The sequence below is a fragment of the Flavobacterium fontis genome (assembly GCF_900129405.1).
Lineage (GTDB): Bacteria > Bacteroidota > Bacteroidia > Flavobacteriales > Flavobacteriaceae > Flavobacterium > Flavobacterium fontis.
This window is the reverse complement of the sequence record NZ_FQVQ01000004.1, coordinates 57672-173014: the sequence shown is the minus strand read 5'-3', so window position 1 is coordinate 173014 and position 115343 is coordinate 57672. Positions and strand designations below refer to the sequence as shown.

At 40.4% G+C, this 115343-nt stretch carries 104 protein-coding genes (1 of these 104 only partly in view); 50 read left to right on the top strand and 54 right to left on the bottom strand.

Annotation, left to right across the window (positions count from 1 at the left end):
- Window positions 1-105 precede the first annotated feature (105 nt).
- Complete coding sequence (locus tag BUC17_RS05320; protein ID WP_073362455.1) at window positions 106-690, top strand: M15 family metallopeptidase; 585 nt, start codon at window positions 106-108, stop codon at window positions 688-690.
- Here the strand turns inward: BUC17_RS05320 and BUC17_RS05315 are convergent.
- The 6 genes from BUC17_RS05315 to tsaD are packed head-to-tail and all read right to left on the bottom strand — an operon-like array spanning window position 687 to window position 6547.
- Window positions 687-1871 carry a class I SAM-dependent methyltransferase gene (locus BUC17_RS05315; protein ID WP_073362364.1) on the bottom strand — a complete coding sequence of 395 codons (1185 nt, stop codon included), beginning with the start codon at window positions 1869-1871 and terminating at the stop codon, window positions 687-689. The genes BUC17_RS05320 and BUC17_RS05315 overlap by 4 nt on opposite strands.
- Before the next feature lie 2 nt (window positions 1872-1873).
- The gene (locus tag BUC17_RS05310) at window positions 1874-2965 is read right to left on the bottom strand and encodes an AI-2E family transporter (protein ID WP_073362362.1); all 1092 of its coding nucleotides are present in this window, start codon (window positions 2963-2965) and stop codon (window positions 1874-1876) included.
- 25 nt (window positions 2966-2990) lie between these two features.
- On the bottom strand, window positions 2991-3632 hold the full coding sequence (locus BUC17_RS05305) for a DUF4159 domain-containing protein (protein ID WP_073362360.1): 642 nt from the start codon (window positions 3630-3632) through the stop codon (window positions 2991-2993).
- Window positions 3629-4816 (bottom strand): thioredoxin family protein, encoded by a 1188-nt coding sequence (locus BUC17_RS05300; RefSeq protein ID WP_159433928.1) that lies wholly within the window; start codon window positions 4814-4816, stop codon window positions 3629-3631. Before BUC17_RS05300 ends, BUC17_RS05305 begins: the two co-directional genes overlap by 4 nt.
- Window positions 4803-5522, bottom strand: coding sequence for a 16S rRNA (uracil(1498)-N(3))-methyltransferase (locus BUC17_RS05295; RefSeq protein WP_073362356.1), 720 nt, complete (start codon window positions 5520-5522; stop codon window positions 4803-4805). Before BUC17_RS05295 ends, BUC17_RS05300 begins: the two co-directional genes overlap by 14 nt.
- 2 nt (window positions 5523-5524) lie before the next feature.
- A complete protein-coding gene (gene tsaD, locus BUC17_RS05290) occupies window positions 5525-6547 on the bottom strand; it encodes a tRNA (adenosine(37)-N6)-threonylcarbamoyltransferase complex transferase subunit TsaD (RefSeq protein WP_073362354.1) in 1023 nt (340 codons plus the stop codon).
- 106 nt (window positions 6548-6653) lie between these two features.
- Here tsaD and BUC17_RS05285 point away from each other — a divergent pair, with 106 nt between their 5' ends.
- The 5 genes from BUC17_RS05285 to BUC17_RS05265 all read left to right on the top strand — a co-directional run bounded on the left by BUC17_RS05285 (window position 6654) and on the right by BUC17_RS05265 (window position 14708).
- Entirely contained in the window at window positions 6654-11183 is a 4530-nt protein-coding gene (locus BUC17_RS05285; protein WP_143161719.1) for a translocation/assembly module TamB domain-containing protein, read from the top strand.
- Between the two features lie 151 nt (window positions 11184-11334).
- Complete coding sequence (gene pfkA / locus BUC17_RS05280) at window positions 11335-12321, top strand: 6-phosphofructokinase (RefSeq protein WP_073362352.1); 987 nt, start codon at window positions 11335-11337, stop codon at window positions 12319-12321.
- A gap of 39 nt (window positions 12322-12360) precedes the next feature.
- Complete coding sequence (gene gap, locus BUC17_RS05275; protein ID WP_073362350.1) at window positions 12361-13362, top strand: type I glyceraldehyde-3-phosphate dehydrogenase; 1002 nt, start codon at window positions 12361-12363, stop codon at window positions 13360-13362.
- A gap of 70 nt (window positions 13363-13432) precedes the next feature.
- Complete coding sequence (locus tag BUC17_RS05270; protein ID WP_073362348.1) at window positions 13433-14284, top strand: N-acetylglucosamine kinase; 852 nt, start codon at window positions 13433-13435, stop codon at window positions 14282-14284.
- A 55-nt stretch (window positions 14285-14339) separates the two neighbouring features.
- Window positions 14340-14708 (top strand): methylglyoxal synthase, encoded by a 369-nt coding sequence (locus tag BUC17_RS05265; RefSeq protein WP_073362346.1) that lies wholly within the window; start codon window positions 14340-14342, stop codon window positions 14706-14708.
- A 2-nt stretch (window positions 14709-14710) separates the two neighbouring features.
- Here the strand turns inward: BUC17_RS05265 and BUC17_RS05260 are convergent, their stop codons facing one another.
- Window positions 14711-15091 carry a RidA family protein gene (locus tag BUC17_RS05260; RefSeq protein ID WP_073362345.1) on the bottom strand — a complete coding sequence of 127 codons (381 nt, stop codon included), beginning with the start codon at window positions 15089-15091 and terminating at the stop codon, window positions 14711-14713.
- Between the two features lies 1 nt (window position 15092).
- Window positions 15093-17687, bottom strand: a complete 2595-nt coding sequence (locus BUC17_RS05255; protein WP_234977689.1) for a putative LPS assembly protein LptD — start codon at window positions 17685-17687, stop codon at window positions 15093-15095.
- Window positions 17688-17818: 131 nt separating this feature from the next.
- Between BUC17_RS05255 and BUC17_RS05250 the strand changes: the two genes are divergently transcribed.
- From BUC17_RS05250 to BUC17_RS05210, 9 genes are all read left to right on the top strand, one after another.
- Entirely contained in the window at window positions 17819-18979 is a 1161-nt protein-coding gene (locus BUC17_RS05250) for an N-acetylmuramoyl-L-alanine amidase family protein (RefSeq protein WP_073362341.1), read from the top strand.
- A 34-nt stretch (window positions 18980-19013) separates the two neighbouring features.
- The gene (locus tag BUC17_RS05245; protein ID WP_073362452.1) at window positions 19014-19967 is read left to right on the top strand and encodes an MlaD family protein; all 954 of its coding nucleotides are present in this window, start codon (window positions 19014-19016) and stop codon (window positions 19965-19967) included.
- 6 nt (window positions 19968-19973) lie between these two features.
- Window positions 19974-21296 carry a 4Fe-4S dicluster domain-containing protein gene (locus BUC17_RS05240; RefSeq protein WP_073362339.1) on the top strand — a complete coding sequence of 441 codons (1323 nt, stop codon included), beginning with the start codon at window positions 19974-19976 and terminating at the stop codon, window positions 21294-21296.
- 93 nt (window positions 21297-21389) lie between these two features.
- Window positions 21390-21836 (top strand): LNS2 domain-containing protein, encoded by a 447-nt coding sequence (locus tag BUC17_RS05235; RefSeq protein WP_073362337.1) that lies wholly within the window; start codon window positions 21390-21392, stop codon window positions 21834-21836.
- A gap of 27 nt (window positions 21837-21863) precedes the next feature.
- A complete protein-coding gene (locus BUC17_RS05230; protein ID WP_073362335.1) occupies window positions 21864-22655 on the top strand; it encodes a (Fe-S)-binding protein in 792 nt (263 codons plus the stop codon).
- A 128-nt stretch (window positions 22656-22783) separates the two neighbouring features.
- A complete protein-coding gene (locus tag BUC17_RS05225; RefSeq protein ID WP_073362333.1) occupies window positions 22784-23266 on the top strand; it encodes an ABC transporter ATPase in 483 nt (160 codons plus the stop codon).
- Window positions 23267-23275: 9 nt separating this feature from the next.
- The gene (locus BUC17_RS05220) at window positions 23276-26290 is read left to right on the top strand and encodes a serine hydrolase domain-containing protein (protein ID WP_073362331.1); all 3015 of its coding nucleotides are present in this window, start codon (window positions 23276-23278) and stop codon (window positions 26288-26290) included.
- A 140-nt stretch (window positions 26291-26430) separates the two neighbouring features.
- A complete protein-coding gene (gene bshA / locus BUC17_RS05215) occupies window positions 26431-27561 on the top strand; it encodes an N-acetyl-alpha-D-glucosaminyl L-malate synthase BshA (protein ID WP_073362329.1) in 1131 nt (376 codons plus the stop codon).
- Complete coding sequence (locus BUC17_RS05210) at window positions 27558-27998, top strand: protease complex subunit PrcB family protein (protein ID WP_073362327.1); 441 nt, start codon at window positions 27558-27560, stop codon at window positions 27996-27998. The genes bshA and BUC17_RS05210 overlap by 4 nt, the downstream gene beginning before the upstream one ends.
- Before the next feature lie 20 nt (window positions 27999-28018).
- Here BUC17_RS05210 and BUC17_RS05205 read toward each other — a convergent pair whose 3' ends face one another.
- Window positions 28019-28504 carry a porin family protein gene (locus BUC17_RS05205; protein ID WP_073362326.1) on the bottom strand — a complete coding sequence of 162 codons (486 nt, stop codon included), beginning with the start codon at window positions 28502-28504 and terminating at the stop codon, window positions 28019-28021.
- A 158-nt stretch (window positions 28505-28662) separates the two neighbouring features.
- Between BUC17_RS05205 and aroC the strand changes: the two genes are divergently transcribed.
- The 3 genes from aroC (at window position 28663) to BUC17_RS05190 (ending at window position 32100) form a co-directional block, all read left to right on the top strand.
- Window positions 28663-29730, top strand: coding sequence for a chorismate synthase (gene aroC / locus BUC17_RS05200; RefSeq protein ID WP_073362450.1), 1068 nt, complete (start codon window positions 28663-28665; stop codon window positions 29728-29730).
- A 6-nt stretch (window positions 29731-29736) separates the two neighbouring features.
- The gene (locus BUC17_RS05195; RefSeq protein ID WP_073362324.1) at window positions 29737-30978 is read left to right on the top strand and encodes a dicarboxylate/amino acid:cation symporter; all 1242 of its coding nucleotides are present in this window, start codon (window positions 29737-29739) and stop codon (window positions 30976-30978) included.
- Window positions 30979-31074: 96 nt separating this feature from the next.
- Window positions 31075-32100 carry a T9SS type A sorting domain-containing protein gene (locus tag BUC17_RS05190; protein ID WP_159433927.1) on the top strand — a complete coding sequence of 342 codons (1026 nt, stop codon included), beginning with the start codon at window positions 31075-31077 and terminating at the stop codon, window positions 32098-32100.
- Window positions 32101-32149: 49 nt separating this feature from the next.
- On the opposite strand, the gene BUC17_RS14150 is transcribed toward BUC17_RS05190, so the two are convergent.
- The 3 genes from BUC17_RS14150 to BUC17_RS05180 form a co-directional block, all read right to left on the bottom strand.
- Complete coding sequence (locus tag BUC17_RS14150) at window positions 32150-32287, bottom strand: hypothetical protein (protein ID WP_200798321.1); 138 nt, start codon at window positions 32285-32287, stop codon at window positions 32150-32152.
- A 64-nt stretch (window positions 32288-32351) separates the two neighbouring features.
- Window positions 32352-32765: a thiol-disulfide oxidoreductase DCC family protein gene (locus tag BUC17_RS05185; protein ID WP_073362320.1), complete on the bottom strand. Its 414-nt coding sequence runs from the start codon at window positions 32763-32765 to the stop codon at window positions 32352-32354.
- Complete coding sequence (locus BUC17_RS05180; protein WP_073362319.1) at window positions 32762-34936, bottom strand: endonuclease MutS2; 2175 nt, start codon at window positions 34934-34936, stop codon at window positions 32762-32764. Before BUC17_RS05180 ends, BUC17_RS05185 begins: the two co-directional genes overlap by 4 nt.
- Before the next feature lie 82 nt (window positions 34937-35018).
- Between BUC17_RS05180 and ung the strand changes: the two genes are divergently transcribed.
- Complete coding sequence (ung, locus tag BUC17_RS05175; RefSeq protein WP_073362317.1) at window positions 35019-35681, top strand: uracil-DNA glycosylase; 663 nt, start codon at window positions 35019-35021, stop codon at window positions 35679-35681.
- On the opposite strand, the gene BUC17_RS05170 is transcribed toward ung, so the two are convergent.
- The 8 genes from BUC17_RS05170 to BUC17_RS05135 form a co-directional block, all read right to left on the bottom strand.
- Window positions 35682-36266: a hypothetical protein gene (locus BUC17_RS05170; protein WP_143161717.1), complete on the bottom strand. Its 585-nt coding sequence runs from the start codon at window positions 36264-36266 to the stop codon at window positions 35682-35684.
- An 11-nt stretch (window positions 36267-36277) separates the two neighbouring features.
- Window positions 36278-36850, bottom strand: a complete 573-nt coding sequence (locus BUC17_RS05165) for a DUF3575 domain-containing protein (RefSeq protein ID WP_073362313.1) — start codon at window positions 36848-36850, stop codon at window positions 36278-36280.
- 49 nt (window positions 36851-36899) lie between these two features.
- The gene (locus BUC17_RS05160; RefSeq protein WP_073362311.1) at window positions 36900-37832 is read right to left on the bottom strand and encodes a transglutaminase-like domain-containing protein; all 933 of its coding nucleotides are present in this window, start codon (window positions 37830-37832) and stop codon (window positions 36900-36902) included.
- An 8-nt stretch (window positions 37833-37840) separates the two neighbouring features.
- Window positions 37841-38695: a substrate-binding domain-containing protein gene (locus tag BUC17_RS05155; protein WP_073362308.1), complete on the bottom strand. Its 855-nt coding sequence runs from the start codon at window positions 38693-38695 to the stop codon at window positions 37841-37843.
- Complete coding sequence (locus tag BUC17_RS05150; RefSeq protein ID WP_073362305.1) at window positions 38692-39231, bottom strand: GNAT family N-acetyltransferase; 540 nt, start codon at window positions 39229-39231, stop codon at window positions 38692-38694. Before BUC17_RS05150 ends, BUC17_RS05155 begins: the two co-directional genes overlap by 4 nt.
- Window positions 39232-39355: 124 nt before the next feature.
- Window positions 39356-40225, bottom strand: a complete 870-nt coding sequence (locus BUC17_RS05145) for a nucleoside phosphorylase (protein ID WP_073362303.1) — start codon at window positions 40223-40225, stop codon at window positions 39356-39358.
- Window positions 40226-40352: 127 nt separating this feature from the next.
- The gene (locus tag BUC17_RS05140; protein ID WP_073362301.1) at window positions 40353-40685 is read right to left on the bottom strand and encodes a translation initiation factor; all 333 of its coding nucleotides are present in this window, start codon (window positions 40683-40685) and stop codon (window positions 40353-40355) included.
- A 116-nt stretch (window positions 40686-40801) separates the two neighbouring features.
- Window positions 40802-41755: an isopenicillin N synthase family dioxygenase gene (locus tag BUC17_RS05135; RefSeq protein ID WP_073362299.1), complete on the bottom strand. Its 954-nt coding sequence runs from the start codon at window positions 41753-41755 to the stop codon at window positions 40802-40804.
- Window positions 41756-41961: 206 nt separating this feature from the next.
- On the opposite strand from BUC17_RS05135, the gene BUC17_RS05130 reads away from it, so the two are divergent.
- The 11 genes from BUC17_RS05130 (at window position 41962) to sucD (ending at window position 53570) form a co-directional block, all read left to right on the top strand.
- Window positions 41962-42690, top strand: a complete 729-nt coding sequence (locus BUC17_RS05130) for a T9SS type A sorting domain-containing protein (protein WP_073362297.1) — start codon at window positions 41962-41964, stop codon at window positions 42688-42690.
- Window positions 42691-42812: 122 nt separating this feature from the next.
- A complete protein-coding gene (locus tag BUC17_RS05125) occupies window positions 42813-44789 on the top strand; it encodes an alpha-ketoacid dehydrogenase subunit alpha/beta (RefSeq protein ID WP_073362295.1) in 1977 nt (658 codons plus the stop codon).
- 259 nt (window positions 44790-45048) lie between these two features.
- Entirely contained in the window at window positions 45049-46281 is a 1233-nt protein-coding gene (locus BUC17_RS05120) for an HD domain-containing protein (protein ID WP_073362293.1), read from the top strand.
- A gap of 37 nt (window positions 46282-46318) precedes the next feature.
- Window positions 46319-47338: a UDP-3-O-(3-hydroxymyristoyl)glucosamine N-acyltransferase gene (lpxD, locus tag BUC17_RS05115; RefSeq protein ID WP_073362291.1), complete on the top strand. Its 1020-nt coding sequence runs from the start codon at window positions 46319-46321 to the stop codon at window positions 47336-47338.
- A gap of 20 nt (window positions 47339-47358) precedes the next feature.
- The gene (locus BUC17_RS05110; protein WP_073362289.1) at window positions 47359-48747 is read left to right on the top strand and encodes a bifunctional UDP-3-O-[3-hydroxymyristoyl] N-acetylglucosamine deacetylase/3-hydroxyacyl-ACP dehydratase; all 1389 of its coding nucleotides are present in this window, start codon (window positions 47359-47361) and stop codon (window positions 48745-48747) included.
- 3 nt (window positions 48748-48750) lie between these two features.
- Window positions 48751-49536 carry an acyl-ACP--UDP-N-acetylglucosamine O-acyltransferase gene (gene lpxA / locus BUC17_RS05105; RefSeq protein WP_073362287.1) on the top strand — a complete coding sequence of 262 codons (786 nt, stop codon included), beginning with the start codon at window positions 48751-48753 and terminating at the stop codon, window positions 49534-49536.
- Between the two features lie 37 nt (window positions 49537-49573).
- Entirely contained in the window at window positions 49574-50140 is a 567-nt protein-coding gene (gene efp, locus BUC17_RS05100; RefSeq protein WP_073362285.1) for an elongation factor P, read from the top strand.
- 3 nt (window positions 50141-50143) lie between these two features.
- Window positions 50144-51076, top strand: a complete 933-nt coding sequence (locus BUC17_RS05095; RefSeq protein WP_073362283.1) for a UDP-3-O-(3-hydroxymyristoyl)glucosamine N-acyltransferase — start codon at window positions 50144-50146, stop codon at window positions 51074-51076.
- Window positions 51076-51438: a hypothetical protein gene (locus BUC17_RS05090; RefSeq protein WP_073362282.1), complete on the top strand. Its 363-nt coding sequence runs from the start codon at window positions 51076-51078 to the stop codon at window positions 51436-51438. Before BUC17_RS05095 ends, BUC17_RS05090 begins: the two co-directional genes overlap by 1 nt.
- Window positions 51438-52616 carry a hypothetical protein gene (locus BUC17_RS05085; protein WP_073362280.1) on the top strand — a complete coding sequence of 393 codons (1179 nt, stop codon included), beginning with the start codon at window positions 51438-51440 and terminating at the stop codon, window positions 52614-52616. Before BUC17_RS05090 ends, BUC17_RS05085 begins: the two co-directional genes overlap by 1 nt.
- Before the next feature lie 81 nt (window positions 52617-52697).
- Entirely contained in the window at window positions 52698-53570 is an 873-nt protein-coding gene (gene sucD / locus BUC17_RS05080) for a succinate--CoA ligase subunit alpha (protein ID WP_073362278.1), read from the top strand.
- A gap of 78 nt (window positions 53571-53648) precedes the next feature.
- Here sucD and BUC17_RS05075 read toward each other — a convergent pair whose 3' ends face one another.
- Window positions 53649-54827: a cytochrome-c peroxidase gene (locus tag BUC17_RS05075; RefSeq protein WP_073362275.1), complete on the bottom strand. Its 1179-nt coding sequence runs from the start codon at window positions 54825-54827 to the stop codon at window positions 53649-53651.
- A gap of 154 nt (window positions 54828-54981) precedes the next feature.
- Between BUC17_RS05075 and fabG the strand changes: the two genes are divergently transcribed.
- A complete protein-coding gene (gene fabG / locus BUC17_RS05070) occupies window positions 54982-55728 on the top strand; it encodes a 3-oxoacyl-[acyl-carrier-protein] reductase (RefSeq protein WP_073362273.1) in 747 nt (248 codons plus the stop codon).
- A gap of 14 nt (window positions 55729-55742) precedes the next feature.
- Window positions 55743-57779, top strand: a complete 2037-nt coding sequence (locus BUC17_RS05065; protein ID WP_073362271.1) for a hypothetical protein — start codon at window positions 55743-55745, stop codon at window positions 57777-57779.
- Here the strand turns inward: BUC17_RS05065 and BUC17_RS05060 are convergent.
- Window positions 57776-59863 (bottom strand): LTA synthase family protein, encoded by a 2088-nt coding sequence (locus tag BUC17_RS05060; RefSeq protein ID WP_073362269.1) that lies wholly within the window; start codon window positions 59861-59863, stop codon window positions 57776-57778. The two genes, BUC17_RS05065 and BUC17_RS05060, sit on opposite strands and share 4 nt — an antisense overlap.
- A 135-nt stretch (window positions 59864-59998) precedes the next feature.
- On the opposite strand from BUC17_RS05060, the gene BUC17_RS05055 reads away from it, so the two are divergent.
- From BUC17_RS05055 to BUC17_RS05025, 7 genes are read left to right on the top strand one after another with little or no spacing between them, the layout of a single operon-like run.
- On the top strand, window positions 59999-60664 hold the full coding sequence (locus BUC17_RS05055; RefSeq protein ID WP_073362449.1) for a response regulator transcription factor: 666 nt from the start codon (window positions 59999-60001) through the stop codon (window positions 60662-60664).
- Window positions 60661-61551 carry a cation diffusion facilitator family transporter gene (locus BUC17_RS05050; protein WP_073362264.1) on the top strand — a complete coding sequence of 297 codons (891 nt, stop codon included), beginning with the start codon at window positions 60661-60663 and terminating at the stop codon, window positions 61549-61551. Before BUC17_RS05055 ends, BUC17_RS05050 begins: the two co-directional genes overlap by 4 nt.
- Window positions 61526-62923, top strand: coding sequence for a sensor histidine kinase (locus BUC17_RS05045; RefSeq protein ID WP_073362263.1), 1398 nt, complete (start codon window positions 61526-61528; stop codon window positions 62921-62923). The genes BUC17_RS05050 and BUC17_RS05045 overlap by 26 nt, the downstream gene beginning before the upstream one ends.
- 59 nt (window positions 62924-62982) lie before the next feature.
- Entirely contained in the window at window positions 62983-67323 is a 4341-nt protein-coding gene (locus BUC17_RS05040; protein WP_073362260.1) for a CusA/CzcA family heavy metal efflux RND transporter, read from the top strand.
- Window positions 67320-68438: an efflux RND transporter periplasmic adaptor subunit gene (locus tag BUC17_RS05035; RefSeq protein WP_073362258.1), complete on the top strand. Its 1119-nt coding sequence runs from the start codon at window positions 67320-67322 to the stop codon at window positions 68436-68438. Before BUC17_RS05040 ends, BUC17_RS05035 begins: the two co-directional genes overlap by 4 nt.
- A gap of 2 nt (window positions 68439-68440) precedes the next feature.
- The gene (locus BUC17_RS05030) at window positions 68441-69559 is read left to right on the top strand and encodes a VIT1/CCC1 transporter family protein (protein ID WP_073362256.1); all 1119 of its coding nucleotides are present in this window, start codon (window positions 68441-68443) and stop codon (window positions 69557-69559) included.
- A gap of 29 nt (window positions 69560-69588) precedes the next feature.
- Window positions 69589-70080 carry a DUF2231 domain-containing protein gene (locus BUC17_RS05025; protein ID WP_073362254.1) on the top strand — a complete coding sequence of 164 codons (492 nt, stop codon included), beginning with the start codon at window positions 69589-69591 and terminating at the stop codon, window positions 70078-70080.
- Window positions 70081-70134: 54 nt separating this feature from the next.
- On the opposite strand, the gene BUC17_RS05020 is transcribed toward BUC17_RS05025, so the two are convergent.
- A complete protein-coding gene (locus BUC17_RS05020; protein WP_073362252.1) occupies window positions 70135-70530 on the bottom strand; it encodes a glyoxalase in 396 nt (131 codons plus the stop codon).
- A 77-nt stretch (window positions 70531-70607) separates the two neighbouring features.
- Window positions 70608-71924: an OmpA family protein gene (locus BUC17_RS05015; RefSeq protein ID WP_073362250.1), complete on the bottom strand. Its 1317-nt coding sequence runs from the start codon at window positions 71922-71924 to the stop codon at window positions 70608-70610.
- Between the two features lie 166 nt (window positions 71925-72090).
- Between BUC17_RS05015 and BUC17_RS05010 the strand changes: the two genes are divergently transcribed.
- Entirely contained in the window at window positions 72091-72486 is a 396-nt protein-coding gene (locus BUC17_RS05010) for an acyl-CoA thioesterase (RefSeq protein ID WP_073362248.1), read from the top strand.
- On the opposite strand, the gene BUC17_RS05005 is transcribed toward BUC17_RS05010, so the two are convergent.
- Both BUC17_RS05005 and BUC17_RS05000 read right to left on the bottom strand, forming a co-directional pair.
- Entirely contained in the window at window positions 72479-73744 is a 1266-nt protein-coding gene (locus tag BUC17_RS05005; RefSeq protein WP_073362246.1) for a mechanosensitive ion channel family protein, read from the bottom strand. The genes BUC17_RS05010 and BUC17_RS05005 overlap by 8 nt on opposite strands.
- Complete coding sequence (locus tag BUC17_RS05000; RefSeq protein ID WP_073362244.1) at window positions 73734-74021, bottom strand: DUF3817 domain-containing protein; 288 nt, start codon at window positions 74019-74021, stop codon at window positions 73734-73736. Before BUC17_RS05000 ends, BUC17_RS05005 begins: the two co-directional genes overlap by 11 nt.
- Before the next feature lie 135 nt (window positions 74022-74156).
- Between BUC17_RS05000 and BUC17_RS04995 the strand changes: the two genes are divergently transcribed.
- From BUC17_RS04995 to BUC17_RS04970, 6 genes are all read left to right on the top strand, one after another.
- Window positions 74157-75686: a DEAD/DEAH box helicase gene (locus tag BUC17_RS04995; RefSeq protein WP_073362242.1), complete on the top strand. Its 1530-nt coding sequence runs from the start codon at window positions 74157-74159 to the stop codon at window positions 75684-75686.
- Between the two features lie 224 nt (window positions 75687-75910).
- Window positions 75911-77452: a GT4 family glycosyltransferase PelF gene (pelF, locus tag BUC17_RS04990; protein ID WP_073362240.1), complete on the top strand. Its 1542-nt coding sequence runs from the start codon at window positions 75911-75913 to the stop codon at window positions 77450-77452.
- Window positions 77453-77475: 23 nt separating this feature from the next.
- On the top strand, window positions 77476-79083 hold the full coding sequence (locus BUC17_RS04985) for a hypothetical protein (protein WP_073362238.1): 1608 nt from the start codon (window positions 77476-77478) through the stop codon (window positions 79081-79083).
- Between the two features lie 64 nt (window positions 79084-79147).
- Window positions 79148-79879 (top strand): endo alpha-1,4 polygalactosaminidase, encoded by a 732-nt coding sequence (locus BUC17_RS04980; protein ID WP_159433926.1) that lies wholly within the window; start codon window positions 79148-79150, stop codon window positions 79877-79879.
- Between the two features lies 1 nt (window position 79880).
- Entirely contained in the window at window positions 79881-81866 is a 1986-nt protein-coding gene (locus tag BUC17_RS04975; protein ID WP_073362234.1) for a hypothetical protein, read from the top strand.
- A 7-nt stretch (window positions 81867-81873) separates the two neighbouring features.
- A complete protein-coding gene (locus BUC17_RS04970; RefSeq protein ID WP_073362232.1) occupies window positions 81874-85809 on the top strand; it encodes a DUF2194 domain-containing protein in 3936 nt (1311 codons plus the stop codon).
- A 30-nt stretch (window positions 85810-85839) separates the two neighbouring features.
- Here BUC17_RS04970 and BUC17_RS04965 read toward each other — a convergent pair whose 3' ends face one another.
- The 19 genes from BUC17_RS04965 to BUC17_RS04885 form a co-directional block, all read right to left on the bottom strand.
- Complete coding sequence (locus BUC17_RS04965; protein WP_073362231.1) at window positions 85840-87480, bottom strand: T9SS type A sorting domain-containing protein; 1641 nt, start codon at window positions 87478-87480, stop codon at window positions 85840-85842.
- 748 nt (window positions 87481-88228) lie between these two features.
- Window positions 88229-88615, bottom strand: coding sequence for a hypothetical protein (locus tag BUC17_RS04960; protein WP_073362229.1), 387 nt, complete (start codon window positions 88613-88615; stop codon window positions 88229-88231).
- A 1-nt stretch (window position 88616) separates the two neighbouring features.
- On the bottom strand, window positions 88617-89237 hold the full coding sequence (locus BUC17_RS04955) for a hypothetical protein (protein WP_073362227.1): 621 nt from the start codon (window positions 89235-89237) through the stop codon (window positions 88617-88619).
- 95 nt (window positions 89238-89332) lie between these two features.
- Window positions 89333-89884 carry a lysozyme gene (locus BUC17_RS04950; RefSeq protein WP_073362225.1) on the bottom strand — a complete coding sequence of 184 codons (552 nt, stop codon included), beginning with the start codon at window positions 89882-89884 and terminating at the stop codon, window positions 89333-89335.
- A gap of 123 nt (window positions 89885-90007) precedes the next feature.
- Complete coding sequence (locus BUC17_RS04945; RefSeq protein WP_073362223.1) at window positions 90008-90223, bottom strand: hypothetical protein; 216 nt, start codon at window positions 90221-90223, stop codon at window positions 90008-90010.
- A gap of 3 nt (window positions 90224-90226) precedes the next feature.
- Window positions 90227-90385 (bottom strand): hypothetical protein, encoded by a 159-nt coding sequence (locus BUC17_RS14060; protein WP_159433925.1) that lies wholly within the window; start codon window positions 90383-90385, stop codon window positions 90227-90229.
- 6 nt (window positions 90386-90391) lie between these two features.
- The gene (locus tag BUC17_RS04940; RefSeq protein ID WP_073362222.1) at window positions 90392-90940 is read right to left on the bottom strand and encodes a hypothetical protein; all 549 of its coding nucleotides are present in this window, start codon (window positions 90938-90940) and stop codon (window positions 90392-90394) included.
- Between the two features lie 6 nt (window positions 90941-90946).
- Window positions 90947-91723, bottom strand: a complete 777-nt coding sequence (locus tag BUC17_RS04935; protein WP_073362220.1) for a hypothetical protein — start codon at window positions 91721-91723, stop codon at window positions 90947-90949.
- A 326-nt stretch (window positions 91724-92049) separates the two neighbouring features.
- Window positions 92050-92232 carry a hypothetical protein gene (locus tag BUC17_RS13975; RefSeq protein WP_143161716.1) on the bottom strand — a complete coding sequence of 61 codons (183 nt, stop codon included), beginning with the start codon at window positions 92230-92232 and terminating at the stop codon, window positions 92050-92052.
- 259 nt (window positions 92233-92491) lie between these two features.
- Entirely contained in the window at window positions 92492-93652 is a 1161-nt protein-coding gene (locus tag BUC17_RS04925; RefSeq protein WP_073362216.1) for a hypothetical protein, read from the bottom strand.
- 585 nt (window positions 93653-94237) lie between these two features.
- Window positions 94238-94624, bottom strand: coding sequence for a hypothetical protein (locus BUC17_RS04920; protein WP_073362229.1), 387 nt, complete (start codon window positions 94622-94624; stop codon window positions 94238-94240).
- Window position 94625: 1 nt separating this feature from the next.
- Window positions 94626-95246 carry a hypothetical protein gene (locus tag BUC17_RS04915; RefSeq protein ID WP_073362227.1) on the bottom strand — a complete coding sequence of 207 codons (621 nt, stop codon included), beginning with the start codon at window positions 95244-95246 and terminating at the stop codon, window positions 94626-94628.
- A 95-nt stretch (window positions 95247-95341) separates the two neighbouring features.
- Window positions 95342-95893 carry a lysozyme gene (locus BUC17_RS04910; RefSeq protein WP_073362225.1) on the bottom strand — a complete coding sequence of 184 codons (552 nt, stop codon included), beginning with the start codon at window positions 95891-95893 and terminating at the stop codon, window positions 95342-95344.
- Window positions 95894-96016: 123 nt separating this feature from the next.
- On the bottom strand, window positions 96017-96232 hold the full coding sequence (locus tag BUC17_RS04905) for a hypothetical protein (protein ID WP_073362223.1): 216 nt from the start codon (window positions 96230-96232) through the stop codon (window positions 96017-96019).
- A gap of 3 nt (window positions 96233-96235) precedes the next feature.
- A complete protein-coding gene (locus BUC17_RS14055; protein ID WP_159433925.1) occupies window positions 96236-96394 on the bottom strand; it encodes a hypothetical protein in 159 nt (52 codons plus the stop codon).
- A gap of 6 nt (window positions 96395-96400) precedes the next feature.
- Window positions 96401-96949, bottom strand: coding sequence for a hypothetical protein (locus tag BUC17_RS04900; protein WP_073362222.1), 549 nt, complete (start codon window positions 96947-96949; stop codon window positions 96401-96403).
- A 6-nt stretch (window positions 96950-96955) separates the two neighbouring features.
- Entirely contained in the window at window positions 96956-97732 is a 777-nt protein-coding gene (locus BUC17_RS04895; RefSeq protein ID WP_073362220.1) for a hypothetical protein, read from the bottom strand.
- A gap of 326 nt (window positions 97733-98058) precedes the next feature.
- Window positions 98059-98241 (bottom strand): hypothetical protein, encoded by a 183-nt coding sequence (locus BUC17_RS13970; protein ID WP_143161716.1) that lies wholly within the window; start codon window positions 98239-98241, stop codon window positions 98059-98061.
- A 259-nt stretch (window positions 98242-98500) separates the two neighbouring features.
- The gene (locus tag BUC17_RS04885) at window positions 98501-99661 is read right to left on the bottom strand and encodes a hypothetical protein (RefSeq protein WP_073362216.1); all 1161 of its coding nucleotides are present in this window, start codon (window positions 99659-99661) and stop codon (window positions 98501-98503) included.
- Window positions 99662-99850: 189 nt separating this feature from the next.
- Here BUC17_RS04885 and BUC17_RS04880 point away from each other — a divergent pair, with 189 nt between their 5' ends.
- On the top strand, window positions 99851-101764 hold the full coding sequence (locus BUC17_RS04880) for a DUF294 nucleotidyltransferase-like domain-containing protein (protein WP_073362214.1): 1914 nt from the start codon (window positions 99851-99853) through the stop codon (window positions 101762-101764).
- Window positions 101765-101766: 2 nt separating this feature from the next.
- On the top strand, window positions 101767-102363 hold the full coding sequence (locus BUC17_RS04875; protein WP_073362212.1) for a 3'-5' exonuclease: 597 nt from the start codon (window positions 101767-101769) through the stop codon (window positions 102361-102363).
- A 121-nt stretch (window positions 102364-102484) separates the two neighbouring features.
- Here BUC17_RS04875 and acs read toward each other — a convergent pair whose 3' ends face one another.
- From acs to BUC17_RS04830, 9 genes are all read right to left on the bottom strand, one after another.
- Window positions 102485-104392 (bottom strand): acetate--CoA ligase, encoded by a 1908-nt coding sequence (gene acs, locus BUC17_RS04870; RefSeq protein ID WP_073362210.1) that lies wholly within the window; start codon window positions 104390-104392, stop codon window positions 102485-102487.
- A 124-nt stretch (window positions 104393-104516) separates the two neighbouring features.
- Window positions 104517-106415: an AMP-binding protein gene (locus BUC17_RS04865; RefSeq protein WP_073362208.1), complete on the bottom strand. Its 1899-nt coding sequence runs from the start codon at window positions 106413-106415 to the stop codon at window positions 104517-104519.
- A 19-nt stretch (window positions 106416-106434) separates the two neighbouring features.
- The gene (locus tag BUC17_RS04860; protein ID WP_073362206.1) at window positions 106435-106797 is read right to left on the bottom strand and encodes a response regulator transcription factor; all 363 of its coding nucleotides are present in this window, start codon (window positions 106795-106797) and stop codon (window positions 106435-106437) included.
- Window positions 106794-109487, bottom strand: coding sequence for a sensor histidine kinase (locus BUC17_RS04855; protein ID WP_073362205.1), 2694 nt, complete (start codon window positions 109485-109487; stop codon window positions 106794-106796). The genes BUC17_RS04860 and BUC17_RS04855 overlap by 4 nt, the downstream gene beginning before the upstream one ends.
- The gene (locus tag BUC17_RS04850; protein WP_073362203.1) at window positions 109480-109674 is read right to left on the bottom strand and encodes a hypothetical protein; all 195 of its coding nucleotides are present in this window, start codon (window positions 109672-109674) and stop codon (window positions 109480-109482) included. Before BUC17_RS04850 ends, BUC17_RS04855 begins: the two co-directional genes overlap by 8 nt.
- A gap of 58 nt (window positions 109675-109732) precedes the next feature.
- A complete protein-coding gene (locus BUC17_RS04845; protein ID WP_073362201.1) occupies window positions 109733-109957 on the bottom strand; it encodes a DUF6814 family protein in 225 nt (74 codons plus the stop codon).
- An 11-nt stretch (window positions 109958-109968) separates the two neighbouring features.
- Window positions 109969-111507 (bottom strand): MFS transporter, encoded by a 1539-nt coding sequence (locus tag BUC17_RS04840; protein WP_073362199.1) that lies wholly within the window; start codon window positions 111505-111507, stop codon window positions 109969-109971.
- A gap of 21 nt (window positions 111508-111528) precedes the next feature.
- Window positions 111529-112905 carry a porin gene (locus tag BUC17_RS04835; RefSeq protein WP_073362197.1) on the bottom strand — a complete coding sequence of 459 codons (1377 nt, stop codon included), beginning with the start codon at window positions 112903-112905 and terminating at the stop codon, window positions 111529-111531.
- Window positions 112906-113002: 97 nt separating this feature from the next.
- Window positions 113003-113422 (bottom strand): IS1/IS1595 family N-terminal zinc-binding domain-containing protein, encoded by a 420-nt coding sequence (locus BUC17_RS04830; RefSeq protein WP_073362195.1) that lies wholly within the window; start codon window positions 113420-113422, stop codon window positions 113003-113005.
- Window positions 113423-113709: 287 nt separating this feature from the next.
- Here BUC17_RS04830 and BUC17_RS04825 point away from each other — a divergent pair, with 287 nt between their 5' ends.
- Together BUC17_RS04825 and BUC17_RS04820 are read left to right on the top strand one after the other, a co-directional pair.
- Window positions 113710-114318 carry a flavin reductase family protein gene (locus BUC17_RS04825; RefSeq protein WP_073362193.1) on the top strand — a complete coding sequence of 203 codons (609 nt, stop codon included), beginning with the start codon at window positions 113710-113712 and terminating at the stop codon, window positions 114316-114318.
- A 1-nt stretch (window position 114319) separates the two neighbouring features.
- Window positions 114320-115343, top strand: the 5' portion of a protein-coding gene (locus BUC17_RS04820; protein ID WP_073362191.1) for an oxidoreductase. 1262 nt of this gene lie beyond the right edge of the window; 1024 of the gene's 2286 nt are visible here — the first part of the coding sequence; it begins with the start codon at window positions 114320-114322; its stop codon lies off the right edge, out of view.

Genomic DNA, 115343 nt, shown 5'->3' with positions numbered 1-115343 from the left:
ACTATGAAAATCAGTTGTTTTTTGGGATTTCTTGGCTTGCTGTTGATAGGATGCTCGTCGACGGATAAAGCTTTTTCCAATCGTGATTTTTTAAAAAATAATTATTTGAATTCAAAATCGTTAGCCATTTACGAGGGCATCCACGATACCACTTTTGTGAGGGTGCGTAATTATGAAGGTTTTTTTGTGTTTGACATGAAATATGCTTCCTCCGATAATTTTTTGAAAACGGCAGTTTATGACTGTTCCGAATGTTATCTACGGATGAAAACGGTTCGGAACTTAATTGAGGCCAACAATGAGTTTTTGGAAAAAGGGTATCGGATTAAAATTTATGATTGCTACCGTCCTTTGGACATTCAAAAGAAAATGTGGGCCATTTTACCCGATGCAGACTATGTCGCCGACCCTAAACGCGGTTCCATTCACAATCGAGGAGGAGCCGTCGATATCACACTGGTAGACAAAGAGGGAAACGAATTGGATATGGGAACTTCCTTTGATCATTTTGGTCCCGAAGCGGCACACGCCTATGCAAATTTACCGCCCAAAGTCAAAGCCAATCGCACCTTTCTAAAAGAAGTGATGTTGCGCCATAATTTTAGAGCCTTCAAGTCGGAATGGTGGCATTATAATCTAGCGGGTTCCCTCAAGGATCCGTTAGCCAACTTTAAATGGGATTGTCCTTAATCGCCGATTTTCGTTGTTTCCAAGACCACTTTCTCTCCTTTTTCTAAAGTTACAAAAAACCAATAGCTTGCACCGCCGTCGGCAATTTTCCATTTTTTGCGTAATTCAGCGACACTTTCTGGGAAGTTACGAGTGGCTACATGGCCTTTCTTTCCGATCAGTGATTTCATTGTTGCTTTTTGGTAGGGAAAAACACGGCGTATTTGAAAGCGTCGTCCCGGATAGTCGATAAGCGCTGTAGCGGTAAATAAATGTGTGTGGACATGTAGTTTTTTTAGCCCCAATTGATGCGCCAAGACATCATAGCCCCCCGATTTCATCAAGGCAGCATTGGGCTCATATAAATAACTTTGAGGTGCTGCAAGTTCGACGGGAACACGCAACCCAAATTCATGGGTAAACAACGAGGCGTTATCTGTTTTAAACAAAGTAACGGCCGTAATTTGTAGGGGGTTAGCAGTGTTTTTTCGCAGGTAAAACAACAACTCTTTTACTTCATTTTGAACCGCAATCACTTGTACCTCCGACACATACTTTAGTTCGTGAAGTGCAGCGGTAATATCCAAAAGAGGTGCTGTTTTAATTAGTATTTGATCGGTATACTCAAAATATTCATCTACCAGTTCGGGCACATTGGGCGCACAATCGCTCAAGAAAAACACTTTTCCTTTTTCTTCATGACGTCGCGACGGGTCGAGGTAAAGCCAATCAAAACGGGTATTGCTTTTTCGTAAAAAGTCCAAACCATCGCCTGAAACAAAGGTAAGATTATGGACCCCCATGGTGCTACTGTTATGCGCTACCATGGCTGACAATTGGGCATCGTGTTCGCAATGAACCACCGATTGAAAATGTTGTGCAAAATAGTAAGCATCTACGCCAAAACCTCCCGTAAGGTCGATGAGGCTTGCTCCATGAATCGTTTGCGCTTTATAAGAAGCCGTAATTTCGGAGGAGGTTTGCTCTATCGAAATTTTAGACGGATACAAACACAGGGGAGTGGTAAACCATGTAGGTAATTTTTGGGCCGCTTTGGCTTTGGATTCAATTTGTTGTAAAATGCGTTTGTAATCGAGGTGTGGGAACGGATTTTTTTGCAACGCCAATACCGAGACGGGGGTGTTTACATGGGCATTGATGAAGTCTTGCACTTCAGGTTCCAAAAGCGAATGATCGATCATCGTTACAGGTTCTTGGTCATTTGACGCACGATATTGGCCTCTGGGAAAAAGGTTTTGGCAATGATTTTCACAATGGTAAAAGTAGGAACCGCAATAATCATCCCCATGATGCCAAATAGAATACCCGCAATCAAAACCACCAAGAATATTTCTAGCGGATGCGATCTAACGCTTTTCGAAAAAATGATGGGCGAGGTGATGTTGTTATCAATCATTTGAACAATTGAAAATCCGATTAAAACGTAAAGGGTGGTGGGTAAGGTCACTGTTGAAAAATCGGCATTGATGTTGGAAAGCATCGTCAATATACCTGCAATACCGGTTCCAATCATTGGTCCAACATAGGGAATAATATTCAGTAATGCACACAAAAACGCAATAACAAAGGCATTTTCAACATCAAAAATAAGGAGTACAATCAAGTATAAAATGCAGACAATGGTCAGCTGAATGATGAGTCCAATAAAATACCGGCTAAGTAATTCACGAATTTTATCCACCGATTCTAAAATGGGTTCTTGATGTTTTTCGGGCAATACATATTTGGCGCCAACTAAAAATTGCACCTTATCTTTTAAAAAGAAAAATGTGATGAAAAACACCGATACTAGGCCAATACTGAGACTACTTACCGTATTGATGATTCCATTTAGAAAATCGGTTATGGAATTAAACTTGAGTTTGGAGGTGATATCGGACTGTTTGATCAATCCATCCAAATCCATATTGTGTTGATGTAAATAGGTGTCCACTTGTTGGTAAAGCGCCATCAACCGTATTTCAATGGCATGGGCATCCAGTAAGGAGAGTTTGTTGCCTTGGGTAACAATAAGCGGAATGAATAACGAAATTAACCCCACGAGTAAAAGCACAAACAACGTCAAGGTGAAGGCTACCGCAAACGTATTTCCAAACTTTAATCTTCGGCGTAAAAACTCCACTATGGGATTGGCAATCAAGGCCATGACAATCGATACCAAAAGGTAAACAATTACGGCCTGAATGCAATAGATGAAATACAATCCCAAGCCCACCAATACAATAACAGCGAGCGCCTGAAGAATACCGAGAGCGATAGTTTTGGAAGGGGTCATAGGGTTGTGATTTTGTTCGTTAGTTTTAGTTATTGAAAACGTAGTGAATTAAATTCGCCCCCATTTTCAGTGCTTTTTCGCGAACCTCTTTGGGGTCGTTGTGCACATCGGCATCTTCCCAACCGTCGCCTAAATCACATTCAAAGGTATACAATAGTACCAAACGATTGTTTTCAAATATCCCAAACGCTTGTGGACGTTTACCGTCGTGTTCGTGAATTTTGGGCAGTCCGGAGGCAAATAGGTTAGGACCTTGAAAAATCGGGTGATTGGCGGGCAGTTCTACCAAGTTTTTTTCAGGAAATAAACGCTTGATTTCTTTCCGTATAAACTCATCCATCCCGTAATTGTCATCAATGTGTAAAAATCCACCAGAAAGCAAATAATTACGAAGATTTGCAATATCTGCGGGACTGAACACCACATTGCCGTGTCCAGTCATGTGCACAAAAGGATAGGAAAATAAATCGGGACTCGAGGGTTCTACAGTTGCCGGTTTGGTCTTTATTTTGGTGTTCAACGAACTGTTGCAATACCGAATTAAATTGGGTAAAGCGGTGGGATTGGCATACCAGTCTCCTCCGCCACTGTATTTTAACAAGGCAATTTCTTGAGCGGGGCTACTCAAATTGGCGAGTAAACACAAACCTAGTATTAGATATTTCATAGTTTGGCAGCTTTTATTTCCTTGATGATGGTATCGCTTTCTGAACTGCTCCAACCCATTTGTTCCGACCATTTTTTGGCGGTTTCGGCCGCTTGAAGCGCTTGCGTTCTATCTTTCAATTTGAGGTATAATTTGGCTTTTACCAAATGTTTTTCGGCGTTTTCACTTAGCGCAATGGCTTTATCGACCCAAGTAATTGCCTTTCGTAACGCATCGGGCTGTTGGATGTAATTCAAATACACCGAAGCATTTTCTATCAATTGGTTGGCATCTTTGGCGGCAAAGGTATCTGTTTTTTCTAATGTAACCTGTTGGTAGCGTTTCCAATCTTGTATACTGGCATACAATTGTGTGTCGTATTTGTACAATAGCGAATCGGTTTTTCGCAACTGAATTTTCTCAACAAAAACTCTTTTTTTGCGATAATTTAGGGTATCCAACGCGTCGGCTGCACTTCGTAGGTTGTCTTGCACGGTGTAAATAATTTTTTTCTCAACCCGCTGTGGACTAGCCGCTTGCCCAAATTCTTTTTGATAGTCGATGATCCACTGAAATTCGGGAGCTTCTACCGTATTGATTCCATTGGCTATAATGCGCCAATTTAATTCGGTAAATAAATTTTCTTTGGGAACGGTTTTGAGATAGCGTTGTGTAATCGTAGTCGCATCAAATCCGGCTTTTCGAATGGAAGCGATGTATTTTAAACACGCCTCTGGATTATTCACATTGGCTTCGAACGCTGCTTTGAGTTGGGGCAATTGATTTTCGGGTTGCAACAATTTAGTGCCTTCTTCAATAAAACTTTCTTTTTTCATTTCCCCTGAAAATCCACCCCAGTAGACTTCTTTTGAAGAAAAATACGCAAAGGTAGGATAGGAGCGCACCTTACAATCATTTTTAAATTTTTGCTTCAAAGCACTTCCCGCATCACTCTCGGCGTCAATAGCTACGGTAATATAATTTTGCGCATAAAATAGCACGACATCGGTATCCTGTAAAACCGAACTTTTCATTTTTTTGCAATGTTCACACCAATTGGCATAAAACATCACCACGAGCGGTTTGTTCTTTTCTCGGGCTTCATTTTGTGCTTCAAAATAATTCCGATCTTTAAAAATAACGTTGGCTTGCGACCACCCCAAGGCACTGATCAAAAAGCAAAAAAGAAAACTATTTATTCTCATACCATTCATTTTTAAACACCACACTATGACAGGCAACAACAGCAGCCGTTTCTGTTCGAAGTCGTGTATTACCCAAAGTTATTGGAACAAAACCTTTTGCACAAGCACTTTCAATTTCTTTAACAGAAAAATCGCCTTCGGGTCCGATTAAAATCAGCACATCCTCTTGTGTTTTCAGGGCTTCTTGTAAGGATTGACGTTGGCTTTCCTCGCAATGCGCTATAAATTTTTGACCTGAAAAAGGAGCTTGTATAAAGGTTGAAAAGGGGATAGGCGCTTGCAATTCAGGGACATACAATTGATTGGACTGCTTCATGGCGGCAACGATGATTTTTTCCATCCGCTCGGTTTTGAATACGGTTCGTTCCGAATGATCGCAAAGAATAGGTGTGATGGTATGGATGCCAATTTCGGTTGCTTTTTCCAAAAACCATTCGTAACGTTCATTCATTTTGGTAGGCGCTACGGCCAAATGCAATCGGTATGAGGCTGGTTTTTGATACGTACACTCCACAATTTCAACCGTGCATTTATGGTCAGAGGCCAATGTTATTTTGGTGTGAAATAAATTGCCTAAACCGTTGGTAACATGAATGCTATCGCCTTCTTTTTTTCGTAGAACTTTAATGATATGTCGACTTTCTTCACGGTCAAACGTAAAGGTTTTTGTTTCGGGAGTCAGCGTTGAATTATAAAACAATTGCATAGTTAAAACGGAATGCGTGCTTTGGCTACTACATCGCGCGAGGCGTAGTGTTGATTCAAATAGCGATAATATCCAACAATGCCAATCATAGCGGCGTTGTCGGTGGTGTATTCAAACTTGGGAATAAATGTTTTCCAACCTTTCTGCGTACGCGCCTCAACCAATGCTTGACGAATACCGGAGTTGGCCGAAACCCCGCCTCCAATCGCAATTTGAGAAATTCCCGTTTGCGCCACGGCCATTTCCAATTTTTCCATCAGGATGGCAATGATAATATGTTGTATAGAAGCACAAATGTCGGCCTTGTTTTCCTCTATAAAGTTGGAGTTGATGGCTGTATTTTTTTGAATAAAATACAATATTTGCGTCTTCAATCCCGAGAAACTAAAGTTGAGCCCGTCTACTTTGGGCCGCGTAAAAGGAAAACGTTTTGGATTGCCCTCTTTTGCCCATTGGTCAATCAATGGCCCTCCGGGATAAGGCAATCCTAATATTTTTGCCGATTTATCAAAAGCTTCGCCCACAGCATCATCGGTGGTTTCGCCAATAACTTTTAAATCAAAAAAGTCATTTACCTGCACAATCTGCGTATGTCCTCCCGATATGGTCAAAGCCAAAAAGGGAAACTCGGGAATGTCATAACCTTCTTCGGTAATGAAATGTGCCAAAATATGGGCATGCATGTGGTTTACTGCCAATAATGGAATGTTCAATCCCATGGCCATCGATTTGGCAAAGGACGTTCCCACCAAAAGCGACCCCATCAATCCGGGACCTTGCGTAAAAGCAATAGCATGCAATTGTTCGCGGGTGATGCCTGCTTTTTTGAGCGCAACATCAACGACAGGAACAATGTTTTGCTGGTGGGCACGAGACGCCAGTTCAGGCACAACGCCCCCATATTCCTCATGGATGTGTTGCCGCGCGACAACATTTGAAAGTACCGTGGTATCTTGCAACACCGCCGCCGCCGTATCATCGCACGAACTCTCCAACGCTAAAATATAAATAGGACCTTGAGACATCAGGCACAATTTTTGTTTAAATTTGGTTTCAACAGCGTAAATCCTGTATTTTTACACCTTTGCAAAGGTACGCTTTTTCGTATTTAGACCATTCGTAACCCTCATTTTGGAAGAGAAAAAAACAAATACACGCAGAAAAAAGATTCGGAAGATTGTACTTCGTACACTTTTGGCGTTGCTCCTTTTGTTGATTTTTGCGGCTATCGCACTCTCACTTCCTGTGGTACAAACGCGTATTGCTCAGTATTTTACCGAACAAATTAATCGTGATTACGGAACCAACATCCAGGTTAATCGCGTTGAGATTACTGTTTTTGGCGGCGTTCAACTGAAAGAGGTGATTGTTCGCGACACGACCCAAGATACCTTGATTTTTGCCCAACGTATTCGCACTACGTTATCGGATGTTAAATCCCTGATGGATGGCAATCTTTATTTTGGTAAAATGGAGGTAGATCAACTGCTATTGGATGTAAAAACGCCCAAAGGAAAGCGCGATACCAATTTGGATGATTTTGTGGCCGCCTTTGATGATGGGAAGCCTTCATCGGGCAAATTTCGTATGGTAGCGGAAGCGATTACGTTAAAAAACAGTACTTTCCGAATGACGGATTACAATCGAAAAGTTCCTAAAGACGTTGACTTTACGCGAATTAATGCGGTGTTGTCCGATTTTAAAATAAAAGGTCCCAACGTTTACACCCATGTCGATCGGATGGCTTTTCATGATCACCGTGGCTTGGATGTCACCCAAATGGAGACACAATTTACCTATACTAAGCAAAATATTCGGTTAGAAAAAACAGACTTAAAAACAGCAGAGTCGCATTTTAAAGGCGATATCATTCTTCGGTATGAACGAAAAGATTTTGCTGATTTTAACAACAAAGTTCGCTTCGACATCAATACCCAGTTGGCCTCTATTGCCACCAATGATATTCGCTTTTTTTACAGCGAAATGGGAAAAAACAACCGCATCAATTTTTCGGGTAAATTGGATGGAACCCTTAATAATTTTACCGCGCGGCGTTTGGTGTTGCGCGATCTTTTGAATTCAGAAATTGTAGGTACGGTAAATTTTAGAAATTTATTTGCCACACGCAACGAGGGTGATTTTTACATGAAAGGAAAATTCAAAAAAGTTTCCTCCAATTACGACGATCTTACCGCATTGCTTCCCAATGTGCTGGGAAAAAAATTACCCTCTTCACTACAAAAATTAGGTCAATTTCAACTGGATGGTACCGCCGAGATTACGCCCAAAACCATTGAAGCCGATTTTAATTTAGTGACATTGCTAGGACAATTAAGTAGCAATTTGACGATGTCCAACATAGACCATATCGACAATGCTTCTTATTCGGGAGTTTTGGCCATGAATCAGTTTGATTTGGGTCGGTTTTTAGGGCGTTCTGACTTGGGTAAGGTAAGTCTTAATGTAACCGTGGATGGAAAAGGATTTATAGAAAAATACTTGGATATTCGTTTTTCGGGAGGGGTGCAAAGTATGGAGTATAATGGTTATACCTACCAAAATATTCTCGCTAACGGAAATTTCAAAAAGCCCTATTTTAAAGGTAAAATTAATGTAAACGACCCCAACTTATTTTTTGATTTCGATGGGATTGTAGACTTAAGTAAAAAGGAAAATGTTTATGATTTTCATGCCCGAGTGGATTATGCCAATTTGAAACGTTTGAATTTTTCAAAGGATGACGTTGCTGTTTTTCGCGGCGATATCGTGACCAAAATAACGGGGAGTTCTATTGATACTATGAAAGGTGATTTAGTATTGACCAACGCCTCGTACATCAATCGCAAAGACCAATACTTTTTTGATTACCTCACGCTAAACTCGTCATTTAATAGTGAAAACGAGCATGTGGTCACTTTATATTCGCCCAACGAAATCAATGGTAAAATTCAAGGCAAATTTGAGTTTGCACAAATTGCCAAAATGGTCGAAAATTCTTTGGGAAGTCTGTATGCCAATTACCGACCTAATACGCTCAAAAAAGGGCAGTATGTGAAGTTTGATTTTGTAGAGTTTCACAAAATTATTGAAATCATCAACCCCGAAATTTCGTTCAGTGAAGATGCGCGTTTGAGCGGGGTTATTCGCAGTGATGAGAACGATTTTAAAATGGATTTAACCTCCAAAACGGTTGATGTCTTTGGCAATCATTTGGATAATTTTTTACTGGAGATCGATAATAAAAATCCGTTGTACAATACCTATGTTCAATTGGATTCACTAAAAACGAAGTATTACAAGATTCGTGATTTTTCATTGATAAACACAACTGCCAAAGACACTCTTGCTTTCCGAACCGAGTTTAAAGGCGGCGAAAAAGGAAACGACTTTTACAATTTAAACCTCTACCACACCATAGATGCCCAAAAAAATAACGTGATTGGTTTTAGAAAATCAGAAGTCATGTTCAAAGACTATTTGTGGTATATCAATAGCAACGATGACGAAAAAAATCGGATTGTTTTTGATAAAAATTTAAACAACTTCCGCTTTGACGACTTGCTCATTTCGCACGAAAATGAATTCATGTCCCTGAGTGGATCAATCAATGATGCGCAAAAAAGTAAGGATTTACAACTCACGTTTCACGATGTCAATTTGAACAAAATTACGCCCGATGTTCCGCAATTTGTGTTTGAAGGTAAGGTTAACGGAGCCGTAAATATCAAGCAAAAGGATGCTGTGTATCAACCCACGGCACAAGTAGCCATCGATGAGTTATTGGTCAACGAGAATGTGTTGGGCGATTTGAATTTACAAATCAAAGGAAACGAAGATTTTAGCCGCTTTGACATCCATTCTACCATAGAAAACGAACTTTTCCGATCGTTTACCGCCGATGGGAATTTGAGAACCCAAGCGGGAGAAACGTTTGTGGACTTGGATTTAAACTTTCAGAAGTTCAATCTGGGAGTACTCGATCATTTGGGCGGAGACGTTTTGACCAAGATTCGCGGATTTGTTTCAGGAAATGCTCGAATCGATGGAAACATCAACAATGTAGATTACAACGGGCGCTTGTTTGTGGATGAAGCCGGAGTTACCATTCCGTATTTGAATGTCGATTACGAAATGCAACCCAATTCGATTGTCGATGTAACGCAGGACCGTTTTATCATTCAACGCACCCGAATTTTGGATTCCAAATACAATACCGAAGGAACCTTACAAGGTTTTGTGCGCCACAAGCAATTTGGGAATTGGGAATTGGATTTAAACATTGCGTCCAATAGAATTTTGGCTTTAGATACCCAAGATAAAGAAGACGCCGCTTATTTTGGAACCGCTTTCATCGATGGTTCGGCCACAATTAAAGGCCCTACCGACGGTTTGGAAATTGATGTGGTGGCTACCTCACAAAAAGGGACCGACATAAAAATTCCTATCAATGACGCCGATGCGGTCTCGGAGAATAACTACATCCATTTTTTAACACGACAAGAGAAAAATGGCGAAACACCAAGAGATGCTGAGTTCATTCGTAATTACAACGGTTTGCAAATGAATTTTGAGTTCAATATTACACCCGTGGCCAACATTGAAGTGATTTTGAATCGCGAATCCAAACACGGTATGCGCGGAACAGGGGTAGGAACCTTATTTATGAATATCAATACGCTAGGTAAGTTTGAAATGACGGGCGACTTTCAAGTGTGGGATGGTTACTATAACTTTAAATACGGCGGTTTGATCGATAAAAAGTTTAAGGTAAAACGATTTGGCTCCATTGTATGGGAAGGCAATCCGTACCGCGCTCAATTGAATTTGGAAGCTGTTTCACAAAACATTACAGCCAATCCCGCTGTTTTGGTGGAAAATGCTTCGTTCAACCGAAAAATTCCCGTAGATGTTGTTATTTCCTTAAAAGGAACGGTTTTGGCTCCTGAACCCGATTTTGCCATTAACTTCCCCAACGTGAGTTCGGTCATGCGCTCCGAAATCGAAACCAAACTCAGCGACCGTGATACGCGACAAACGCAAGCGCTCTACCTTTTGTCGACAGGTGGATTTTTGAGTCCCGAGGGTTTGAGTCAATCCCAAATCACCAACAGTTTTTATGAAAAAGCAGGTGCCTTGTTTGGCGATTTGTTCAATGATAAGGAAGGAAAATTTATCCTCGATGTGACCTACAGTCAAGCTGACCGTACCGCTTTAACGCCTACCGACGGTCGTTTGGTAGCCAATATTACAACCCAAATCAATGACCGAATAACCATCAACGGTCGAGTCGGTGTACCTACAGGCGGTGTTTCGCAAACGGCGATCGTAGGTAATTTTGAAGCGCTGTATCGTGTCAATGAAGATGGAACCTTGAATTTACGGGTCTTCAACCGTGAAAATGACATCAATTATATCGGTCAAGGCGTCGGATATACGCAAGGCGCGGGGGTGTCGTATGAAGTGGACTTTGATACGTTTAATGAATTGATTAAAAAAATCTTTGGTAAGAAAGCAGTGCAAGTCGAATCGGCTTCCCACGATTTACCCTCTGATTCGGGCCATCTACCCGACTATATCGATATGGAAACGGGCAAAGAGAAAAAAGAAAAATCGCAAGAATCGCCCAAACCCAATCAAGAGGCCGTTCCTCACGATGATTAACGCGGCATTGATAAATTCGCGTCCTTTTATTTAAAAAACCGTAAACTTATCAACGAAATCGTTTGAAGTTTGTCGATTTTGTGAAATCGGTAAAAACGTCCTGTTCTATATCCTACAGGTTTGCTAATTTTACAATATTAAAGTGAGGAATATGTCAAAAAGAATAAAAAAGATTGGAGTGCTGACCTCCGGGGGGGATTCTCCTGGAATGAATGCGGCCATTCGCTCGGTAGTGCGTGCTTGTGCCTATTACAATGTGGATTGTATGGGGATATACCGCGGGTATCAGGGGATGATTGAAGGCGATTTTAAAGAAATGGGACCACGTTCGGTACACAATATCGTCAACAAAGGCGGAACTATTTTGAAATCGGCCCGTTCTAAAGAATTCATGACAGCGGAGGGAAGAGCCAAAGCGTATGAGAATTTGAAAGAAGCGGGTATTGAAGCCTTGGTTGTCATCGGTGGAGACGGTTCGTTCACGGGGGCTGAAGTCTTTAATAAAGAATATAAAATCCCTGTAATCGGAATTCCAGGAACGATTGATAACGATATTTTCGGAACTAGCCACACGTTGGGTTACGATACAGCTTTAAATACCGTTGTTGAAGTAATTGATAAAATTCGCGATACCGCCAGTTCCCATAACCGTTTGTTTTTTGTGGAAGTGATGGGGCGTGATGCCGGTCACATTGCGTTAAATGCGGGAATCGGTGCAGGAGCCGAAGAAATTCTTATTCCCGAAGAAGATTTGGGATTGGAGCGTCTGCTGGAATCGTTACGACGCAGCAAGTTATCGGGAAAATCTTCTTCCATTGTAGTGGTCGCTGAAGGGGATAAAATCGGTAAAAATGTCTTTGAATTAAAAGATTATGTCGAACAAAATATGCCTGAATACGATGTGCGTGTTTCTGTATTGGGACACATGCAACGCGGCGGTTCACCTTCGTGTTTTGATCGAGTTCTTGCCTCGCGCTTGGGCGTCAAAGCAGTCGAATCACTATTGGAAGGGAAGTCCAATTTTATGGTGGGCTTACTCAATGATAAAGTTGCACTCACTCCTTTGGAACAAGCGATTAAAGGACATACCGAAATCGATTTGGAATTGGTACGCGTGTCCGATATCATGACCATCTAAATTGTAAATAATCAAGTTTAAATCATAAATAAAGAGAAAATGTCTAAAGTGAAATTGGGAATAAACGGTTTCGGTCGTATTGGTCGTATCGTTTTTAGAGAAACCTATAATAGAGATAATGTAGAAGTTGTAGCCATCAACGATCTTTTAGATGTTGACCATTTGGCGTATTTGTTAAAATATGACTCAGTACACGGACGTTTCAATGGAACGGTAGACGTTAGAGACGGAAAATTGTATGTTAACGATAAATACATCCGTGTAACCGCACAAAAGGATCCTGCATTGATTCAGTGGGATGAATTAGGGGTAGATGTGGTTGCCGAATGTACCGGTTTCTTCACTACAGTTGAAACGGCGAGTGCGCACTTGAAAGGAGGCGCCAAAAAAGTAATCATTTCAGCACCTTCAGCCGATGCTCCCATGTTTGTTATGGGCGTAAACCATACAGAAGTTAAATCTACCGATTTGGTAGTTTCAAATGCTTCCTGTACAACCAACTGTTTGGCACCTTTAGCCAAAGTAATCCATGACAATTTCGGTATTGTCGAAGGATTAATGACGACGGTACACGCGACAACGTCAACACAAATGACTGCTGACGGACCCTCACGTAAAGATTGGCGTGGTGGACGTGCAGCCAGTGTAAACATCATTCCTTCGTCGACAGGGGCGGCCAAAGCGGTTGGAAAAGTTATTCCTTCGTTGAATGGTAAGCTTACCGGGATGTCGTTCCGTGTTCCAACGGTTGACGTTTCAGTAGTGGATTTAACGGTAAAAGTAGCCAAAGAAACGTCGTATGAGGAAATCATGGCGGTGTTGAAGAAAGCTTCAGAAAATGAAATGAAATGTATTCTTGGCTTTACCGAAGATGATGTTGTGTCACAAGATTTTGTTGGCGATTCACGTACATCGGTAGTTGATGCGAAAGCGGGTATCGGATTGAATTCGACCTTCTTCAAATTGGTATCTTGGTACGACAATGAGTACGGATACTCAAGCAAGTTGATTGATTTAGCAGTACATATTGCTGCATTATAACTTTAAAATCCCGAAAGTGTTTGCGCGGTAAACCTTTCGGGATTTTTTGCGACTAACCAAACCCAAACCTATGAAATTATTAGTAGATAGTGGATCAACCAAAGCCGATTGGATAGCTATTGATGAAAGTGGTAAAGTTTTGTTTACTACCCAATCTTTGGGCTTAAATCCTGAAGTTTTGGACAAGGACGAAATTATCGATCGTTTAGAGGATAAGTTCGACATTTCCCACAACAAAGACAAAGCTACCCATTTGTACTTTTATGGCGCTGGCTGTGGTACCGACCGTATGAAGGATTTTTTAACGGAGGTTTTTAAAGGTTACTTTACCCAAGCCATTGTATCGGTGTATGAAGATACGTATGCCGCCGTTTATGCCACCACGCCCAAAGATGAAGAGGCTATAGTGTGTATTTTAGGAACTGGATCCAATTGCAGTTATTTTGACGGTAAAGTCTTGCATCAAAAAGTACAATCCCTCGGGTATATCGCCATGGACGACTGTTCGGGGAATCGTTTTGGACGCCATTTGATTCGCGGATACTATTTCAACAAAATGCCTAAAGAATTGGCGCTTGAGTTTGAAGAGGAATACAATGTTGATCCCGATTATATCAAACATAATCTGTACAAAGAACCCAATCCGAATGCCTATTTGGCAACCTTTGCAAAGTTCTTGATTAAACATAAAGACCATCCGTTCTGTCAAAAGTATATTGAGATGGAAATGGTTGATTTTGTTGAAAATTATATCATGCAATACCCGCAACATACTACGATTCCGGTTCACTTTGTCGGTTCAATCGCCTTCTATTTAAAAGAAGAACTCACCGCCATTTTAAGTCGCTACAATATTCAAATTGGAAATGTTTTGCGACGTCCAATTGACGGATTAATTGCCTATCACATTTTAAACAAATAACAATTCACTTTAAAACTCCATTTATTTGGAGTTTTTTTATGCAAAATAAATACCTATGGAAATTGCCATTATTGCCCACGACGGGAAGAAAGCCGATATGGTTCAGTTTTTAAACGAAAACAAAGCTTTATTGCAACAAGAAGGAGTCAAAATCATTGCTACGGGAACTACAGGAAGTAAAGCAATAGCCGCTGGATTTAAGGTGAAACGCTATTTGTCGGGACCCATGGGGGGTGATGCACAAATTGCGGCTCGTGTTGCCGAGGGGAAAACACAAATGGTGTTGTTTTTTAAAGACCCTGCATCCAGTCACGCACATGAAGCCGACATCAACATGCTTATTCGCATTTGCGACGTTCATAATGTTCCTCTTGTGACCAATGAAGCAACGGCAAAACGTTTGGTGGAAACGTTACGGAAATAAGGTTATTTGATAGCAATCATGGAGATTTCCACATTGACATTTTTGGGCAAACAAGCCACTTGAACGGTTTCACGAGCAGGCGCTGTTTTTTCGTCAAAATAACGTCCATACACCGCATTGATGCGCGCAAAATCTCCCATGTTCATGATGAAAATGGTAGTTTTAACCACGTGTGAAAAATCCATTTCCGCAGCAGCCAAAACGGCTTTCATGTTTTCCATAACTTGCTGGGTCTCAGTTTCGATATCCGTAAGGACCAATTCGCCCGTTTCGGGGTGGAGCGCAATTTGACCCGATGTATACAATGTATTGCCTACCAACACCGCTTGATTGTAAGGGCCAATAGGAGCAGGTGCGTTTGTTGTAAAAATGATTTTTTTCATATTAACGTAAGGTTCGATCCGGTTGTGAATTTTTATCCCACTTGATGTCACTCAACATTCCTGACTTGATTCCGATGAAAAAGCCCCAAAATTGATTCAAGCCAAATGGACTCCAATTGAAGTTCATACTCCAACTGTCAAGGTCTCTGTTGATGCGTAAGTTCGTAGCAACAATACCGTTATTTTTAAAGTCATACCCCGTTGAAACCCCCAAAGTCCATTTGGAAGTGAGCGTCGTATTGGCTGCAATCATTAACGAATTGCCCGTAATTTCATTTTGGCCTTTATCATTGGAATAGGTGAGGGCATAAGCTAAATTAATATCCCATGGAATAATCGACTTGTAAAAGCCAGCAAAGGTGTCCTCTTTTTCCACCTTATCTTCCATGCGATTGATTTCTTCATTGGCCCCGAACAAATTGTCTCCTCGTCCGCCGTTGCGCAATCCTTGCACATTTTCTTTGGGCGCCTCACCCGTGCTGTTGAAGGTGTAATTTATGGTTACATTGGCACTTGTCATGCGCAAAAAGCCGCCATTGTCCCATAAAAATCGCTCTACCCGTACGTTGGAAGCATCCAATTGATAGGGGTCAAAAACAGCAGCAAAGTTAACACTCATTTTTTCCTTAAATAAGGATGTCCCTCCTGTCATGTTGAACGTTCCCAAACGAAAAGTAGGGGCTGCAAAATTATAGCGCGTACCTACAGTAAGATTATTCAATAAAAAAATCTTTTTTAATTCTGTTTTGGTTGAATCTCGATCGCGAACTTTTGCTTCCAAAACATTTACAATGGATAAATCCAAGGCGTTGGATAAGGAATTGGAAGGAGCGCCATAAATTCCACTTTCAAATCGGGTATACCGCAATACCGTTCCCGCACTATTGGAAACGTAATTGTCGTAATATTGGTCAAATCCAGGGGTATACGAGTGAGTCAGCGTGGGGCGAATCGTATGACGAATAGCTTTGAGTCGACCCTCGCCTTTAAATTTAAAATTCCCGTAAATGGTGGTTCCTACAGAATTATTGATGGAATAGGTTCGAAACGCATCGATACCTCTAACTTGTGTGGTAACTACTTCGTTGGTTGTAACATTGAAGTCTTTACGTATGGTTTTATTGACCCAAACCTCGTTATAATTAAGGGAGGTCGTCACACTAAAATACTGAAACAATTTGAAATTGGTTTGTAGCGGAATCGAATGTTGCATACCGATTTGAGCCGTATCGAACATCTCTTTTCGGAAGAAAAATTCTTCCTGCACGGTAAACTGATTACGACCGTTGACATTGTATTGAAAATTGATGTTCTGAATAATTCCTTTTTTAACCCCACTTTTTGGTGCAAAAGGAAAAATTCGGTCCACACTTCCTTGCAAGGTGGGCAAGGTCATATCAATTTGTTGCGTTTGGTTGTTTTGGGTATGCGTGGCCGAAGCGGTAATGTTAATTTGCGGTTCGGTATTAAACGTTTTGGAATATGTAATCGACGAACTCAAGGTATTATTCAATTGCGACCCCAAGTTGTTGATGTTTAAGGATTGTTGAAAATAGCGGCTACTTCCTAAGTTAACCGAAGCTGAAAACCGCGAGCTGGGGTTGGATTTAGCATCTTTCGAGTGGTTCCACTGAATGTTGTAAATGTTTTGTTTGGCATACCCAGGAAATCCGCGTTCCCCAGAGATTTGATTTTCAAAACGCAAGTTAAACGTACCGTTAAAGTGATACCGTTTGGAGTAATTGGTCTCGGCCCGTAAAGCATAACTTCCGTTGGTGAAATAATCGCCCAACAGCGCCAAATCATAATGGTCACTCAACGCAAAATAATATCCTCCATTTTGTAAAAAGAAGCCGCGGGAATTACTTTGTCCGTAGGCAGGAATGATAATTCCGGAGCGGGCTTTGGTTGTAATCGGGAAAAAAGCAAAAGGCACCGCAATAGGAGTGGGGACATTATAAATGTACATGTTGGTAAATCCCACCACGACTTTTTTATTGGGAACAAACTTTACTTTACGCGCCAAAAAATAGTACTCTGGATCTTCCACATTTTCAGAGGTCGTAAACCGCGCTCCCTTCATAAAGTACACCGAGTCATTTTCCTTTTTGGAGATTTCTGCGAGGATGTTTAATTCTTGTTGTTTGGTGCGCGAATTCCAAACTTTGGCTTTTTTGGTTTTGAAATTAAACCGAATCGAGTCGGGTTCCACCACAGTAGCACCTTGTTTGAAAACGGGATATTGAATGTAATTTCCCGCTGTATCTTTCAAGCGACCGGCATATACTTCATCATTTTTATAATCAAAAACAATAATTCCCGCCTTCAATTCGTAATCCATGTACTTCAAAACCGCCTCATCCATTATGGTGATAATTTGCTTTTTTTGGTCAAACTTCACATAGGATTTTCCGTAATATTCAACGATACTTTCTAAGTATTTCTTGCTTTTGAATGTCGAATCGGATGGGGTAACTTTGATTAATTTTTCGTTGGGAGTCGGTGAATTTGAACTAGTTACCTGACCATAGCTGCTTGAGCTTCCCCATGTTAGGAAAACGGCTAATAAAACGATATAAAATATCTTGGTACGCAACAGGATTAATGCTATTTTTGTAAAAATGTGGTCCGATTTTTGACGGGCAAACTTACATATTATTTCGTCAAAAATAGCTAATAAATTATTTTATCCCTTTACGGATTTAATTAAAATTAACGATTAGAATTATGAGTCAATCCTTAGCGCGAGCGATATTGGTGTTTTTTTGTTTTGGTTTAACCCTCAATGGTCTAGTGGCTCAAACGTCGAAATTTAAAGTGGCCCTTGATGCAGGGCATGGCGACCACGATTTTGGAGCCGTTTATAATGGACATATTGAGAAAAATATCAATTTGGCAATTGTTCTAAAAGTAGGAAAATTGCTAGAGAAACACAATGGTATTGAAGTGATTTATACCCGAAAAACGGATGTGTTTATTGATTTGATTGAACGTGCAAACATTGCCAACCGTGCAGACGCTAGCATATTTGTCTCAATCCACTGTAATGCCAATAAGAATCCCGCAGCCGATGGAACCGAAACGTATGTGATGGGTATGTCTAAAAATGCGTCTAACTTGGAAGCGGCCAAACGAGAGAACGCAGTAATTACCTTAGAAAAGGATTACAAACAAAAATACGAAGGATACGATCCGCGAAAACCCGAAACAATGCTAGGCATGATGCTAATGCAAGAAGAGTTTTTGGAGAACAGTATCGCTCTAGCGGCAAAAATTCAGGATAATTTCGTGAAAATGTTAGGCAAAAAAAGCCGTGGGGGAGGCGTAAAACAAGCGCCTTACATGGTGTTGCATAAAGCCTATATGCCTCGAGTGTTGATTGAAACGGGATTTGTTTCCAATCCGGTTGAAGGTGCACGTTTGGATTCAGAAGAAGGACAAAATGAAATTGCGGATGCGATTTACAAAGCGATTTTAAGTTATAAAAAAGATCATTTTGACGGGGAAGACAATTCTGATTCCGTAAAACCTTCTCAACGGGTAGAGGAATTGCCTGTGCCACCATCGCCCTCAAAAAAAGACACCGTTATCAAGAAAACAGAACCAAAATTGGCGGACAAACCTGTCACCAAAGGGGTTGTTTTTAAAGTTCAAATTTCAGCAAGTGCCAAGAAATTGGAAACAGTTCCGTCAAATTTTAATGGATTGAAAAATATTGAAGTAACACAAACCCCTGCGGGAATGTACAAATATACCTATGGACAAACGGCCAATTATGAAGAAGCCAAGAAGTTATTGCAAGAAGCCAAATCCAAAGGGTATACCCAAGCATTTGTAATTGCATTTAAAGATGGAAAGAGCGTTTCAGTGCAAGAAGCTATGAAATAAAATTATAAATTTGCAGCGTAAAAAATAGTTGATTTTGAAACTAACAAGGGAATTAAAAACAGCCATACTCGTCATTGCCTCTATACTCCTTTTTATATGGGGCTATAGCTTTTTGAAGGGCAAAGACATATTGAGTAAACAACGCGTTTTGTATGTGGTGTATGATAATGTGGAAGGATTGGAAAAATCGGCCCCTGTTACAATCAACGGGTTAACCATCGGGAAGGTAAGTGCAGTGACCTTAGACAATGAAACGGCAAAAATCACAGTAGAATTGCAAATCAATACCGATTTTCCCATAAAAGAAGGTAGCAAAGCCGAAATCTATGCGCCGAGTCCGATAGGGGGAAAACAAATTGCTATTATACCGGCTACATCTGGGAATTTAGTGCCCGACGGTGGACAATTGGTACCGGCAACCAAATTGGGTCTTACCGAAGAAATTGCACGTCAAATTGAACCCTTGAAAGTAAAAGTGTTGAAATTGTTAGACAATACCAATGCTATGATGGAAAACATCAATCAAGTGATGGATGCTTCGACCAAAGAAAATTTACGTCAAAGTTTGGCCCACCTCGATGCGATGCTAATCGAATTTCAAAAAGCTGGGGCGCAAACTAATGCTATGTTGGCAGAAAACCAAAAAAATATCAAAGGAACGCTCACCAATGCGGATAAAGCTTCGGCTAATTTTGTCAAAATCTCCGAAGATCTAGCCAAAGCAAATTGGACAGAAACCGTAGCTAAATTGGATGAAACCCTCAAAAATGTAAATCTTCTATTGCAACAAATGGAAGCGGGTAAAGGGACCATGGGCAAATTAATGAAAGATGAGCAATTGTATGCTAATTTCACCAAAACGTCCAAAGAATTGGAATTGTTGTTGCAAGATTTGCGTTTAAATCCGACGCGTTATGTAAACGTGTCCCTGTTTGGTAAAAAAAATAAACCGTATGTGGCTCCTGTGGCCGATACGATAAAAAAATAAGAGACGATGGCATATTTGGATAATATTTTCTTTGCGGTTGTACTGGCGCTTGGCGTAGGGTATTTTGCGCTCAATGTCAAAAAGTTAATGCGTAACATCAAGTTAGGACAAGCGGTCAATCGTACCGATAATCCTAAAGCGCGCTGGAATAACATGTTGATGATAGCCTTGGGACAGTCCAAAATGGTGAAACGCCCTGTTTCAGGAATCATGCACATTTTGGTTTACGTGGGATTTGTGATCATCAATATTGAAATGCTCGAGATTGTTATCGACGGACTCTTTGGAACCCACCGTGTATTTGCTTTCATGGGCGGGTTTTACAGTTTCCTAATCGGTTCTTTTGAAGTATTGGCAGTGCTCGTTTTGGTGGCCGTAGTGGTGTTTTGGGCACGACGAAATGTATTGAAGCTCGGGCGATTTGCGAGTACAGATTTGAATGGGAAGCCCAGAAGTGATGCCAATATTATTTTGTATTTTGAAATTGTATTAATGTCACTGTTTCTGCTGATGAATGCATCCGATTTTTGGTTGCAGCAAGCAGGCGTTTCACATTATGTCAGTGCAGGTTCGTTTCCAGTAAGTCACTTTATCAGTCCCATTTTCGACGGATTAAATGAAGGTACGGTAGTGTTGTTGGAGCGAACATTTTGGTGGATGCACATTGTAGGTATTTTGATTTTCTTAAACTACTTGTATTACTCCAAACATTTACACATCCTATTGGCTTTCCCCAATACTTATTATGCCGACCTGAATGCTAAAGGTAAAATTGATAATCTGGAGAGTGTTACCCGTGAAGTGCAATTGATGATGGATCCCAATGCCGATCCTTTTGCTGCTCAAGCTTCAACCGATGCGGTTCCTGCAAAATTCGGGGCCAGCGATGTTATGGATTTAAATTGGGTGCAGTTGCTCAATGCCTATACCTGTACCGAATGTGGACGTTGTACTTCTTCATGTCCAGCAAATCAAACGGGTAAAAAATTGTCTCCCCGAAAAATCATGATGGATACCCGCGATCGTTTGGAAGAAGTAAGTCGAAACATTGATGCCAACAAAGGGGTATTCATTCCCGATAACAAATCGTTGTTGAATGATTATATCACCACCGAAGAACTTTGGGCTTGTACTTCTTGCAATGCTTGTGTAGAAGAGTGCCCCGTTAATATTAGTCCGTTATCAATCATCATGGACATGCGACGCTATTTGGTTATGGAGCAAAGTGCCGCACCACAATCGCTCAATGCAATGATGACGAATATTGAAAACAACGGTGCGCCATGGCAATACAACCAAATGGACCGTTTGAATTGGAAAAGTGAGTAACGCGATGCAAGGCATCAAACAATATCCGAACTATTCCTAAGGTGAGGGCGGGAATGGAACGGAAAAAATGCAACTAATCAAAAATTTGAAATCATGAAATCAGAAGACATTGAAAAGTCTTTACAGTCTGTCACTGAAAATGGACAGCACCTAAGCCCTATTTTACCGGAAGGCATCAAAAATTACCTCATCGATATTGATGGAACCATTTGCGATGACATTCCAAATGAAGAACCCGAGCGTATGTTGACCGCAGAAGTTTATCCCGATGCCTTGATTACGCTCAACAAATGGTACGACGAAGGTCATGTGATTTTTTTCTTTACCTCCCGTACCGAAGCCCATCGTGCGTATACCGAAACCTGGTTAAAACAACACGGTTTCAAGTACCACGGTATTTTATTTGGAAAACCCCGTGGAGGAAACTACCACTGGATTGACAACCACTTGGTAAAGGCGACCCGCTACCGTGGGAAGTTTACCGATTTAATTGAAAAAGAAGTCACCATCCAAGTTTTTGACGATGGGAAACATGAATAGTTAGAATATTTTCAAACGAATTGAACTATGGCTGAAATTTTAAATGTACCGACAATGGCCGAGATGATGGCGCAAGGACAACAACCTGAAGTAGTTTTTTGGGTAGGTTGCGCTGGGAGCTTTGACGATCGTGCCAAGCGAATTACCAAAGCATTCGTCAAAATTTTGAACAATGCAAATGTATCGTTCGCGGTATTAGGGACAGAAGAATCCTGTACTGGCGATCCAGCGAAGCGTGCAGGAAATGAGTTTTTGTTTCAAATGCAAGCCATGATGAATATTCAGGTTTTGAATGCGTATGAGGCAAAAAAAATCGTTACCGCTTGTCCTCATTGTTTCAATACGCTGAAAAATGAATATCCTGAATTGGGGGGACAATATGAAGTTATTCACCACACTCAATTTCTCAAATCCTTATTGGATGAAGGGCGTTTAAAAATTGAAGGAGGTACCTATAAAGGAAAACGCATTACATTTCACGACCCTTGTTACTTGGGTCGCGCCAATAATGTGTATGAAGCACCTCGGACGCTAATTGAAAAATTGGATGCCGAATTGGTGGAAATGAAACGTTCACGAGCCAACGGTTTATGCTGTGGAGCTGGTGGAGCTCAAATGTTTAAAGAACCTGAACAAGGTAACAAAGACGTCAATATTGAACGCACCGAAGATGCTTTGGAGACTAAGCCAGAGGTAATTGCAGCGGGTTGTCCTTTCTGCAATACCATGATGACCGATGGTGTAAAGCATTTTGAAAAAGAGAGCGAAGTTAAAGTATTGGATATTGCAGAGTTAATTGCCAACGCCCAAGATTTGTAAGTGACGAAGGTGATAAATTTTATGGTGAGCTCAATTTTTTCACCCTACAATTTTTCACAAAAACCCCAACAAATCGATGTTTCAATATAATTTAACGTGATCCCACCACGGCCCTAAAAGAAGAATATATGTACATTCCTTTTGAACAATTACCCGAGGAATCCCGAATATGGATTTACCCCGCCAATCGCAAACTTTCGGAGGAAGAAGTAACCGAAATCGAACAGTTATTGCTGCATTTTGTGGAGCAATGGTCGGCTCACGGTACGGCTTTGGAAGCATCGTTTAAAGTCGTTTATCAACGATTCATTGTATTGGCAGTAAATGCTTCTGCGCAAGCACCAACAGGCTGTTCTATAGATGCTTCTGTGGCTTTAATTCAACAAATTGAACAACAGTTTCAAATAGATTTGTTGGATAAAATGAATGTCACTTTCCGTCAGGGAGAGTTTATAACGCACAAAACCTTGCTTGATTTCAAAAGAATGGTCAAAGAAAAATCGGTAGGTCCCAACACCATTGTATTTAATAATTTGGTAAATACAGTAGAAGAGTGGCAATCCCATTGGGAAGTACCCGCCGCTGAAAGTTGGCATGCTCGTTTTTTCTAATTCAATCCCATGCAACACTACGCTAAATTTTTGTTCTTGCTTTTCGCGGTTGCATTCGCAGTTCAATGTAACTCCGTAAAAAACAGCCCCACGAAAACCCACACGAGCTCGCTTCCCAAGCCCAATGCGCATCATGAGGAAGACGATGACGTGTATATTTCTGTAGCCAAAGCCGATCGCAAAACATTTTTTAAAGATACTCCCGCTGAACTGCGTTGGGCCGATAGTGTATACAATCAAATGACATTGAAAGAACGGATTGGGCAATTGTTTATGGTGGCCGCGTATTCCAACAAAGATAGTGCTCATGTGAACAGTTTGGATCGTTTGATAAAAAACGAATCGATTGGAGGCTTGATTTTTTTTCAAGGCGGACCCGTGCGTCAAGCAAAACTGACCAATCGTTTTCAAAAACAATCCAAAATACCTTTGTTCATTGGGATTGATGCCGAGTGGGGACTGAATATGCGTTTGGATTCTACCTACAAATACCCTTGGAATATGACCTTGGGTGCTGTTAAAGATTATGCCTTATTGGAAGAAGTTGGACGTCAAATGGCGCTTGAAGCAAAACGTATTGGATGTCATTTTAATTTTGTTCCGGTATTAGATATCAATACCAATCCCAAAAATCCCATCATTGGTCATCGCTCTTTTGGTGAAGAAAAACACAATGTCACTGACCATGCAGTAGCAGTAATGAAAGGGGTTCAAAGTACAGGTGTCTTTTGTACGGGGAAACATTTTCCGGGGCATGGCGATACCGCTACCGACTCGCATCATGCATTGCCTCAATTGTTGTTTGACAAAGAGCGCATTGAACGCGTAGAATTGTATCCTTACAAGAAGATGTTTGATGAAGGACTGGTCTCGGTGATGGTGGCACACTTAAACATACCGAGTTTGGAACACCGCGACGGTTGGCCAACTTCAGTATCGCATTCGGTGGTAACCAATCTCCTGCAAGAAGATTTAGGCTTTGAAGGATTGATTTTTACCGATGCACTTAACATGAAAGGCGCCAGCAAGTTTATGGCGCCAGGACAATTGGATTTGGAAGCATTTTTAGCCGGAAACGACATTTTACTTTTTCCTGAAAATGTTCCTTTGGCGAGTGAAAATATTGCCACGGCCTACCAAAATGGTTTGGTTTCTGAAGATCGGTTGGCCCATTCGGTAAAAAAAATATTGCGCTTCAAATACAAAATTGGACTTCAGAAGCCCCAAATCGTTGAAGAAAAAGGGATTTCAGAGGCCATGTTTACGCCATTTAAAGAGGCGTTGCATTATCAAATCTATGAAAATGCCATAACTTTGGTCAAAAACCAAGACGATATTCTTCCGATTAAAGATTTACGTCAAAAAATTGCCTATGTCAAATTAGGAGACGATCAAAACAGTCCTTTTTTACAAACCCTTCGTAAGTACACCGACGTTACCGAGGTGGTTGAAAGTCATCCCGACTCCTTAAATGTTCGGTTGAAAGCCTATGATTTAGTCATTGTCGGGTTTCATAAGTCCGATAGGGCATGGCGAAAACATGATTTTTCGGAAACAGAACTTCAACTGTTGGATAAAATCGCCCAATCCAACAAAGTGATTTTGGATGGTTTTGTCAAACCCTATGCGCTATCTGCGGTTCCTTCCTATGAAAATATTGAAGCCGTAGTGGTGTCGTATCAAAATAGTGAAATTGCACAAGTGGTTTCGGCACAAGTGTTGTTTGGAGCCGTTGAACCCAAAGGAAAGCTGCCTGTTACCATCAATGCTGAATTTCATGAAGGACATGGATTTAATTTCACCCCGCTCAATCGTTTAGGATTTACGGCCCCTGAAAACGTGGGAATGAGTCCGAAAACCCTAGCGCGCATCGATCAAGTAGCTCAAAAAGCTATCGACGGGGCAATGACTCCAGGAATGCAAGTATTAGTAGCTCGTCGAGGTAAGGTGATTTTTCATAAAGCTTATGGGAATCAAACCTATGAAGCGCAGACTAAAATTCAAGCTTCAGACCTGTATGATGTGGCTTCTGTGACCAAAATCGCTGCGACCTTACCGTTGGTGATGCAATTGTATGATCAGGGTAAATTGCGACTTGATCAAACGTTGGGGGAACTCTTACCAGAGACGAAAGGAACCAATAAAGAATTTATTACCTTGAAAGAACTATTGTCGCATTACGCCCGACTTCAAGCGTGGATTCCTTTTTACAAAGCTACCTTAGATGCCGAAAAATGTCCCCTCCCGCAGTATTACAGTTTGGGACAAAAGCCCGGTTTTGAGATTCAAGTTTCTGAAAATCTATATTTGAAAAATGAGTACAAAGAATCAATGTTTACTCAAATTCTTGACAGTAAATTAATCGATCAAAAAGAATATAAATACTCTGATTTTACTTTTATCATTTTACAACGTATCGTAGAGAAATTGATGGGTAAACCTTTGGATGAAGCCATTCAATCCCAATTCTACCAATCTATGGGACTTTCCAACAGTCGCTTTAATCCGCTGCATAAATTTGATGCCTCCAGTATTGCACCCACCGAAATTGACAATTATTTTCGTCATACTTGGATTCAAGGGTATGTGCACGATATGGCCGCGGCTATGATGGGAGGCGTGGCAGGACATGCGGGTTTATTTTCGAATAGTTTGGACATGGCCAAAATGATGCAGTTGTATTTGCAACGCGGGAATTATGGGGGGATTCAATATTTTTCACCCGAAACCTTTACAACTTTTAACACCTGTCATTACTGCGCCGAAGGAAATCGCAGAGGATTAGGTTTTGACAAACCCCAATTGGGAAAAGAAGGGCCAACGTGTGGATGTGTTTCGATGCAAAGCTTTGGCCACACGGGATTTACAGGCACCATGGTGTGGGCCGATCCAGAAAGTGAAATCGTTTATGTGTTTCTTTCCAACCGAACTTTCCCCGATAGTAATGCGCCCAATAAGTTGTCGAAAGAAAACATCCGAGAGGAGATTCAAAAAATTATTCAAGAAGCCATTTTAGATCGATAATTTTAATTATTGGCGTTGTGTTTTTCGCATGATTTTTTTGGTAAATTCGTTGAGCAGATGAAATCCTTCAAAAAAAAAGTAAGTCGCTGATATAGGCTGTTTTGCTTTTTGGGGAAAAGTTTACGCTGCATTTCAACGATATGAAAATTGCAATTGTATGTTACCCAACCTTTGGGGGAAGTGGTGTAGTTGCCACAGAATTGGGTTTGGAATTGGCCCGAAAAGGTCATGAAATTCATTTTATCACCTACCGACAACCTGTTCGTTTAGCATTACTGAACCCCAACGTGCATTATCATGAAGTTAATGTGCCTGAATACCCGCTGTTTCATTACCAACCCTACGAATTGGCGTTGTCCAGTAAGTTGGTCGACATGGTAAAGCTACACAAAATCGAATTATTGCATGTGCATTATGCCATTCCGCACGCGTATGCAGGATATATGGCACAACAAATGTTGCGCGACCAAGGGATCCATATTCCTATGGTTACCACGCTTCACGGCACAGACATCACTTTGGTAGGTAAGCATCCTAATTATAAAACGGCGGTGAGTTTTAGTATTAATAAATCGGATATTGTGACCGCTGTTTCCCAGGATTTGAAAGAGGAGACTTACCGGCTCTTTGATGTAAAAAATGAAATTCATGTGATTCCCAATTTTATTGAATTGGAAAAACATCGCAATGAAAATCATATTGCTTGCCAACGTTCGGTGATGGCAAAAAAAGAAGAGCGAATTATTACCCATATCAGTAATTTTAGGAAGGTAAAGCGCATTCCCGATGTCGTTAAAATTTTTTATAAAATTCAACAAACCATACCTTCCAAGTTAATGTTAGTAGGGGATGGTCCCGAGCGACTACCCGCGGAACGATTGTGTGAAGAATTGGGCATTGTCGATAAGGTGATTTTCTTTGGGAATAGCAACGAAATCGATAGTATCTTGTCCTATTCCGATTTGTTTTTACTTCCTTCCGAAACAGAAAGTTTTGGCTTGGCAGCGCTTGAGGCAATGGCGTGGAGTGTGCCGGTGATTTCCAGTAACACGGGAGGATTGCCTGAAGTTAATGTGCAAGGCGTATCCGGTTATTTGGCTCCCGTAGGCGATATTGATGCTATGGCCAAAGACGCGATTGCAATTCTCAACAATAATGAGACGTTGGCTACGTTTAAGAAACAAGCGCTCGAAGTGGCCCAACAATTCGACATTGCGCTGATTTTACCCCAATACGAAAAATTGTACCATGAAGCCCTCCGAAAATCATGAAAAGAATCCTTTTTTTAGTAAGTAGCCTTTTTTTGCTCACCGCTTGTAAATCGACCTTGCCGCCTGAATCTAGTTATACGGCCTATGATATTTTATTTGGCAGGGACTATGATGGAGCTTCTTTTCAGTTTTTTGAAATGATTACCGAAGAAAGTGAATACCAAATGTTGCTAAAAGATCCCATTATTAGCCCGTATTTAAAACCAAACGATATTCAGGATAACAATTTTATTTTGGTTAATTTGGGTGAAAAGCCTACGGGTGGTTGGTCGATAAAGGTGGAAAAAGTAAAAATATTGAAAGATAAAGTCGAAGTAGTTATTCGCGAAATTCCCCCAAAAGGGATGGCAACTACGGCGATAACGACGCCTAATTTTGTGTTGAAAATAAAAAGTAAAAAACCAATCGACATACAAATAATAAATCCCGGCAAGTAACCGGGATTTACTGTTTATCGTTAGAATCGGTAACGTATTCCTAAAGCGATATCGGGACCAAAATTTTCGTCTCGGAAATCACTTGAATTCGAATAAATTTCTGGACGGAAATCCAAAGATAATTGCAACGGAATGTCAAAATTGTATTCTATACCAATATTCCCCGCCGCAAATAAAAATGTTCCATTATCGGAAACGCCATTTTTATCAAAGCTCCAACTTCCTAAACCACCACCAACACCGGCATACCAATTGAATCCGTTATCAATTTCCCACACCCACTGGTAAAGTCCTGTTAATTTAAACGCATCAACATTATTGCTGTTACGCCATCCTAGGTCAAATTCTAGACGGTTGTTTTTGGACAATCCTCTTTGGTATGAGATTTCTCCACCAAATCCGTCGTTGTCTCCCAAACGAAGTCCCAAAGCGTGTTTAGAAATGTCTTGTGCTTGGGCAAAATAGGCGCCTCCCAGCAAAGCGAACATGAACAGCATTTTTTTCATAGTTACAAAATTTAGTTAAACAAATTAGAGCGTGTTCTTTTACAAACCGTAAAATAAAGACTTTAGTATGTTTACATTAGAGTTTTTAAAAAAAAATTTTGTGCTTGAATCAAAAGTCCATGCCAAAATTAAGTTTTATATTTGTTCAAATTGCATCTATGGCTGGAAATACTTTTGGAACTTTATTGACGCTGACAACATTTGGCGAATCGCACGGTACTGCTTTAGGAGGTATTATTGAAGGTTTTCCTGCGGGAATTACCCTAGATTTTGAGGCTATTCAAATCGAAATGCAGCGAAGAAAGCCCGGACAATCGGCCATCGTGACCCAACGAAAAGAAGCCGATGAAGTTCAATTTTTATCGGGTATTTTTGAAGGAAAAACCACGGGAACTCCTATCGGCTTTATGATTCCCAATACGAATCAAAAATCGGCGGACTACAGTCATTTGGAGAATTCTTTTCGTCCGAGTCATGCCGATTATGTCTATGAAAAAAAATATGGAATTCGCGATTACAGAGGGGGAGGGCGTAGTTCAGCTCGTGAAACAGCATGCCGCGTTGTGGCAGGTGCGCTAGCCAAACAAATGCTTCCAAACGTAAAAATAAATGCTTTTGTTTCCTCTGTAGGCGATATATTTTTGGAAAAACCTTACCAAGCCTTAGATTTTTCACTTACCGAATCCAATCCTGTACGTTGTCCCGACCCGGAAACAGCAGCCCAAATGGAAGCTCTAATTAAAGAAATTCGTAAAGAGGGCGATACCATTGGCGGTACCGTTACTTGTGTTATTCAGAATGTACCTGTTGGGTGGGGAGAACCCGTTTTTGATAAATTACATGCGCAACTTGGAAAAGCCATGCTGTCGATCAATGCCGTAAAAGGGTTTGAATACGGTAGTGGATTTTGTGGAGCGCGAATGAAAGGAAGTACACACAACGACCGTTATGCCAATGATGGGACAACATTGACCAATTTGTCTGGAGGTATTCAGGGAGGAATCTCCAACGGAATGGATATTTATTTTAGAGTTGCTTTTAAGCCCGTCGCCACTTTGATTCAAGAGCAAGAGGTGCTTACCGCCGATGGTCGTATTGAAGTCCAACAGGGTAAAGGACGCCACGATCCTTGTGTGGTGCCTCGTGCAGTTCCTATCGTTGAGGCAATGGCAGCCTTAGTTTTAGCCGATTTTTCTTTAATTCACAATGCCTATCAAGGCAAATAATATTGCATGGAAACAGTAAAAAAATCATGGTTATCCAACCTCACGGTTCAAATTTTTATCGCCTTAATTCTCGGTATGGGACTAGGGGTTTATATTCACGATAACACGAGCACAAGCTTTGCAACGTCTTTCAGTGGTTACATAAAAATGTTGGCGACCATATTTATTCGTCTGGTACAAATGATTATTGCGCCTTTGGTATTTACCACTTTGGTGGTGGGGATCGCGAAGTTAGGCGACCTAAAATCGGTGGGACGAATCGGTGGAAGAGCCATGGGTTGGTTTTTTTCCGCTTCATTGATTTCGTTGCTTATTGGCATGTTTTGGGTGAATTTTTTTGAACCCGGAGTCGGCATCCAATTGATCGATGTTGACCACGAGGCGGCACAAGAAGTTACCCAAAAAACCCAAGATTTCTCGGCGCAACATTTTATTGAACACATCATTCCCAAAAGTATTTTTGAAGCGATGGCTACCAATGAAATTTTGCAAATCGTTGTATTTTCAATCTTTTTTGGTCTCGCTGCTGCCTCTATGGGGTCGTATACAGAACCCGTAATTAAGGTTTTGGATAAAGTCGCTCATATCATTTTGAAAATGGTTAATTATGTGATGAAGTTTGCTCCTTTTGGAGTTTTTGGTGCGATTGCTGCCGTATTTGCTACAAAAGATTTGGGAGATTTATTGTTTACCTATACCAAGTTTTTGGCTGCTTTTCTCGTCGGTATTGGGTCACTTTGGCTATTGTTGTTGGTTGTAGGATATCTATTTTTACGCCATAGATTAAAGGAGCTTTTGCAACGTATTACCTCTCCATTGGCTATTGCCTTTGGGACTACGAGTTCGGAAGCGGTTTTTCCTAAATTAACAGAAGAGTTAGAACGTTTTGGCGTAAAAGATAGGATTGTCTCATTTATGTTGCCGCTGGGCTATTCTTTCAATTTGGATGGCAGTATGATGTATATGACTTTTGCCAGTTTGTTTATCGCCCAAGCCTCGGGTATGCATATTGATTTACCCACACAAATGACGATGCTTTTGGTGTTGATGCTTACAAGTAAAGGGATTGCAGGGGTGCCTCGTGCCAGTTTGGTCGTAGTGGCGGCCACTTGCGGCATGTTTGATATTCCGGTCGAGGGAATTGCTTTAATTCTACCCATCGATCATTTTTGCGATATGTTTCGTAGTGCGACCAACGTATTGGGTAATGCGCTTGCAACAAGTGTAGTAGGGAAGTGGGAGAAATAAAAAAATGTTAAGGATAGTCCAAGTTCTGAAGACTTTTTCCTAAATTTGGAAAAACTTAAAAATAAATCAATGAAAAAAGTATTACTCGCTGTTTTTATGTTACCCGTGGCACTTCAAGCGCAAGTCTTGTTGACGGAAAACTTTAATACATTAACGGTAGGAAATGTTAGTGATAATATTACTGGCGCTACCCCTGGTCAAGGAGATTATTTCTTTTTTGCTTCAAACGGTACAGCTCCTACAACATCAACAAATGCTGCTGTTACCAATGCTCAAATTGTATCAGTGAATGCTGGTGATTTGGCACTTTCTCTAGAAGGTCCTGATGGTGATAAAGGCTCACGTTTCATGTGGCAAGATGGTTTTCCTGCGATATGGGCTACCCGTACTTCTGGAAATAACATTATTGAAATGGAGGTAGATATCAATCCCGGTGACGGAACTTCTACCAGCCGTAACACTTTTGGTGTATACATTTTTAATGCCGCGGGAGACCGAGTGCTTGGTGGTTTTGTAGTTCGTGCAGCAACCCGTGAGTTGTTTTTAGTTGCTTATTCTACCCCTACAGGTAATCCTGTTGGGAATTATAACTACAGTTTAGCGGCTGCACCTGGTATTCAATTGCCTGCAAATACGGTGAGCAGAATTGGAGTTTCTTATAATGTGACTACGCGTCAAGTGCTTATCAAAGGGCCTGGTATTGCTGCTGCAGGTGTTGGAGTTGTAGGAAGTTCTACTGCTACTGATCCTGCTGAAATCGATTTTGTTTCTTTCTCAGGAAACACTACTGCTGCACCAAACTCAGATTCTACAACTATGGTGATGGATAACTTGGTAGTCCGTGCTTCAAGCACAGATACTTTATTGAATACAACAGAAATCGCTTCTGAAGGTTCATTGAGCGTGTACCCTAATCCATCATCAGATGTTTTCAATGTAAATTCTCCTTCAGCTTTTACATCATATACCATTACAGATATCAACGGTAGAGTTGTAAAAACGGCTACTATGGAAGCGGCAACACAAGCACAAATCAATGTGGTTGACTTAGCACCAGGTGCCTATATTTTAAATATTGTTTCTGAAAATGGTTCAGCATCTCACAAAATTATCAAGCAATAAATTATTAATTACACATCTTACTTGATACAAAAAGACTAAGCTTTTGTGCTTAGTCTTTTTTGTTTTTAGAGCCCGAAGCCATTAATAGCACAGCCCCAATTAAACCAATAATGACAAGTCCGAAAATGACAATCATAACAAAAGCACCGTTGTCCCATGAATACAAAGGTAAAATACGAGTAAGCATCTCTTTTCTATTTTAAATTATACCCAAAGGTACGACGTTGAAAAAAGGGAAGAGGTGATAATTGTCATATAAACCGATGCATGAGGCTAGCATCAATATAACCGCAGCTCGCTTTTCGTCCAAACCATCGGTAACGATTTTTCGCAATGATCGTATACATCTTGTCTGTAATGGCTGGCGGAAGGATTGCAAAAATCAATGCCCCATAAAAGTACCAAGGAAGTGATTTTATTATTTCAAAAATAGCGGTGGATTTTAGATAATACGCTTTTTTGGGGATATACAAAATGATACTGTCTACCTTTTGATTTTCTAATCCGAAATACTTTTGAAGCGATTTTCCGGTTTCAGATTGAAGTTCCGTAAAGTAAAACACTTCTTTTTTATCATGACGCAAAAGGAGCCGCACCCAATAATCGCACAGCACACAGTGGCCATCGTAGATAATGAGTTTTTTAGAATCGGGGAGGGAAATCATTTCTTGGGGCGTTCTACAAATTCCAACATTTCGAGACTCACTTTGGACGTGAACAGACCGTAATTTACCGTAGCCTTATTTTTTTCAATACTATCCAAAGTACCCACCGCTTTCCCATCGGTCATCCGAACGCGATCTCCAAGTTGTAAGGCCATCTTGGGTTTGGCGCTCGCTTCTTGTTGGGTCTTTATCTTCTTTTCTTTTTTTTCTGTTCGAATGGATTCCACGGCAACATTCAATTCGGCAACCACCTTTTTTTGAACGATTTCTTTTTGTTTTTTCTCTTTGGCGCTGATTTTTTTTCGCTTCGAATTTTCTATCTCCACCAACTTGAGGAAATCTCCAATAAGTACTTTCTTATTTTTATCCGAAAAATATTTCTCCGCAATATCATCGATTTTCTGGCCCATATAAATCAACCTTTGATTGGCATCATACATTTCCTGATAGCGCTCCAATTTTTCCTGAATTTTCTTATTGGTTTGTTCCAATCGTTTGCTTTCTTCCCGAGCTTTGCTTTCCTCTTCTTTAAGGTTTTCCGATGTTTTTTCCATACGGCTACGCTCTTTCTGAAGTTTGGCAATGGTTTTATCAAAGCGAACTTTCTCGCCTTCTACCTTCTTTTTTGCCCGATTGATCAATCCATAAGGAATGCCATTTTTTTGGGCCACTTCAAAGGTAAAACTGCTCCCCGCCTGACCGAGATGTAATTTGTAGAGCGGCTCCAACGATTGCTCGTCAAACAACATATTGGCGTTGGTAGCACAAGGCAATTCGTTGGCTAGAATCTTTAAATTGGTATAGTGGGTGGTGATAATCCCAAAGGCTTCCCGATGGTAAAATTCTTCTAAAAACACTTCAGCCAACGCGCCTCCTAAATCAGGATCGGAGCCTGTTCCAAACTCATCAATGAGAAACAAGGTTTTGGCATTGCATTTTTTTAAAAAGTAATTCATGTTTTTTAACCGATAACTGTAGGTACTCAAATGATTTTCAATCGATTGATTGTCTCCAATGTCGGTTAAGATACGGTCAAACAAAAAGGTTTCGCTTCGTTCATGCACCGGAATAAGAATGCCCGATTGCAACATCAATTGCAATAGTCCCACCGTTTTCAAAGCAATCGTTTTTCCTCCGGCGTTGGGCCCAGAAATCACAATAATACGATTGTCTTGGGTTAATTCTAGGGTTTGCGGATAGGTAACTTCATTTTTCCGCTTATTGGTCACATACAAAATCGGATGGTAAGCCTCCCGAAGAAAAATTCTTTTTTCCTCGGTGATCGTGGGAAGTACCCCTTGAATGAGCTGCGCATAGCGGGCTTTCGCATGAATGACATCGATGGTACTTAAATAATCTTGGTATTGGTGGAGCAATTCAGCAAAAGGACGAATCTCGAAGGTAAGTCGTTTTAAAATGCGAATGATTTCTTCCCGTTCTTCGTATTCATATTGATTCAGTTCGCGGCTATACTTCAGTGTCGCTTCGGGCTCAATGTAGGCAATACTTCCTGTCTTGGAACTGCCCATAATGGACCCCTTGACTTTACGTCGGTACATGGCTAAGACGGCCAATACCCTACGGTTTTCAACAACCGTTTCTTTAATATCGTCCAAATACCCCAAACTTTGGTAATGCACTAGCGCTTGTCCAAAACTTTGGTTTACTTTGCCGCGCACCATGTTGATATTCCGACGGATATTGACCAAATCGGGAGAAGCATTGTCGCGAATAACTCCATATTTGTCAATAACAGCTTCTATTTTTTGAATAATGACTTTGGTGAACTCGACTTCAGAAGCCAAAAGATGCAGCGAAGGATAGTAGGTGTTGAATTTTTTTAAAAAGAGTAAATGGGTATTGACCGTTTCTGAAATAGTGGCGATTTTACGAAAGCTCTCCACTTCAAGGAAACTATCCTCAATAGAGAGCAGTTGTATGTCGGACGAAATGGTGTCAAACCCATGGTTGGGTATTGCATTGTTGTTGGAAAACGAGGAAACATACTCCGAAGTTTGGTGCAATGCAGCCATCAACTGATCTTTGTGTGAAAAAGGGGCTATTTGTTGCGCCTTTTCCAGTCCTAATTCAGTGACACAGTACTGGGAAATAGTTTCCAAAACGGTGTGAAATTCGAGATCTTTTCGCGTTTTTTCTGTAATTGCAATCATAATAAAATTCAACCCATCAAAGGTACAAAGTCAACCGTGCCTATCCTTTACTTTTTCCGTATTTTTGATAAAAAATTAAGAAATGTTGTGCTTACCGTCTACGTGGTCTATTTTGCTGAAAGATGAGATTGACAAACCGTATTTCCAAGATTTAAACCGTTTTGTAACCGCAGAGTACAAGCATCACCCTTGCTTTCCGCCAGCTGCACAAATTTTTGCGGCCTTAGACCAATGTTCATTCGACTCCACCAAAGTGGTTATCATCGGCCAAGATCCCTATCACGGATTGGGGCAAGCGCATGGATTGTCGTTTTCTGTTCCGGATGCCGTTCCGTTTCCACCTTCGTTGCACAACATTTTTAAAGAATTAGAATCCGATTTAGGCATTCCTTACCCACAGTCGGGCTGTCTTCAGCATTGGGCGACCCAAGGTGTTCTATTGTTGAATGCGATTCTGACCGTTCGTGCGCATGAAGCAGGAAGCCATCAGCAAAAAGGTTGGGAGCAATTTACGGATGCGGTAATTCAAAAACTTGCCAATGAAAAACACAATTTAGTTTTTCTACTATGGGGGAGTTATGCGCAAAAAAAAGGGAAATGGATCGACCGATCACGTCATTTGGTCCTCGAATCGGGGCACCCTTCGCCACTCAGTGCCAATCGGGGACTTTGGTTTGGAAATCGCCATTTTAGTCAAACAAATGCTTATTTAGTAGAGCATCACAATCAAGAAATTAAATGGTAATTAGTTGACGGTAAAGGTGTAAAAGCCGCTATTATTTAAGGCATTTGACGTAGTGTAAATTAGTAAAGTAATCGCATCAGAAGCTGAATTGGAGCGCAATTCAATGACATCTGTTTCTTCACTGTTATACCCATAACTTAAACGGTAAGTTCCCGAACTCAACAAGGGTAAGCCGGCTCTAAAAACATAGGCGTCTTGCACAGTATCATAGGGTGCTGTCGCCAAATAAAAGCCAAGATTTTGGAGTTGTCCACTGCTTACCTCCATTTGATTCGCTGGAACCGAAACGGGAACCCATTCGGAACCATTTTGTTTTTCTAAAACATATGAAAACGTTAAGGAAGGCGCATTGTTGGTTGTTTTTCGAATGTCCAACGGTGTACTTTGACCCAGCTCATTGACCAAACGATCTACCACACAATTCACGGTAATTTTATCACCCACAGCGTAACTAGCTTGGGTTTCAATAGTGACTAATCCATTTACACGAACATATTCAGTATTGTAAAAATCATCGTCGTTGGTATCACAACTACTGAAGCTAACCACAAAAAGACCTAGAAATAGTAAAACATTTTTTTTCATGACATTGAACATTAAAAACGATACCCTAAATTAATTCCTACGCGACTAATCACATCGGGACTCATTTCTTTGTTGGTGAGATTGGAACCAAATCCGACGAGTACCTCCAGCGCAAAAGCGTCTTTGAAATACATTTTATATCCCAAACTACCTCCTAAAGCAAAATCATTGTATTGGGTTTCTTTGATGGTGTAAAATCCATTACCACCGCTGTTTTCCCGCACAATTTCCTTAAAATCACCTCCATTGGCTGAAGCAAAAATTTCGGCAAAATAATACCGCGCTTTACTCTTAGAAAGGGCATAGCGTACATAAGGGTTAATTTCATACCGCGGAATATTGTTTCGAAAACCGTTGTTGTAATCGTCCTCTATTCGTGTACTATTTGAGAAATTACCGTTGACGCCAACAGAGAAGCTACCCTCAAAAAACCGCTCGTAGCTTACACTAATTTTACCATACGCTAAGGCCTGAAGGACATCGACACGAAATTCATTTTTCTTATTTACCATGGGTGAGGTTTGTTCTTGTGCCCAAGAAAAACCAAAACTAAAGAGAAGCAGGAGTATAGCTAATTTGCGCATTGTTTCGTATTTATAGGGCTAATATACTAAATATTTTACCCGAGACCATTTAATTCAACGTCAAAGCACTTAAAATTTCTTCTTTCATAAAAGGGCCACCCGGATATTTGGCGGTATAATCCAAGTTTAACCATACATTGCCCCGTTCGTCGATGTGATAATGCACGGCTTTGTGCTGACTTTCGTTGGGGAAAAGTACTTTTTTAATCAAATAATTTACGGTTTCCATGTCTTTACGCGTGCCGATATACAATTCAGGGTAAATATGGCCCGGGGTATGAATCAATCGCGGAATGCCTCCAATGGATTTAACTGCTGCCGCCATGAGAATCGAGTGGTCGTCACAATCCCCTGAAAGGTATTTTAACGATTCGTCCGCGCGGGCAATGTATTCATGTCCTACGGGATCGTGAACGTAATTCCACTGGGAGTTGATTTCTTTAAAAACAGCAAAACACTGAATGAGAGTCTGATAATCCTGATACCCTTGAACCGATTTAAAATGGGTGTTGATCGCTTTGAGGGCAAAGTTTCGAACTTGCGGATGGTCATAATCTATGGCTTTGATGATTTTGGACTTGTTTGGAAAGGGAAGCAATCGATCGATTACAATATCTTGTGGGAATGGGCTTTCCTCCATAGCATAGAGCATCGATTGATACTCTTCAAATACATTTTGGAATCCGTAACCCCCCACCGCAGTACCCCAAATCAAAAAAAGAAGATAGCCCGCAATGCTTATGAAAATTACTTTACGAAGTCGCACTAAAATCCATTGAAATACTGCTAAAATAAGCACTAATAGTCCTACGCGATCAATCGCTAATGGCCATTCAGGATCTTTGAGATTTTGATGTAAAATTAAAAAAACAGGAATGGTGAGCAGTAGGTTGAGTATCCCTATAATGACTTTATCCCAAGGATTGGGAATCGCGAGTTTCTCTTGCCATTGACGGAAACGCGAAAAGAAAGGATTTGTCATTGAAGGACTTACTTCAGTAGGTTTACAACTGTAGCAAAGGTATCTTTTTTATCAATAAGGTTTAAGCTCCACAAATGATTTTGAACCAACTCAAACTCTTTTTCTGACAGCGGATTTTGACTCCACTCGGTACAGGAAAGCCAAGCTTCAAGAGCTTCCTCTTTTTGATGAAAACGTTGGGCGAGTTGGGCAATCAAATGGGTTTGCTCCTTAAAGTGTTGTGTTTTGGCATTGATTGTATTAACGATTGATCGTACTGCCTCATTTTCATTGGCGAGCACTTCGTCCCGAACGGCAATCACAAAACAAGGCCACGGGGTGGGGCAAACACCAAGGCGACGAAAAATACCCGAATCCACTATTGGTTGGGTCATAAAGCGTTCCCACATAAAATAATCTGCGGTTCCTTGTTGTAACGCTTCCACAGCACCCTCAAGGGTATGCACAATTTGAAACTGTAGTGTGGCGGTATCCCAACCTTGTTGTTGCGCATGAACGTAAGCCATTAAATGCGAGCCTGAACCGAAACGCGAAATAGCTGCGGTAGTGTGTTGCAAGTCGGAAACCTCCTGAAATGCCGATTTCCCACCCACATGAATGCCCCATACGAGCGGCGTAGCGACATACAATTGTACTATTTTGGCAGGGCAACCCCCAAGAATATCTTTGACCATACCTTCGGTCAATACCACGGCCATATCGGTTTCTCCGGAGCGGAGCATTTGACACATTTTTCCGGTACCTTCGGGGATATCGGTCCATTGTAAATCCACACCAACACGCTCAAAATCGCGATCAGCGATACTTTGGTACCAAGGCATATTAAAATGCTCGGGAACTCCTACAATTTTTATCGTTTTCATAGTTTCGAACTGGGATTTTCTAAGGCATACCAATTCCAAAGTACGCCCGCGGGATCGGGGTAGGTTTCTTGATGGATAAACCCTGTTTTTTGTAAAATGCGATTGGAAGCGCCATTTTCTTTGTGGGCGTAGGCATTCATTACCGGAATTTTAAGGGTTTCAAATCCGTACTGTAGCCAAGCAATAGTAGCTTCAGTGGCATAGCCTTTGCCCCAGTGCGCTTCGGCAAGACGGTATCCGTAATCAAAGAAGTTGGTGTTGCCATTTTCTATATGGTCGTCGATAAACTTGATGCCTGTCCAACCAATAAATTCATCGGTTGCTTTTAAAAACGTGGCAAAACGCCCAATTTGATTCCGTTCGTATTGTCCTAGAATGTACTCGATAATTTTTACCGATTCTTCCCGTTCAAGCGTGGGTTGTTGCCATAAATATTCATGCACCTTCGGATTGTTATCCATGGCGAACAAGTCGGCTGCATCCGAAATTTTGAAAGGACGCATATACAATCTTTCGGTTTCTAAACGTTGAATCATCACGGTTTGTTTTAGCCCCGACCTGCCTGCCGGCAGGCAGGTAGAGCCGATATCCTCGTAGCTTTGGCGGAGAGACCTGCCTGCCGGCAGGCAGGTAAAGGCGAAAGCGGGAAATAGCTCCTGATTATGATTGTGCTAATTTATCCAAAGTGTAGGCAATCAAGGCGTCTACGGCTTTGTATGGATCAGCACTAAAGGTACCATTGGCACGGTTGGCGATAATGGCATTCAGTGATAAACACTCGTGGCCCAAAAGTTTACCTAAGCCATAAATGGCACCCGTTTCCATTTCCAAATTGGTCATTTTGATTCCCTCAAATTCAAAGGCGTCCATTTTTGCATTTAATTCTGGATCTTGAATGAGTAAACGTAAAACTCTTCCTTGCGGACCATAAAATCCGCCTGCCGTTCCCGTAAATCCTTTGAGGATACGATCACTTTCAATGCGCTTTGCCAAGGTTTCAGAGGCCTTAATGACATAAGGGCGCCCTTTACGTAAGTCCCAGTTGGTTTGTTGGATGAAAGCGTCTTCGATATTTTTTTCTGAGATATCGTCAATCAAATAGGAGCGAAGCATGTTATCCAAACCCAATCCGTATTGGCTCATGACAAAACTATCGACGGGAATGTCGGCTTGTAACGAACCTGAGGTTCCAATTCGGATAATATTCAACGACGTTAATTCGTCTTTAACCGTTCGCGTCGCTAGATCAATATTGACCAAAGCATCCAACTCGTTCATGACAATGTCAATGTTATCCGGACCAATCCCCGTGGACATTACCGTCATGCGTTTTCCTTTGAAATACCCGGTTTGGGTTTTAAATTCGCGTTTTTGTTGTGAAAATTCGATGCGGTCAAAATGTTGGGTAATCTTTTCAACGCGGTTTTGATCGCCCACAAAAATAATGTCGTGGGCAATATGTTCGGGAAGTAAGTTTAAATGGTAAACACTTCCGTTGGGATTTAATATTAATTCAGATGAAGCAATCATCGGTGATAGTTATTAGTTGTTAGTGACTAGTGACTAGTGATTAGATTCGAAACTACTGGGTTGACCAGTGACAATTATTTGAAAGAAACACGATTTAAAATTCATCATTTATCATTCAAAATTCATGTTATCCTCCCACGCGCTTCACTTTGAAGCCTTTTTCTTTCAATAGATTCATAATTTTATCGCGGTAGTCGCCCTGTATGATAATCGCACCGTCTTTGAAGCTGCCGCCTACGCTCAATTTGGTTTTGATTTCTTTGGCTAAGATTTTAAAATCTTCATCTTCGCCCTCATACCCTTCAATAATGGTCGTAGGTTTTCCTTTTCGCTTTTCATATTTGCAAATCATCGGTTCTTTTTGAACAAACAATTCGTGTTCTTGCGGAACTTCAGGTTCGGGTTCCGTTGGGATATGATCAGGGAATAGCTTTTTCAGTTGTTCTTCTAAGTTACTCATGGGAGTGCTACTTTGTTAGGTTTTATATATCCGAATAATCAAGGGGTAAAAAACCAAATTCCAAATCCCAACAGTGCATTGGAATTTGGAATTTCAGTTTTGGAAAATTTGTTCCCTTATTTTTTAATCAATCCTAATTCCACCAAACGTTCATTTAAGAAATCGCCCGCGGTGATGTCCTCATACAATTTCGGATTGTTTTCATCGATACATTGCGGTAGGCAATCCAATTTCATATCGCTTACCGGATGCATGAAAAAGGGAATCGAGAAACGCGAAGTTCCCCACAATTCCCGCGGTGGATTAACCACTTGGTGAATGGTTGATTTTAATTTATTGTTGGTATGTCTGGACAACATATCGCCCACATTAATCATCAATTCATCTTCTTGCGCAATGGCATCAATCCATTGGCCTTCATGGTTTTGGACTTGCAATCCTTTGCCTTGTGCTCCCATTAACAGGGTAATCAAGTTGATGTCACCATGGGCAGCCGCACGAACAGCACCGTCTTTCGGTTCATCCGTAATAGGCGGGTAGTGGATCGGACGTAAAATACTGTTCCCGTCTTTGATGTAATTGTCAAAATAAAATTCATCCAAACCAATGTGTAATGCCAAAGCACGAAGTACATAAACTCCCGTTTTTTCCAACATTTGGTAGGCTTGTTTTCCAACGGTATTGAATTTAGGTAATTCTTCTACGATTACATTGTCGGGATATTCACCTTCCCATTTAGAGCCTTCGCTTACGTATTGGCCAAAATGCCAAAATTCTTTTAAATCTCCAGCGGAACGACCCTTGGCATGTTCTTTACCAAAAGAAACATAACCGCGCTGACCTCCAATACCTGGAATCTCATATTTTGCTTTGGTTTCCAATGGAAGATTGAAGAAGTTGCGCACTTCATCATACAATTCTTCCACCAATTGATCATCAAGAAAATGACCTTTTAATGCTACGAAGCCAATTTCTTCGTAGGCTTTGCCGATTTCATTTACAAATTTTTGTTTACGTGCCGGATCATCCGACAGGAAATCACGTAAGTCAACACTTGGAATTTGTTGCATACTAAACCTTTTTTGTTAATAACTTAAACGCTGTGAAATCAAAGCGCAATCACAAATGTACAGTTTTTTATTAAGTTGCAAACGAAAGTTATCAACATCTCCTTTTCGTCATTTTATCGATAAAAATAGGTCACCCATCGAGAATACTTGTGCCCTCCAAAAACAAGGTGTATTTTTAGGTAACTAATCCCTTAATTCCTAGCCTTATGAAACGAAACTACATGCTTTTCCTTTTGTGCACTACATTCGGTTTTGCCCAAACAGGCTCGTTGTGCAATGACCCCATTGTAATTTCATCTTTACCCTTTGCCGTTTCCGATAATACGGCAAATTTCGGAGATAACTACGATCCGCAAACCACCACACATCCTACCTGTGCTACAACCACTTTCGGCAATTATTACCATGGCGGCAACGATGTGATTTATGCGTATACCCCTTCTGTCAGTCAAACCTTAAAGATTGAAATTCCCAATGCGCTGGGTTGGACGGGAATGTTTGTCTATACGAACTGTGCTAATATAGGTGTACAATATGCGGCTTGTGCAACAGGAGTTTCTGCAGGAGCACGCACGATAAACAATTTTTCGGTTACCGCAGGTCAAACCTATTATATTTACATATCGAGTTGGCCTTCTCCACAAACCGTAACATATACCTTAAATGTAACCGAAGTAGCCCTGTCTACCAATGACTTGAGTTCGACTTTGGAGCAAACGCTAATTTATCCCAATCCGACAGGAAATACTTTACATATTAAAAGTGAGCTGCCATTGGAAAAAGTAATTTTATACCACAGCAATGGACAACAAATAGGCGCTTTTCCTTTGATCGACAACGCCATCGATGTTACGCCACTCCCCACAGGATTGTATTGGGTTGAACTCATAACTACAGAACAACAAAAGACCGTAAAACGATTTATCAAATCGTAGTTTCTTACTTATATAAAAGCGATAAAAAAGCACTCCATAAGGTGTGCTTTTTTTATGTAAAAACACCTTGAAATCCTGTAACGTTTTAGTACATTTGGCGTCACAAACCACAAACAAAACGAATGGACTTTAATCGTCACAATTTATCCAACGAGCAATTGTTGGATTTGTATAAAAAATTACTGAAACCCCGCTTGATTGAAGAGAAAATGCTCATTTTGCTCCGACAAGGAAAAGTGTCAAAATGGTTTTCAGGTATTGGGCAGGAAGCTATTTCTGTGGGAATTACCGCAGCTTTGGATAAGGATGAATACATTCTTCCCATGCATCGGAATCTCGGTGTTTTCACTGGTCGTGATATTCCACTGCACAAGTTGTTCTCGCAATGGCAAGGTAAAAAATCGGGTTTCACCAAAGGCCGTGACCGCAGTTTTCACTTTGGGACACAAGAGTATAAAATCATCGGCATGATTTCGCATTTGGGGCCCCAAATGGGGGTAGCCGACGGAATCGCTTTGGCTAATAAACTAAAGAAAAACGGAAAAGTAACCGCCGTATTTACCGGGGAAGGCGCCACTTCTGAGGGTGATTTTCACGAGGCGTTAAATATCGCAGCCGTATGGGACTTGCCCGTACTTTTCGTCATCGAAAATAACGGTTATGGTTTGTCAACACCTACCAACGAACAATACCGTTGCGAAAATCTCGCCGACAAAGGCGTTGGTTACGGCATGGAAAGTCATATCCTTGACGGCAACAATATTTTAGAGGTTTTCACCAAAATTTCCGAACTCAAAGCTTCCATGCAAGAAAACCCGCGTCCCGTTTTATTGGAGTTCAAAACGTTCCGTATGCGGGGTCACGAAGAGGCGAGTGGTACCAAATACGTTCCCCAAGAACTCATGGACATGTGGGCAATTAAAGATCCGATTGCCAACTACCAAGCCTTTCTTAAAAATGAAGGGATTTTGACAGAAGCGCAAGACGAGACTTTTCGCGCCGAAATCAAGCAAGAAATCGATGCGCATTGGGCCATTACCCAGGCCGAACCAGACTTTGTAGCTGATTTAAATGAAGAGTTAAATGATGTTTACGAATCATTTGATTATCAAGAAGTAAAACCGTCAAGTGAAACTGAGAATATCCGTGTGATTGATGCCATTTCAAGCGCTTTGCGTGAAGCGATGCAACAACATCCTAATTTGGTCATTATGGGCCAAGATATTGCCGAATACGGAGGAGCTTTTAAAATTACCGATGGATTCGTGGCACAGTTCGGTAAAGAGCGGGTTCGCAATACGCCCATCTGTGAAAGTGCTGTCGTTTCAGCGGCCAACGGACTCTCGATCAACGGGTATAAAGCCATCGTCGAAATGCAGTTTGCCGACTTCGTTTCAACAGGTTTTAATCCAATTGTCAATTTGTTAGCCAAGCAACGCTACCGCTGGGGCGAAAAGTCCGATGTCGTAGTGCGTATGCCCTGTGGTGGCGGTACGCAAGCGGGACCGTTCCACTCCCAAACCAATGAAGCTTGGTTTACCAAAACGCCAGGTTTAAAAGTGGTATACCCCGCGTTTCCGTATGATGCAAAAGGACTTTTAATTACTGCCATTAACGACCCCAATCCGGTGATGTACTTTGAGCATAAGCTCTTGTATCGCAGTATCTATCAAGAAGTGCCCAAAGGCTATTATACCTTACCTTTGGGAAAGGCTTCTTTGCTACGCGAAGGCGATCAAGTGACCATTATTTCCTTTGGTGCAGGCGTACATTGGGCATTAGAACTGTTGGACAAACATCCTGAAGTTCGTGCCGATGTATTGGATTTGCGAACGCTGCAACCTTTAGATACTGAAGCCATACTGCAATCGGTTAAAAAAACAAACAGAGCCATTATTTTACAAGAAGACACCTTGTTTGGCGGTATTGCGAGCGACATTTCCTCTTTGATAATGGAGCAGGCGTTCGAACATTTGGATGCGCCCGTTGTTCGGGTAGGTAGTTTGGAAACTGCTATACCGTTTATGAAAACCCTTGAGGATCAGTATTTACCCAAAGAACGCTTTGAAAAGGCGTTATTGGAACTGATTGCGTATTAATTTTTTTCAGGAGCTATTTCCTGCTGTCCGCTGTATCTCACTTCGTAAACTCCGTGAGGATGCCGCTCCCATCAGGGCTAGCAGTGCAAAAATCAAGTATAGAAAACCTAATTACCCCGCGTAGTTAGGTTTTTTTTACCTGTATGTAAGGTCTTTTGATAAGAGAGGCGTAAGTAAAGCATTTAAATTTCAAGTACAAAACCAATTGATATTGCGCTTTTTCCCTTTTCACGTATATTTGTGCTCTTATTTAAATGGTGTGAATTCGACCAACAAACTTAAAATATTCAACGATCCCATCTACGGATTCATTTCGATTCCCAATTCATTGGTTTTTGATCTTATTCAGCATCCCTATTTTCAGCGTTTACGCCGTATTTCGCAAATGGGATTGTCGTATCTTGTGTATCCGGGTGCCCATCATACCCGTTTTCACCACGCCTTGGGGTGTATGCACATCATGCAAAAGGCTGTAGAAACACTCAAATATAAAGGGGTTCAATTTACCGAGGAAGAAGAAAATGCACTCTACATTGCTATACTGTTGCACGATATTGGTCATGGTCCTTTTTCTCACGCAATGGAACACAGTATCGTAGAGGGAATTCAGCATGAGGAGATTTCGTTGCAATTCATGCACGCGTTAAATCGGCATTTTAACGGCCAACTTGATTTGGCAATTCAAATTTTTAAAGGCGATTACCACCGAAAATTTATGCTTGAATTGATTTCCAGTCAGTTGGACATGGATCGCATGGATTACCTCAAGCGCGATAGTTTTTACAGTGGAGTAGCCGAAGGTAATATCAACAGTGACCGCTTAATTCAGATGATGAATGTCGCTGATGATCATTTGGTAATTGAAGAAAAAGGCGTATACTCCGTAGAAAAATTTCTTATGGCTCGCCGACTCATGTACTGGCAAGCGTATTTGCATAAAACATCGGTTGTAGCGGAGTTGATTTTGACAAAAATCTTAAAGCGCGCCAAAGAACTCACACAAAAAGGTAACGAACTGCCTTGTAGCGCCCCCTTGCAATTTTTTCTGCAAAATAAAGTAGCGCGAACTGATTTTGATGGGGAGCCGCTAACGCAATTTGCCTTATTGGATGATTATGATGTTATGGTCGCTATTAAATCGTGGCAATTTTCTTCAGATTTCGTGCTGGCTGAATTATGTAAAATGATTGTCAATCGCGAATTGTTGAAGATTGACATGTCGGAAGAAAAGCCTGTTGCCTCAAAGATACAAACGTTAAAAGCCCAATTGTTAGCCCATTATCCCATTGCAGCCAACGACTCGGATTATTTTGTTTTCAAAGGAAAATTAAAAAACATCGCCTACAACAAAGAAAGTGTACCGATACGAATCATCAAAAAAGACCGGTCTGTTGAAGTGTTGGAAGATACTTCAGAACCGCTTCAAGTAAGAGCCTTATCGAAGGCTGTAACGAAGTATTTTGTATGTTATCCGAAAGTATTACTGGGATAAAACGGCTTATTTTGTTAAATTTTATATTTTTGTCAGAATGAAATTTACAGCGGAACAAATAGCGGGTATTTTAGGCGGAGAAGTGGTTGGAAATCCACAAATTGAAGTCTATAAATTGGCCAAAATCGAGGAGGGGACAGCGGGTTCATTATCCTTTTTAGCCAATCCAAAATACCAAAATTATATCTACACCACTCAAGCGTCCATCACGATTGTGAACCACACGTTTGAGCCTGAACAACCCATTACCACTACCTTAATTAAAGTGGAAGATGCCTACAAGTCCTTTTCCAAACTTCTAGAATATTACAATCAAGTAAAGTTGATGAAGTCGGGTATTGAACAACCGTCCGTGATTTCGGAAGGGGTGACCTACGGCGATCATCTTTACTTGGGAAGTTTTTGTTACATTGGAAAAAATGTGAAAATTGGAAACAATGTCAAAATTTATCCCAACTCATTTATAGGGGATAATGTGGTTATCGGAGATGATTGTATTTTGTTTGCAGGCGTTCGAATTTACTCTGAAACTGAAATTGGTAACCATTGCACCATCCACTCGGGCGTTATCATCGGTTCGGATGGATTTGGTTTTGCCCCTTCAGAGGATGGAACCTACAGCAAAATCCCTCAAATTGGAAATGTAATTCTAGAAGATCATGTAGAAGTAGGGGCGTGTACGACTATCGACCGTGCAACGCTAGGCTCTACCATCATACGCAAAGGCGTTAAACTCGATAATCAAATCCAGATTGCACACAATGTAGAAATTGGTGAAAACACCGTGATTGCCTCACAAACCGGTATTGCGGGATCTACCAAAATCGGTAAAAACTGCATGATCGGTGGGCAAGTAGGAATAGTAGGCCATATTACCGTAGGCAATAATGTACGGATTCAAGCACAATCGGGTATCGGAAAAAGTATCCCCGATGGCGAAACGATTCAAGGAAGTCCGGCCTTTAACTATGGCGATTGGAATAAATCGTATGTCCATTTCCGTAATCTTCCCAAAATTGTGGCCGATTTGGACAATCTCAAGAAAAAATTAAGCTAAACAGAATTAATACAAGCATTATGGTTAAACAAAAAACCATTCAATCAGAAATTACCCTTACGGGTGTTGGACTTCACACAGGAAAAGAAGTGACCATGACGTTAAAGCCAGCACCTATCAATAATGGATTTACCTTTGTACGTGTGGATTTGGAAGGTTCCCCAGTCATTGAAGCCGACGCCAACTATGTAGTAAATACCCAGCGCGGAACCAATTTAGAAAAGTTGGGCGTAAAGATTCAAACCTCTGAACATGTTTTAGCGGCTTGCGTAGGATGTGATTTGGACAATGTGATTATCGAATTGAATGAGTCGGAACCCCCGATTATGGACGGTTCTTCCAAGTATTTTGTAGAAGCAATCGAAAAAGCAGGAATCGTTGAGCAAGAGGCTGAACGGTATTGTTATGTGGTAAAAGAAGTTATTTCGTATATCGATGAAAGTACGGGGAGCGAAATCATTGTCATGCCTGCCGACGATTACCAAGTAACCGCTATGGTTGATTTTGGTACAAAAGTCTTGGGTACCCAAAACGCGACGTTGAAGAGCATGTCCAATTTCAAAGCGGAAATTGCAAGTGCGCGAACCTTTAGTTTTTTACATGAGTTGGAAACGTTACTAGACAACGGACTCATTAAAGGAGGCGATTTGAACAATGCCATCGTGTATGTTGACAAGGAAATCTCCGAAAAAACGATGGAGAACTTGAAAAAGGCCTTTGGAAAAGAAAATATTTCGGTTAAACCCAACGGTATTTTAGATAACCTTACGTTGCATCACCCTAACGAAGCTGCCCGCCACAAATTGCTAGATGTTATTGGTGATTTGGCCTTGATAGGTTGCCGTATCAAAGGGAAAGTTATCGCCAACAAACCAGGGCATTTTGTCAATACGCAATTTGCCAAAAAACTATCTAAAATCATCAAGATAGAGCAACGCAATCATGTGCCTACTTATGATTTAAACAAAGAGCCTTTGATGGATGTGACCAAAATCATGAAAATGTTGCCCCATCGTCCGCCATTTTTGTTAGTGGATAAAATCATCGAAATGTCTGAATCTCATGTCGTGGGATTGAAAAATGTGACGATGAATGAGGACTTCTTTGTGGGTCATTTTCCTGGAGCTCCTGTCATGCCAGGTGTTTTGATTGTTGAAGCTATGGCACAAACGGGAGGGATTTTAATTTTAAGCTCTGTTCCAGATCCCGAAAATTACCTGACTTATTTTATGAAAATCGACAACGTAAAGTTCAAGCATAAAGTTTTACCGGGCGATACGTTAATATTTAAATGTGATTTGATTTCGCCTATCCGTCGCGGAATATGCCATATGCAAGCCAACGCTTATGCCAACGGGCGCTTGGTCGCTGAAGCGGAACTCATGGCACAAATCGTCAAAAACCAATAAATTATGAATCAACCGCTAGCCTATGTGCATCCCGGTGCTAAGATTGCTAAGAATGTAGTAATCGAGCCATTTACCACTATTCATAACAACGTCGAAATCGGCGAAGGAACTTGGATTGGTTCAAACGTGACCATCATGGAGGGAGCTCGCATCGGAAAGAATTGTAATATTTTCCCTGGCGCTGTAATTGCAGCGGTGCCTCAAGATTTGAAATTTGGTGGGGAAGATTCTCTTGCTATCATTGGGGATAACACGACGGTTCGTGAATTTGTAACCATCAACAGAGGAACTATCGCTTCGGGGCAAACCAAAATTGGAAGCAACTGTTTGATCATGGCCACTGCTCACGTTGCGCATGATTGCCATATTGGGGATAACGTGATTATTGTCAATGGTGTGGCGCTGGCAGGACATGTCGTCGTAGGGAATTTTGCCATCATCGGTGGATTAGCAGCGATTCATCAATTTATTCATATCGGTGAACATGCTATGATTTCTGGCGGTTCTCTGGTACGTAAGGATGTTCCGCCCTATACTAAAGCCGCTAAGGAACCTTTATCGTATGTTGGAATTAATTCGGTAGGCTTGCGTCGACGCGGATTTTCAACGGAAAAGATTCGAGAAATTCAAGATATTTACCGCATTTTATACCAAAAAAATTACAATACCTCGCAAGCGGTGGGGATTATTGAAGCTGAAATGGCGGCTTCTCCCGAACGCGATGAGATTTTAGATTTTATTCGCAATTCATCCCGCGGTATTATGAAAGGGTATTCAGGAACGTATTAAAAATAACTAAAATTTTAAATTTAAAAAATCAATACTAATGGCATCTACGGCAGATATTCGTAACGGACTTTGTATCAAATTCAACCACGACATTTACAAAATTATTGAGTTTCTTCATGTGAAACCCGGAAAAGGTCCCGCTTTCGTGCGTACCAAATTAAAATCATTGACGACAGGAAAAGTATTGGATAATACCTTTTCTGCAGGTCATAAAATTGATGTAGTTCGTGTAGAAACCCATACATTTCAGTATTTGTACAACGAAGGCAATGATTATCATTTTATGAATACCGAATCCTATGAACAAATCACGTTGAACAAGGATGTATTGGATGCACCTCAGTTTTTAAAAGAGGGAACCAATGTAATGGTACAAATTAACACCGAAACCGATATGCCTTTGTCGGTTGATATGCCTGCTTCTATTGTGTTGGAGGTGACTTATGCCGAACCGGGTGTGAAAGGAAATACAGCAACCAATGCAACTAAACCGGCTACGGTTGAAACAGGAGCCAATGTTAACGTTCCTTTGTTTATTAATGAAGGAGATAAGATTAAAATTGATACCGCTACGGGTGATTATTTGGAACGGGTAAAAGAATAACACATGAAGTTCCCGCAAACGCACACGTTGAAAGAAATTGCAGCAATCATCGATTCCCAGTATGTGGGAGCCGATGATTTTCCTGTTGAAGGGATGAACGAAATTCATGTCGTGACCCCCGGAGATATTGTTTTTGTTGATCATCCGAAGTATTATGACAAGGCGCTACAATCGGCGGCTACTATAGTACTGATTAACAAAGAAGTTCCTTGTCCTGAAGGAAAAGCACTTTTGATTTCCGACGATCCGTTTCGGGATTTTAACAAACTTACCCGGTATTTCCGTCCATTTGTGGCGGCACAAGCAGCCGTTTCGTTGTCGGCAGAGATCGGCGAAGGGACCATAATTCAACCGAACTGCTTCATTGGAAATCACGTTCGCATCGGAAAAAATTGCATTATACATTCCAATGTCTCGATTTACGATCATACTCAAATTGGCGACAACGTGATTATCCAAGCCGGCACGGTATTGGGGGCCGATGCATTTTATTATAAAAAACGTCCCGAAGGATTTGACCAATTGCTTTCCGGGGGGCGGGTAGTTATAGAAGATCATGTGGGCATTGGTGCCTTATGTACTATTGACCGCGGCGTCACTGGGGATACGACCATAGGTGAAGGTTCAATTTTGGACAATCAAATCCACGTGGCACACGATACAATCATTGGAAAAAAATGTCTCATCGCCGCCCAAACAGGCATTGCAGGATGTGTAGTCATTGAAGATGAAGTGACTATTTGGGGCCAAGTAGGAACCAATAGTGGCATTACTATCGGTACCAAAGCAGTCATTCTGGCGCAATCTGGAGTGACAAAATCGGTAGCCGGCGGAATTACTTACTTCGGTACTCCCGCCGAAGAATCGCGTGAAAAATTAAAACAAATGGCTTACGTGAAGCGTTTACCTGAATTGTTGAATAAAAAACCCGAATAATGCAACCGAAAGATCTAGTTTTAGACTTATATAAATCAGATGTATTATTGCATCGCGATGAAGTAAAACAGTTTTTGCATCCCGAATTAATTATCGAATGGAACAGCACCAAAGGATTCGTTCAGATGGATGCTAACGATGTGCTCAATTTGAGTGAAGAATTGAATCGGGCGTATGTTCGTTCCAAAATTCGTATTTCTCACCTCATTCAAGAAGGAAACTTCGTTTCGGTACGCTATTCTCATTTTGTGAAAACGATTGAAAATCCGAGAGAAGAGATGTTATTGGCCAATTTCTTTGTAATTTGGGAAGTGAAAGATCAAAAGCTGTATCGCGGTTATCAAATGAGCCAATTCGGATAATGCACAAAACGATTTGGGTTACAGCAATCGTGCGTCTTACATTGCTGGCGCATCTTTTGACCCAACTTTTTCTGTACAAAGCGTGGACCCTGAATCGTGTTTTTCCCACGCTTACTGTATTTCCATTTGCTCAAAATCTTCCCAGGGAATTTCCATTTATTTTATATTGTGCTACAATAGCTATTACCTTATTGTTGTTGTGGAAACCGCATTGGAAAAAGGGCGTCGGACTGTGGATTGTACTGGTCGTGGGCTCATGGGCTTGGGATTATGTTTTTTGGCAACCCTATACCTATTGTTTTTTGGCGATTGCCGTGATTCATTTTTTCTCCAAGTCAGAAAAACAGTTTTGGACGCGTTGCTTGCTTCTTCTTTCGGCGTTGTACACCTTCAGCGGACTCCATAAAATCAATGGGGCATTTTTGTATACGATTTGGGATTCCTACGTATTAAAAAACCGTTTTGGGATCACTTCCAACGATTCCTTTTTTTTATTTTTTCACTATGCGGGATTACTAGTAGGTTTGATTGAAATTCTTTTCGGAATTGGATTGCTCTTTCAACAAACGCGTCTTGGGGCGTTTCGTGGACTAGTGCTAATGCATGTGTTGATTTTATTAGGGTTGTCTCCAATAGGTTTTTTTTCCAATGGAGTTGTGGTACCATGGAATATACTGTTGTTAGGCATCAGTGGTATAGGATGCGTTGCCACAAAAAAACGTTTTTTTGACGCACTTTGGCCCTTAGAGTTTAAAAAGCACGGTTTGGTCATCCTCTGTTTTTGGATTTTGCCCGTGTTTGGATATTTTGGGTACTATAATCGGTATTTTTCCTTTGATGTATACAGCGGAAAAGGGAAGTCGCTCTCAATTATTTTTGACAACTATAACGACTGTCCAAAACCGTTGCTCTCTTTTTTACATCTGCGAAAAATTGAAAACAAAACGTATTGGGTAGTGAGTCCGTCGCGATGGTGCAAGCGCGAACTCCATCTTGTACTCCCTAATGATGACTACATATTACATTCATTTGTAGTAGCTTACGAAAAGGAGTTTTCCAATTCAAAAGGATATTGGTATATCACTTCCTATCCATTTACAGCCAATACCTCCTATCGGATAAAAATGGGTAATCCGTTACAAGTCGGGTGTATAGAAAATTTGCAAAAAAAACGATAAAATTCTATGAATAGTGCATTCTATTCTGAATCTGTTTTCCTATTTTTGTGACACCTTTTAACAAACATATAAATAACTGTCATGAGTGTTTTAGTCAATAAAAATTCCAAAATAATCGTTCAAGGATTTACCGGTAGTGAAGGTACTTTTCACGCGTCTCAAATGATTGAATATGGCACCAATGTAGTCGGTGGCGTTACTCCTGGAAAAGGAGGAACAACCCATTTGGATCGTCCTGTTTTCAATACCGTTAAAGATGCTGTAGACCAAGCTGGAGCGGATACTTCGATTATTTTTGTTCCCCCTGCCTTTGCGGCTGATGCCATTATGGAAGCAGCTGATGCGGGTATCAAAGTGATCATTGCCATTACCGAGGGTATTCCTGTTGCTGATATGATGAAAGCTTATGACTATATCAAGAATAGATCATGCCGCTTAATCGGACCCAACTGCCCAGGGGTAATTACTCCCGAAGAAGCAAAAGTGGGTATCATGCCTGGTTTCGTTTTCAAAAAAGGAAATGTAGGTATCGTCTCTAAATCGGGAACGTTAACTTATGAAGCCGCTGATCAAGTAGTACGTCAAGGATACGGTATCACTACTGCGATTGGAATTGGGGGTGACCCGATTATTGGAACGACCACCAAAGAAGCGGTTGAGCTGTTGATGAATGATCCTGAAACCGAATGTATCATTATGATTGGTGAAATCGGTGGTCAATTGGAAGGGGATGCAGCCCGTTGGATTAAAGCCAATGGAAATCGCAAGCCCGTTGTAGGATTCATCGCGGGTGAAACGGCTCCTAAAGGTCGTACTATGGGGCATGCTGGTGCTATTGTGGGTGGTTCTGATGATACCGCTGCTGCTAAAAAAGCCATCATGAGAGAATGTGGAATTCACGTGGTGGATTCACCTGCTGAAATTGGTAAAAAAGTAAAAGAGGTATTGGGCTAATCAGCTCATTTCTTACATAAACAAAATCCCGCTCGTTTGCAGCGGGATTTTTTATTTTATACCTGTTGGTTTTCGAATTTAATTCGGAAAAGGATTGGACCATTTTATATCGGTATATACTTGGATACCACTCAACGTTCGCATAAAAGCGATTACAGCATTCACTTCTTGTTGATTCAGGTTGAGTTGTTGTCCAAATCCGTTGGGGCGCAGTTTGGGGTCAAGGTTGGTATTGCCCGGTGCCAAATTTATGGTGCCATAATGTCCAATCACAGCCTGAAGCGAGCTAATCACGCCGGTATGCATCATGGGGCCGTTGACGGTTCCATCGGTTTTTACTAAATCACGTAAACTTGGGGCGCGGGTAACATGGATATCAATGCCGCTTCCTGCCAGTGTTCCAATAATGCCATTATTTCCGCTGTTGGGCGCGATATCAAATTCAGGTGCCGCATGACAGCCCGCACAACCTAATCCTCCGCCGGTACGAACCCCTTGGGCATTAAACTGCGGAGGCGTTAAAAATAAATTTTTTCCCATATTTTCTTGATTGGTAAAATTGGGAAAAGGTACTGCATCATTGGCCACTTGGTTGCGCCCTTGATCATATTTGGAGTCAAATGATTGAATACTGCGGATAAATTGCGCTAGGGCATTTTGAATTTTTGCTTCGGTAATTTCAGGGGAACCGTACACAAATTGAAAAAGCTCTTGGTAGTAGCCCAATCCATTGAGTTTTGTAATTAAGGCCGAAAAATCTTCATCGCCATTCGTACCGCTGTAGCCCATTTCACCATGATTACGTATAGGTTGTGTGCTTTGGGCTTCGAGGGAAGCAGCGCGTTCATCCCAGAAAAATTTTGATTCTATCGAAAATCGCGTATTGATTAAACGCATCGAATGACGTTCCGTTACCCCATTGACGCCCACACTTGCTACTTGGGCATCACTAAAAGCATGAGCTTGTTGGTGACAAGAAGCACAGGAAATGCTGTTGTTGGACGAAAGTTTTTTGTCGTAAAACAAAACCCGGCCCAAGGTTGCCCCTTTGTTGGTTATGGGATTATTTTGACCGTTGAACTTGGTGATGTAACTCGGAATCGGTTGGTTGGCATAGTTGGCCAAATTATCCAAATCGAGGTTGGTTCCAAAAGTTGCCGTAACGGCAGGATAATCGGGAACGGCTACATAGTCTTCGCTTTTTTGACAAGAAAGCGCTAGAAAGCCAATCAATAGGGTTAGCGTAATTCGTTTCATAGTGGTTAGGTTGGTGAATGCACGGCAAAAAGCAGTGAATACTAGGTATGACATGAATTTCATAAAAAGGTTTACTGGGCGTTAAAGATTTTTTTCAACGCGCAATTATTCGCTATATTTGGCACTTTGTTAATCGATATTAAATCATTCACACATGAAATTACTCGAAGGTAAAGTAGCTATCATCACTGGGGCCAGTCGTGGGATTGGAAGTGGTATTGCAAAAGTTTTTGCACAACAAGGAGCCCATGTGGCATTTACATACAGTTCCTCGGCCGAATCGGCTTTGGTATTGCAAAATGAATTGCTCGCGCTTGGAGTTAAAGCAAAAGGCTATCAATCGAATGCAGGAAGTTTTGAAGAGGCGCAACAATTGGTCGATGCCGTGATTGCCGATTTTGGAACCGTTGATGTTTTGATCAATAATGCGGGAATTACCAAAGACAATTTACTAATGCGAATGAGCGAAGAAGATTTTGATAAAGTCATTGAAATCAACCTAAAGTCTGTTTTCAATATGACCAAAGCCGTTCAAAAAATCATGTTGAAAAACCGTTACGGTTCTATTGTCAACATGAGTAGTGTTGTTGGGGTAAAAGGAAATGCGGGTCAGGCAAACTATGCGGCTTCTAAAGCAGGAATGATCGGATTTACCAAATCGATTGCTTTGGAACTCGGTTCGCGAAACATTCGTTGCAACGCTATTGCGCCAGGGTTCATTGAAACCGAAATGACTGCCAAATTAAATCCCGATGTAGTACAAGGATGGCGCGATTCCATCCCGTTAAAACGCGGGGGTACGCCAGAAGATGTAGCCAATGCCTGTCTATTCCTAGCTTCCGATATGAGTGCCTACGTAACGGGGCAAGTTCTTAATGTAGATGGAGGAATGCTCACTTAAATTTGAACACTTTTATGACGACAAACACCGTGTTATGGCTTGTGCTAGCGCTCCTTGCAGCGGGCGGCTTGTCGTATTATCATTATATTTATAAAGCCAAAACGCTAAGCCTAACGGTGAAGGTTTTGGCTTTTTTGCGTTTTTTGGCGATTTTCGGATTCCTGTTGTTGCTTATCAATCCAATTATTCGTCGGTCTACCTTGCAAATTCAAAAAACCCCTTTGGCCGTTGTCGTAGATAATTCGTCTTCGATTAAAGAATTAGGCGCTAAGGAAACCTCAAAAGAAATTTGGAAAAAAATTACATCCAATTCGCGTTTGCAAGACAAATTTGACATTCAATCGTTTCATGTTGATACCGAATGCCGTTCTTTTTTTGACGATAGTAGTCTTACTTATCAAGGCAAAGCTTCACGCTTGGATCTAGTCGGACCCACCGTGCATAATTTGTATAAAAATCTACCGTACGCGTCTATTCTACTCACCGATGGGAATCAAACATCGGGCAGCGATTATGTTTTTGGTTTTCAGCCCGATCATAAGGTTTTTGCTGTGGTCATGGGCGATACAACGCAGTATTTGGACTTACGAATTGCCAAAGTAAATGCCAACAAGTATGCTTTTTATAAAAACCAATTTCCTGTTGAAGTTTTTGTCAATTATAACGGAACAAAGACGCTTCAAACCACTTTTTCTATACGAAATGGTGCCGCTGTAGTGTACCGACAAGCGCTTACCTTTTCACCCGACAAACGGGCCCAAGTTGTCAATGCGTTATTACCGGCCAATGCGCTGGGAGTTCAAACGTATGCTGTGAATATTTCTTCGAATGAAAAGGAAAAAAACAGCTATAATAATACCCAACGATTTGCTGTAGAAGTTATTGATCAACGAACAGAAGTCGCTTTGATTTCTGAAATTGAACATCCCGATCTTGGCGTATTGAAACGCAGTATTGAATCGAATGCACAGCGAAAAGTAACCTTGCTTAAACCCCAGAATGCGAGTGATTTACAGAAATACAATATTTTACTATTGTACCAACCCACGGCTCGATTTAGATCGGTATGGGAAGCCAATAAAAACCGTCGTCTCAATACGTTTATCATTACCGGAAATCATACTGATTTTGGTTTTTTAAATCAGATGCAGAAAGCGGCTACCTTCAAAATGTCTAATCAAAAAGAGGATTATCAAGCGTTGTATCGTTCGGATTTTTCAATCTTTGCGACAGAGGACATCGGATTTGATCAATTTCCTCCGTTAGAAAATCCGTTTGGTAATGTCACGGTAAGTTCGGGGGTGCAGCCGGTTTTGGAGTCGCGCATTCGCACCATAGGAACAGGTGACCCGTTATGGTTTTTCACAGAAAATGAAGGACAACGAAGTGCTATGCTCCTCGGTGAAAACCTATGGAAATGGCGTGCTCACGTTTTTGTCGCCAAACAGTCGTTTGAACCCTTTGATCAGTTTCTGGACAAAACGATTCAGTATCTGGCCTCAAATGATGCTCGTAAATCTTTGGTTGTCAATCATGAACGCTTTTACAACTCGGGCGATCCGCTTGAAATTACCGCGCAATTTTTCAATAAAAACTATGAATTTGATGCCAAAGCACGGTTGAGTATCGCATTGGTCAACAAGCAAAATCAGCAAAAAAAGCAATACGATTTGCTGTTGTCCAACCAATATTACAAAGTAGACTTAGACGATTTATCCCCCGGAAAATATTCGTTCACCGTTCGCGAATTGAACACCAATACCAGCTACAGTGGTGCGTTTGAAGTGTTGGATTTTAACATTGAAAAACAGTTTGTCAATCCCAATATGGACCAACTGAAGCAATTGGCTCAACATACGCAAGGAGCGGTTTTTGTTCCCAATCAAATCGATCAATGGATTGAAAAATGGATTGCCGACCCGAATTATCAGCCCATACAAAAAGAACAAGTGGTCAAATCGCCTTTAATCGAATGGACTTGGTTGTTGCTCATGATCACTGCATTATTGGCTGCCGAATGGTTTATTCGTAAGTACAACGGGATGCTTTAAGGAATACGTTGGTATTTTTTGTCGCGAAGGAGCTGCGCCGCATACTGATAAAAGGCAATGGTTTCATGAACCAATTTTTCATCAATTTTTTTTCGGGGTATTTCATCATAAAACTCTTGAAATACTTGCGTTAATCCCGGAGTTGGATTCAATTTTAAATCATACTGGCGAATTCGATTCTTTGGAGACAAGAGGGTAAGTTTGTTATCTTTTATGTACCCTAAGTCTTGGTAAGTCGCAATGAAGGCACGTTCTTGATAGTTGGGCGAAAAAATATCTTTTCCAATAAATTTGGATTTGTACTTCAAATGCAACAAGCCAAACAAAGTAGGCATAACATCAATTTGCGACATCAAGGTTGTAATTTTTTGTGGCTTTATAAACCCCGGAGCATAAATTAGGGCGGGAATTCGGTACTTATGCAAAGGTAGTTCCGTTTTACCCGAACTCGAAGCACAATGATCAGCAACAATTACGAATACGGTATTGGCAAACCAAGGTTGCTTTTGTGCGGCTTTGAAAAACTGTCGTAAAGCATAATCCGTGTATTTTACACCGCCTTCACGAGATTTGGAATTTGCATCGATATTGATTTTATGCTCAGGGTAAGTAAACGGACGGTGATTACTTACGGTCATCCAGTGATTGAAAAAAGGATTGCCTTTTTGAGACTCTTCATTCATCACTCGAATTGCCTTTTGAGCCATATCTTCATCACAAACACCCCAAACATTCGAAAAAGTGATTTCCTCGGGTTTCATTTTTTTCTTATCTACTATAGCATAGCCATTTCCTCCAAAAAAATCCTCCATATTGTCAAAATAAGCATCGCCTCCGTACAAATAGTTTACGGCATACCCTTTGGATTGTAAAATCGAACCGGTGCTGAACTTTTGTTTATTATCCTTTCGTTTCACAACACTTTCCCCAGGGGAGGGCGGAAGGCAAAGAGTGACTGCTTCGAGCCCACGAACGGTGCGATTACCCACAGCATATAGGTTTGTAAAAAACATCGATTGATCACTCAAAGTATCCAAAAAAGGAGTAATATTTTGCGTATTTCCATAATGCTTCATGAATTCTGCACTGTAACTTTCAATTGTGATGAGTACGATATTTTTCCGTAGCTCAGGCGAAGAAGCATTAATAGTTTGAATGGAAAAGGGTGTTATACCCTGAGCTTGCAGTATCGATTGTACTTTCGCTTCAGGGAGGGTGGGGTAAAAAGTGTTGTAATCTAAGGAACTGTTTTGAAAAGCACGATAAAACTTGTACAGGCCATTGGCTTGCAATTCATTGGCAAAAATGTTATCACCGTTTTCGAGTTTTGCCAGATGGGGTAAACTGAAGATGGATAGCGTAAAAAGAACCGAATATAAAACCAAGGCTTTGATTTTGGTGGAAAGACTTGGGAGGTTTATTACCATGTCTTGTGTTTGCTTTACTACGAAATAGGTAATTGTAATAGCAACGATTCCAATGGCTGTAAATAAAGGTACTGCAGGATAGGATTCCATAATGTTTCCAATCACTTCGTTGGTATACACCAAATAATCGACGGCAATAAAGTTGTATCGTAATCCGAATTCATTCCAAAAGAAAAATTCACTGACCGCATTTTGAACCATTAAGGCAGTCATGAGAAAGAGTGTTAGGCTATACATGGCCTTTCGTATTATCGTACGATACTGCGGAAATTGAAGCATGATTCCAAAAAGAAGCGTTTTTATTCCCACAAAAACTAAGGCAATCTCGGGTAAAACACCGCCATATTCCGAAAGAATAGATTTTCCGGAGGCGATATAAAGAAAAAGAAGTGATAGACTTGCAAATCCAACAATCCCCCAAGGTTTTGAGAATTTGGTATTTGAAAGGGTAAGCAGATACAATCCCAAGAAACTTCCCAATAAAACGGCAATTGCAAGGTCATTAATCGCGCCTACCACAAACACTTTAAGTAAATCTAAACTTTGAAAACTAGCCTGCGTGATCGGGTGAAAAAGGAGAATTATACGGGTGATAAAGCCAAGAAGGATATACAATTTTAAAAAACTAAAAAATGGATTCTTTTTGAGTACGAACATGTGCAAATTAATTAACTTAAATGGAAACATCTAAATTATACTTTACCCTAGCCATTTATCCTTAATATTTGCTTAATTTAGGACAACCGTTTCACCGCAAACTTTTGTCCTATGTTACCTTTACAAAAAAAAGCCATGAAGATTTTGTTGGTTGAAGACGAAAAAGGAATCGCAGACTTTATACAGCAAGGGCTCGAAGAGGAAGGATTTCAAGTGACACACGCCCTCGATGGGGTACAAGGTCTCAAGCGACTACATGAAACCACGTTTGATTTGTATCTTCTGGATTGGATGTTGCCCAAGATGAATGGACTGGAGTTGTGTAAAACCATTCGAACCAAAGATGTCGAAACCCCAATTTTGTTTTTGACCGCCAAAGATACCGTGCAAGAAACGATAGAGGGACTCCAAGCGGGTGCCAATGATTATATCAAAAAGCCGTTTAGCTTTGAAGAGTTACTGGAGCGTATTAAGGTTCATTTCAGAAATGCACAAGCTACGGAGATTTTTACCTTAGGTCCTTTTCGATTAGAACCCCACCGCTACAAGGTTTTTCATCTTGAGGAAGAAATTGTACTAACCCAGCGCGAGTTTGAACTGCTGCTTTTTTTGGTTAAAAATAAAGGAAAAGTTTGCACTCGAAATCAAATTATCGAACAAGTTTGGCATATTCATTTTGAATACGATTCTGGCGTGATTGATGTGTTTATGAATGCCATTCGAAAAAAGTTGCAACTCACCAAAGACAACGACTATTTAAAAACTGTTCGTGGCGTAGGATATATGGCCGAAGAAGTATGAATAAAGCAGCCGACATAGCCGTAAAGACTACATATTTCAGTATTTTTGGAAATGTACTCTTGGCGCTTCTTAAAGGAATCAGTGGAATTCTAGGGAATTCGTATGCACTTATAGCGGATGCGATCGAGTCCACGACCGACATTTTTGCCTCACTTTTGGTCTTGTTGGGCCTCCACTATGCCAACCGTCCCGCCGATGCCAACCATCCTTACGGTCATGGAAGAATCGAACCGCTGGTAACCTTTTTGGTGGTTGTTTTTTTGGTTGTTTCAGCGGCATTCATCGCACACGAAAGCATTCAAAATATTCAACATCCCCATGAATTGCCGCATCCTTTTACGCTGGTGGTTTTGGGCGGAATCATCCTTTGGAAAGAAATAACTTACCGCATAGTAAATCAAAAAAGTAAACAAATTCACAGTTCATCCTTAAAAGCCGATGCATGGCACCATCGCAGTGATGCCTTGACGTCGTTGGCGGCTTTTGCAGGTATTGCTATTGCGCTCTCAATGGGGCCTGGTTATGAAGCAGCCGACGATTGGGCAGCATTGTTGGCCTCGATTTTTATTGTTTACAACAGTTACCGCATTTTTCGTCCCGCTTTAGGGGAAATTATGGACGAACATTTATATGATGATTTGGTCGATGACATTCGTCTCAATGCCCTACAGGTTCCCGGAATTTTGGCTACCGAAAAGTGTTTTATTCGTAAAGCTGGCATGAAATACCATGTCGACCTTCATGCCATAGTCGATGGGAATTTGTCAGTAAAAGAAGGACACGATCTTGCGCACGCTTTAAAAGATGGGCTCCGAGAAAACTTACCCCAATTAGGACATGTTTTAATTCACATTGAACCCCATGATGAAATTCGCCGGAACGCTTAAAAACCGCATTGCTTTTTACTACATTCTCACCACAGCCATTCTGGTGTTTGTGGCCTTTTTGGCGGTTTACAGTATTGTAAAAATTACGGTTTACCATGATTTGGATCGCGACATTCAGACTGAGGTCAAAAAACATCTCTCGGAAATTTCAATTCAACAAGGAATTGTGACCATTGAACATGAAGAGGAATGGCGGGAACGCGAGCACAACACATTGGATGTTAATCCCGTATTCATTCAATTTTCCGATACTTTGGGAAAGGTTTTTGAAAAATCACCGAATCTCAAGAAACATGTCTTAAAGATTCACCCCGAACAGGAAGATAAAACCCTGTACGACTGTCAGTTGGAAGGCAATCAAATTCGGCAAATCCAAGTCCCACTTTATGAAAAAGGAAAAAAAATAGGCTATCTTATTATCGCTATGTCGTTGGTCGATGGCTTGTCGGTGCTTCACAACTTGTTTATCATTTTGGTTTTGGCCTATCCGACCATTCTTTTGATTTTATTTCTCATTGCACGATCCATTGCAGGAAGAAGTATTCGGCCTATTCAGAATGTGATTTCGACCGCTCGAATGATTACCCGCGACAATTTGAAATCACGTATTACTCCACCCGCCAATCGGGACGAAATATTTACGTTGACCGAAACAATTAATGCCCTTTTGGATCGCATTGAACAGGCGGTTGAACGCGAAAAGCAGTTTACCTCTGATGCCTCGCACGAATTGCGAACGCCTTTGGCAGTTATTCGGGGTACGCTGGAAGTTTTGCAACGAAAACCTCGCTCGGTAGAGGAATACAATCAAAAGATTAGCCACTGCATTACAGAAGTCGATCGTATCAATTCGATGATTGAGCAGCTATTGGTTTTAGCGCGTTTGGAGAATCAAAAGCAATCCGTAACATTGGAGCCGCTTGTTTTAAACGAAATCATCAGTGCGTGTTGGACACATTTTGATGCCAAAATTTTAGACAAACAGATCCAAATCAAAGAGTCGTATACCGATACTTTTGAAGTAGCCAGTGACCGATATTTTCTGACGATTATTCTCCACAATCTGGTATCCAATGCCTTAAAGTATTCGCCCGAAAAAAGTACGATTGAAGTTGCCATTCAACCCCAACCCCAAGGAACGCTATTATGTCTCAAAGATCAAGGGATGGGTATAAATCCAACCGAATGGGCGACCGTTTTTCAACCTTTTTACCGCAGTAAAGCGGCCCAAGACCAACCCGAAATAAAGGGACATGGTTTGGGTTTGTCCATTGTAAGTCGTTTGTGTGAACTGTTGGGCATTCAAATTTCACTCGACTCCAAAGAGGGGGGAGGTACCTCGATTTTCTTGTTTTTTCCTGCCGAAAATTAAGCCGTTCTTAATTTATTTCTACTTGGGTTCAGCTACCTTTGTAGCACAAAAGATGAATTATGCTCCAAAAACTCATTGCTTTTAGTTTAAAAAACAAACTTATCGTATTACTTTTTACGGCGATCATCGTCGGTTTTGGTATACATTCCGTCTTTCAGATCTCTATTGGTGCCGTTCCCGATGTTACCAATAATCAAGTACAAGTTATTACGACGTCACGCAATCTTTCGACCCAAGATATCGAACAGTTTATTACCTATCCGGTGGAGATTGAAATGGCCAATTTACCGGGCGTAAAAGAGATACGGTCCATTTCAAAATTCGGACTTTCTGTGGTAACCATCGTATTTGAAGACGATATGGGTACCTATTTGCCCCGTCAATTGATAGCCGAAAAAATTATTGCCGCCTCTGAAAAGATTCCGCCGGGCTTTGGCACCCCACAAATGGGACCGATTACGACAGGTTTGGGAGAGATTTATCAATATACGCTTGAAGTTAAACCCGGTTACACCGATTTATATGATGCCACCGACTTACGCACCATTCAAGATTGGATCGTCAAAAGACAATTGTCGGGTATAAAAGGGGTGGTCGAAATCAATACCTGGGGAGGTTATTTAAAACAATATGAAGTAGCCCTCAATCCGGCCAAACTCAAAGCGATGAATATTGGTACTGCGGAGGTATTTACTGCCTTATCCTTAAACAATAGTGTTGCTGGAGGGGCTTATATTGAAAAGGTCAATCAAAGCTATTTTATACGAGGAGAAGGCAAAGTGAAGTCCCTCGAGGACATTGGAAGTATTGTAGTCGCCAACAAAAATGGAGTGCCGATTTATGTCAAAGATGTAGCGCAAATTCGATTTGGTCACGCCAATCGCTTCGGTGCCATCACGGGCAACGGACAAGGGGAGAAAGTGATGGGACAAATTATGATGTTGAAAGGGGGGAACTCCAAACAAGTGATTCATGAGGTTAAAACACGAATTGCATCCTTACAGCAGTCATTGCCTGAAGGTGTGTACATCAATCCCGTCATTGAACGTTCTGAATTGGTGGGGAAAACAACATTTACCGTGGCCGAGAACTTGATTCTGGGGTGTTTGATTGTCATCTTTGTTGTGGTTCTTTTGTTGGGTAACTGGCGCTCGGGATTGGTGGTTGCTTCCGTCATCCCGCTTTGTTTATTGTTTGCCATTTCGTTTATGAATGTTTTTGATATCGATGCCAATCTGATGAGTTTAGGGGCTATCGATTTTGGAATCATCATCGATGGTGCTGTTATTATTGTGGAGTTTATCGCTTTTCAGATTGCGCATAAAGCCAAACATTTAAAACATTTGACCAAAGAAGAAAAGCAACTTCAAGTCGATGAGATAACTTTCAAAAGCGCCTCCAAAATGATGAACTCGGCGGTTTTTGGGCAGTTGATCATTCTTATTGTTTTTATCCCTATTTTGTCCTTGTCGGGAGTGGAAGGTAAAATGTTTAAACCCATGGCAATGACCTTTAGTTTTGCCTTGATTGGAGCCATGTTGTTTTGTTTTACCTATGTTCCCGTAGTGGCCTCTTTGGTGTTGAAACCCGAAGAAGAATCCAAAGACTCCTTTACGGTTCGATTGATTCGCCGATTAAATTTGTGGTATGAACTCATGATTCGATGGGCGCTCGACAATACCAAAAAAGTATTGTATGGAGCCGGAGCATTGTTGGTAGTGACCCTCGGACTTTTTACAACGATGGGAGGAGAGTTCATTCCTACCTTGGATGAAGGCGATTTTGTGATACAATCCGTTTTGAAAACAGGAACATCGTTATCCAAAACAATTGCCATAACCACCGAAATTGAAAAAACAATTCTTAAGAAATTTCCTGAGGTTGAACAAGTGGTAAGTCGTATTGGTGCGGCCGAAGTGCCCACCGACCCCATGAGTATGGAGGAAAGTGATGTAATTGTAAAATTGAAACCCCGAGGCGATTGGACCTCGGCGGCCACCAAAGACGAATTGGCTGATAAGATAAAAACGGCTGTAGAAGAACATATTCCCAATATTGAAATTGAATTTACACAGCCCATTGAAATGCGGTTCAACGAATTGATTTCGGGAACACGAAGCGATGTGGCAATAAAAATCTTTGGGGAAGACTTGAATGTTTTGGCCGAGCGCGCTCATGCGATTAAAAATGCGATTAAAAATGTAGAAGGTGCTTCTGATATTATCGTTGAAAAAACTGAAGGTTTGCCCCAAATGTCGGTTCAATACGATCGTGCCAAAATAGCGCGTTACGGAATGAATGTTGAAGCGCTAAACGACATGATTTCGTTGGGGTTTGCAGGCAAAAGTGTGGGCACTGTTTTTGAGGGTGAAAAACGCTTTGATATGGTTATTCGTTTGGATCAAAAAAATCGCCAAAGTATTGAAGATTTACGTAATCTCTATGTTACCACACCGCAAGGCGAGCAAATTCCTCTTTTTCAGTTGGCTAAAATCGAATATACCGAAGGTCCTGCCAAAATATCACGTGACAACACCCATCGTCGTATTGTTGTGGGTATCAATGTGCGCAACCGCGATATGCAAAGTGTAGTGGATGATATCCAGAAAATAATTCAAACCCAAATAAAATTGCCATCAGGATATTACATTACCTATGGTGGGCAATTTGAAAATCTAAAAAGTGCTGAAGCACGTTTGTTGATTGCGGTGCCCATCGCATTGTTCCTCATTTTTGTCTTGTTGTATTTTGCGTTTCAATCGGTACGAGAAGCCTTGATGGTTTATTCGGCAATCCCATTATCGGCAGTAGGAGGAATCTTGTTTTTGTGGCTGCGCGATTTGCCTTTTAGTATTTCTGCGGGGGTGGGTTTCATAGCTTTGTTTGGAATTGCAGTACTTAATGGAATTGTGTTGATCGAACATTTTAAAGAACTTAAAAAAGAGGGAATGCAAGATATTAATGCCTTAATTTTGAAAGGAACTTCCGATCGATTGCGACCGGTTTTGTTGACCGCTGCGGCTGCTGCCTTGGGATTTTTACCGATGGCCATCTCGAGTTCGGCAGGTGCTGAAGTGCAACGTCCCCTCGCGACTGTAGTCATTGGGGGATTGGTGACCGCCACGATTTTGACCCTTATTGTGTTGCCCGTTTTATACAAAGTTTTGGATACTAAAGAAACGAAAAAAGCCAAATTAAAAATCAATCCCAATATACTCGTGTTGGCGCTATTTTGTTGTTCCTTCTCAGGCATTGCACAACAAAAAAATGCAGAGTTGGAAGGATTGTTGGAAAAAGCAACGACCAATAATGCAGCACTTAAAGCCATGAACACCAATGTCGATCGTGCCAAAGCAGCTGTGAAAACCGCCTATTCTATTGATAAAACCACCTTGTATTACAGTTACGATCAAAATAATTTAGCCTTAAACGATATTCCCATAAAAGTTTTTGGGGTCCAGCAACAATTTAGTTTTCCCACAGTATATGGGGCACAACGAAAAGTATTAGAAGCCGAATATGAAAAAGAAAAAGCAGCCTTTGAACTACAAAAGTTAGCTGTTTTTCAAGAAGTTGCGCAGCATTACAATACTTTGGTCTACTTGAACCATCAAAAAGAAATGTACCGCTACTTAGACAGTTTGTATCAAAATTTTTCAAAAGCCAGTGGTCGAAAATTTGAATTGGGAGAAAGTAATTATTTAGAAAAAATCACCGCCGAGAGCAAGTATCGACAAATTCATACCAAGTTGGAACAATTGGATGTGGCACTAGAAGCTTCTTACGCGCGGTTGCGTGCCGTGTTGCAAGATAAAGAGGCTCCCGTGGTTACTACAAAAAAATTAGAACCCATAGTTGCATTGGATTATAGTTCAAATAAAAGCCTTTACGATGTTTATTTTCAAAAAGTTAGTGAGGTTAGTAATCGGAATATAGTACTCCAAAAGCAAGGCTGGATGCCCGATTTGAGTTTGGAATACTTTCAGGGACGAAACAACGGATTGTCGTCCTCATTGTACGGATTTCAAGTAGGGGTTTCAGTTCCTTTGTTTTTTGGCGCAACGCAAGCAAAAATAAAGACAGCCCAATTAGAGCAACAACGCTGGGAATTTCAGAAGCAGGATCACATTCAACGTTTGGAGCAAACGATAAAAGCCCAACAAAAAGAACTTGAACGGTACCAAAAAGCCATGCAATATTATCAGGAAACGGGGAAACAATTGGCCGATGAAATTACCAAAGTAGCTGATCGAAGTTTTAAGCAAGGTGAAATTGACTTTTTCCAATACATCATCAGTTTGGAAAATGCAACCGAAATTCGCGCCGCCTATCTGGATGCGGTCTACCATTATAATGCCCTTCACTATCAATTATACTATTTGACACTTCCTTACTTATGAAAAAAATAATCGCAATTACGTTGGGTTTACTTGCCCTAGGGTGTAAAAACGAGTCAACCACTTCTGAAGAAACTACGCAAGACACCGGTTATGTGACCGTTTCACAACAGCAATTCAACACGATGGGGATGGTCGTGAGTACACCGCTTATCAAGGATTTTGATGTAACCATTAAAGCCTCAGGAAGAATTGATGTTCCCCCAAAAAATCGGGCAAAAATCACAACGTACATCGGTGGATTTGTGAAGTCTTCAAACCTGTTGATCGGGGATAAGGTGCAAAAAGGTCAAGCCTTGTTGACAATTGAAAGTCCGGAAGTGGTAGACCTGCAGAAAGAGTATCTCACCGTAGCGCGACAGATTTCCTATTTGAAATCGGAATTCACGCGGCAGAAAACCCTATACGATGAAAAAATTACCTCTCAAAAAAATTATTTGAAAGCCGATAGCGACTACAAAACGGCTTTGGGACAATACCAAACATTACGGCAAAAATTGGTGATGTTGCACATTAATCCCAACGCAGTTGAGCAGGGTAAGATAGCCTCAACAATTACGTTGTATGCCCCAATTTCGGGCGATGTGATTACTGTAAATGCAACGGTGGGGATGGCTGTCAATACGTCGGAATCGTTAATGGAAATTGTCAATACCCGTGAATTGCATGTCGAGTTGAGTGTTTTTGAAAAAGACATTTTACAAGTAAAAGAAAATCAGTTAATCAAGTTTACTGTTCCCGAAGCCACTCAAAAAGAATATACAGGAAGTGTTCATTTGATTGGGAAATCAATCGAAGGTACAGAGCGTACAACCAACGTGCACGGCCATTTGGATGAAGAACAAAAACAAGAACTGCTCACAGGAATGTTTGTGGATGCCCGTATCGTGATTGATCGTAAAAAAGGATATGCGATACCGAAAGACGCCTTAGGCAAAACGAATGACAAATATTTTGTACTTTTATTACATCATAAAGATGCCAAAGGATTCCATTTTACCAAAGTGCCCGTTCAAGTGGGCGGTACCTCCGAGGATTTTGTGGAAATTAAGTTAAACGGAAAAATAAATCCTGAAGCTAAACTACTGGTTAAAGGAGTTTTTGATGTAACCAACTAAGCATGAACCCATCGCAATTAGAAGCACAACTGCAAACCGAAGTCGATACGGCATTTTTGTACCGAAGTATTGCAGCGGTGCAAACGGATGCAAATTTGCAGAAGGTTTTAGAGGCGCTCGCAGCCATTGAGGAGGCGCATGCCCATCATTTTTATAAAGAATTGTTACAGGGAAATGCCAATGCGCTTTTTCCCAAACCCTCACGTCGGGCGCGTTTGCAATTGCGCTTGGGTAAACTTTTTGGCTACAATGCCATTATCAGTAGTTTGGCGAGTGTAGAAAAGCAAATGGCCTCTTCATCGGTACGCGCTAAGCAAAAATCAGGGGAACCGCTTTCGGGATTTGAACACAACCATTTGCGGATCATTGAAGCGGTTAGTGCCAACGAAGCCTTAAATGTTTCGGGAGGTTTGCTTTCGAAATTGGAAAGTCGCCATAAATCTGTGGGAGGAAATGCGTTACGGGCAGCAGTGCTAGGCGCCAATGATGGTTTGGTTTCCAATATGAGTTTGGTGATGGGTGTGGCCGGTGCAGCCGCACAAAATGACACGATTTTATTAACGGGAATTGCGGGCTTGTTGGCGGGAGCTATTTCGATGGCTTTGGGCGAATGGTTATCGGTGCAAAGTTCACGCGAATTGCACCAAAGGCAAATTGACCTGGAAATGAGCGAACTCGAAGCCTCACCTGAAGAAGAAAAAAAAGAGTTGGTTTTGTTGTATCAAGCGAAAGGTTTGTCGGAAAATGAAGCACAACAATTGGCAGCTAAGGCATTTGCCACCCCTGAATCGGCTTTAGACACCTTAATTGTAGAAGAGTTGGGCATTGACAAAGACGAGTTGGGCGGATCGGCTTGGGAAGCTGCGATTACCTCCTTTATTTTGTTTGCTTTAGGAGCGATAATTCCCCTTTTTCCATTCTTTATCCTTTCGGGGCATCAAGCGGTATTGCTTAGTTTAGCTTCTAGTGTGGTGGGATTGTTTTCCATTGGGGCCTCTATTACTTTGTTTACGGGGAAATCGATTTGGTTTTCGGGAATGCGACAAATCCTTTTTGGGTTAACCGCAGCAGCTATAACCTATGGCATTGGGGCATTGATAGGCGTGCAATTGGCAGGATAATACAATTTTAATTTTTATATACATTTCTTATGAACGAAGCACATTTACATTTAGTAGTCAATCATTTTCCTATTGTGGGCGTAATTTTTGGATTTTTACTCCTAGTAGGCAGTTTGGTTTTTCGTAACAAGACGTTACAAAATACAGCTTATTTTTTATTCATCATCAGCGCAGTGACAACATTAGTCAGCATGCAAACTGGCGAGGGTGCTGAGGAAATTGTAGAAGAAATGCCCGAAATCGGACACGATATCATTCATGAACATGAAGAGATAGCTGAAAAAATGGCATTGGTAATGTATGCATTAGGTGGACTTTCTTTGGCAGGTTGGTATATGAATACGAAAGAAAATGCCAAAGCAAAATGGGTAGCACTTTTAGCAACTCTAGTCTCCATAGCCGGGATGATATTGGGAAGTTTAACGGGTACTAGCGGAGGTGAGATTCGTCACACTGAAATTCGTGAAGCGACAACGCAAAGTCCGGTAACACAAGAGCCTACAGAGTCCCATGAAGAGTAAACCCTTTTAATAAGATTGAAGCAAAACGGACGTTCATTTGAGCGTCCGTTTTTTTTATGCCTGTTCAAAAAGTTGAATCTGACTTTTCAAGCGTTCGATAAGCATGTTCATCATTCGTTTATTTAAATTGGAGGAATTTTGAATATACTCGCGGTATTCATTGACTGTAAACAAACCGATGACAATCCCTTTGAGAGAGTTTCTAAATTTAATGTCCCGCTGGATGACATTCTCGATATACGCCATTTTTTTATCGGGGGATAGGTCAAAAAAAACGTTTTTTTGCTTGACGGCATAATTTCGAAAAACCTCAAGGAACAAATCATTTTGTAACTTCAAGATTGGACGTAGCGTTTGATTTTGAAAAACCTCTTCAGACGAAGAGAAAGGGGTAATGGTGCCAATGGCTTCGCCGCGCAATTCCATCAAGCTGGGGTCTCTGGGTTCCATTTTTTCTTTTAAAGGTAACTAAAAAAGCCCCTGCGTTGAAGCAGAGGCTTTAGTAGTTATTAATAGCTTTTTGTTAATTACTTCACACGGAAGGTAACACGACGTACTAGTTTACGTGCACCATCGGAGTTTGGATCTACCGAAGTATCTTCTCCTTGAACCACTACGTTCATTCGATCAGCACTGATACCCGCTTTCACTAAGATTGCTTTCACCGCTTCAGCACGTTTGTTTGCTAAATTGTTATTATATGCCGTTGAACCAATTTCGTCTGCATGTCCAATAATGTCAATTTTAGCCTCAGGGAAGTTACGTAAGTAAGTCAACATAAAATCGATTCCTTCTGTTGATACATTGGTTGGAGTTGATTTGTTGGTGTCGAAATAGGTTGTAACATAACCTTCGTTGATTAATTTCTTAACCATATCCACATTGGACTTCTCTGAAATATCTTTGGTTGACTTGTCTACGTAGCGCTCCAATTCATCCGGTACACCGTTACGGTTCATATCCACCATTTTACCACGGGTATCCACCGCAACACCTGCCACTGAATTGTTCTCTTGATCTAAGTAATCAGGCACACCGTCTTTGTCGGTATCGTTCATCAATGTCTCCATTTCGTCTACACGTTTGCCCAAAGCTTCAATTTCTTCCGATTTTTTATCGCGAATTGTAGCCCAGTCACCATGCATGTCATTGGCACCAAACGAATACGATAATCCGATTGTTCCAGAAATTAGTTGACCATTCAGGTTGTTTGTGATGTCAGCATAAGTTCCATCCCAGTTGAAATGTTGACGGTAGTTGTTTTGTACCGTGATGTCCAACATGGCTGCCAAACGATTGGTAATTCTGAATTGGGGAGTAATTCCAACCACTAAACCACCATTCCATTCGGTCACATTATAGTTGTGATCGTTTTCAATAATATTATGTGTTTTGGAAGTCATCGCATCGATTTTAATCCCAGCATGGGCTAAAAGTCCAAAACGATTAAGACTTTCTTGAATACCAAACAAACGACTTAGGTTCACTACCCCTTGGATAGATACACCAAACTGTTGCATTTTGAAAGGTAAACTTCCATTTCCTTTGATATTTCTGATTTCTTCGAAATGTAATGCTCCTTTAAAACCGAAGTTTGGACTGAACATATAACGACCTGCCAAAGCAAAACTATTCGCTTGGGGTTTTCCGAAAAAGGTTCCAGGATCACTTGAAAAATAACCGGGTGAATAAGGTTTAACACCTTTGGCTTGTCCTACAGAGGCTTCAACAGTCCAACGGTTGAATTCAGAAGAGGCAACAGTGTCTTTGGCAACCTCTTTCTTTTGTGCATTTAGAGCGGCAGAAGAGGCCAACACTAAAGACAACAAAGTAATTTTCTTCATACGGTATAGGTTAAATTTATACTTTGAATTGCAAATATAAGCCTTTGAAGCTAATAGCCAACAAAAAGTGTTAAAAGATTCCGTATTTTTACCAACACAATCATTAACAATTGTAAGAAAAATTCTGAGTTTGATGTCTTGTTAATAATTTAAAAGCGAATTAGTTATGCGTTTCCACACTCGAAAATGGGTTAAACCCGAAGATTTAAATCCAAACAGCACATTATTTGGCGGTCGATTATTGGCATGGATTGATGAAGAAATTGCCCTTTACGCCATCATTCAACTGGAGACGCCGCGTATTGTTACCAAGCACATGTCGGAAATCAACTTTCGGAGTTCAGCCCGACAAGGCGATATTGTAGAAATTGGTATTGATGTCTTGAAGTTTGGAACCACTTCGCTTACCCTAACCTGTGAGGTGCGCAACATGATGACGCGGGAAACCATCATTACTATCGACCACATCACTATGGTGGGCGTTGACGAATTTGGGAAACCCAAACCGCACGGAAAAACAAAAATAGAATATATCAGTGATCGGTTAAATCGTTCTAGTTAGGGGTAGAATCGCTAACCAATGTGGACGATAATTCAAATATTTCCAAGTCAAAATAGGGTACCGAAGCCATCACGTGATCAAAAATATCGGCCATGATGTATTCGTATTGTTCAAAGCGCTGGTCTTTCGAAAATGCATAGATTTCTAGTGGAATCCCTTGTGCTGTCGGTTGCAATTGCCGGCATAATAAAATCATGTTTTTATTTAGCCCAGGATGCTGTTCCAAATAGCCCGTAATGTATTTTCGGAACAATCCAAAATTGGTCATATTGCGTCCATTTACCAACAATGATTTATCGATTTGATGAGCTGCATTAAACTTTGTAATCTCTTGTTGGCGCGAATCGATATACTGCGAAATCAATTGAATTTGTTTCATTTTTTGAAGTTCGTGTTCTTCCAAAAAACGAATGCTTTTGGCTTTTATCAGGATCGAACGTTTGATGCGCCGTCCATCAGAATCGAGCATCCCGCGCCAGTTTCGAAAAGAATCGGAAATGAGACTGTAGGTTGGGATTGTGGTTGTGGTATGGTCGAAGTTTCTCACTTTTACCGTAGCCAAATTAATTTCAATTACGTCCCCGTCGGCACCATATTTATCGAAGGTAATCCAATCGCCAATGCGAACCATATCGTTGGTGGCGACTTGAACGCTCGCTACAAATCCCAGTATGGTATCTCTAAAAATCAAGATGACAAAGGCCGAAACGGCTCCCAAGGTTCCCAGCAAGGTATTGGTTGATATTTCAAAAATGCTTGAAATGATAATGCCCGAACCTACCACCCAAAGCATAATCATGATTACTTGGATGAAACTATCAATCGGTTTGTCGGCATACTTTGGTTTTTCTTTCAAAAAATCACGTATGGACTTTAATATACTTCGAATAATCCATAAAGTCAGTACAACAATGTACACCCCAACCACTTTTCCAAAAAAAGCTTCCCAATACACGTATTCCTCCAAGATGACTGGAACCGATTTGTAGATAAATAAAAAAGGAATGAGATACGAAATGTATTTGGCCGTTTTGTTGTTGACCAACAAATCATCAAAATTTGTTTTTGTACGTTGGGCCACTACAGCCAAAATGGTCACCAATGTAAACCGAAAAACCCAGTAAATGATAAAGGCCACCCCTACCATCTCGATCATATTGACCACAAGGCTCGTATAGGATGCAAAAGTGTCGCCAAACCCCAGTTTTCGTATTAAGGGGTACAACCAACCGTAGAGTAATTCCAGTTTATGATGCATTTTTTACAAAACGTTTTTCAGCGACAAAGGTACCAAATGGAAGGAGGGAAGCCAATTCTACCCAAAATAAATCTTTCCAAGTCCATCTTTGTGATGATTTGATCGCAAAAGCAAGGTAGACATACCCAATGAACAAAATCCCATGTGCCATACCGATGGGAAACAAAAGTGTTTTGTATAAGGTTAAATCTGTGGGTTTTATCAACAGCATATTGATAAACAAAGCGATGTAGGATAGTCCTTCGCCCCAAGCGACGAAACGAAATAGGGTTGTCATACTTTTTTTGAATGCAAAAATAGGGGAGTGTTAACGTTGATACCACATAATTATCGAAAATTTAACCAAAACAAAAGCGTTGAAAATTAGGAGGAACGTCTTTTTTAATGTTACTTTTGCAAAATTTCATTTTTGATGTCCGAACTACTCCATAACGATGAATTTGAAGTCCGTAAAGAGCTTTACGACTACCAAATTCGTGACATCAATGCAATTTTTGAACGTCTTGATCACGCTCCAGCGCCCTATCATTTACTTTATCAATTGCCGACAGGTGGGGGAAAAACAGTGATCTTTTCTGAAATTACACGACGCTATTTAGAAAAACATCAAAAGAAAGTGGTCGTGCTTACCCATCGAATAGAATTGTGTAAGCAGACCTCAAAAATGCTCACCCATTTTCAGGTTAAAAACAAAGTCATTAACAGTACGATTAAAGAACTGCCCGACCAAGATGAATATGCGTGTTTTGTAGCCATGGTCGAAACCTTAAAAAATCGCTTGAATGACAAAAAGTTAGCGATACAAGACGTGGGCTTGGTAATTGTTGATGAGGCACATTTTAATTCGTTCCGAAAATTATTTAGCGCGTTTAAAGAAGCTTTTATCTTGGGCGTAACCGCAACGCCGCTGAGTTCCAATATCAAGTTGCCGATGTATCAAAATTACAACGAATTGATTGTGGGCGACACCATACAAGAGCTCATCGACCAAGGGTATTTGGCAAAAGCAACGACCTACAGTTACAATGTAGGTTTAACCTCTCTAAAAGTGGGTATCAACGGCGATTATACGGTAAAATCTTCTGATGAATTGTATTCCAATTTGATGATGCAGGAAAAACTACTGCATGCTTATATGGAAAAATCGTTTGGAAAAAAAACCTTGATTTTCAACAATGGTATTCATACGTCTTTGTATGTATATGATACGTTTAAAAAAGCGGGCTTAAATATTCGTCACCTCGACAACACAACGCCCAATGATGAACGCAAATCGATTTTGAAATGGTTCAAAAAAACACCCGATGCGATTCTAACCTCAGTCAGTATCTTAACCACAGGATTTGACGAGCCTACGGTTGAAAGTATCATTTTGAATCGCGCTACCAAGTCGATTACCTTGTATTTCCAAATGATCGGAAGAGGGTCCCGACGTTTGCCGCACAAAACGGAGTTTACCATTATCGATTTGGGGAACAATGCCTTACGGTTTGGATTGTGGAATGCGCCTGTCGATTGGCAACAAATATTCAAATCGCCCGAATTTTACTTAGCAAGCCTTAGAGATGATGCCGAAATTGAGCGTAATTTCACTTACGAAATGCCGCCTGAGTTACGGAAAAAGTTTGCCAAAACCACCGATTTCTCCTTCGATCTTCATGAAGAGTTTAAGAAAACGGTCAAAAATAACCTCAAAGCCAAAACCGTTATTGATTTATCGATTCAACAACATGCGCGCCTATGTGTCGAAAATGCCGATGATGCGATTCAAGCCAAGTTTTTAGCGAAAGAATTGCATGATGACATCGAATACCGTGTGCGGCAGTATTGTGTTTTATTGGGGAATACTACCAAAAATTACCGCCTTTGGTTGATAGAAGATTACAAAGAAAAATTGGTCCTTGAAATCGCTCGTAAAATGCGTTTGAAATTATTCTCGTAAAAAATGCAATACGAATTTTATCGTAACTCGATGAAATACATCAAATTATCGACGTTTGTAGCTTGTAGTAAATATTCAACGATACTTCATTCATAAAAAACTGCATTTCATCGAGTATATTCATGTTTATACCTGATTTCGTTTCATCGATAAAATGTCAAAAATATCTTTGTTTCAAATATGAGTTTTAATCGCCCCAGATTAAAAAATCCTATTAGATTCTTATGCGAAACAAACATGAAGTAATGCTGATCATGGAAGGGACATACCCTTTCAATGGCGGAGGAGTCTCCACGTGGGCACATATGTTGTGCAATCGGGTAGACAATGCAGAATACACCTTGTATTCTATCAACGCCCAATACGAGAAAAAACCAAAGTATACTTTGAGTCCTAAGGTCAAAGAATGCATCCAAGTTCCCTTATGGGCTCCTATGGAACCGCATGAGTTGGTCAACTACGGCAAAAAGTATTACAAATCGGTTATTCGAAAATTGAAAGCTGAAGATACAGCTATTCAAACCCAGTTTTTACCTTTGTTTACAGAATTGTTGGAAGCCATCTATGCAGAGACACAAGACCCGAAAGCGTTGGACAAACTTTTCTTTGCTTTGTGGAGCTACTTCCAAAAACGCGATTACAAAAAAACCATGACCCACAGCTTGGTTTGGGATTGTTACAAGCGTTTTTCGCAGCAACAAATCGAAAAAGACGGACATTATACCGCGACCTTACAAGATTTTACTGTGGGTATGCGTTGGATTTATCGCTTTTTACTCCCCATTTCCATTCCCGTCAAAAAAGCAGATATTGCACATTTAACATTGGCTGGTTTTCCGGTAATCCCTGCGTTGGTATTAAAATACAAATACGACACTCCATTGGTGGTGACTGAGCATGGGGTATTCATCCGCGAACGATTAATTGCCATCAACCAATCGGAGTATTCTTTTTTCTTGAAAAATCTTTTGATTCGCTTTTCAGAAGCCATTACCCGTTTGGTATATCATAAAGCCGACCGCATTTTGTCGGTGAACAATTTTAACAAAACTTGGGAAACCAAATACGGTGCCGATCCCAATAAAATTGAGGTCATCTACAACGGTATTGACAGCGATGTATTTGTCCCAAAGGTCAAGCCAGCCCACCGAAAAGATATTCCTACTGTAGTGGCTGCTGCACGAGTTTTTGAATTGAAAGATATTCTTACCATGATTCGCTCTTGCGCCGTGGTAAAAGCTACCATTCCTAATGTTGAGTACTGGGTCTATGGCGACTATGATGCTGTTCCAGAATACACGGAAGAATGTCGCGCCTTGATTGCTGCCTTGAAATTGGAGAAAAACTTCTTCTTGGCGGGGTATCACAATGCGCCACATGAATTGTTTTGTGAAGGTGATGTATCCATTTTGACCTCTATTTCAGAAGGTTTTCCCTATACCGTACTTGAATCCATGAGTTGTGGCATTCCAGTCGTCGCTACCGATGTGGGCGGGGTAACCGAAGCTTTAGATAATACTTGTGGACGTGTATGCAAACCCAAAGATCACATTGCTATTGGAAATAGTGTGATTGAATTGCTACAAAATGAAGCGTTGCGTAAAAAAATGGGGGAGGCTGCTCGCCAACGAGTACTCGACCATTTTACCATCGATACGTTTATATCGGCCTATGAAAAAGCTTACGATGCGGTAATGGAAGCCAAATTTAACAATGCCATTTACTTGCATCAGTTGGTGGATGAAATTGCGATGGAAGCGTCATAACCCACAGAAGCCCTTAACCTACCATGGAAAACCAAACCCAAAATCTAAAAGACCTTACCTCCGAACTGCAAAACCGACTTGGGAAACCTGTGAGTCCTCAAGTGGTGGAGGCGGCCATCGAATCGCTGGGCATACGTCCCAAAGACACTCCAGTCGATTATGGCTATCCCTCTATTGAAGCCTTGGCGGCGGCGATCTATCAAACCCTTCGGGCGCAAGATCAAGAAATCCCATTGCGCAATTTTCGGGAACGCGAAAGTGAGGCTCGGGAAACGATTACTATTTCGGATTATGCAACGGTGAAAATGAAATTGTTTTCCCAGTATTATTCGTTGGGAATTTTTCACCTTCTCCCGGTGTTTATTCAAATTGCGGCCATTATCTTGTTTGGCTATTCGCTGTGGACCTATACGGGTTTCAACGAAATTCAATCAACTGCCGTTGTTTTGGGCGTTATTGTCGGAATGGTATCAACCGGTGGTTTTGTACAAGTTATCGGAAAACAAGCCTCATTTTACTGGAACTACAAGGATTATGCTATGGTGCAACAAACCATTTCGTACTTGTTTAAATTGGGAATGAAGACCCTTTTCTCAGTACTTTTTGGTATTTTCTTGGTTAATTTCTTTTTCCATATCTATCCGTATGAAGTGCTGCTAATTGTGTTTTGTTATGCCTTTTTTGTAGGATTGTTGCTTCTTATTTTAGCACCTTTGCACCCTATAAAGCAACGCTGGATGATCACCGTTTCAATTTTGGCGGGAACTGTAGCGGCTTTACTTTTAAAAAATAATTCCGATTACCCCATTTATATCACGCATTGGTTTGGGATTACCATCACGATTTTGGTGACGCAAGTTTTTCTTTTCTTTTTCTTTAAAAGCATCCAGAAAAAAGGGCTAAATGCCCATAGTGCTCCCTTGAAAACCCCGGTGGTTTTATTTCACAATTACAGTCATTTTCTGTATGGAATGCTGTTGTATGCGTTTATTTTTGTGGATCGAATTTTGGCCTGGTCGTCGGGGATACAAGCCAATCCTCCCTTTTTGGTGTATTTTGAAAAGAATTACGAATTGGGTATGGACCTGGCGATTTTGGTATTCTTACTTTTGGCGGGGGTCTTAGAGTTTAGTATTGCTACTTTTACACGCTTTATCGATATTGGTCAAAAAAATACGGCATCTGATCAAATTGCCAACTATGCCCTTGAAATGCAGCGAAATTACCGCATTCATGTAATAGCGCTTTGGATTACTGGCATCCTTGCTTTTGGACTTATTTTTTACCTTTTGCAAGCGCCTTGGGCCTTAAAAAACCATTTCAAACCCGAAATGATAGCACAATGTCTCACCATTTTTATCGTGGGCGGGATTGGCTATATTATTTTGGCTTGGGGAATACTTAATACCCTATATTTGTTTACGTTAGGACAAATTATTAAACCACTTAAAGCGATTGTGTATGCCATAATCATCAATTTTTTAGTTGGTTTTATTTTAAGTCGTTTCGTTGCTTATGACTACAGTGTGTTTGGTATGCTCGTAGGCGCAATTGTATTTATGATGCTAACATGTCGTGCCTTGCGAAGCTTTTTTAAACAATTGGATTATCATTATTATGCGGCGTTTTAATTCCCTTTGGATTCCCATATTACTCATCGTACTTGTGCTTATGGCTCTACAATCTCCTCCAAAAATGAAAATTTTGTATTGCTACGGCAAATTCAAACCCGAATTGGTCAAAGGCTATGATTTGGTGGTGGTCGAAGCAGCGCACTTTTTTCCGAGTAATATTCGCGTTTTAAAAGCCAACAATAAAAAAGTCATTGCGTATATCAGTTTGGGAGAAGTCAATCGCTACGCGGCTCATTTTGAAAAATTGCAGCAATCGACTTTGGGTAAAAATGAAATTTGGGATAGCTACTACCTTGATATTCGAAAAGAGCAAACACAATCTACCTTGTTGCAACTCATGAAAGGTTTGTTTGATCAAGGATATGACGGTTTGTTTTTGGATAATTTTGACAATTTCAATCAATGGGGTCCGCAAAAGGCACATAAAGAAGCATTTATCGCTTTTGTGAAACGAATTCGAGAAACCTATCCCACTAAATTTTTAATTCAAAATGCCGGAATTGAATTGGTGCCACAAACGTACCCGTGGGTGGACGCTTTGGCGGTAGAATCGGTGGTAACGGACTATGATTTTAAAACAAAAAAATACCGGTTACGGGCGGCCAAACAATACCAATCCTATCGGGAAGAATTGTTGCAATTGTATGCTAAGTATAAATTGCCAACCCATTTGATTGAGTATGCCGAGAGTTCGGAGTTAAAAAATCATATTGCAAAAGAGCTGGAGGATACCCCTTTTGATTTTTTCATCGGAAGTATCAGTTTGCAAAAATTACCCCAAAACACTAAGTAGTATGGAATTATTCTGGAGCAGTTCGATTTTAATGGGGTTTGTGCGTTTGTGTGTGATCGTCTTATTTCTATTTTACTTAAGTCGAAAATTCATAGCCGTAGACCAACGTTTGCATTTGTTGGACTTTATCGTACTCAATTGGTATCGTTATGCTGCGGTGTTAACGCTTACCTTATTTGTGTTGGTCGAAGTGGGGGCCTACAATCTTTTCAACTGTTTTGTCATTTTTACCTTGCTATTGCTCATTGATTGGTTGGGTTGGAAAAATATTATTCGTCCACGCTCATATTTTACCCAAAAATTTAAAGAGCATTCGTTACGCTATTTGAAATTTGTAGAAACCAAAAAACCACTTCTGTATTGGTTGTCCTTTCGAAAAAGTGCACCCGAACAACGAACGCAAAATTGGATTCTATTTTTCACCCCCATTTTCATCGGAATTACTGCCTTTTTAAGTCGTTACTATTTTGTACAATACGACAATTATTCGCTATCGGATGCTTGGATTAATGATTTGACAAAATTGATCAATTTTGACAATCAGTATTGGTTTACCTATGAACTAGCCACCGATGCCGAGTTGGCGCTTGCCAATTTTTACAGTAAAGTAACCGATGTGAGTCCGATTATCGCGTTGCAAGTCATTGCCATACTCGAATCTACTATTTTGGCTCTCATCGTGTTTTGGGTGATTCATCGTTTGGCACCTTCACGATACATCGCGCCATTGTTGGCGGCCTTGTTTTTTGCCTTGGTTTATGTGATTACGCCCATTAATGTTTACTATTTACTCAAAGGAAATCCTTTATTTCTCGCCTTGGCTTTTGCCTTGCCTGCTTTTGTATTTTACATTCAACCCAAACAATTTAACGGGAGTACGCTCAACTATTTGTTTAGTTTTTTTGCTGTTTTTGTTTCCGTTGGACTTACTGATTTGATTACTTTTTTCATTTTGGTTCCTTTGTTTTTGGTGATTGGACTGTTTACAACGTCCTGGAGTGTTAAAAAATACAATCTTCGGGTGTTGGCTATTTATGGGTTTTCCGTAGGTGTAATTTTAACGATTTATTACTTCGCCTGTGCTTCACAAAAAGTGCCTTTGGATTATTTTATTCAATCCAATATGCTGTCGGTAAGCGCCTATACATATTTACCGCAACTTATTTTACCGTATAAAACGATTATCTACTATACGCAATGGTGTGCCATGATTGGAACCGTTTTATGGGCAATCCTTTATTTTTTTCAAAAAGAGAAGGGGAGAGGACCGTTGGCCTTTTTTATGTATTTCAATGTGTTGGTTATCGTTACCCATATTAAAAGTGAATGGCTCGATCGCGACTTGCTTTACAATTCATTTGTGGTATTCATTCCCATTGTGCTTGGATTTACGGTCGCTATGTTGATTCGACTGTTTCAAATCATCCCTTTTCCATGGTTCCGATTTACGCCAATTTTCATGGGACTTACTTTTGTAGGCATGTTGTACGGTGCATTTACTTTTCAAAAGTCGTTTCTCCAACAGCTTACGCCCTCCGATGCGACGCCCAAATACATGTTGAATGCCTACGATAACATTGCCAAAACGTACTTTAGCTACACCTATACGATTGTCAACGATCGGGCAACGCAGGTAATCAGTAATAATTCGCATTTTTTCATGAATTACGAGGATTTCCTAAGCCAATACCTGGAAAAAGACGCACAATACGAACGTATTAAAAAGAATAAGAAAATTTTACAAAGCAATCCGGATCAAATTTTATCCAAAAGTGTTTTGGTTTTTGTTTTAGATAAAAATCACCCTCGGGATAACTCCTCATTTTCCGAAAATATAAAGTATTATGATCCCTTAATGAAGCAACTTCAAACGCTGAAAGACCGTGGACGTGAAGTCAATGTATTTTACCGTTCACCCTTATTAACCGTGTATGAAGTGGTCAACAATCCGAATGAAAGCAAAATCTCGGATATCATTTTTAAATAGCCTACCCATGAAAACAACCTACCTACATAAACACGTTGTACTCTTTTTCATTAGTCTCGTCCTATTGTTGCAAAGTTGTGGCAAACGCGAGGATTGGAGTGACTTGTCATTTGATTTGCTGAAAAATGAACAAGAAGAAACGTTTGAAAATCTTCAGCCCTACGCCTTACCTGGTATGAGTGATCAACCCGTAGTGCTAACGTTGTTGGATGCAAAATCGAAAAGCAGTAAAGCCTATTCTGAGGCTATTCAAAAATCTTGCGACTACACCAAACTTCCTTTTCGAGCTACAGATATTGATGGTTGGAATGCACAACCCAGTATTCCAGCATCTGTTCGGGTGGTTATGATTCACAATACCAAACGGGTAGAATCGGCTGGAATTCCTGTTTTATTGGATTTTGTGTTGCGTGGAGGAACCGTTTATGTGCCTTTTGCCGTTGAAGATCATCGATTTGCCTTTTTGCTAGGATTTCAATCTCGGGCTAATTGGGAAACCGATACAACCTCCAAAGGCTGGCATTATACTACGCCTGTATTTCCCGGGATGACTGGAAAGAAAATTGGCAAAGAGATTCCGCTTTATGGTTTTACCCCCGATAATTTTAGTCCCTCCATCAAAGTCTTGGCTACGGCGGCCAATAATCCCAATTACCCCACCATCATTGAAAATCCGATAGGGAAGGGGCGGGTGTTATTTTACAATACTTCATTTGATTTTACCAAAATTGACCGTGGTTTCTTGTTTGTGGGAATTTTAAAAGGGATCGAAGGTGTGCCGTATGCAGTGGCCAATACCTCGACTCTTTTTCTCGATGATTTTCCCGCGCCCCAATACGATATCAAAGCCGAACCCGTATTGACCGAAATGAACAAAACGACAGCCGAGTTTGTATCGGATGTGTGGTGGCCCGATATGCGGAAACTAGCCAAAGAGTTTGACATTCCTTATGCAGCGATGTTGACCTTTGATTACCGAAACAAAATTGTGCCTCCGTTTACGTTGGATCAATGGAATTTGTTGAAAACGAACAAGCGCGATAAGGTCGAATCATTGTCGGATTGGTTGGTCGATGATGTAAAAAAGAACGGTCACGAAATGGCTTTTCACGGGTATAATCACGTTTCTTTAACCAAGAAATTGTGGACCAATCCTAAGTTTATTCCTATGGCCATGAATACGGTCAAAAAGAAATGGGAAATCAACAACTACGGGAGCTTACCAGCTACGTATGTGCCGCCCTCCAACATTATTGATGCGACTGGACTTAAGTTGTTGAAAGAGTCTATGCCTTCATTACAGTTTATGTGTAGCTTGTATCTGGGCGAAAAACCCGTAGGAGGGGACCGTGAGTTTGATTTTGATCCCTACGAGAAACAATTTTTTGATTATCCGCGGATTTCCAGTGGATTCTACTTCTCGGAAGACGAAGAATATACCATTCAATCCTTGTATTTGATCACGGGAATATGGAACCATTTTGTGCATCCTGATGACATCTATCAAATTCCTGCTACAGCCGATAAAACCTCGGGCGGGTACAGTTTACGAAACCAAAAAACCTATGGGTGGCGCAAGTCGGCAAACAGCGATAAAGCCATGTTTCCCGAGTTTAGAAAATTCATCATCAATTTTAAAAAACAATATCCGCTTTTGCGCTTCACCGACGGAAGAACTGGAGGTAAATTGGTATGGGCTTGGCGTGCCTCGCAAATGAAGCATGAATCTGTAGACGGTATGTATTCGGTTAAAGCCACCACCTCGTATGCTCAACCCCAAAATTATTGGTCGATTTTTTCAGAACAAACGCATGTTGGCATTTACAGCAATGCCCTGAAAAGCAAGGGTTATACCGTACATCAAACGCCAATGCTAAACGGGTATTTGTTAAGCGTTGCAACACCAAAACAAGAGATTAGTTTACCCGATTTATTCCCAAAAACAACCCAATCGTCATTGGCGTTGGCCGAAGTGAAAAAAGAGGTTATGGCGGCCTACCAAACCTTCCAATCCGAATTACGAGATTACCAATCCGGAAAATACTGGGATGATTTGCAAATTGCGCAAGAGATGGCCTATCGAAAAGCCTTTCGAGAGCGTTTAGCCAATACCCGTGAAATCGATTCGGTCCAGTGGAATAAATATGCCAAAATGCTATCGTGGGAGGAAAAAGGGAAGGAGGTTTGGGACTTTTACAGTCAGCATGTTCAAAAGTATCCCAGTGAAAATAATGTCATGTATTCGGCCGAATTAGATCGTCAAATTGGCTATTTACACGATGCTGATAAAGAAAAATGGATGTGGGAACAGTTGAAAGTAAAACCTGATGCCGTGCCCTTATGGAAAGAGTATGTCGCCAATTTTGACATTGAAGCCTTTGAGCCAAAAATTAGAACCGCCTTGCAAACGATAGCGCGATTAGAACCTACCACAGCCCATAAAATGGCGTATATTCAGCATTTATTGGATGTAGATCCTGTAGCCGCCAAAAAAGAAATCATGACGCTTAGCCCGAGTGCCGAATGGAGTGATCTGGCCGATACGATTGTTTGGATGTATGCCGATGAAGAAAACTATACCGCAGCTTTGGCTTGGGCAGATTATGCGAAAGAAATTGTATTTGCCCAAAAAATGAATTGGTTGTTGGAAACCCGCCAGTATAAATTGGTTGAACCGTTGTACAAGGAGTACATCGCCAAAAATCCGAACGATCAAGAAGCAAAGTCACTGATGGTGAGTTATTATCACGACCAAGGGCAATTCAAAGAGAGTTGGATTATTGCGAATGGCATGAACGATTCTCCCGAGAAAGAGACGGTGCGAAAAATGTTGAACACCGATGTTCCCTATGAAAAAACCGAGTTGCAACAGGACTTGATAGCCAATCATAGTGCTTTATTTTATCCCGAAGTTTTGAAAAAGTTGCAAAAGGAATTGCGTTTAAATTTTGGGGATTTTGTCGAGTTTAATGCAGCGATGGAAACCAACCAAGACGATCCCGCTATTCTGAAAAATTTGTTTACCTACAATCGTTATGACCGTAAAAATCGAATTCATAGTTTCGGAATTGCCTATAATGAATACTATAAATTAGAGTTTGTGGATGAAATTTATACGTCCAATCTATTTAACTATACCGTTGGATTGGAGTATAAGTTTACAACGGCAGTCGTTGATGGAAAACCACAGTATTGGGCAAGAGGACGTTTTGAAATGGATCGTTTTTCTAATGGTTTTGTCCAAGGAGGTATTGGATTTAGTCATGGAAAAGAGAAGTCTTATAAAACAGCCGATTTAAGTTTTTTCCCAGCGGAAACCTCCGGAGGATTGAATGAAAAGATTTACAACATTCAATTACGGGGCTATCATGACCGTCATTTTTTCAATAGGATAGAGGCTTCTTTAAATTTTGAGGCCAATTATTACACCGACGGATTGCTCACCAGAACTCTAGTTGAACGCAATCCCGATCCAAGAGAAACAGATATCATGCGAACCGTAGTCACGGAATTACCCGATGGGTCCTTATTGTTTGAAGAATTTGACGACGCATTCAATGCCGAATTGACTGTACGTTTTGTTTGGGACAACCGTAAAGTTCGAAAATTCAAAATACTACCATTTCTAGAAACCCATGGCTATTGGGGAAGCCGTGATTTGGCTGTAGGTTTTCCGTATTGGATGCTGAAAGATCGCTTTTATACCGGAGGCGGTGTTGGGTTTGAATTTGGAACGGACAACTTCAATATCAATGTTGAAGGCGGAATATTCCACGATACCTTTAGCAGTGATTTCAAACGTCTAACATCGTTAATGAGCTATCAATTGATGGATTTCACTGCGTTTACGATCAATTTTGAATTGTATGAGCAGGATAAGTTTTATTCCAACAATGTCATGCTAGGGATAAAGCATAATTTTAAACCACGGAAAAAACGATAACAAAAAAGGGATTCAATCGAATCCCTTTTTTTAGTCATCACCCAAAACAATGGGTCGTGTATCTTTTATCCCATCTTTTTCTATATCAACAAAATATACGCCATTACTTAATCCTTTAACATCAAGAATAACCTTGTCAGATTGTTGCGTTTTTTTGGTCGTTATTTTTTGTCCTAACGCATTGTACAAGGCAATGGTGTACGATTCGATATTGGTTAATTGAATCGTTAAAAGGTCTTGTGCAGGTACAGGATAAATGACTGCTTGTGGGTTTGCGATGTCGGCTAAAGCCAAGGGCGCAGTAACATTGATATTGAAATTCAAATTATTGAAGCCCGTTGTAGCATCCCACATATTTTGATTGGCCAAACGAATGGCATATTCAGGACGGTTGGTGAGACTGGGACTCGCATCGGCTACGTGCAAATACACACTGTAATTCCCCACCGGTAACGAAGTGGGAAGCGGAATGTTTTCAGAAACCACGATCTCTGTAGTGCCCAACCATCGTCGGGGATCGGTATTCATGGGCAAGGAGATGTATTGTTGTGTCGTGTTATTTTTTAATACCAAAGCCACAGTGCGGGCATTGTAGGGCGCCGCATACCCCGTGTTGACCAAACGTAACGAGACGGGTATGGTAGCCCCTAAAACAGCATTTTGAGGCAAAGTGCTACTGCGCATTTCAAAACGATAACCCAACTTTTTTTCCATGTCGGTAAAGCAATTATTGCTCTCAAATCCATTGATAACACCAGGGAAATAATCGATATTCATGAACGACCAATGGAATTTTGCCAATTCTTCAACGGCAGTTGCACATCCAGAGCGAGGTAAATTCACAGCACAAGTTTCTCCGCCCATAGGGACAAACTTGGTTTCTTGCTCCAAATACGGGTATTGTGTGGTAGGATTTTCGTACGTGCCATAATCGGTTGCACTGGCTAAAAAACAATCGTTGTGGTGACCGATTCGCGCCACTTGGGTTTGTGAAAATCCTTGTGTTGACGATAAAGCGGTATTGGAATACATTTGTTGTTTGAAGGCAGGATAGCGTATTTGAACCATGCGACTGGCAGGAAGTGCATTCAAAATGGCATTCAAAATGTCTTTTCTATGGTTGTTATTGGCAGGGGTCAAATCGGTTTGGTTGTAGCCCCAGCCACCAAATTCAGCTTGGCTGGTGTAGTACCATTCGCCCCAAAGTCCGATAAATCCCGCTTGCATCACACTGATTACATCCTCGTTGGCTTGCAATAAAGGAGCAATTTGCTGAATATGAGTTAACATCATTGCCTTGGAAGCATCACGTTGCATGGCGTCTTCATTATCAGAATAAGCAAACCGGATGATGCATTTCAAACCTGCAGCACGAACCTTATCAAAATCCAATTGCATTTGTGCGAGGTATGCACTAGAAATGGGACTGTTTATGAAATTCTCTAAATAAAACACACGGTAAATCAAACTAATTTTTTGATTTATGCGGTAATTGGTTAACGTGGTGGTATTTAACGCTGTATAGGCGTTGGAATGGGTTTCGGTAAATTTGAAAAAACCGCGCTCAGGATTGGCAATTACTTCTGTGGAGGGTTGGTAATTTACGGTTGAATTTTGAGCTACTGTCCATTGTATGAACAAAATACTGAGGGAAATCCAAAAAGTTTTCATACGCAATGTTCGGTTAAGTTACGATAGATTTGGAGTTGTTCATTTCTTGGGGGAAAAATCAACTCAATAAAAATATAGATAAAATGACATATAATACCGATGAAATGTAGTTTAATTCCAAAAACATCGGTGAAATGCAATTAACTCATTTTATTAGTAAGAAAATATGTACAAATATGTTTGCTTTAAAAATCAATACGAATAAACTATAATTTATAGTATGTAAAGAACCCTGTATTTACAGGGGTTTTTAAAGGATAGCTTTAAATAATGGAACGTATTAGCAATTAATTAACATTCATTTTGTGGGAATAATGCACAATATTTGTTTAGGTTTGTACATTATTACCGTTTACAAACTCCGGGGAGGTGCGCTAACACCGTTTGACTCGGAGTTTTTTATTTCAAAAAATTGATCCTACGGAATTTTTTGAAATTGCAATCGCCTACCGGGCTCTTTTGCGGTTAAAAATTAAAAAGGGCAATTTTTAATTTTTAAAAGGTTGCCTTCGGCGATTTTTTTGTTTTGCCTGTCACGTACCACCTAAAAACCTTAGTCGGTTTTTTTAACGGTGGAGGCTTTTAGCGAAGTGATAAAAAGAAAAATCCTGTACCCGAAATAGAGTACAGGAATATGAAGAAAATTTTTTGTCCTTTATTCATAAATTTTTACCGTTTATCATCGCTAAATGATGCCCAAATATAAAGAAATTTTTAATTAGGCAAATAAAAGGATAAAAAAATTCTCTTAAGGCATAATGTAAGGCATAAGAAGCACGGAGCCTCGTGGCCTAAAATCCTGTTCAGTAAGCAGTTCAGGTGCAAAAGGTAAAGGAACGGGAGTTTTTGAATTTAAATTCATAAAATATAACTCCTTTGGAGTGAATTGACTACGCAATTCGGTTGCATTGACTTGTACACCATTTACATAAACACCTAAACAAAAAGCTTCTTCGTCAAAAATTACGCCCATCATGTTTTCGCCATTTGGTTTAGGTGCTGAGATAACGGGGGTTTGTTTTAATAATCCGTGTTCATTTACGTACAAAAGGACTAATTGTTTTGGTCTTAAGTTATTGTTTTGTGCGTAAATTGCAAGATTATAATCGGATAAATAAGCGTGTAGACTTTGCATATTAGATTACGTTACGGATTCCATATTTTTTATAATGGTCTCGGAGTTCTTGAATTTGTGAAGTAGTAAGAAACCGTTTAATATCGGTCTTAAGATTACGGCTACGAGTGTAGACGTTGTAGTAATAGTCGGCGACAATGCCGAATGTGCCAGGTACTTTTTTCAATTGCTTAATAGCTTCTTTCTCGTCCTCGGTCATTGCTGAAAAAGTTTTCGGTACGTCTCCGAAAAAATCAACGCCTAAAAGTGAGCCGTTTTCCTCGGCATTAGTTCCAAAAGCTATTGCGATGTTTTCTGAAATATTTGCGAGTTCGCGCATTTTGGCTTTTGAAAGTCGTTTAGACTTGTATTTTTTAGCTACTGCGGTTTGTTTTTGTGTACGTGTAACAGGGTTTGCAGTTGAATTTTCAGCGCTATTTACTTTTATTGCGTTATCGATTTGATTTTTCAATTCGTCGGTAGCGTTATCCTGTTTGTTTTGCTTAAATGATGAAATTGCGTCTTGTGCTTTTCTGTAAATCCATGGGAAAACAAAGAGGAAAAAAAGTAAAGCCAAAAGGAGTTGAACCCAATTGGCCTTGAAAAATAGCGCAAATTTTGAAGTAGGTGAAGTTCTGCGCATAGTAGATTATTTTTTACGGAACATAGGTAAAACTACTTTCCAAATTACAACTACAAGACCCACAGCGATAGCAACAGCAATTGCGGGCTTTTCAGTTACGAAATTTTTGATTTTGTCAAACATGATGAAGATACTTTTTTTTTATAAGTTTTGAATTCGTCGTTTCGACGTTTAATTAGTCCTGAGAGGCGACGACCGTTAGCAAATTGATATTGTTTGAATAATGGTTCAATTCGGTTAAAATCGTCGGGGTTTTCGTTAATTACATGTAGTAGACCTTTAGTTGCCTTTGTACGGGCTAATCTTGGCCAACCAATGTTATAAGAAAGACTTAACAAGGATGCAACCTGATAACGTGTTAAACGTTGTGGAAGATACTTTTTAAGATTCTTAAGGTCGTTGTCGATGTGCAAAAGCATAAATTCGACAGCCTTTTCGTATGTAATTGGCGGGTCTGTTTTACGGACGGGTTTACCGTCGGGGTAAATTGTAGTCCCAAAACCAATTGTCCATACTCCCGAGGGATCACGATAGGGATAAATAGGTGTTTTTTTGTCCTTTACTCGTACCAACCCGGTAGGGGAGGCACTATATAACCCTTCATGCGGGATTATTAGATTCAGGGCTATTTCCTTTGTCGTTAACATCGGTTTTTTGTTTTTTGCCTACTTCCTCGAAACGCTTAACGGTATAGTTAAGCGAGTCGAGTAAAGCGTAGCCATAATCGATATAATCACGGCACGCAGATAGGAAATTAATGATTGACTTCATTACATTGAGGTTTGACGTTGTTTTTGGTCAACTTTTGTAACACGAATCCAAGCTTCAACACCTTCTTTTTGTGAGGGTGAATGCTCTAATTTGTAAAGTTTTCCGCCTAACTCAACGTAACCTTTTGGGAAGCCTGTGCCTTTTGTATCTTTCAAGCCAATAACTTGATAAGGGTTACCGAAACGGTCTGTACTGATGCGTTTATTTCTTTGCATGATTTATTGGTTTTTTGGTTTGTCTTTTTTAAACAATCGAATTAAAGTAACGACCGCAACAACGATAGTACTTAAGAGGTTGACCGTTTGTGCCGGGTCAACTTGCTGTATGGCTTGCATCATCCCGATGCCAAGGCCACCTGTTAAAAGGGTTGTTTTCATGTATTTTTATCGTCTGCGGTAGGTTCGTCCGCTTTGAGGGTTTGCGAGTTTACGCCATACGAGGGCAAGAATTACAACAATGCCGAGAGGGATATACCAAAAGCGTTTAAGCCAATTCATAAACACATTTTGTGTAAGGGTTCCGCCCGTGGTAGCTACTTTTGTATCGCCCGCCATTACAGAGCCTGCACCCTGTAAAGCACCACCCGCAGCACCTTGTAAAACTTCGCCAATTGTGATACCTCGTTTTTGTGCAATATCTGAAGCCGTGGCAATTGCTTGGGCGTTTTGTGCGCCAACGTGGTTTTTTACTAACATTACCTGTTCAGTAGCGGGTAATTGGTTAAACTCAGGATTTTGTTGCATTTCGGCCAATGCTTGCTGTTCTTGCTTTTTTGCTTCGTGTTTGGCCTGTAAACCGCCAACAATGCCCGAGGGGTCAAAATTTGAGGCAAGAGATACAAGGTTCTTAAATGTGGCGTTTTTCTTGATGAATTTACCCGCACCTTTGATACCTTTTCCGATTCCCTTACCGATTCTTTTAAAAAATCCCATAGGTTACTATTTTAGTCCTAATTGTGCCTGTGAAACTGATTTACGAAACAAAACATCGATGTTTTGACCCGCTGTCAATTCCTTGACCACGTTAATATTAATTAACTCGTCTGTATCCAATTGTAAAAAATTGGGGTCGCTTGTGCGAACGTTACCGTTTTGGTAAACGATTCCGACAGGGTCAAAATCGATATGCTCGGCACGTAGACAAATTGGGTCGCGCTTAGTTACCTGACGAGTTAACGCATGGGTGAAATTGATTTCGCGAATTGTATTAAGGTCAGGGATAACGCATACGTCGTATTTGTCAACATTGAGGTTGAAATTTTCTTCGTAATCGGGAATTACTTTTGGCTCGAAGATGTAAATATCTGAATCGTCGCCATTTCCATCTTCGGACTGAATCCCACGAAATTCGTAGTAAATGTCTGGGTCTTCATTCAAGTTTGATAATTCTACGACGATTTTGTCTGAGTCGACAAGTTCAACGTTACCCGCTACGGTCAAGTCAAGAACTACGGACATATTGTGTCCTGAGTAATGCGCCGTAGGGAATGCGCAAATTGCATTTTGGCCGTAAGTTGATGCCAAAATATATTGGCGAAGATTTACAGGCTTTGGATGAACGGAAATTGATTTCCCGCCATTTCGTTCAATAGTAATTTGGATTTTCTCATCCTGTAAACCGTTAAAGGTCATGTTTGTGAGAAGTACCAATTTACTTAATTCTGTTTGGGTTACAATTTTGTCCTTTGATGTACCCGATACACGTTTCAATAACATAAAGATGTTTTTTAAAGTTGGTATTAATAATGATTCAAAGGTGATAAATAAAAAAAGTCGAGTATTTAAACCCGACTATTTACGACCCATTTAAGACTATTTTTATACCTTGGCGTCATTTATGTTAAAATATCGCTTGAAATGAATAAAAAGTATTGGCTTTTTTTCAAGTCTTAAGTGTTCTCTTAAATCTTTTCGATATTGCTTCGCAGTTGTTTCTGATACTTCAAGTAATATCATAAAATCTTTAATTGATAAAATGCGAAATTCTGAAATTTTTGACATAACGTAGGGATTTTGTTGGGGCGGGGTGCAACCCGCCCTTTTTATAATATTAACTTTGTTTGGCCATTTTTCCCGATATCGTCAACGGGAAATTTTTTATCGGGAAAATATAGAAATTCACCGTTTTTTAATTTGTAGCTATATCCTTTGTCATTTTCGGCACGTTGTACCATTGTAGGACGTGTGCCTTTAGAAGAAAGAGCGTTTTTTTCTTTCGTTTTCATAAGTGATAAATTCGTTGACATGGTTATTATTAATGAATTTTTGCCCATTAATTAAAGTTTCTAAGACTTTTATTTGACCCGATATAAAATGGTAGTTTTCGTAAGCCTCATTTGATGTTAGTTTCTTAAGTTTAGCTTGTAATACATAAAGGTTTACTAATTGTGTTTTTAGTTGCTGTTTTGTCATAATTTTAATTTTTATGGTTAACATTTTTATTAACTTATCGGGGCTATCACATAGCCCCGCCAAGGGGGTTTTTTACCAAATGGATTGAAGCTTTAAAAAGTCGTTCATAAATTCGTTTTTTTGAGCCTGTTTTTTTATGTAATCGTCGGAGAAAACTATTTTGATTAGTTCGTCGATTTTGGCTTTTGTTCTCGACTTGGTGACCTTGCAAGATATACTATCAAGGGGAGCAATAAGAGCAAGTTTATCACCGCCAAGGTTAATAATCTGTTGCATGTATCCCGCCAATATCTTTTCAAGGGGTTTGAGGTCGTCAGGGATTGAAAATTGTTTTTTGTCATAGTAATATCTTAATGTTGAGTTACATATTTCAGTAAGTTGGTCTTGTGTTATATCGAGAATGTTTTTAAGCGTTTTTAGGGGATTATCTTTGTTTACTTGACCATTTTTTATAAGATTCTTTTTTTGCTCGTTATTTCGTAGTGTAATTTCTTTTCTGATTAGGTTTTTTATTGATAAGCCGTATTTGAGTTGAGGAAAAAGATAGATATTATAAAACTCGGCTGATTTTGTAAGTAGTTCGTTTTCTTTGTTGTAGAATTTACAAAAAGGTGTTGAAATAAGACCCTTTTCACGGTCGCCATATATCAAACCTATATTTTTATTGATTTTTTGGGTTTCTTTTGCAGGGAAGAGTTCCACAGCATGCTTTTTTGAATCTTTAACGAGGTTGTATAAGAACTTTCGGGATTCCTTGAAAATATCAAAATCAAGCCTGTAATTAATACAAATATCGATATCATTACAGGGTGAATTAAGTATGGTTTCGGTATCTATTTTTATAATATTTGTGGTGTTGATATAATCGACAATGCGACTAATATTGTCGTTATTGATGCCTCGGAAATATTCACCGTGTAGCATTTTTGCGGTAAGGGTTAGGCGAATTGCTTCGGAATGTTCACGGAGTATATTACCTCGTTTATCTTTGAGTTCTGATAAGACGACTTTATTCATTCGGAAATTAATACCGTTGTGGTTTATCATTATTGGTTTTGGCGGGTGTAGTTCCTCAATTAAAAGGCCTGAATCGTTGTTGTCGGGATAATAGCACATATACTCGTCAGTTAGGCGGTTATCAATTATTGTAATCTTGTCAAGAGGTAAAAAAACGGTTAACGAATCTATTAACCCTTGATTTAATGGGATATCGAAAAAGTTTTGGTTTATCATTGATATTGTGCGTTTTATGCTAAAATGTACCGTATTTAATGCGCTATAATTTATAGTATGTAAAGAACCCTGTATTTACAGGGGTTTTTAAAGGATAGCTTTAAATAATGGAACGTATTAGCAATTAATTAACATTCATTTTGTGGGAATAATGCACAATATTTGTTTAGGTTTGTACATTATTACCGTTTACAAACTCCGGGGAGGTGCGTTAACACCGTTTGACTCGGAGTTTTTTATTTCAAAAAATTGATCCTACGGAATTTTTTGAAATTGCAATCGCCTACCGGGCTCTTTTGCGGTTAAAAATTAAAAAGGGCAATTTTTAATTTTTAAAAGGTTGCCTTCGGCGATTTTTTTGTTTTGCCTGTCACGTACCACCTAAAAACCTTAGTCGGTTTTTTTAACGGTGGAGGCTTTTAGCGAAGTGATAAAAAGAAAAATCCTGTACCCGAAATAGAGTACAGGAATATGAAGAAAATTTTTTGTCCTTTATTCATAAATTTTTACCGTTTATCATCGCTAAATGATGCCCAAATATAAAGAAATTTTTAATTAGGCAAATAAAAGGATAAAAAAATTCTCTTAAGGCATAATGTAAGGCATAAGAAGCACGGAGCCTCGTGGCCTAAAATCCTGTTCAGTAAGCAGTTCAGGTGCAAAAGGTAAAGGAACGGGAGTTTTTGAATTTAAATTCATAAAATATAACTCCTTTGGAGTGAATTGACTACGCAATTCGGTTGCATTGACTTGTACACCATTTACATAAACACCTAAACAAAAAGCTTCTTCGTCAAAAATTACGCCCATCATGTTTTCGCCATTTGGTTTAGGTGCTGAGATAACGGGGGTTTGTTTTAATAATCCGTGTTCATTTACGTACAAAAGGACTAATTGTTTTGGTCTTAAGTTATTGTTTTGTGCGTAAATTGCAAGATTATAATCGGATAAATAAGCGTGTAGACTTTGCATATTAGATTACGTTACGGATTCCATATTTTTTATAATGGTCTCGGAGTTCTTGAATTTGTGAAGTAGTAAGAAACCGTTTAATATCGGTCTTAAGATTACGGCTACGAGTGTAGACGTTGTAGTAATAGTCGGCGACAATGCCGAATGTGCCAGGTACTTTTTTCAATTGCTTAATAGCTTCTTTCTCGTCCTCGGTCATTGCTGAAAAAGTTTTCGGTACGTCTCCGAAAAAATCAACGCCTAAAAGTGAGCCGTTTTCCTCGGCATTAGTTCCAAAAGCTATTGCGATGTTTTCTGAAATATTTGCGAGTTCGCGCATTTTGGCTTTTGAAAGTCGTTTAGACTTGTATTTTTTAGCTACTGCGGTTTGTTTTTGTGTACGTGTAACAGGGTTTGCAGTTGAATTTTCAGCGCTATTTACTTTTATTGCGTTATCGATTTGATTTTTCAATTCGTCGGTAGCGTTATCCTGTTTGTTTTGCTTAAATGATGAAATTGCGTCTTGTGCTTTTCTGTAAATCCATGGGAAAACAAAGAGGAAAAAAAGTAAAGCCAAAAGGAGTTGAACCCAATTGGCCTTGAAAAATAGCGCAAATTTTGAAGTAGGTGAAGTTCTGCGCATAGTAGATTATTTTTTACGGAACATAGGTAAAACTACTTTCCAAATTACAACTACAAGACCCACAGCGATAGCAACAGCAATTGCGGGCTTTTCAGTTACGAAATTTTTGATTTTGTCAAACATGATGAAGATACTTTTTTTTTATAAGTTTTGAATTCGTCGTTTCGACGTTTAATTAGTCCTGAGAGGCGACGACCGTTAGCAAATTGATATTGTTTGAATAATGGTTCAATTCGGTTAAAATCGTCGGGGTTTTCGTTAATTACATGTAGTAGACCTTTAGTTGCCTTTGTACGGGCTAATCTTGGCCAACCAATGTTATAAGAAAGACTTAACAAGGATGCAACCTGATAACGTGTTAAACGTTGTGGAAGATACTTTTTAAGATTCTTAAGGTCGTTGTCGATGTGCAAAAGCATAAATTCGACAGCCTTTTCGTATGTAATTGGCGGGTCTGTTTTACGGACGGGTTTACCGTCGGGGTAAATTGTAGTCCCAAAACCAATTGTCCATACTCCCGAGGGATCACGATAGGGATAAATAGGTGTTTTTTTGTCCTTTACTCGTACCAACCCGGTAGGGGAGGCACTATATAACCCTTCATGCGGGATTATTAGATTCAGGGCTATTTCCTTTGTCGTTAACATCGGTTTTTTGTTTTTTGCCTACTTCCTCGAAACGCTTAACGGTATAGTTAAGCGAGTCGAGTAAAGCGTAGCCATAATCGATATAATCACGGCACGCAGATAGGAAATTAATGATTGACTTCATTACATTGAGGTTTGACGTTGTTTTTGGTCAACTTTTGTAACACGAATCCAAGCTTCAACACCTTCTTTTTGTGAGGGTGAATGCTCTAATTTGTAAAGTTTTCCGCCTAACTCAACGTAACCTTTTGGGAAGCCTGTGCCTTTTGTATCTTTCAAGCCAATAACTTGATAAGGGTTACCGAAACGGTCTGTACTGATGCGTTTATTTCTTTGCATGATTTATTGGTTTTTTGGTTTGTCTTTTTTAAACAATCGAATTAAAGTAACGACCGCAACAACGATAGTACTTAAGAGGTTGACCGTTTGTGCCGGGTCAACTTGCTGTATGGCTTGCATCATCCCGATGCCAAGGCCACCTGTTAAAAGGGTTGTTTTCATGTATTTTTATCGTCTGCGGTAGGTTCGTCCGCTTTGAGGGTTTGCGAGTTTACGCCATACGAGGGCAAGAATTACAACAATGCCGAGAGGGATATACCAAAAGCGTTTAAGCCAATTCATAAACACATTTTGTGTAAGGGTTCCGCCCGTGGTAGCTACTTTTGTATCGCCCGCCATTACAGAGCCTGCACCCTGTAAAGCACCACCCGCAGCACCTTGTAAAACTTCGCCAATTGTGATACCTCGTTTTTGTGCAATATCTGAAGCCGTGGCAATTGCTTGGGCGTTTTGTGCGCCAACGTGGTTTTTTACTAACATTACCTGTTCAGTAGCGGGTAATTGGTTAAACTCAGGATTTTGTTGCATTTCGGCCAATGCTTGCTGTTCTTGCTTTTTTGCTTCGTGTTTGGCCTGTAAACCGCCAACAATGCCCGAGGGGTCAAAATTTGAGGCAAGAGATACAAGGTTCTTAAATGTGGCGTTTTTCTTGATGAATTTACCCGCACCTTTGATACCTTTTCCGATTCCCTTACCGATTCTTTTAAAAAATCCCATAGGTTACTATTTTAGTCCTAATTGTGCCTGTGAAACTGATTTACGAAACAAAACATCGATGTTTTGACCCGCTGTCAATTCCTTGACCACGTTAATATTAATTAACTCGTCTGTATCCAATTGTAAAAAATTGGGGTCGCTTGTGCGAACGTTACCGTTTTGGTAAACGATTCCGACAGGGTCAAAATCGATATGCTCGGCACGTAGACAAATTGGGTCGCGCTTAGTTACCTGACGAGTTAACGCATGGGTGAAATTGATTTCGCGAATTGTATTAAGGTCAGGGATAACGCATACGTCGTATTTGTCAACATTGAGGTTGAAATTTTCTTCGTAATCGGGAATTACTTTTGGCTCGAAGATGTAAATATCTGAATCGTCGCCATTTCCATCTTCGGACTGAATCCCACGAAATTCGTAGTAAATGTCTGGGTCTTCATTCAAGTTTGATAATTCTACGACGATTTTGTCTGAGTCGACAAGTTCAACGTTACCCGCTACGGTCAAGTCAAGAACTACGGACATATTGTGTCCTGAGTAATGCGCCGTAGGGAATGCGCAAATTGCATTTTGGCCGTAAGTTGATGCCAAAATATATTGGCGAAGATTTACAGGCTTTGGATGAACGGAAATTGATTTCCCGCCATTTCGTTCAATAGTAATTTGGATTTTCTCATCCTGTAAACCGTTAAAGGTCATGTTTGTGAGAAGTACCAATTTACTTAATTCTGTTTGGGTTACAATTTTGTCCTTTGATGTACCCGATACACGTTTCAATAACATAAAGATGTTTTTTAAAGTTGGTATTAATAATGATTCAAAGGTGATAAATAAAAAAAGTCGAGTATTTAAACCCGACTATTTACGACCCATTTAAGACTATTTTTATACCTTGGCGTCATTTATGTTAAAATATCGCTTGAAATGAATAAAAAGTATTGGCTTTTTTTCAAGTCTTAAGTGTTCTCTTAAATCTTTTCGATATTGCTTCGCAGTTGTTTCTGATACTTCAAGTAATATCATAAAATCTTTAATTGATAAAATGCGAAATTCTGAAATTTTTGACATAACGTAGGGATTTTGTTGGGGCGGGGTGCAACCCGCCCTTTTTATAATATTAACTTTGTTTGGCCATTTTTCCCGATATCGTCAACGGGAAATTTTTTATCGGGAAAATATAGAAATTCACCGTTTTTTAATTTGTAGCTATATCCTTTGTCATTTTCGGCACGTTGTACCATTGTAGGACGTGTGCCTTTAGAAGAAAGAGCGTTTTTTTCTTTCGTTTTCATAAGTGATAAATTCGTTGACATGGTTATTATTAATGAATTTTTGCCCATTAATTAAAGTTTCTAAGACTTTTATTTGACCCGATATAAAATGGTAGTTTTCGTAAGCCTCATTTGATGTTAGTTTCTTAAGTTTAGCTTGTAATACATAAAGGTTTACTAATTGTGTTTTTAGTTGCTGTTTTGTCATAATTTTAATTTTTATGGTTAACATTTTTATTAACTTATCGGGGCTATCACATAGCCCCGCCAAGGGGGTTTTTTACCAAATGGATTGAAGCTTTAAAAAGTCGTTCATAAATTCGTTTTTTTGAGCCTGTTTTTTTATGTAATCGTCGGAGAAAACTATTTTGATTAGTTCGTCGATTTTGGCTTTTGTTCTCGACTTGGTGACCTTGCAAGATATACTATCAAGGGGAGCAATAAGAGCAAGTTTATCACCGCCAAGGTTAATAATCTGTTGCATGTATCCCGCCAATATCTTTTCAAGGGGTTTGAGGTCGTCAGGGATTGAAAATTGTTTTTTGTCATAGTAATATCTTAATGTTGAGTTACATATTTCAGTAAGTTGGTCTTGTGTTATATCGAGAATGTTTTTAAGCGTTTTTAGGGGATTATCTTTGTTTACTTGACCATTTTTTATAAGATTCTTTTTTTGCTCGTTATTTCGTAGTGTAATTTCTTTTCTGATTAGGTTTTTTATTGATAAGCCGTATTTGAGTTGAGGAAAAAGATAGATATTATAAAACTCGGCTGATTTTGTAAGTAGTTCGTTTTCTTTGTTGTAGAATTTACAAAAAGGTGTTGAAATAAGACCCTTTTCACGGTCGCCATATATCAAACCTATATTTTTATTGATTTTTTGGGTTTCTTTTGCAGGGAAGAGTTCCACAGCATGCTTTTTTGAATCTTTAACGAGGTTGTATAAGAACTTTCGGGATTCCTTGAAAATATCAAAATCAAGCCTGTAATTAATACAAATATCGATATCATTACAGGGTGAATTAAGTATGGTTTCGGTATCTATTTTTATAATATTTGTGGTGTTGATATAATCGACAATGCGACTAATATTGTCGTTATTGATGCCTCGGAAATATTCACCGTGTAGCATTTTTGCGGTAAGGGTTAGGCGAATTGCTTCGGAATGTTCACGGAGTATATTACCTCGTTTATCTTTGAGTTCTGATAAGACGACTTTATTCATTCGGAAATTAATACCGTTGTGGTTTATCATTATTGGTTTTGGCGGGTGTAGTTCCTCAATTAAAAGGCCTGAATCGTTGTTGTCGGGATAATAGCACATATACTCGTCAGTTAGGCGGTTATCAATTATTGTAATCTTGTCAAGAGGTAAAAAAACGGTTAACGAATCTATTAACCCTTGATTTAATGGGATATCGAAAAAGTTTTGGTTTATCATTGATATTGTGCGTTTTATGCTAAAATGTACCGTATTTAATGCGCTATAATTTATATTATGTAAAATAGAATAATAAGAAGATGGTTTAGGTTATAAACATCTCATCGTTAAAACTAATCATAAAACGATGCTTCTTTATCGGTATGGGCACAAACAAATTTATAACTTTGTAGCTTAATTTTATCCGCTATGAGTAATGCAATTGCCTACCGAGTTGCCGACTTTTTAAAAGATTTTGAGCCGTTTAATTTTTTGAGTTATGACGAACTTGTGGTTATTGCTCAATCGATTCGGGTTTTAAATCTGGATAAAAACAAAACCTTATTTCAAATCAACGACGCCTTACACGATAGTTTTTACGTGGTGGCCCATGGAATCATTCAATTAATGGTGGTTTCCGACGCCGAAGAAATGCTTTTAAATAAATGCCATGCCGGCGATATTTTTGGATTGCGGCCCTTTTTTGCCAAGAACAATTATCAAATGACGGCCAAAGCCAAAGATGATTGTATTGTATACGCCATTCCTATTACGGTTTTTAAACCTTATGTGTCCAAGAATCAAGCGGTTTTGGATTTTTTATTGGAAAGTTTTGCCACCAATTCCAAGAATCAGTCCGATAAAATGGCTAAGGGACTGATCACTGATTCTATCGCGTTTAGTGAAAATCAATCCGATTTATTGTATTTCCAAACCTTGACTTACAATAGATCACCACTAAAAATCGGCATCCAAACAACAGTGAAAGATACTGCGCAATTAATTACCGATAATTTATACGATAGCGCAGTTATCACCGAGCAAGGAAATCCTGTTGGAATCGTCACGGATAAAGATTTTCGGGCCAAAGTAGCTACGGGTCGTGTTGCCATTTCGCAACCCATTACCCAATTGATGAGTGCGCCTGTGGTTACAGTAATTGAAAATATTTCAGTGGCTGAAGCGCAATTGGTCATGTTAAAGCACGGAGTTACGCACCTTTGTGTCACGTATGATGGCACCGATAAATCAGAAGTCAAAGGCATTATTTCAGAGCATGATTTGGTTGTCGCTCAAGCCAATAATCCAGGGGTTTTACTTAAAGAAATCCGAAAATCGACATCTGCTAAAGAACTAAAATCAGTACGCGACAAACTCACAGAAATCATCCAGTCGTCGCTTCAACGCAATATACCGCTTACGCACATCCAAAGTATTGCTGGTGAAATCACCCTAGCTTTGGTTAAACGTGCTATCGAATTGGCGATTTTAGAGTTGGGCTCCCCTCCTGCTCGTTATGCTTGGTTATGCATTGGGAGTCAGGGTCGAAAAGAACAATTGTTACTAACGGACCAAGATAGTATTTTGATTTTTGAAGATGTGCCCGCCGATAAGTATCGCGATACCAAAGATTACTTTATTCGTTTGGCCAAAAAAGCAACCGCGACGCTTGAAAAAGTAGGATATAAACTGTGTGCGCAAAATCATGTTGCCAGCAATATGCTGTGGTGTAAATCATTGACTGACTGGATAAAACAGTACAACAGTTGGATGAATACTCCCGGTGAAAAATCCAATGAAATTAGCAGTGTTTTCTTTGATTATGAAATGGCTTCCGGGGAGCAAAAAATCGAGGATGCGTTGACGGAGGTTATATTTAAAAATGCTAAAAACAATGTATTGTTCTACGATTTCTTGGGGAATGATGCGTTACGAAAACCACCGCCTCTAACGTTCTTTAAAAAATTCAATGTGGAAGAGGAAGGCGAATTTAAAGGTAAATTTGACCTTAAAAACCGGGCTATTTTACCTTTGGTTGATGCGGCACGTTTGCTTACATTAAGCAATGGGATAAAAGGAATCAACAGCACCTTTCAGCGGTACAAACAGCTGGCGATCATTGATCCGAAACATGCAGAAATCTATCTCAACTGCGCCGAAGCTTTTTTAACCTTGTCCAAATTCAGCACAGAAGAAGGGTTAAAAGAAGATTCTAACGGTCATTTTCTATCTTTGGAGGATATGAATAAAGTGGATAAAGAAAGACTCAAAGCGGCGTTAGTCCCCATGCGCGACTTGGAAGAATTGATTAAAGATAATTACCAACTCACCCAATTTTCCTAATTATGTTGGATTGGCTAAAAAACATACAGAAAGAATATCCTGAATTTTGGAAAACGTACCTGGAGAAAATGGACAAAAAATCCAATCGCTATGTGGCGTTTACCCTTGAAACTACGGGATTAAATTCGCGTAAAGATGTTATTTTATCGATTGCTGCCATCGGAATTGTTCAGGATCAGGTGTTAATCGGTGATGTTTTTGAAATTGCTATTCCACAGTACAAATATTTGCATGACAACGGCATTACCCATGACTTTGTTTTGGAGAGTAAAATGCCAAAATTAGCCGAACCCGCAGCGATTGAAAACTTTATCGCCTTTATTGAGAATGCGGTTTTGGTGGGGCACCGTACATATTTTGATGTAGAAATGCTCAATGAAGTACTCGAAAAATTGGGCTGCGGACGTTTACGTAATGAGGCATTGGATATTGAAATTATGTACAAAAAAGTACATGATTTGTCTGAAAAAAGCATCGCTTTGGATGAAATGGCAAAAGCCTACAAACTTCCCGTTACCGAGCACGTCTCACCTACGGATGACGCCTACAATATCGCGTTGATGTTTTTGAAATTAAAGTCTAAATTAGGTTTAAAATAAACCTGAAGTGATTAACACGTTAAGATTGTTTAATCAATTGAAATACAATTTTTTGTAAAATAAAAAAACTGCCTTCACAAATGAAAGCAGTTCCAACCAATAAAACTAAATTAACTATAAACTATACCCGTTCATTTTTGATTTCCTCAACAATTTCAGGATTCAAAAGTGTAGAAATATCACCGAAATTACTGAAATCTCCTTCAGCAATTTTGCGTAAAATACGCCGCATAATCTTACCTGAACGTGTTTTTGGCAATCCACTTACAAATTGAATTTTATCTAGTTTGGCAATGGGTCCGATTTGATCAGAAATCAATTGATTAATTTCTTTCGCAAGATTTTCGCGATTACGGGTCTCTCCTACTTCTTTCAAAATAATAAAGCCATACATCGCATTTCCTTTGATATCGTGCGGGAATCCAACAATGGCACTTTCGGCTACCGCTGGGTGTTCGTTGATTGCATCTTCTATAGGCGCAGTACCCAAATTATGGCCCGAAACAATAATTACATCATCCACTCGACCTGTAATGCGATAATACCCCACTTCATCACGCAATGCGCCGTCACCTGTGAAATATTTTCCTGGAAAAGCAGAGAAATAGGTCTCTTTGTACCGTTGGTGATCGCCCCAAATAGTTCGAGCCATACTCGGCCAAGGAAACTTGATGCACAAGCTACCGGTGACTTGATTGCCTTCAATTTCGTTACGCAATTCGTCCATCAATACCGGTTGTATTCCAGGCAAAGGCAAGGAAGCATACGTGGGTTTTGTGGGCGTTACAAAAGGAACGGGAGAAATCATTATTCCGCCAGTTTCCGTTTGCCACCACGTATCCACAAGTGGGCAACGTTTTCCACCCACATGATCGTTATACCAGTGCCAAGCTTCTTCGTTAATGGGCTCTCCTACCGATCCAATTACCTTCAAAGAAGACAAGGGATATTTTTGGACATAATCCAAACTTTCTTTCGCCAACGCTCGAATTGCCGTGGGTGCGGTGTAAAACTGATTAACCTTATGCTTCTCAATTACTTCCCAAAAACGACTAAAATTGGGATAGGAAGGAACACCTTCAAAAATCACCGTTGTTGCACCATTCAAAAGAGGTCCGTAAAGGATATAGGAGTGTCCTGTAATCCAACCGATATCTGCGGTACACCAATACACATCGTTTTCTTCGTAATTGAAAATATTTTTAAAGGTATAGGCCGTGTAAACCATATACCCAGCTGTAGTATGCAACATTCCTTTGGGTTTGCCTGTAGAACCCGATGTATATAAAATGAATAACGGATCTTCGGCATCCATGATTTCAGCTACATTGTTGGGAATAGCGTCATCTAACAAGGGTTGCAACCATAAATCGCGGCCTTCTAGCATGGCTACTTGTTGATTGGTACGACGCGCCACTAAAACGGTTTCAATCGTTGGGCATTTTTCCAGAGCTTCATCAACAATGGCCTTGAGATTGATGGTTTTATCACCGCGATACCCACCATCGGAAGTGATGACCATTTTGGCTTCACAATCCTGAATACGGGCTGCCACTGCTGAGGCTGAAAATCCAGCGAAAACCACCGAGTGAATCGCACCAATACGCGCACAGGCCAAAACCGCCACCGCCAAATCAGGAATCATCGGAAGGTAGATGCATACACGATCACCTTTTTTAATGCCTTGATCACGCAAAACGTTGGCCATTTTGGCTACACGAGCATACAACTCATTGTAGGAAATATGTTGTGCCTCCTCATTGGGATCGTTGGGTTCAAAAATAATAGCGGTTTTCTCCCCTCGTTTGGCTAGATGCCGATCGATACAGTTTTTGGTGATATTCACTTTGGCATTCACAAACCATTTGAAGTCCGCTTCCTGCATATCAAATTCCAAAACCTTATCCCATTTTTGATACCAGGTAAAATTCTCATCCGCGATGCGATCCCAAAACTTTCGGGGTTCACGAATGGATTTTTTATACATTTTAAAATAATGCTCGAGATTATTTATTCTATAATAACTCATTGTAAATCTTGTTTTATATTTTTTTGGTTATGTAAATATAGCCATTCTTCTAGTGCAGAAATGAAATATGTTGCTAAATTACTATACACAACAGGAATTACATTTTTTGCTCCAAAAGATCCTATTACGATTTGTAACTTCCAATTTTTGAAACCGACAACACGGCTTCGATTTCCTCAATAATTGCTTCATCATCAATGGTTGAAGGAATTTGAAATTCTACTCCATCGACTATACTTCGGAGAAGTTTTCGTAAAATTTTTCCCGAACGCGTTTTCGGTAACCGTTGCACTACGATCACATCTTTTAAAGAAGCTACAGCCCCAATTTGCTCGCGAACTTTTTGAACCACTTCGTGTTGCAACTGAAAATGCTCGATAGGTTCCCCCGATTTGGTAACTACCAACGCCAAGGGTATTTGTCCTTTTAAATCATCATTAATTCCGATTACAGCACATTCCGCTACCGCAGGATGCGCCGCAACAATTTCCTCCATCTCGGCTGTCGACAAGCGATGCCCTGCAACATTGATGACATCATCTACCCTACCCGTGATGAAAATATAGCCTTCTTCATCTTTATAGCCGCCATCACCGGAGAAATAATATCCTGGAAATTTAGACAAATAACCCGCGTGAAAACGGGCATTGTCTTTCCAAATGTCCAAAAGAGTTCCGGGGGGCAATGGCAATTTGATTACGACAAAGCCTTCCTCATTGGGGCCTAATTCTTGACCATTTTCAGAAAAGATACGAATATCATATCCCGCTACTGCTTTGGAGGCCGAGCCCGGTTTTATGGGGAGTTGTTCAACGCCCATCATGTTGGATATCATGGGCCATCCCGATTCGGTTTGCCACCAATGGTCAATAGCAGGTACTGGAATATGTTGGTTAAACCATTCCAAAGTCGCTACATCACAACGTTCACCAGCTAAAAATTGCGTTCGAAGGCATGACAAATCATAGGATTTAATCAATTCGCCGTTGGGATCTTCTTTTTTTATGGCTCGAATGGCGGTGGGTGCTGTAAACATTACGCTTACCTTATGCTCTGAAATGACGCGCCAAAACGTACTTGCATCGGGAGTTCGAATCGGTTTGCCCTCAAAGAGAACAGTTGTATTTCGGTTAATCAACGGACCGTAAACAATATAGCTGTGGCCTACTACCCACCCTACATCGGAGGCGGCCCAAAACACTTCTCCCGGATGTGCGCCGTAAATGTATTGCATTGAAAATTTTAAAGCTGTTGCATAACCGCCCGTATCCCGTACAATTCCTTTCGGTTTTCCTGTGGTACCCGAAGTGTATAAAACATACAAGGGATGGGTAGCCAAGACAGGGACGCACCCTACTTCTTCCGAGCCGTAAACCAACGCATCATAATCGACATCGTATTTCTGAAAAGGAATTCGTGCTCCTAGTTTTCGGTTTAACACGACAACTTTTTCCGGTTTATGGTTGGCCAAAGCAATGGCCTCATCGACCAAGGGTTTGTAGGCAATTAATCGGTCGATTTCAATCCCAGAGGATGCGGTGATAACCACTTTTGGCGTACAATCATCGATGCGAATTGCCAATTCATGCGGTGCAAATCCACCAAAAACGACCGAATGCGTTACCCCTATCCGTGCACAGGCCAGCATGGCAAAAGCGGCTTGGGGAATCATGGGCATATAGATAACCGCCGTATCGCCTGTTTTTAGTCCCAACGCCAAGAGTCCACCTGCCAATCGAGCGACTTCGGACTTGACCTCGTTGAAACTATATTGGCGAATGGTTTGGGTTACCGGCGAATCATAAATAAGTGCTGTTTGTTCGCCATATCCGGCTTCAATATGTTGGTCCAATGCTAGATAACAGGCATTGGTTTCTCCATCGGCAAACCAAAGTGGGTACCCATGGGCATCGTTAGATAGTATCGTGCTTGGCGCTTTAAACCATGGAAGTGCTTTGCTTTGTTTTTGCCAAAAGGCTTCCGGGTTACCAAGACTTTCCTGGTAAAATTCGTTGTAATTCATACTAAAGTTGGTTGTTGTTTTACGCGAGTAAGTCGGTTACTTTTTCGACTACTTTTTTCAATGAAAAGGGTTTTGTTAAATAAGCATCAGCGCCCAATGCCAGTCCTTTTTCGATATCACTTTCTTTATTTTTAGCCGAAAGGAAAATGACTTTGCAATGGTTGAGCTGTTCATTTTGGCGAATGTGTTGTAACGTTTCAAATCCATCCACCAAAGGCATCATAATATCCAAGATAATCACGTCGGGCAACTGTGATTTTAAAATCTCTAATGCTTCTTGGCCATCGCGTGCAATAAAGACTTCAAAATTGTTTTTCTTGAATGTATATTCGAGTGTCATGACAATGTTGGGTTCATCGTCTACAATAAGTATCTTTCTCATAGTTGCTCTTTTTTGGGAAGGGTAAAATGAAGGCAGGCTCCGCCAGTACTGCTATTGGCGGCCCATATTTGACCCTTGTGCATTTCAATAATCTGTTTACAAATGGCTAATCCAAGTCCACTACCAATTGGTTTTTTAAAATTTTGGTTGGTCGATTGGTAGAATTTATCAAAAATAGTTTCAAAATCTCCTTTTGCAATGCCTTTACCGTTATCGCGCACTTGTACTTCGATGGCGTCGGGTTTTTCGTGGACAGCAATAACAATAAGTCCGTTTTCATCTGGGGAGAATTTGATGGCATTGGACACTAAATTGGTGACCACTTGAAAAATACGATCCTCATCATACCATGCCATAAGGGTTGCTTTTCCCTCCAAATGAACTGCGATATTTTTATTGGAAATGAGCTGTTGTAGGGGTTCAACCGCTTTCTCAATGGTTTCCATAATGGGATGTGCGGCCAAGTGAATTTCTTGTTTTCCCGTTTCAAATTTTTCCAAATCCAAAACCTTATCAATTAAACGATTCAACCTGTCGGATTCGGAGATGATGTTTTGTAAAAATTGTTTTCGAAGCTCCTCGGGAATTTCTTCATCTTCAATCAAAATTTCACTGGCGGCTCGAATTGCTGTGATGGGTGTTCGAATTTCATGGGTAACGGTATCCAGAAACTCATCTTTTTGCTGATCTTTTTGAATTAACGAATCGTTAGCTTCTTTTAATTTGGCGGTTAATTCTTGTAATTCACGCGAGGTTTCGGTCAATTTTTTGTTTATGATGATATTCTCTTTGGATTCTTCCAAAATTTTCAACACTTCGGGTAGTGTGATTTTTTCCTCTTTTACCACGCTGGCAATCAAAATTCGTGCAGAAGCCGTACCGATATAGCCTGTAAGCAAATTTTCAGCAAATTTAACCAAGCGTGCATCGGCCAACTCTTGTTTTTGATCGACATTGTATTTGACATTGAAAATGTTCATTGCTCGTCGGGTGCGTTCTTCCCCCATGAAGCGAACGAGTACTTTTTCGATGTCATTTTTGTAAGCCGTTCCTTTCCAGATAAAGGCATTTTCGTGATTGGTACTGTAGCGGTTGATATCGACAAACATTTCGGCATAATTGCGCTCCCGATAATTTCCTTTAAAGCTAACCGAAACTGCAAAATACGTAATGAAATTAAAAAACAAACTCCAAAACAAGGCGTGTGATACGGGTTGCAAATAGTCTAATCCAAACAGCTGAAACGGTTTTAACAACGAAAAACCCCACAGCCCCTCGTTGATAAAATGCGCATTGGTATTGGTTGTACCCATCGCATAAGGAAGCAAAAGGGTGTAAACACAAATCACAAAGCCCATGATAATCCCCCAAATCGCTCCCAAACGAGAGCCTCGTCGCCAGAATAAGGCCCCAAAAAAAGAAGGTCCCAATTGGGCAATAATCACAAAGGCAACCATTCCTATCGATACCAAATTATAATCCAAACCAAAAAAACGGTAGATGAGATAGGCCAAGATGATCAAGCAAAAAATTCCAATTTTTCGGCTAGTGATGATCCGTTGACTGTTGATTGATTGTTCAGAACCACTTAAGTTTCCCAACAAGTTGTAGGGAATTAACACATTGTTGGTAAGCATATTAGACAACCCAATCGACGATACGATAATCATCGAAATTGCTGCCGAGAATCCGCCTAAAAAGACCAAAACTGCCATAGCTGTGTTTTGGAAATGCAAGGGAATCAGCAAAGAATACGCATCGGAATTTACACTTTTGCCTTCAAAAAGAATATTTCCTCCCCAAGCGATGGGATAGACAAAGAGGTTAAAAATCAACAGATATAACGGGAACAACCAAACTGCGGTTTTGAGGTGATTCTCGCGGTTATTTTCAACAACAGCTACGTGAAATTGACGCGGCAAGAGAAAAATAGCAAACATGGAGAGAATACAAAGTAATCCCCAATTCATGGCTTGCGGCAATCCTCCGATGGTATTTCGCGCTACGAAATCAGGCAAATGTTGTGCTTTTTGGTAAATATCGTCAAATCCGTTGTACACTCCGAAGGTTACATAGAGACCGACCACTACAAAAAAGACCAATTTCAAAACACTCTCCAACGCCACGGCGGTAACAATTCCTCTTCGTTTTTCGGAGGCATCTACGTACCGGGTTCCATAATAGGAAGCAAACAAAGCCAAGGCAATGGCCACATAGGTGGTATTATCATCAAAAATATTCGTTCGAATAGGAGTTTGGGTCACCACATGAAAGGTTTCGGCAATAGCTTTGAGTTGCAACCCAATGTAAGGTACGATTCCTGTGAGGCAAATTACGGTGACAATCGCACCCAAAAAACGACTGTTTCCATACCGCAATGAGATAAAATCGGCGATACTTGATATTTTATTGATCCGTGAAATTCGTATAATCCGTCGTAAAATAATAATCCAAGCGGGGGCAATGATTACGGGACCTAAATAAATGGGTAGATAACTTAATCCGCTATCCGCTGCTACTCCAATACTTCCATAATACGTCCAAGCCGTACAATACACAGCCAAAGACAGGGTGTAAACATAGGGATTGTTGGTCATCGGTGAGCCTTCTTTTTTTTCTGCCCAATGCGCAATAAAAAAAAGCATCCCCAAATAGAGACCCAAAATTACGATAAGTACAAGGCTACTCATGGTAACGTTTTACAATAATCAACGTGATCAAACTAGCAAAAAGCCATAAAGAGAAAATATACACATAAATGAGCGGAAACCCGCCAATAGATGTGGCCGAATCAAAAAGTAACACCAAGGGAAGATTGAATCCTAATCCAAGGACTAAGGTGATAATCAATAATTTTTGTTGGTGTCTTTTTTTCATGACTAAAAATACCCAAAGCCCTTGTGAAAGAGCTTTGGGGTGTATATTAGATGGTTATTTAATCGTAATCTTCATCATATTCATTGGTTAGGCAATAATACCCAAAGAGTCCCAACCCTGATACAACCAAAGGTAACAAAATAAAGAAGATAATAATTCCAAAAACCAAATCATCTTGCTTTCCTGAAGACAATTTTCCACCAAAGATGGCGATACAATAATAGGAAACTGCTGCTGCGAGTAGAATCCAAATAATTCCTAAAAGTTTTTTTAATGCATTCATAGCCCAGCGTTTTATTCGTGAAGTGTGTTAATTTTTTTATCAATATAAATCATCCCAATGACAAAACAGACACCCGCGATGATAATCGGATACCATAATCCCTCGAGGTAAAATTCAACATCGCCCGCATCTTTAGCGGTGGTAACCAAGTAGGTTGAAATGGCAGGAAGCAAACCTCCAAAGATTCCGTTCCCCACGTGATAGGGTAATGACATCGAGGTGTAGCGAATTTTTACCGGGAACATTTCCACCAAGAAAGCGGCAATAGGACCGTAAACCATGGTTACAAAAATAACTTGTATGAAGACGAGGAAAACTAACATCCATCGGTCGGCATTATTTATTTTCTTGGTGATTTTGGTTTCCACTTTTTCTTTCCCTTTGTCGTCCAACATCACTTTTCCTTCTTCCATGTGGATGGTTTTGATTTCTTCAACCGTTGTACCATCGGTGTAAGCGCGGTTTGTGGTATAAATAGAGTCTATTTTGGTTCCTTCTACCACTTTCATTGTAGGAACGGTAGTTGTTTTTTCTACTATTTCCGTTTTCTTGGTTAAATCGGTGGTCGTATACATCGCGCGATAGATTGGTCGGTAGGCGATAATTGCAATCAACATACCAAGCATCATAATGTTTTTTCGACCTACTTTGTCACTTAATTTCCCAAAGACCACAAAGAAAGGTGTCCCGAGAACAAGCGCAATACCCAACAACGTGTCAACTTGTGACGAGTCAATAGCTTGAACGGTTTTTAAGAAATTCATGGCGTAAAACTGACCAGTATACCATACCACCCCTTGTCCCATAGTAGCACCAAATAGAGCCAATAAAACAAATTTTAAGTTGTATTTATTACCAAAACTTTCTTTCAACGGATTGGCTGCTGTTTTTCCTTCTGCTTTCGCTTTGGCAAAAACGGGTGATTCGTGCATTCCTTTACGAATGTAATACGAAACTACAACCATCAATACCGATACCCAGAAAGGCACACGCCATCCCCAATCTTCAAAAGCTTCTTTGCTCATGACTGATTTGGTAATTAAAATCACCATAAGGGATACAAAAAGACCTACGGTAGCAGTGGTTTGAATCCACGAGGTCCAGTACCCTCGTTCTCCTTTGGGGGCATGTTCAGCCACATAGGTTGCTGCTCCGCCATATTCACCGCCAAGGGCAAGACCTTGTAAAAGGCGAAGAATCAAAACCAGTACGGGCGCCATAAATCCGATGGTTTCGTAACTGGGAATACAACCGATTAAGAAAGTGGCTCCTCCCATTAACATTAAGGTAACCATGAACGTGTATTTTCGTCCGATAAGGTCGCCCAAACGTCCGAAGAATAATGCTCCGAAAGGACGAACCACGAAACCAGCAGCAAAGGTTGCTAGGGTAGACAAAAAGGCCGCGGTGGGATTGTCGGAGGGGAAGAATTTGGTAGAAATAACTACGGCTAAACTCCCAAAGATGTAAAAGTCGTACCATTCGATCATGGTACCCATGGAGGAAGCGGAAATGACTTTCCAAATTCCTTTTGATGATGCTTTGCTCATATTATTGTTGGTTAAAAAAGGTTATAAATAAATCTGTAATTGCACTAAAATTTCCCCTTTGTAAGAATCAATCTTGTCCACAGCAGTATACACGGGGCGTGTAGAATATTGGGCTGTGATTTTGGCATGATGCCCATCAAGGAAGAAATTGGTACCGATATCAAACTGACTGCTGGCTTTTTTCAAAGCGTCAAAGTCTTTATAGGTGTAGGCTGCAAAGGGTTGCACGCGTACTTTTGGTTTTTCATCTTTATTCGGAATCAAATACCCGGCTTGGGTGTACCAAATCGTACCTGAACCCACCATAGGTTGTAAATTCCCCGGACCTGCCAAGGCACGTGTTCCCGTATAGGTATTATCTGCTACTCCTTCATTCATGATCCCGATATTGCGTAAATAGTTTGGTCCGAAGTCGTAATCATACAAAACACTATACGCGGTAATGGCTGCTTTTTTGGCTTTGTCACCTACGGGTAAATCCAAAAAGACATCGCCCGAAAACAAATTGATATCATGGCGTTCGGTGACTCCGTTGACCGAGGTTTTCGTTCCACTAGGTGCTGTATAGAATCCCGCTCCGATGTTGAACATTTTTTTGGTACCTAAATAAGTTCCTACTTTAAATGGCAACAAATTGGATTCTTTGTCAAAAAATTGGTATTCAAAATAACCTGCTTTAGACCAACGGGCATTATTGTTATTATCAACAGCTACCGCTACATTGGGATCGGTTACATTGACAGGGGTAACATTAGTCGCGAAAGGTTTGTTGATACTCATGCGATACTCCAAACGATTGTATTTCCCTTTAACAAAGATTCCCATTTGGCGTGCAAATTGATCCGAGTTTTCGATCAAAGGCCAGTTGAAAATCGGTGCATCAATGGTCATATAATTTAACGTCGAAGACATGGTCATGCGTGAAAGTCCCATGTAATAATGCAAACCGGCACCGACAGACAAACTGAAGGGTTTGTTTTCTTTGGGTAAAACGACGGCATATTCATTCCATGCATCGTGAAAGAAAAGGCCTGGTTTTTTTCCAGCACCGTATCCACCAGTGTTTTGCGAACCTGCAGCTCCACCATTGATAAACGTTTGATTGTTAATCCCGATGTGGGTTACAATCATGTAGCGGGGCGAAATTTGCGCATAGGCCAAGATGCGTAACCGGCGTAATCCGATATCCTCTTGTTTGGTGGCTCCTTGTTCTCCAATCATGGTGCCCGGATTTAATTCGGAAGAACGCGCCCAGATTTGGTTCCATGCTATGAATCGCATGTACTTGGAACCTTCTGTATTCAAATTGAATTTTAACCCACCTCCATAATCGGGTGAGCCTTGTGCGAATGATAAAGCAGCACTCCATAACGCTGCTAAAACAATTCCTTTTTTCATACTTTAAAATTTGGTTAGTAATACATTTTGCAGTACCAAATTCTAAATATTTGTTAAAGGAAAAAATTAATGTATATATTTCTGTAAAGACTATAGGTTAGTCCTTAAAACGCTCCCATTTTATGAGCATGAACTTATCTCCAAGTTCGGTTATGATCATCCCTGCTCCTTTCAATTGCTCTTTATTTTTCAGAAATTCAACCAGTTCCAGATGATTATAAATCTTATAGGTAGGATGATAGTCGGTATGATTGGGTTTGCTAATTTTGAACTCTTTCACCCAGTTGCTTACGGTAACATGGGAAACCCCGATGATCCTTTCAATTTCACGAAAGCTTAATCCCTCCAAATACAATTGAAGCGCTTTGGTCACATAATAGCTGTCAATTTTTTTTCCTAATTTATTGACGGTAAAGAAGTAGTTACATGATTTGCATAAATACCGCTGACGATCTTTGATGACGCCACTTTTTACAATGATCGTATTTTGACACTTAGGACAGGCTGGAATATCCATATATATAAATTTTGCATAAATATACTAATTTAGCAAATGTACAAATACATAAATCAAATTTTTTTCAAAATATTTTTTCACTATTCAAATAATTAACCGCTAAATATCGAAGAATTATCAGTGTTTTAACGAATGGCGGCTTTCAAATTCGAGTTCATTTGCCTTTTTCATCAAAGTGAAGCGACTCATCAATCCTTTTATTGATTCATTATCAAATGATTGCTTTGTTTGATAAATAATTCTCATTTTTTCATCGCTTTTTTTTATCTTGTCTGAAAATTTTAAACATGCAATTTGATCCTGAAAACTTGGAACAATCCGCAATATACAAGCTGTTAACGGGTACCATTATCCCTCGACCCATTGGATGGATTTCTACCGTTGATGCTCATGGCGTGAATAATCTCGCACCATTTTCATATTTCAATCTTTTGGGGGATGATCCACCCCATGTGATGTTCTCCACCCGACGGGATAACAATTCCAATAAAGACACGCTCAATAATGTCTTAACCACAAAACAATTTGTGGTGAATATGGTGACTGAGGATGTCGTCGAACAAATGAATGCAACTTCGGATAAACTTCCCCCTGAAATTGATGAGTTTGAACATGCCGGCCTCACCCCTATTCCCTCTTTAAAAGTCAAACCCATGCGGGTCAAAGAGAGTCCGATTCACCTTGAATGCGAACTCGTACACCATTACTTTTTGGAAGGACATCAACAAGGGGGTGCTTGTGTACTTATTGGTCGCGTGATCTTGATGCATTATGATGATGCTGTCCTGCTTGATAATTACAAAATTAATCTCGAGAACTACAAACCCGTAGCACGTCTTGCAGGAGCCAACTATTCTAAATTAGGTGAACAATTTGCCATAAAACGAAATTCTTAACATGAAAATTACAGTAATCGGGGGCGGCCCTGGCGGTTTATATTTTTCAATTCTAACCAAAAAAGCATTACCCCATTGTGAAATTGATATTTACGAACGCAACCGTCCCGATGACAGCTTCGGCTTTGGCGTCGTTTTTTCCGATGAAACCTTGGGCGAATTCCTCAAACGCGATATGGAATCCTATGAGTTGATTCGCTCTAATTTTGCCTATTGGGACGATATCATCATTGCGCGTGACGGACAAGAAGTGAGTATCGCAGGCAATGGATTTTGCGGCTGTTCCCGAAAAACCTTATTGAAGCTGTTACATCAACGCTGTTCCGAAGAAGGCATTCGCTTGCATTTTGAACAAAATGTAGACGATCTATCCCAATTTGCCGATTCAGATATTATCTTGGCCTCTGATGGTATAGGAAGTGCGATTCGATCACAATTTGCCGCAGAATTTGGGACGCAAATCGAACTCAAAAGCAACCGTTTTGTGTGGCTCGGTTCGACCAAACCCCTGGATGCTTTTACTTATTTCTTTCGCTCTACGCCGCACGGAATCATCGTCGCACATTCTTACCAGTATGAACCTGGCATGAGCACGTGGATTTTTGAATGTTCCAACGACACCTGGGAAAAACATGGTTTTGAAGTGACTAATGAAGCAGATACCATTGCCAAAATCGAAGCAATATTCAAAGAAGAACTCGACGGTCATGGCTTGATATCGAATAAATCACACTGGCGGCAGTTTCCCCATGTGACCAATAAAAAATGGTTTCATAACAACATTGTACTGTTAGGCGATGCTAAAGCTACGGCCCACTACTCTATCGGATCAGGAACCAAACTAGCCATGGAGTGCGCCATCGGACTCTCTGATGCCGTAATAGCCAATCCAAATAACGTGCAAGCCGCTTTTCATCAATACGAACAATCGCGTCGTAATACGGTCGAAATGATTCAATATGCAGCAACGGTCTCTTTGGATTGGTTCGAACACATGGATCGACACATGCAACATCCCTTCTACC

Bases quoted from the DNA above. Each gene is read 5' to 3' on its own strand.
- BUC17_RS05315 (WP_073362364.1), bottom strand. From the start codon at position 1,871: ATGATCGATCATTCGCTTTTGGAACCTGAAGTGCAAGACTTCATCAAT.
- BUC17_RS05310 (WP_073362362.1), bottom strand. From the start codon at position 2,965: ATGACCCCTTCCAAAACTATCGCTCTCGGTATTCTTCAGGCGCTCGCT.
- BUC17_RS05305 (WP_073362360.1), bottom strand. From the start codon at position 3,632: ATGAAATATCTAATACTAGGTTTGTGTTTACTCGCCAATTTGAGTAGC.
- BUC17_RS05300 (WP_159433928.1), bottom strand. From the start codon at position 4,816: ATGAGAATAAATAGTTTTCTTTTTTGCTTTTTGATCAGTGCCTTGGGG.
- BUC17_RS05295 (WP_073362356.1), bottom strand. From the start codon at position 5,522: ATGCAATTGTTTTATAATTCAACGCTGACTCCCGAAACAAAAACCTTT.
- tsaD (WP_073362354.1), bottom strand. From the start codon at position 6,547: ATGTCTCAAGGTCCTATTTATATTTTAGCGTTGGAGAGTTCGTGCGAT.
- pfkA (WP_073362352.1), top strand. From the start codon at position 11,335: ATGTCAAAAAGAATAAAAAAGATTGGAGTGCTGACCTCCGGGGGGGAT.
- gap (WP_073362350.1), top strand. From the start codon at position 12,361: ATGTCTAAAGTGAAATTGGGAATAAACGGTTTCGGTCGTATTGGTCGT.
- BUC17_RS05270 (WP_073362348.1), top strand. From the start codon at position 13,433: ATGAAATTATTAGTAGATAGTGGATCAACCAAAGCCGATTGGATAGCT.
- BUC17_RS05265 (WP_073362346.1), top strand. From the start codon at position 14,340: ATGGAAATTGCCATTATTGCCCACGACGGGAAGAAAGCCGATATGGTT.
- BUC17_RS05260 (WP_073362345.1), bottom strand. From the start codon at position 15,091: ATGAAAAAAATCATTTTTACAACAAACGCACCTGCTCCTATTGGCCCT.
- BUC17_RS05250 (WP_073362341.1), top strand. From the start codon at position 17,819: ATGAGTCAATCCTTAGCGCGAGCGATATTGGTGTTTTTTTGTTTTGGT.
- BUC17_RS05240 (WP_073362339.1), top strand. From the start codon at position 19,974: ATGGCATATTTGGATAATATTTTCTTTGCGGTTGTACTGGCGCTTGGC.
- BUC17_RS05235 (WP_073362337.1), top strand. From the start codon at position 21,390: ATGAAATCAGAAGACATTGAAAAGTCTTTACAGTCTGTCACTGAAAAT.
- BUC17_RS05230 (WP_073362335.1), top strand. From the start codon at position 21,864: ATGGCTGAAATTTTAAATGTACCGACAATGGCCGAGATGATGGCGCAA.
- BUC17_RS05225 (WP_073362333.1), top strand. From the start codon at position 22,784: ATGTACATTCCTTTTGAACAATTACCCGAGGAATCCCGAATATGGATT.
- BUC17_RS05220 (WP_073362331.1), top strand. From the start codon at position 23,276: ATGCAACACTACGCTAAATTTTTGTTCTTGCTTTTCGCGGTTGCATTC.
- bshA (WP_073362329.1), top strand. From the start codon at position 26,431: ATGAAAATTGCAATTGTATGTTACCCAACCTTTGGGGGAAGTGGTGTA.
- BUC17_RS05210 (WP_073362327.1), top strand. From the start codon at position 27,558: ATGAAAAGAATCCTTTTTTTAGTAAGTAGCCTTTTTTTGCTCACCGCT.
- BUC17_RS05205 (WP_073362326.1), bottom strand. From the start codon at position 28,504: ATGAAAAAAATGCTGTTCATGTTCGCTTTGCTGGGAGGCGCCTATTTT.
- aroC (WP_073362450.1), top strand. From the start codon at position 28,663: ATGGCTGGAAATACTTTTGGAACTTTATTGACGCTGACAACATTTGGC.
- BUC17_RS05195 (WP_073362324.1), top strand. From the start codon at position 29,737: ATGGAAACAGTAAAAAAATCATGGTTATCCAACCTCACGGTTCAAATT.
- BUC17_RS05190 (WP_159433927.1), top strand. From the start codon at position 31,075: ATGTTACCCGTGGCACTTCAAGCGCAAGTCTTGTTGACGGAAAACTTT.
- BUC17_RS14150 (WP_200798321.1), bottom strand. From the start codon at position 32,287: ATGCTTACTCGTATTTTACCTTTGTATTCATGGGACAACGGTGCTTTT.
- BUC17_RS05185 (WP_073362320.1), bottom strand. From the start codon at position 32,765: ATGATTTCCCTCCCCGATTCTAAAAAACTCATTATCTACGATGGCCAC.
- BUC17_RS05180 (WP_073362319.1), bottom strand. From the start codon at position 34,936: ATGATTGCAATTACAGAAAAAACGCGAAAAGATCTCGAATTTCACACC.
- ung (WP_073362317.1), top strand. From the start codon at position 35,019: ATGTTGTGCTTACCGTCTACGTGGTCTATTTTGCTGAAAGATGAGATT.
- BUC17_RS05170 (WP_143161717.1), bottom strand. From the start codon at position 36,266: ATGAAAAAAAATGTTTTACTATTTCTAGGTCTTTTTGTGGTTAGCTTC.
- BUC17_RS05165 (WP_073362313.1), bottom strand. From the start codon at position 36,850: ATGCGCAAATTAGCTATACTCCTGCTTCTCTTTAGTTTTGGTTTTTCT.
- BUC17_RS05160 (WP_073362311.1), bottom strand. From the start codon at position 37,832: ATGACAAATCCTTTCTTTTCGCGTTTCCGTCAATGGCAAGAGAAACTC.
- BUC17_RS05155 (WP_073362308.1), bottom strand. From the start codon at position 38,695: ATGAAAACGATAAAAATTGTAGGAGTTCCCGAGCATTTTAATATGCCT.
- BUC17_RS05150 (WP_073362305.1), bottom strand. From the start codon at position 39,231: ATGATTCAACGTTTAGAAACCGAAAGATTGTATATGCGTCCTTTCAAA.
- BUC17_RS05145 (WP_073362303.1), bottom strand. From the start codon at position 40,225: ATGATTGCTTCATCTGAATTAATATTAAATCCCAACGGAAGTGTTTAC.
- BUC17_RS05140 (WP_073362301.1), bottom strand. From the start codon at position 40,685: ATGAGTAACTTAGAAGAACAACTGAAAAAGCTATTCCCTGATCATATC.
- BUC17_RS05135 (WP_073362299.1), bottom strand. From the start codon at position 41,755: ATGCAACAAATTCCAAGTGTTGACTTACGTGATTTCCTGTCGGATGAT.
- BUC17_RS05130 (WP_073362297.1), top strand. From the start codon at position 41,962: ATGAAACGAAACTACATGCTTTTCCTTTTGTGCACTACATTCGGTTTT.
- BUC17_RS05125 (WP_073362295.1), top strand. From the start codon at position 42,813: ATGGACTTTAATCGTCACAATTTATCCAACGAGCAATTGTTGGATTTG.
- lpxD (WP_073362291.1), top strand. From the start codon at position 46,319: ATGAAATTTACAGCGGAACAAATAGCGGGTATTTTAGGCGGAGAAGTG.
- BUC17_RS05110 (WP_073362289.1), top strand. From the start codon at position 47,359: ATGGTTAAACAAAAAACCATTCAATCAGAAATTACCCTTACGGGTGTT.
- lpxA (WP_073362287.1), top strand. From the start codon at position 48,751: ATGAATCAACCGCTAGCCTATGTGCATCCCGGTGCTAAGATTGCTAAG.
- efp (WP_073362285.1), top strand. From the start codon at position 49,574: ATGGCATCTACGGCAGATATTCGTAACGGACTTTGTATCAAATTCAAC.
- BUC17_RS05095 (WP_073362283.1), top strand. From the start codon at position 50,144: ATGAAGTTCCCGCAAACGCACACGTTGAAAGAAATTGCAGCAATCATC.
- BUC17_RS05090 (WP_073362282.1), top strand. From the start codon at position 51,076: ATGCAACCGAAAGATCTAGTTTTAGACTTATATAAATCAGATGTATTA.
- BUC17_RS05085 (WP_073362280.1), top strand. From the start codon at position 51,438: ATGCACAAAACGATTTGGGTTACAGCAATCGTGCGTCTTACATTGCTG.
- sucD (WP_073362278.1), top strand. From the start codon at position 52,698: ATGAGTGTTTTAGTCAATAAAAATTCCAAAATAATCGTTCAAGGATTT.
- BUC17_RS05075 (WP_073362275.1), bottom strand. From the start codon at position 54,827: ATGAAACGAATTACGCTAACCCTATTGATTGGCTTTCTAGCGCTTTCT.
- fabG (WP_073362273.1), top strand. From the start codon at position 54,982: ATGAAATTACTCGAAGGTAAAGTAGCTATCATCACTGGGGCCAGTCGT.
- BUC17_RS05065 (WP_073362271.1), top strand. From the start codon at position 55,743: ATGACGACAAACACCGTGTTATGGCTTGTGCTAGCGCTCCTTGCAGCG.
- BUC17_RS05060 (WP_073362269.1), bottom strand. From the start codon at position 59,863: ATGTTCGTACTCAAAAAGAATCCATTTTTTAGTTTTTTAAAATTGTAT.
- BUC17_RS05055 (WP_073362449.1), top strand. From the start codon at position 59,999: ATGAAGATTTTGTTGGTTGAAGACGAAAAAGGAATCGCAGACTTTATA.
- BUC17_RS05050 (WP_073362264.1), top strand. From the start codon at position 60,661: ATGAATAAAGCAGCCGACATAGCCGTAAAGACTACATATTTCAGTATT.
- BUC17_RS05045 (WP_073362263.1), top strand. From the start codon at position 61,526: ATGATGAAATTCGCCGGAACGCTTAAAAACCGCATTGCTTTTTACTAC.
- BUC17_RS05040 (WP_073362260.1), top strand. From the start codon at position 62,983: ATGCTCCAAAAACTCATTGCTTTTAGTTTAAAAAACAAACTTATCGTA.
- BUC17_RS05035 (WP_073362258.1), top strand. From the start codon at position 67,320: ATGAAAAAAATAATCGCAATTACGTTGGGTTTACTTGCCCTAGGGTGT.
- BUC17_RS05030 (WP_073362256.1), top strand. From the start codon at position 68,441: ATGAACCCATCGCAATTAGAAGCACAACTGCAAACCGAAGTCGATACG.
- BUC17_RS05025 (WP_073362254.1), top strand. From the start codon at position 69,589: ATGAACGAAGCACATTTACATTTAGTAGTCAATCATTTTCCTATTGTG.
- BUC17_RS05020 (WP_073362252.1), bottom strand. From the start codon at position 70,530: ATGGAACCCAGAGACCCCAGCTTGATGGAATTGCGCGGCGAAGCCATT.
- BUC17_RS05015 (WP_073362250.1), bottom strand. From the start codon at position 71,924: ATGAAGAAAATTACTTTGTTGTCTTTAGTGTTGGCCTCTTCTGCCGCT.
- BUC17_RS05010 (WP_073362248.1), top strand. From the start codon at position 72,091: ATGCGTTTCCACACTCGAAAATGGGTTAAACCCGAAGATTTAAATCCA.
- BUC17_RS05005 (WP_073362246.1), bottom strand. From the start codon at position 73,744: ATGCATCATAAACTGGAATTACTCTACGGTTGGTTGTACCCCTTAATA.
- BUC17_RS05000 (WP_073362244.1), bottom strand. From the start codon at position 74,021: ATGACAACCCTATTTCGTTTCGTCGCTTGGGGCGAAGGACTATCCTAC.
- BUC17_RS04995 (WP_073362242.1), top strand. From the start codon at position 74,157: ATGTCCGAACTACTCCATAACGATGAATTTGAAGTCCGTAAAGAGCTT.
- pelF (WP_073362240.1), top strand. From the start codon at position 75,911: ATGCGAAACAAACATGAAGTAATGCTGATCATGGAAGGGACATACCCT.
- BUC17_RS04985 (WP_073362238.1), top strand. From the start codon at position 77,476: ATGGAAAACCAAACCCAAAATCTAAAAGACCTTACCTCCGAACTGCAA.
- BUC17_RS04980 (WP_159433926.1), top strand. From the start codon at position 79,148: ATGAAAATTTTGTATTGCTACGGCAAATTCAAACCCGAATTGGTCAAA.
- BUC17_RS04975 (WP_073362234.1), top strand. From the start codon at position 79,881: ATGGAATTATTCTGGAGCAGTTCGATTTTAATGGGGTTTGTGCGTTTG.
- BUC17_RS04970 (WP_073362232.1), top strand. From the start codon at position 81,874: ATGAAAACAACCTACCTACATAAACACGTTGTACTCTTTTTCATTAGT.
- BUC17_RS04965 (WP_073362231.1), bottom strand. From the start codon at position 87,480: ATGAAAACTTTTTGGATTTCCCTCAGTATTTTGTTCATACAATGGACA.
- BUC17_RS04960 (WP_073362229.1), bottom strand. From the start codon at position 88,615: ATGCAAAGTCTACACGCTTATTTATCCGATTATAATCTTGCAATTTAC.
- BUC17_RS04955 (WP_073362227.1), bottom strand. From the start codon at position 89,237: ATGCGCAGAACTTCACCTACTTCAAAATTTGCGCTATTTTTCAAGGCC.
- BUC17_RS04950 (WP_073362225.1), bottom strand. From the start codon at position 89,884: ATGTTAACGACAAAGGAAATAGCCCTGAATCTAATAATCCCGCATGAA.
- BUC17_RS04945 (WP_073362223.1), bottom strand. From the start codon at position 90,223: ATGCAAAGAAATAAACGCATCAGTACAGACCGTTTCGGTAACCCTTAT.
- BUC17_RS14060 (WP_159433925.1), bottom strand. From the start codon at position 90,385: ATGAAAACAACCCTTTTAACAGGTGGCCTTGGCATCGGGATGATGCAA.
- BUC17_RS04940 (WP_073362222.1), bottom strand. From the start codon at position 90,940: ATGGGATTTTTTAAAAGAATCGGTAAGGGAATCGGAAAAGGTATCAAA.
- BUC17_RS04935 (WP_073362220.1), bottom strand. From the start codon at position 91,723: ATGTTATTGAAACGTGTATCGGGTACATCAAAGGACAAAATTGTAACC.
- BUC17_RS13975 (WP_143161716.1), bottom strand. From the start codon at position 92,232: ATGAAAACGAAAGAAAAAAACGCTCTTTCTTCTAAAGGCACACGTCCT.
- BUC17_RS04925 (WP_073362216.1), bottom strand. From the start codon at position 93,652: ATGATAAACCAAAACTTTTTCGATATCCCATTAAATCAAGGGTTAATA.
- BUC17_RS04920 (WP_073362229.1), bottom strand. From the start codon at position 94,624: ATGCAAAGTCTACACGCTTATTTATCCGATTATAATCTTGCAATTTAC.
- BUC17_RS04915 (WP_073362227.1), bottom strand. From the start codon at position 95,246: ATGCGCAGAACTTCACCTACTTCAAAATTTGCGCTATTTTTCAAGGCC.
- BUC17_RS04910 (WP_073362225.1), bottom strand. From the start codon at position 95,893: ATGTTAACGACAAAGGAAATAGCCCTGAATCTAATAATCCCGCATGAA.
- BUC17_RS04905 (WP_073362223.1), bottom strand. From the start codon at position 96,232: ATGCAAAGAAATAAACGCATCAGTACAGACCGTTTCGGTAACCCTTAT.
- BUC17_RS14055 (WP_159433925.1), bottom strand. From the start codon at position 96,394: ATGAAAACAACCCTTTTAACAGGTGGCCTTGGCATCGGGATGATGCAA.
- BUC17_RS04900 (WP_073362222.1), bottom strand. From the start codon at position 96,949: ATGGGATTTTTTAAAAGAATCGGTAAGGGAATCGGAAAAGGTATCAAA.
- BUC17_RS04895 (WP_073362220.1), bottom strand. From the start codon at position 97,732: ATGTTATTGAAACGTGTATCGGGTACATCAAAGGACAAAATTGTAACC.
- BUC17_RS13970 (WP_143161716.1), bottom strand. From the start codon at position 98,241: ATGAAAACGAAAGAAAAAAACGCTCTTTCTTCTAAAGGCACACGTCCT.
- BUC17_RS04885 (WP_073362216.1), bottom strand. From the start codon at position 99,661: ATGATAAACCAAAACTTTTTCGATATCCCATTAAATCAAGGGTTAATA.
- BUC17_RS04880 (WP_073362214.1), top strand. From the start codon at position 99,851: ATGAGTAATGCAATTGCCTACCGAGTTGCCGACTTTTTAAAAGATTTT.
- BUC17_RS04875 (WP_073362212.1), top strand. From the start codon at position 101,767: ATGTTGGATTGGCTAAAAAACATACAGAAAGAATATCCTGAATTTTGG.
- acs (WP_073362210.1), bottom strand. From the start codon at position 104,392: ATGAGTTATTATAGAATAAATAATCTCGAGCATTATTTTAAAATGTAT.
- BUC17_RS04865 (WP_073362208.1), bottom strand. From the start codon at position 106,415: ATGAATTACAACGAATTTTACCAGGAAAGTCTTGGTAACCCGGAAGCC.
- BUC17_RS04860 (WP_073362206.1), bottom strand. From the start codon at position 106,797: ATGAGAAAGATACTTATTGTAGACGATGAACCCAACATTGTCATGACA.
- BUC17_RS04855 (WP_073362205.1), bottom strand. From the start codon at position 109,487: ATGAGTAGCCTTGTACTTATCGTAATTTTGGGTCTCTATTTGGGGATG.
- BUC17_RS04850 (WP_073362203.1), bottom strand. From the start codon at position 109,674: ATGAAAAAAAGACACCAACAAAAATTATTGATTATCACCTTAGTCCTT.
- BUC17_RS04845 (WP_073362201.1), bottom strand. From the start codon at position 109,957: ATGAATGCATTAAAAAAACTTTTAGGAATTATTTGGATTCTACTCGCA.
- BUC17_RS04840 (WP_073362199.1), bottom strand. From the start codon at position 111,507: ATGAGCAAAGCATCATCAAAAGGAATTTGGAAAGTCATTTCCGCTTCC.
- BUC17_RS04835 (WP_073362197.1), bottom strand. From the start codon at position 112,905: ATGAAAAAAGGAATTGTTTTAGCAGCGTTATGGAGTGCTGCTTTATCA.
- BUC17_RS04830 (WP_073362195.1), bottom strand. From the start codon at position 113,422: ATGGATATTCCAGCCTGTCCTAAGTGTCAAAATACGATCATTGTAAAA.
- BUC17_RS04825 (WP_073362193.1), top strand. From the start codon at position 113,710: ATGCAATTTGATCCTGAAAACTTGGAACAATCCGCAATATACAAGCTG.